A 113862-nucleotide genomic window follows, 5' to 3' on the forward strand; every position below is an offset into this window, starting at 1 on the left:
ACAGACGGCAACCAGATGTTCACGGCGCTGACCGCAAGTCGGCATTTCGACGTGTCCCTGTCCATGCTCAATCGCCAACTGAAGAAGGAGGGGCTGCGGCCAGAGGGCCGGCCGAATGAAAAAAGCGATCCCAAACTCCTTGTGCCGCGTGATCGCATGGAGCAGGTCATTGCGGAGGTCCGCAAATTGTCATCGATCACGGTGACACGGGCGGTAATTGGCGCCGACCGGCATATCATGGACCAGTTGTCGGCTTGTGCGCTTCTGGTGCCGCACTTCCCTGATGATGGCGGGACGCCTGTGTTCCACCACGATGAGGTCATGCGGTTTCTAAAGCGCCTGCAGGACGCCGCCACAGTGGTTCGGAAGCCATCGCGCTATTGGCGTCCGCTGACCTCGGCAGCGCTGAAGACACATTGCTCGACCGTCTGGCTTATCGAGCAAGCCCTCTCAGGGAAGCTGCAGTTGGCGGCGCGAATGTCAGGCCCGTTCCAGATTGCGGATTTCCTGGTTTCGATGAACCAGCTCCGTGCGCTTCTCAGTGAGGTGTCCGAAGGCATGGTAACGGCAGCCGAGGCCGCAAAATGGCTCGCGGCAGATATTCCGACAATCCACGCGCTGGCATCATCGGGGCTTTTGCCGTCGCAGCTTGCCGAAAACAGGCTCGCCAACCGGCCGCAGAGGCTGTTTTCCAAAGCCGATCTGGACGCCTTTGCGCATTCCCATGTGGTCATGCGCGCTTTGAACGGGGCGCGAAGGGCAAAATACACGGACACGCTGGCCTTCATCGAACAGCACGGCGCGCAGCCGGTGCTTTCCGACCCGAAGGTAAAGCCGATCTTCAAACGCCAGCATCTCGAGCATATCGCCAGTCTTGAGGGGGGCGAGCAGCTGTCGTGGCTCTTGTCGATTGAAAACGCCCGTATAGGCAAGGCGGCAGATCCCGATCCTCAGGTCAAAAAGTCGGAGGGGGCGAAATGAGTGTCTCTTTCTTCGATATCGACCATGACACATGGAATTACGGCAAGCCAAAGCTGCGCTCGGCCGGCAAAATCACCCTGCCGGAAATCCATGGAGTTCTACCGTTCTCGGGTGTCCGTAATCCGATCACGGTAAGCAGCACATCCCACAAAACCACCTTCACTTACAAAACAAAGGCCAACAGAGGACAGCCCCGTGTCGGTCTCGCAGAAAGCGGCGCCGAGTTGGCGGTGGCGGAGAGGTCTCTTATCACTCCGGGTGTCTACGACGTGGAGTTCCAGCCGGTGCGCTTTCCCTATCGCCACCCGACAGGGCGTACAGCATGGCATACCATCGATCAGCGGATTACCTTTGACTCTGGCCTGCGCCGGTTTGTTTTCGTCCGTAACAGGGCCAGCCTTCTAAAGCCTTGGGTGCAGGACGAAATCGACGCGATTGCCGATGCTGTGCCCGAGAACGAAGCGCATGAATTTGCCGTCGTCGAGGCGGAAGCCTTCTCGCGCCCCTACCGCGAAAACCTCCGCCGGATGCATCGCTACGTTTCCTTCGAACCCGATCCTGCTGCGGATGCCATGGTCGAAGACACCATCGAGCATTTGAGGACGCTCTGGCGGATGGCGGATCTTATCCCGCATCTCGACATTCCGCCCTATCGGATCTTCCGGTCCTGCCTGCGCCTGATCGCCGCTAAAAAGCTTCAGGCCAATCTTAACGCCGTCATCTGCTTTCACTCCCGCATCTGGAGGTCACAGTCATGAAGCTCAATTCCCTTATTCCCGCAGGCCTTCAACTGAAGCTGTCTGGTAAAACCAGAGTTCTCTATCCGAACGGTGATGGGCATTACCGCGCCGAACATGCCGATACCGGTCGCGTGGAAATCATCACCTATAATGAGGCGCTGTCTTGGCTGAAACGGCCTGATTGTTCCAGCATTGGTCAGCTGACGAGCAGCGCCGCATCGGCCAGAGTGCGCAACGGCGGCCGGCACTACCGCGAGCAGCTTTCCGAGGAGCTTCAGGATCAGATCGACTTTCGCAAGGCGCTTTGCGTTGGGATTGATCATCTAGAACAATCCGGGGTCAAAGTGACGTCGACTTCCGTCGACCAGCCCCAAAACCAACGGATCATCCGCGAGGTGGCAGGGCAACTCTATAAGACGCGTCCGATCTCCTATGCGCTGCGCGGTGGCTCCACGAAACTAGTCGCTATACCACCGCGCGGCCGGACCCTTCTAGACTACAGGCAGCGCTATAGCGGGTCTGGCTATGACGAGATGGCTTTGGTGGATCAGGCCTGGTTGCGCGGCAATCGTATGCCGCGGATCACGACCAGAATGCGCGAGCTGATGACCGAGGCGATTGAGCAGATCTATCTTGATCCCAAGAAACCGAATGTGTCGTCGGTCCTCCGCCATCTGGAAACCCTTACCACGGAAGAAAACGCAAAGCGGGTATTGAACGGGTTAGGCCCGCTAAAGCCGGTCACCCATAAGACCCTCGCCAAACATATCCGGATGATCGGCTCTACCGCTGTGACGATCGCGCGGGATGGGGAGCGTTTTGTTGCGAATAATCGCTCCCGTGGCGCCACCGATACGCGTGCTTTGAGCGTGGGGGAGAACCTTACCATTGACGAATGCAAGCTGTCCGTCATCACCACAGTGAAAGAGAAAGGCTGGTGGGAACGGCTGAGTACTGAAGAACAGGCTGCGTTTGAGGAGATCGACGAGATCATCCACACACGGCTCTGGCTGGTTCTTGTCCTGGATGTGGCGACCCGCATGCCACTGGCTTGGGTTCTGACGGATAGCCCGTCGCACCATGCGACGCTCGAGGCCCTTCGCATGGCAACACGCGACAAAACCCGCGAAAAGGTCGTGTATGGCTGCGAGAGTGATTCCATGCCTGCTGTCGGTATCGGCTCCATCGTGGGGGATAACGGCTCAGGCCTACGCAATGCATCCGTCAAGGCTGCCACCGTCGGTGTGCTCGGGCAGAGCGTTGATGCCCGTAGCTATCACGGTATCGATAAGCCCTTCCTCGAACGGATGTTCGGGTCGCTGGAAAGCATCCTGATCAACATGATCCACGGCTATACCGGCCGAAAGGCGGGAGCTTTACCCGGCTATGACCCGATCAAAAACGGAGTGCTGGATTGTCAGGAGCTTTATGGCCTGATCACGCGCTATCTGGTCGATGAATATCCCTACCAGCGGCATTACGGTACAACGATGCTTGGGCAACGCCCGATCAAGCAGCTGCAGCTGACAAACCAATTCTATGGTGCCTTTGCAGAAATCTGCCCGCATGATCGCCGCATTCACCTCGGCTGGAAGAGCAAAGCGACGATCAGTGATGAGGGCGTCAAAGCGTTCGGGCTGCCCTATAACTCTCCCGAATTGCAGGCCGTCCGCGATCACGTCCACGGCAAGGTTTCGGTCTTCTCGGACCCCGATTGCACCAACCATGTCACCATCCTGATCGAGGGCCACCCTGATCCAATTCTCGGATATCTCACATGGACCGCCATGTCCGATATGACGATCCCCGAGTTCCTAGCGATTGCGGAGGCGACGCGGGCAGAAGACCTTGAAGAGACGGAGGAGTTCGAGGCGCGGCTCGCACGGGTAAGGCGCGCGAGGTTCGATCAGCTGCATTTCATCGCCGTCGAGCATAAGCTTGCCCGCAGCTACATGACGATCGCAGAGGCCCAGAAGAAGGCTGAAATCGTCACGGCAGGCCAACATTCCCGTCCCCATAGCGCCCTGTCTGGCACCGTGGATCCGGGCAGTATTGCGGATGAACATGCGAGCGCTGGCATTCGGAAGGTGGGTGCAGGGTTCAAGCCGCCACTGGACGGTTCGCTTGCCCCGAATGAGGCGCCAAAAACTGCAGAGCTCCTTCCGAAGCCCGACACAAAGGGGAAGTTGTCATGAGTTTCATCAACCTCTCGGCGGCTGGCAGCATTTCGACGCTGAAGGCCGCACATTACAGCTTCCCGAGGGCGGATCGTCTGAGGGAGGACATGGTCTGGATGGTCACGGACTACTATGCCAAAGCCTCTCTGCGCCGTCCTTTCGAGGCGCGTGGCCTGCTGGTCACGGGCCCGTCCCGCACAGGAAAATCGACTGAAATCCGGCGCCAGATCGACGCCTTGAATGATGGCTCAACGATCATGCCGGACGGCCGACCCGCGCGCTTTGTATCGGTGGTGTTGAAAGGTCTGCTTTCGTGGAAGGATCTCGGGATCCACACTCTGGATCAAGGGCTGAACTACTCGGCAACCGGGCGACTGACACAGCGGGAAGTCTGGGAACGCGTCGTGATCCAAGCCCGGGAACAGGGCGTGATCGGCATCCACTACGATGAATGTCAGCACATCTTTCCCCGCGTGACCGGCGAGGCGCGGGCGATGATTCTCGACAGCTTCAAATCCCTTCTGAAACAACCGGAATGGCCGCTCATGCTGATCCTGTCCGGCGTCGACAGCCTCGTGCAGCATATCACCAGCGAGGAACAACTGGCCTATCTGATGCGGCCGATCTCGTTTCCCGAGGTGGCGCTGCATCGACCCGCCGATCTGGCGGAGATGGTCAGCCTTTGTCATGCCTATGCGGATAAGGCTGGCTTGGCGTTCGACACCCTGAACACGCGGGATTTCTACGAGCGGCTTGCCTGCGCCTGTGCCAACCGGTGGGGGCTCGTCATCGAGCTGCTGATCGACGCTTTCGTCATTGCGCTGAATCAGAGGGCAAGCGAACCATCTCCGCCGCATTTCTGCCTCGCCTTCACGCGCCGAACGGGTTTGCGGGAGGGCTATTCACCCTTCTCGATCGATAGCTACGAGGCGCTGTTCTCGCCGCAGAAGATTTTCGAGATATGGGAGAAACGACGGGCTGCGATCAGCGCCTGACCAGCTTCCAAAGGCACCTGATCGGGCTCGCGCTTTGCGCGGGCCTTTTTTCGTTTCACCGGCGGCGAGGACGCTTGAGGTGGCGTTTGCAATTGCTCCAAATTGGTAGGGAATTGCTCCAAACGCGAAATGGGGTGGAAATTATGACGCTATCTCAATCGGTTGCAGATGATTCGTTTTGAAGGCCTTTGAAATCTGCACTCTTATGGTCCAATGACAGTTGGACCATAAGAGTGCAGATTTGGAGCATAACGCGACCAAACTGCAGTCGATATGGGAAATTCGACACTCTTGGGTGTCGAGACCGACACACTATCCCAAAATAGCAATGCAGGTTGCCTGGCAATTCTCTGAAACGCCTCGTCGAACTACCTGCGACTGAAGTCGCAAGGTCTATGCAGCGTCACATCAAGCGAGCGACTTTTGTGGGTCGAATTCATTCCGCGCAAAAAAGCATCCATACCGATAGTTCTCTGCAAATGTCTGATCATTTCTCGAACGTGACATAATCAGACAATAAGGGCGGGGAGCCGCCGTTCGTTGCGTAATGCTTGAATGTCGGTTTTGCAAAATGTCGATCGGATTTCGTGGTGCATGAATACCTTTCCGCAGGATAAATCATGCCCAAGCCGCCTATAATAAAGTTGATCGAGAGCATCCCACAGGATCCAAATGACAGAAGGCTCAGGCCTCGCTGACGTGGTGTCCGATCTCTTTTGCAGGGGATTGATCGTAGCATTCACACGACCATTATCCTTTTTTAAGCAGGTACGATGCTGTTGTTTCTTAATGTTGGAGCGACCGTTGTTGTAAGTCCGTAGCTATTCCGTTGCGATCTTGCTGAACCTCGTCGATGCTCACGAAGGAATGGAGGGCCAGCCTTCCGATTCAGACAAAGGCGACCTACATCCGATCCACCAGACGCCAAGGCTACACACCTTAAGCAAGTTTTTTACTATGATGTTTACGTTGGCTTCTTGCGCCGATAGCAGTCGCGATGCATACTCTCCGCCATATTTTAGGTATTGTTATGTAAGGCCAATGTGAGCGAAGATTTTTGGCTGGATATTGAAGATGTTGCTGTGCAACCGGCGGACCGTCCTCTGGTCCTTCAGATCGAGGATATTTCGAAGGTAGAGCCGCTGGGTAAGCAGTTTGGGGTCGATCCGAAGCGTTCTGTCCCGGATGTTTTGTATCCGGCGGTTTTTGGTGCGCAGGATAGCGCCATGCCATGCTTTGCCATTCTGGATGCGGGAAAGGTCGAAAACCTGCCAGAGATGCTGGCGACCTCCGGTCTTGAACATCGCTGCTTGTTCAAAGGGGAAACGGCAGAGGAACTGAGCGAGGTTGCGCCTTGGCTGGTGCGGCTGGAAGACGGCAATAAATTCACGACTGGTCTGTTCACCCGGTCAAACGCGCCGTGGCACTTGTGGGATCACCAGCCCGGCTTGTATCTGCGCTCAAGCGCAAGCTTCGATCAGCTGTGGCAGCATCTGCGTAAATTCACCCGCATATGCGATGAGGCTGGAAACTGGTTTTACTTTCGGTTTTGGGACAACGGCAGTCTTATAGACTATTTGCGCTATGCCGATGGCCGCGCGGAATGTGATTTGCGCCCGATCTTTGGTTTTGATGCGCAAGATCCGTTACGGCCCTTGGTGCGATCCTACATCCATGCCGGCAATGACCACGCCGTGATCAGCACGGCAACCCGTATCAGTGGGCACAACACCCGCCCCCGCACCAAATTTGACATGCCCGTGCTGCGCTTTCTGGCGCTGCGCAACCACGCGCATCGCTTTGCCGATAGTTTCTTCGCGGGGCAGACCCTTCGCCCTGAAACGCGGCGCAAAGCCCACGACACGGCGGCCCGTGTGGCGCTGCATTTTCACGCCCATGGTTTCAAAAGCCGCTATCACTTGGGCAGCTTTGTCTATTGGACGCTTGCGCTAAACCGAGATTTTGAGACGGCCTCTCCACGCATTCAGCAAGAAATTTCCGCAACGACATCCGACGCAGAGGCCCGCTTCATCGCGATCTCGCGCGAGATGAGGGCGCTTTTCGGCAATAATATTAGGAATTTCCATGGCCACCGAGTCTGAGTTTTACTTGCCCCATGATGATTGCACGAAAGGCGGCACCTGTCCCGGTGAAGATGTTTTCATCCCGCAGCAAATCGGCAATGTGGCGATGGATCGGCTTTTTGTCGGATCGGCGGCAGACAGCCAGCTTGATCTGGGCCTTGCCAATGTCGACAGCTATCCGCTGTCGGATGAGGTGTTTCCAGTCATCTATGACGGCGCCTATCTGACGCTTGACGGGCTGATGGATTGCTTTGCGCGCAAATACCCTGAACGCGCCCAGCTTCTGAGCATCCTGATCGAAACCCAAGGCTATAAGGTTGTTTTCGAGGAAAACCCGACCGCCGCCGAAGCCGCGCTAGAAAAATGGCTTGATGATTAAGGCGCGTTGGTTCGCAAGCAGACCCGTTCGGTTGCAACCAATGAAGATTACGCGCTTCTAAACAAGATGCGCGACACCTATGCCAGCGAGAAACGCAAGCTGGATGCCATGCGACACTGGCATATTGCGAATGGCACGATTTACCTCAGCACCCGCATCAACCGAAACATTGATGTAAACAACTTCTTCCTTGGCGATGACGAGGATTACATCAACCGGATGCCCACCAATGCCGAGGGCGCGGATTGGCTGAATGCGGTGATGGGCGATTGGATGGCGCGATCCGGCATTCCGGGGGCGAGCGCCGACGAAGAATTTTCCGACAACTGGAGTTCGCGCATCGCTTGGGGCGGGATGAATATCGTCTTTGGCGCGGCGGAATTCATCGGCGGGGTGGCACTGACCGCGGGCACGCTGGGCTGGGGAACGGTGGCGGGCGGCGCTTTGTCCCTCGCAGGCTTTGAGGCGATCACGCAGGGCATCGACATGTGGCGCACGCCAAATGAAGCCGCCCATAGCACCGGCTGGCTGGGTGACGCCACCTATGCCATGATGAACAAATTCGGCGTGCTTGAACAAAATGATCAGGCCGCGTTCAATCGCTATTGGTCCTTTGCGATGCTGGGGCTGAGCTTGGGCGGCGCGGGCGTTCTGGGCTATGCTGGCAAAGCGGTGCAGGCCGGGCGTGTGGGGCAAGCCGCGCGGCAGCTCGACTTCATCGCCGAGGTATCCAAACGCACGCTGGCGTCGGCCCGCACCGCCATCGTCGGCGTGAAGGGCGCGCGTTTCGGCCAATTCATCGCGCATTATGCGGCCCTGCCGTCTGGGCGGATCGCTATGAATATCCAAGGCGTGGGCCGAATCGTCGCCCCGCATTGGGAAAGCCTGACCCGTCTGCGCCTGCGGATGAATACGGCCGAAAAGATCGCAGTCCAGGAACGCCGCGCCGCCCTTGCAGCCCATGAGGCCGGTTTCTTGCACCTGCCAAATGGCGTCAAATCCGCAGCAGACGCCCAAAAACTTGTTGACCGTGTTTATGCTCATATGGGACTGCGACCGCGTGACAAAGCCTCATTGATCGCGAAAGTGACCTTTGGGGGCGAAACCAGTAGCTTTAATGCCTATCGCGAGTTGAGAATTACGTCCACCATTGGCACTCCGCGAAATTTGGGCCGCGGGGGATATAATGAGTTCATTGCGATGAACGAAGTGTGCCATGAACTGATACATGCGCAACGTCTGAAAGCCTGGGTTTCTACAGGCAAAGGCAGCGCCGAGGACTATTGGAAGGCATATCCCCGTGGTAGAGTCGCATATTATCAGGAAGAAGTTTTTGTTGAAACGACGGCAAGAGCTTGGACCGAACGCATGGTTCGGCCGCGAATTGAAAAAGAGTTAAAATACGGCTCATCTGAGGAAGCAAAAAAACTGCAAGCGATGCTCGACGAGTTCTTAGAAGATTCTAAAGCTTACATTGATTGGAATAAGAGACGGGCTGGCCAATGAAAAAAGATGATCTCTATTATTTTCAGCGTATCTGGGATGCAGCGGAGAAACTGTACAATAAGAAGACCGAAGGAAAATCGTGGGACGAAATCCTTGCCATGACGCACGCACTTGATGCCGAAAGTGGTATAGAACGAGAGGTCCGCATTGGGATCCACCTCCACGAAGCCTTCGCCATCATCCGCCTTCTTGTGGATGACATGATGCCGGAAGACCCGGATAAGATTTATGATGTCGTCTGGGTGGATCGTGTTTCTGAACTTATGGGTAAGGGTGAATTGCACCATGAGAAAAGAACCCGCGCGCAACTGCTGAAACGCTTGCACTGGATCTCCAGCGAAGAATTTGGTGAAGATCTCGACGAATGGGTCGACTGGATGGCCGCTTTCGAGGCCAACCCGCCGCCTTGGGGTGCGCGATAATCAACAGCCCTTGAGGGCGTCATCCACCATTCGTCGGTGTGGCGCACCGCCCATTTGCCCTCGATCCGCACGGTGCCCGAACCTGAGGACGGACAATGAAGCGAACGAGATTCACGGACGAACAGATCATCGGTATCCTGGCCGAGCATGCGGGACCTGGCCAACGAGCGCCGACGGTTCGGGGCAAGAAGCTTCACCGAGGTATTCAAAGCAATCGGAGCAATCTGCGATCTCTACGATCCGGCAGAATGCTGGAACTACTTCAAGGCTGCCGGATATGTCTCAAGTTAAAATCGAAAAGCTTTAATGGGTCCAACATTAAGGTAATGGATTTCGCGGCGGTCAGATTTCTGACTGCAAGATTGAGCAAGTATCTCCGAACCTCGAGGCCTCCTCTGGCCAGTATAAATTGCTCGCCCTCACTCTGGCCGAGTTGCGAATTCCAGAAGCGTCTTGTCCAGCTTTTTGTTGTTAAATCGTCTTGGAATAAGCGATGCGTGACGAAGCCACCAGCGTAACCAATCGAGAGGCAGGACCTTATCCCGATAGAGTTGACCAAGCCATGTCTCATCAAAGTGCAAACGTTCGAGGTCCGGGCGCTCTGTTGGGGGCGCTTTGCAGAAGTTTTTTACGAGACCACCCAAGTAATACCCCTGCGCGGGTCCCAAGGGGCACGGATATGCCCCTAGACGGAACTTCTTTTTCTTCTCTGGTTTGTCCAATCGGTAAAGCTCGACGACCAGCACATGATCTCCACCGCCGTGATAGGTGAGGATCGGCGTCGTATCTTCGGTGCTAAGCTTGATCTCGTCCTTTAGAAGGTATCGACCCTTGCCCATGCGCGCCACATAGATGTGGCGTCCCCGCTTGGTGTATGCCAGCCGCATTTCGCGATCAAAGCGCACTGGAAGGGCAATAGGTGCGAATATAGAGATTAGTAGGCCACCGAAGACAAAGAGCATCATCAAAAAAGTAGGGATGAGGCTGCTTCGGAAGCGCACCCAGAAAGGTTTCCACTTTTCAAAGTCTTGGACGTATTCTTCGATGGTGGGAACAGGTTCCCCAAGCGTTTCTCTCACGGATTTCGAACGTTCGTAGTTTATCTTTAACGCGTCTTCCAAAAAATAGACGAATTCAATATCATCCTTGAAATCACTTAGTAGATTGGTTCCAGTTGAATACTGATCGTAGCCAACGACTCCGAACATAAATAATGAAAAAGCTGTCAGAATGAAGCGAAGCCTTTGACGGAAGAGATCGGGAACCTCAAGCACCGTCGGTGAGACCAATTTCGCACTACGAGCCAAACGGTTCCAAAGTCTGCGATCCGTATTGACTTCCAATTCTTCACATATCAGTTGATCCATCACCAGATACTCTCATGCGTAAATGTTCGCGTATCGCTCGGAGATCCCGCATTCACATCGTCATAGTTGGCTGTAATACGAAGTTTGCTTTTCGCACCAATATATGCGCTACGGGGTAGCGTGACGACGGCGGTGCCTGCGGATTGGAATGCGACCCTATGGTCAACGCTTCTCGTTAATTCACTAAAATGCGGGCCGGTAAAGAGGTTCACGACCTCTACCTGCAGTTTTCCTATTTGTGCATTGCTTTCAAGTTTGGATACCTTGATTTCGATTTGCCCGTCATTAGGCAAAGTATCAACGATTTTGACGCTGGCATTCATATCGAGATACCGTTGGAGTTCTTGATCGTAGTAAAATTTCATATTTTCATAAGCTTGGGCTTCTGGTTTGGCGAGAACTCTAGCTTGAATGGTCTGATCATCCAAACTAGGTCGCGCAGTTCCCCAATATTCACTATGCGTGCCCCAAAAACCTTGCCGGACCCAAGTCTCGATATCGCTATCTGCCATCATGGAGATCACACCGCCAACGAAGATCACACCGATTGCAATCAGGGCAATGGGGCCAGTTGCCACGAACAAAAGAGCAACCCCGCCCACGACGGCCATGCCATTCCCAATGGCCATAGCGTAGTCTTCACGTTTAATACCTTCGTATGACAAGAAGCCCGAAAACACGATACCAACGACGCCGGTTGCCTTGGCCGCCAGCGGTCCGATGCGAACGGATTTTGCAATATTGCCAAATTGGCCCTCTCGTACCATCGCATAGGTCTTCATCCAAGGGTTTTCCTTGAACAGAAGACCAGCCAGTTTCTTCGATGCTGCCATGCCTGGCACAGCTTTTCGTGCGGAGTTAAGCGAATACACAGATCCGTAAGCTGACGAAAAACCGGAGATGAACTTGCCGGTACTACTGTTTACTAGCGCGCCGACGTCGCTCTTGTCGCCATAGCTGTTTGCGCCCCATGTCTTGATGGTTCCATGGAGAGAAAGAAGAGACGCAAGCAGCCCAAGCCCGTTTGCAGCGGTATCAAATTTGCCAACCTGACTGGCAAATCTCTTGTAGTTGCTGTCAACTTCTACAGTGACATTTACGCGGAACTCGACCGCTCCGAGTTCTCCATCGGCGGGCCAACGTTGGACAAAAAGATCGCCAAGAATTTGGTTTTCGGCGCTATCAAAGATATCCGTGGCACGCCCAAAAGAGTAGGTCTGGTCAACGAGCTTTGGAGCCGTGTAACCATCCGCCGTCAGCAATTCCTGAAACGTCGATCTCAGTTCGGTCGCCTTCTGGAAGGTTACTTCTTTTCTGAACATCTGGGTGGCCAGCACGCGCGTCGCATTTGTCTCGGACCCAGTGAAGCAAGCTTCAACCATTTCATTGCCATAGACCACAATAACGGCGTTTAGCGCGGGCCAGAAGTTGTTCTTAACTTTACCCGTCGTGGAGACCAGTGACTTAGTGAAGGAAAGTATCTTGCTGACGTTACTTTGTGCGGCCTTCAATAACCCTCCATCAGCCGTATCGCCCTTGGGTAACTTCGCGAGATCATTGAACACAGATGCGGCAACAAGAGACAGTTCGCTGCAATTGGCTTCGCCCGCTTTTGCACTGGCAAAGAACATATTACAGGCAGCCACCAGTTCACGGTGATCATTCGGATGCGCTGTCGCACTGTACCGACCGCAGAGTTTGACCATCGTCGAATACTGCGACATGAAACTGCCGGTATCATTTTGAATGAGCTTTCGAAGCCAATGAAAGGCAAGGCGGAAGATTATAGGGCCGAAAGCTTCTGACTTTTCGAACAGGTCTTGATATCTACTGTCGAATTCCTGCGAAAGTGGCGCCTTTTTTATCCATCCAGATTCACTCGAGACTTTTTCTTGCTCTTGATAACTTTTTACGGCTTTCCCGATGACCAAGGGATACTGGTGTTGCGCAACGAAATTCTGCTGGGTCATGACCTGTGTCGAGATAAGCCCACAGATGTCTTGCAGCTCACCTATCGGGTCATGAATGGCAGCGAGAACGCCTTTCTCAGCAGTATTGATACAACTCACCACAAAGGATGGCGTTTCGGATCTCGTTGTGGTCATGCGAACGACATTCGCGTCATCTAAACCCGCGTCTCCACCTGTCTCTGAGCTACGCCGGAAACCCGAAACGCGTTTTGCCAATTCTGTAATTGGTGCAGAAAACGGGCCACTGCGCGAGGCAAGATCAAGGCGCGTCATCAACGTATCGCGCGTATCGGTATTGTGCGGGATGTCAAAAAAGACCTTCGAAGGCCAAGGGTTTTCGCTATAAGCCACCCAGACGACAGGAGTATCCTTGGGTACGAAAGCGTAGGGATAGGTTTCGTTCAATAGCTTCCAATTGGTACCCTCGGGGCTATCTTTTTTATCACCGTTTTCGTCCTGAAATTCATACTTGCTAAAAACATAGCTCCCTTTGGGCGCGACATCGGCCTTGGGCGAATAATCTGCACTATTGGCATCGCCCTGCACCGTCTGGAATCGGAATATCTGAAAATAGGTGCCGTCCCATGTGTAGAAAAAGCCTTGCCGGATGCGCAGCAGTTCATGTGCGGCCAGATCATCAATAGAGCTTGGCGTTGGGGGCGTTGCGCTACCTTTGTCCAGCATTTTGGACAAGGCATCCAAGGTCAGTGCGAAGCGGACAGGAAAAATTGGAATAATTGTCGGATCACAATTTGCCGATAATTGCTCCGTTTCGGTCGTTTCAGAGAACGGCGGTTTAGGCATGTAAAAAATCCTTTTCCACGTTCGCCCAAATCGCTTTTGCGCGGATAAGAGGCGATTGGATACGCTCGGGATCAACAAGGTTTTCGTAGTGATCTATGGTCAGACCAAATTGTGCCAGTCGGTAGGATGCTCGCATGAACAGATAGTTGGCAGCTTCGATCCGATAGCCGCGCTCCAGTGCGACACAATATATTTTCTCTATGTTGTCATCGAGATATTCTTCAGACCAGATCTCGTCATCGTCACGAAAGGATTGTTTGATACGTTCAAGAAAATAAGATGCTCGCATGATGCGAAGCACCTGAAAGTCAGACTCAGTTATGCGAATTGGGGTTGAATCGCTTATGGCTTGCGCTGTGGCAACAACGACTTCGTCTTCGATATAGCTGATGAGGGCATCAAGCTTGTCTTTGCTAAAAAGCCTGTAGCTGAGACTTCCATAGCTTACTCCTGAACGCGCCAGTGCCTTGTTGAAACGCGGTTCCCAGAACCTGAAAAAATACCATTGGCCTTTCGCATCACGCACGCGCAAAAAATGTCGCAGATGCGCCCACAGGGCCTCAAATCCTGCGAAGCTTCGAATGAATATTGCTGCTTCCCGGTGTTGCGCATGTTTTGTTGTCCAGTCCGGCGATAAAGCAGGATCATAGGTTGTGAGAAGGCGCAGAAGTGGATCATCAGAGGCTACGCGTACAAGATAGGGAGAGAGATCTTCGAGATCCTCAGCGGTCTCCCCGGCAAACAGACAGCGGTATTCACCGTTGGTCTGCTCCAGTACTTCACGGCCCTGCACGAATTTCGAGGCATCAAGGACAATATAAACTGAGGCTTCGTCCTTGAAGAGGTTTTGCAAAAGGATGCTAGGCGCTGACTTGGGCTCGCTGCAAGCAAACTGTCTGTCAAGCGGGTGAACGCCCCGACGCGTCTGAAATTCTACATAGTCTTTTATCTGCATTATTAGATGTACTTAAATTCGGACGGGAACAAGCATAAGAATCCTGCGAGTTGCGATAATGGAAAAGGCCGCGAAATGGAACCCGGGTCGCTGAAGTTCCTTGATTTTATGCGGGGCGGAACCGTGGGAGTCATTTGCGGCTCGTATATGATAATTTTGCTTCTGTCTTTAATTCTGAGCCTCAGGCCGCGCGTTATAGGCAAGCTGACGTTATTCTCGTTCCTCGGGTATTTCATTGATGATGAACGATTAAATAGCGTGAGGAAACTGTGCGGCGTCGATGCCCGAGCCGAGTAAATTTATAGATAGGGACGATCTATCCATAATTAGTCGACGTTCGGGTGATGCGGGATCATGACATCTCGCAGCGCCGGGCCTGCAGGCTTGTCATCGGTGTCGATCCAAAGACAGTCCGGCGTGAACGCCCGCCTGACTGTGCCGAGATCCGCAAAGAGATGCAGGAGATCGCAGGCAAGCGACGTCGGTTACCGCATGCTCAACATTGTCGATGAAATCACACGGGAGGTGCTGGTGGCCATTTTGGAAATCGCTAGGCCCAGAAAATTGCACAGTAAAGTTGGAGATCAGCGAGTCTTCTGCCAGTAAGGGAAGTGTATGCAAACCGTTTCAATTTGGGTGTGGTTCGCAGCATTGACGAACCACTTCCTGAACGGATGCTCGGGTCTTTGAGAGTATCCTTATCAATTTTTGCAGCTTTGACCGCCAGCGGAAAAAGAGGGGCTTCGGCCGGAGGAAAAAGCGATAGAAGCGGCGTTTGGAATTGCTCCAACGGTGGGGGCGGTCAAAAAACAACGGTGCCATCTGAGTAAAAAAACGGCGTTCTGGAATTTCTGTCAGGCCGGAGATTTTATGACCTGTCAATGCATTGAACTGTGACGCTCAGCGGATACACTTATAAAAAACATAAGGGTAGCGCATGAAGGTTTTGGTTTTCACGGATCTCGACGGCACGTTGCTGGATCATGAAACCTATAGCTATGCTGCCGCTCTTCCCGCGATTGCGGCTCTGAAAATGCGGGGCGCGGTTATTGTTATGGCCAGCTCAAAGACCGCGCAGGAAATGGCGGTGCTGCATCGGGCGCTGGAGCTGGGTGATATGCCGATGATCGTGGAAAATGGCGCCGCTTTGGTGAGGCCTGACCAGATGCGCAAGGATAGCACCGTTTATGCGCGATTGCGCGCGGCCCTTGAGGCGGTGCCCGAGGATCTGCGGAGGCTCTTCAAAGGGTTCGGGGATATGAGTGTGGCCGAAGTGGCCCGGTCGACAGGGTTGAGCGATGCCCAGGCGGTCCAAGCAAAGGCGCGCGCCTTTTCAGAGCCGGGCGTCTGGACGGGCAGCAAGGAACAGGAAGCGGCTTTTGTTTCCGCTTTGTCCCGAGGCGGTGTTCAGGCAAAGCGGGGCGGTCGGTATCTGACCTTGTCCTTTGGCGGCACCAAGGCGGGCCAGATGCAGGCGGTGATAGACCGCTATCGGCCCGATCTGACGATTGCGCTGGGCGATGCGCCAAATGACCGCGAGATGCTGGAGGCGGCGGATATCGGGATCATTATCCGCAATGATCATGGCACGGGGCTGCCCTGCCTTGCAGGAGAAGAGACCGGACGGATCAGGCGCAGCATGGCGCAGGGTCCGGAAGGGTGGAACAGCGCCATTCTGGCGATTCTTGCCGAATATGAGAAAGAGGAGGGCTAAATGGCCGATTTCCAACAAAACGGGAACATCACCCATTTTCATAATCTGCGGAGCCGCTCGAACGAGGAGCTGGTCTATGAGATCGAGTCCTATGCACAGAGCCGCAAGATTTCACTGATCCTGCCCAGCCTGTATTCCGAGCTGGAAGGTCCGGCACTGGCCAATATCGTGGCCGAGCTGTCCAAGGTGTCTTACCTGAACCGTGTGATCATCGGGCTCGACCGCGCCGATGAGGCACAATACCGCCATGCGCGCAGTTTCTTTGCGGGGCTGCCGCAGAAGACCACCGTGATCTGGAATGACAGCCCGCGGATGAAGGCGCTGTATGAGCGGCTGGATCATCTGGGGCTGGCCCCGCAAGAGCCGGGCAAGGGCAAGAATGTCTGGGGCTGTATCGGCTATCTGATCGGCTGTGCCGATAGCGCGGTGATGGCGATCCATGATTGTGACATCGTGACCTATCAGCGCGAGATGCTCGACCGGCTGGTCTATCCGGTGGCAAACCCGTCCTTCCCCTATCAGCTGTCCAAAGGCTATTATGCCCGTATCGGGGGCGGCAAGCTGAACGGGCGGGTGACGCGGCTGCTGGTCAGCCCGATCCTGATCGCGCTGAAGCGGGTGGTGGGGGACCGCGATTATCTCGATTACCTGCGGGCCTTCCGGTATATCCTGTCGGGCGAATTCGCGATGCGCACGCAGATGCTGCCCGATCTGCGTATCCCTTCGGATTGGGGGCTGGAGATCGGCGTGCTGTCCGAGGCATGGCGCAATCTGGGGAGGGGCATGATCTGTCAGGTCGAGATTGCCGATGACTATGACCACAAGCATCAGGAAACCAGCCCCGAGGATGCGACGGCGGGCCTCAACCGCATGTCCACCGATATCTGCAAGGCGCTTTATCGCAAACTGGCCGCCGATGGCACGGTCTTCACCAACAACACGTTCCGCACGCTCAAGGCCACCTATTACCGCCGTGCGCTTGATCTGTTGGAAGCCTATTACAACGATGCCAAGATGAACGGGCTGAAGGTCGACCGGCATGCCGAAGAGCAGCAGATCGAACTTTTCGCGGAAAACATCGTGCGCGCTGGGCAGGTGTTTCTGGAAAATCCCGAAGAGCGCCCCTTCATCCCCACATGGAACCGCGTCCATGCCGCCGATCCCAACTTTATCGCCGATTTCCATCGGGCCGTGGCCGAGGACGAGGCGGAGTTTGCCCCCGCCTGAGGGCCTGCCGGAACGTCGCGACAGTGCCGGGCGCGTGGCCCGGCCTGCCTGTCAGCTGCGGTTGGTGATCCAGCGGCACTGATAGGGGGCCATGAGGACCTTGGTTTCGGGGCCGCCATCGATGATCTCGCCCGAGAGAATGTCGAACCAGCGCTGCCCGTCGATCAGATTGAGGTCGCTGGCATTCACCGTGACCTCTTCGTCGCTGACATTATGGATGGCAAAGATCGATTGTGCCCGATCCAGCGACTGCCGCCAGATGCCGAACAAACGGGGATCGAGATGCAGGGTGAACTGCGTCGCATTCGGGTGCAGTGCAGGCTGACGAGCCCGCAGGCGCAGGCGTTCGGACAGCGCGGCCAGCACGCGGCTTTGATTGGTTTCATGATCGGCCAGCTTGGCGCGCAATTCGGGGTAGAACCACTTGTGGCGGTTGATGGCGCGGTTCATGCCGCGCCGCTCGACGGCCTCGATATCATTCGGCGTTGCCAGAAGAGAATGAATGTAGAACGCAGGGATCCCCTCCAGCGACATCACGATGGTCTGCGAACACAGGAAGCGGCGGATATGCAGGTCGTCCTCGCCCTTGAAGGTGCGGCTCATCGCATCGAAGAAGCCGCAATTCAGCTCGTAGGGGCTTTCGGTGCCATCGGGAAGCGAGCGCATGGAGACAAGGCCGCCAATCTCGCGGATCGTGTCGATGACCTTTGCCTTCTCGGTCTCGGGTAGCACCCCTTCGGCAGGGCGCATGCCGATGCCGTCATGGCTGGCGGTGAAATTGAGATAGGCGCAGCCCAAGGGCGCGGGCGGCATGGTGCGCTGCCATTCCAGCAGATAGCGCGCGGTGCCCGACATCATCGCATGCAGGATCAGCGGTGGCAGCGGGAAGTTATAGACGGCATGCGCCTCGTCACGGTCGCCGAAATAGCTGAGATTCTCGGCCTTGGGGACGTTGGTTTCGGTCAGCAGGATGACGTTCTCGGCGGCATAGTCGCACAAAAGCCGCATCAGCTGGATAATCGCATGGGTCTGCGGCAGGTGGATACAATTGGTGCCGACCTCCTTCCACAGGAAGGCCACGGCATCCAGCCGCAGGATCTGCACGCCCGCATCCACATGCAGGCGGATGATGCGCAGGATCTCCAGCAGGACCTCGGGGTTGCGGAAATCCAGATCGACCTGATCATGGCTGAAGGTGCACCAGACATAGCGCTTGCCCTCGGGCGTATCCACGGGTTGCAGAAGCGGCGTGGTGCGCGGGCGGGTCACTTGGCTGAGGTCATCCGAGGGGCGGGCTTCAAAGAAGAACCTGTCGAATGGCGGCTGCCCCTGCCGGTAGGCATTGAACCACACGCCCTGACTTGACACATGGTTGAGCACCAGATCCGACATCAGGTGGAACTCGGCCCCGATCCGGCTGATATCGGGCCAGTCGCCCAAGGCCGAATTCACCTTGCGATAATCGGTCACCGCAAAACCGTCATCCGAGGTATAGGGAAAAAAGGGCAGGATATGGACGCCGTTCACCACGCCCTTCATGTAGCTCAGCAGGAAGTCGTTGAGCAGATCCAGCGGCTTGTGCGACCCGTCGGTGATGGAATCGCCATAGGTGATCAGAACCGCATCCGCCTGTGTCCACAGATTGTTTCCCGGCACACGGGGGCGTTTGCGCCGATGCGTGCCCTCGGGCCAGAACGCATCGATCACCTGACTTGCCATGATATCGGGATCGAAATCGGGATAGACTTGCGCAAGAAGCTCGGCGAGGCGGGCGCTTAGGGAACCGGTGGGCTTGGACATACGCGGGTGGTGCTCCGGAAGATGGCAGGAAAAACCGTTGTTCCTCATGATCCTAGGGCAGGCAAGCGGCAGAGGTCCAGCATCCACCCCCATTGCTCCGGTTCTTGCAGGGAAGATGTGATTAAAAAATGGGCAACGGGCCGGAAGCATCGGCCCAAAAGAAAAACCGCTCCGAAGGCCCGGAGCGGTAGTCAAAAAGGAATAGGTGCTTAAAACCAGCGGCCGAGGGCCGTTATTCTGATTGCACCCCCATCTGTAACCGATTGGTATGACAATGCGGTGACACTGCAATTCGTGGCGGCGGTGGGGCCGTTCCCCATCCATGTGCCCGCAATGCCCAAGGCCCCTGTGACCGTAGGAGGGGCGGCAAAGGCGGCAGGGAAGGTCCAGACAAGGGCTGCCGACTGGAACAGGCTGCCAGCCGCAGTCGAGATGGCGCCTACGGCAAGATCCGGCGACAGGCAGAGCAGGACGCCGTTGGCCAGTTTGAAATAGGCCCCGTCACCTGTTTCACCGCGTTCGAACAGCGCCCCCGCCGTCTGTGACACGCTGCCCAGAATGGCCGTGCCGCTGAGCGGGCCGTTGATTTCGGCCCCTTGCGGCATCATGGCAAGGCCGGTGGCCGCGCTGAGCGACAGCGCCGTGGTCCAGCTTGCGCCATCGGCACTGACCTTGACGGCGAAATCGTCATTGCCTGCGCATCCCATCTCGGCGCGGCCCGACCAGCCGGTCTGGAACACCAGACTGGCGGTGTTCTCGGGCAGGGCCTTGTTGATCTTCAACTGGTGGCTGGTGCCCGCATGGGTCAGCAGCGTTGCGTCCGAGGCAACGGCCAGACGATTGGTCTCGTCGGCCGCGCTATTCACCCCCAGACGCTCGACTTCGAGTGCGCCGGAAAGCAGCCCCGCCCAGTGAGTGCCGGTCCAGATAACCGATTGCGCCTCATCCGCGATATAGGCCTGCCAGCCGGTCTTGGGCGGGTAGATGCGCCATGCCTCGCCGCCCCATTGCACCACCGCCCCGTCATGGCCCGCCCATGCGCCTGCGGCCCCTTGCGGCAGGATGTAGCGGTGACCGGCGGACGGGGTCGCGGGTGGGGTCGCGGTTGTTCTGCTTTGGACAGACAGTTGCACCAGCGTATCCAGAATATCGATGGCTTCGTTATGGGTGACATGTTTTTGTGCTTGGGATGCCTGGATAAAAGGCAGGTCGAGATTGGCGGAACTATCGGTCATCGGGGTCCTCACATGCCGGAATGCGTTGCCGAAGCTTACGCGCCAAAAGGTGAGCCGTTCTTTATGGCGCCGTGCGCAGGGGTGTTGCGCTTTGGTATGTGGCTATCGGTTAAGCTGCGTGGTAGGAACGGCGCGAAACTGACTGCGGAGTGCCCGATGGCCCAACTCAAAAGCGCATCCGAAATCCTTGCGGCTGCACGGCAGGTTCTGACAATCGAAGCCGATGCGCTGCGCCATCTCTGCGACGCGATGCCCGCCGATTTCGTGCCTGCGCTGGAACGGATCATGCAGGTTGAGGGGCGGGTGATCGTCTGCGGGATCGGGAAATCGGGGCATATCGGGCGCAAGATCGCCGCAACTCTGGCTTCGACCGGCACGCCCTCGTTTTTCGTGCATGCCGCCGAGGCAAGCCACGGGGATCTGGGCATGGTCACCGAGGCCGATATCTGCCTGCTGATCTCGAATTCCGGCGAGACGTCGGAACTGCGCGATATGATCTATCATACCCAACGGTTCTCGATCCCGCTGATCGCGATTTCGTCGAACCCCGACAGTACGTTGATGCGGGCGGCGGATTACAAGCTGACATTGCCGAAGCTGCCCGAGGCTTGCCCGATGGGCATGGCCCCCACCACCTCGACCACGCTGACGCTGGCCTTGGGGGATGCGCTGGCCGTGGCACTGATGGAAGTGCGCGGTTTCAAGGATACCGATTTCGGCATTTTCCATCCGGGCGGCAAGCTGGGCGCGCAGATGCGCCGCGTGTCGGAAATGATGCATAGCGGTGCCTCTTTGCCGTTCGTCGACTGGACGGCCCCGATGTCGGACGTGCTTGTCGAGATGAGCGCGAAGGGCTTCGGTATTGCGATCGTGATGAAAGATGGCAAATTGTTCGGCGTGATCTCGGACGGGGATTTGCGGCGCAATATGGACGGGCTGATGCAGTCCGATGCGGCGAAGGTGGCCAACCGGTCGCCGGTCACGATTGCGCCCGACACTCTTGCAGCCGAGGGGCTGGCGATCCTAAATCAGAAGAAGATCTCGGTGCTTCTGGTGGTCGAGGATGAAAAGCCGGTGGGGGTTCTGCATGTGCATGACTTCCTGCGCGGCGGCGTGATGTAAGCCATTGGTCGGAAGGGACGAATGATGAGCGTAGAAAAAATCGTCACCATCGGTGATATCCAGATTGGCGGGAACACTCCTTTTGCGCTGATCGCGGGGCCCTGTCAGCTGGAAAGCCTCGATCATAGCCGGATGATGGCGGAAAAGATTGCGGAAGCCTGTGCCAAAACCGGCACGAAATTCGTCTTCAAGGGCAGTTATGACAAGGCCAACCGGTCGTCGATCAGCACCCAGCGCGGTATCGGCATGGATGAGGGGCTGAGCATCCTGTCCAAGATCCGCGACGAATTCGGCTGTCCTGTGATCACCGATGTGCATGATGCACGCCAGTGCCAGCCGGTAGGCGAGGCCGTGGACGTGCTGCAAATCCCTGCCTTCCTATGCCGTCAGACCGATCTGCTTCTGGCGGCGGGCGAAACCGGTCGCGCGGTGAATGTGAAAAAGGGGCAGTTTCTTGCCCCTTGGGAGATGGAGAATGTCGCCAAGAAAGTCGCGTCCACGGGGAACGAACGCATTCTGCTTTGCGACCGTGGAACGTCTTTTGGTTATAACACGCTGGTGACCGACTTCCGCGGTCTGCCGATCATGGCGCGCACCGGTTATCCGGTGGTCTTCGATGCCACCCATTCGGTGCAGCAGCCGGGCGGGCAAGGCACGACCTCGGGCGGGCAGCGGGAATTCGCGCCGGTTCTGGCCCGCGCGGCCTGTGCCGTCGGCGTTGCGGCCCTGTTCATCGAGACCCATCAGGACCCCGATAATGCACCTTCGGACGGGCCGAATATGATTCCGATCAGCCAGATGGCCGGTCTGATCGAAGAGCTTTCCGGCTTTGACCGGCTGCGTAAGGGGCTGTAACGCCAGCCCCTTAACCTTCGTGTTCGAAAAAGATGAAGCTGTCCATGCTTTCGAAATCCAGGGCAGCTTCTTCGTAATGGGCTGGTGCATCAGCATAATCCGGCATGGTATAGGCCGCACTTTCCATATCCACATAGCTCGGCTCTGCGGTCGTATCGTCGGCCACGGCGCCTGCCGCCCAGTCGAACCCCAGCGCATCGGCATCCTGTAGGGCCTCTTCCGCGCCCGCAGCATAGCTGTGCCCGTCCACAAGACTATCCCCGCCATCTTCCAGAAGGGCCGCGTAATCGGCGGTATAGAATTCGTCGCCCGCTTCCATCATCAACATCATTTCCGCTGCACTGATCGGTGCTTCGGCAAGATCGTCGATCACGATCGGCTGCTCGATCTGGATGGCATCCGGATAGTCGATGCTGACGGCGGTCGGCACCGTGAAATAGGTGCCCATTGTAAACTGTGCCTCGCCCGTATGGCCGAGCTCGGCTTGGAAAAGCCCGATGAGGCCGCCCAGATTGGGGGAGCCTGTGCCGGAAGGGTCTATCGCTACTGAGGTCTCAACTTGGCTGTCCATAGTGTCTCTCCCAAGCATTCATTCCGTAACGTCATCATTTGCATTATAGGTTGATGAAATACTTACAAAGCACGCTCAGGTTGATCTGAGATAAGTAAATTTGATAAAGTATTGTCTGCAGGGGCTTCTTCCGGCCATAAAAATTTTCAAAAGAAAAATGCGACGGGGCTGAAACTTCCGTGGTTCATGAAACGTATCTTCTCGCGAAGCTGCAACAGACCGGAGCCCCCATGTCTTTAGATGTATCTGCGAATCCCCAGATAAGGCCGCGTATCGCTATTATCGGGGGCGGGATCTCGGGCCTGTCGGCGGCGTGGATGCTCAACCCGCGCTATGATGTCACCCTGTATGAGGCCGAGGCGCGGTTAGGCGGGCATGCGCGCACCGTGTTTGCGGGGCGCTCGGGGCAACAGCCGGTTGATACCGGGTTTATCGTTTTCAACTATGCCAACTACCCGCACCTGACGCGCCTTTTTCACGATCTTGAGGTGCCGGTGATCCGGTCCGACATGAGTTTCGGTGCCACGATCGACGCTGGCAGGATCGAATATGCGCTGCGTGATCTGCGTGGCCTGACAGCGCAGCGGCGCAATCTCCTGCGGCCCGGTTTCCTGCGGATGGTGCGCGATATTCTGGCCTTCAACGCGCGGGCGGCAGAGGTCGCGATGCGCGAAGACCTGACGGTGGACGAACTGATCGCGCAAATGGGGCTCGGACAATGGTTCCGCGACTATTATCTTCTGCCGATCTCGGGGGCGATCTGGTCGACGCCGTCACAGGAAATCGGCATGTTTCCGGCGCGCTCTCTGATCCGGTTCTTCGAAAACCACGCATTGCTTTCGGCCACCGGTCAGCACCAGTGGTGGACGGTGAAAGGAGGATCCGCACAATATGTCGCACGCCTTGAACAGGCCTTGCGGCAGCGCGGTGTCGCGCTGCGCCTTCAAAGCGGTGTTGCTTCGGTCAAGCGTCACGCAGGTGGGGTGACGGTCAACTGTGCAGGGGCGCTGCCGGAAACTTTCGATCATGTGGTGATGGCCTGCCATTCGGATCAGGCGCTGCGCCTTCTGGCGGATGCCGATCCGGAAGAGCAGGCGCTTCTGTCGGCCATCCGCTATCGTCCGAACGAGATGGTGCTGCACGCGGATCCAGTGGCCATGCCCAAGCGCCGTGCCTGCTGGTCGTCTTGGGTCTATCAGGCCGATCACCGGCAGGCAGAGACCAGATTGGGGGTCAGCTACTGGATGAACCGTTTGCAGCAGATCCCCGAGGAGGATCCGCTTTTTGTTAGCCTCAATCCGCAATTCGAACTCGACGAGCGCAGGGTCTATGACAGCGCCACATTCGCGCATCCGGTGTTTGACCGCGCCGCCCTACGGGCGCAGGCAGGCATTGCCGCACGGCAGGGCGCGCGCAATACGTGGTTTGCTGGCGCTTGGTTGCGGCACGGGTTCCACGAGGATGGCATCGCATCGGCCATGCGGGTTGCGCGGAGGCTTCTGCCCCTGGCCGATGCGTCGCAGATGGATGGTTTCGGGGCGGTGGCATGATCGACTATCTTCCCGGCGAAACGGTGCATGTGCGCCGCGGGGCCATTGATCATCGCTTCCGCTATCCGGTCGACTACCTGTGTCTCGACCCCGAACACCCGACCGGACCGTCCTTCTTCTCTCATAACCGGCTCAATCTTTTCGCGTTTTTCGACCGTGATCACGGCGGTATCCGCGGGGCGGGCGAGGGGGCCGCTTGGGCGCGGCGGATGCTGACCCGCGCGGGGCTGACAGGAGGGTATAGCCTGCGGTTGATGGCGCAGCCGCGCGTCCTCGGGCGGGCCTTCAATCCGGTTTGCTTCTGGATGGCCTTTCGCGAAGAAATGCTGCTGGCAGTGATTGCCGAGGTCAACAACACCTTTGGTGACAGACATAACTATCTTTGTGCACATGATGATTTTTCGCCCATTCTGCCGGATCATGTGTTGGAAGCGCGCAAGATCTTCCATGTTTCCCCTTTTCAGGACATCGGCGGGGGCTATCATTTTCAATATGCGATCACGGCCAAGCATGCGGTGATCCGGATTGATTTCCGCAATGGCGGCGAGGGGCTGATTGCCACCTATCGCGCCCCGCGCATGGCTCTGACCAACCGCCGCATCCTGCAGGCGGTGCTGCGTCGCCCTTGGGCGCCCGTACGCATCATGGCGCTGATCTATTGGCAGGCGCTGCGACTGAAACTGAAAGGCGCGCGCTATCGCGATAGACCCGCCCCACCAAAGGAAGACCTGAGCCGATGATGCCCTTTCTCTCGAACCGTTTGCGCCGTGACTTTCTGGATAGCTGTCAGGCGATCACCCAAGGCAGTCTGACTCTGCGCACCCCCGAAGGCGACATCCACCGCTTCGGTCAGGGCGCGCCGGAGGCAGACCTTGTGCTGCATGACTGGTCCGTGGTGGCGGCGATTGCCTCGCGCGGGGATATCGGTCTGGGCGAGACCTATGTCGCGGGTCTGTGGGACACCGGCTCTATCGAGAACCTGCTGACGGTGGCTCTGCTGAATTTCAACGCGCTGGAACATTACGCCTTTGCCAGCCCGTGGCAGAACCTTAAGTTCCGGCTGATCGACCGGATCGTGCGGGCCAACTCGGTGAAGGGGGCCTCGCGCAATATCCGTGCCCATTACGATGTGGGCAATGAATTCTACCAGCTCTGGCTGGATGAGGGCATGAGCTATTCCTCGGCGCTGTTTACCGCCGACGACAGCGATCTGGCCCGCGCCCAGAACCGTAAGCTGGACCGCATCCTGCAAGGATTGGGCAGCGGCGAGAGCGTGCTCGAGATCGGCTGTGGCTGGGGGCATTTTGCCGAACGCGCTGCCGAGAGCGGACGTCATGTGACGGGCATCACCATCTCGCCCTCGCAGAAAGGCTATGCCGATGCGCGTCTGGACGGGCGCGCAGACATCAAGCTGCAGGATTACCGCAAGACCGAGGGGCGCTTCGACAATATCGTCTCGATCGAGATGATCGAAGCCGTGGGCGAGAAATACTGGCCCATCTATTTCGGCACCATCCGTGACCGTCTGAACGACGGGGGGCGTGCGATGATTCAGGCGATCACCGTGTCCGATGCCTATTTCCCGAAATATCAGGCCAGCTCGGATTACATCCGCCAATATGCCTTTCCGGGGGGCATGCTACTGTCGGATGGCAAGATCCGCGAACAGGCGGCCAAAGCAGGCATGAAGGTGCAGGAGGTCTTTGCCTTTGGCGAGGATTACGCCCAGACCTGCCGCCTCTGGTCCGAACGGCTGAAGGCGCGCACGACCAAGGCCGCAGAGCTGGGCTATGGGCAGGAGTTCCTGCGTGGCTGGCACTATTACCTTGAGGCCTGCGCGGCGGCTTTCCGCACCCAGCAATGCAATGTGCTTCAGGTGCAGATGGCCCGTATCTGATCAGCGTTCAAAGCAGCTTGCGCGACCGTCGCGTTTGATCGTGGCGGCCCCGTCCATGATGGCATTGGCGCGACGCGACACAAAGGCCGAGGGTCGTGCGGCATTGCGTTCTTTGGGGTTGGGCAGCACGGCGGCCAGTAGGGCGGCCTGACGGGCGGTCAGCTTGTCTGGCGTGGTACGGAAATAGCGGAAGGCGGCGGCATTGATGCCGAAGACGCCTTCGTCGAACTCCGCCACATTCAGATAGACCTCGAGAATCCGGCGCTTGTTCCAGATGAATTCGATGGCGGGCGTGAGGGCGGCTTCCAGCGCCTTGCGCGGCCATGACCGGCCCTGCCAGAGGAAGACGTTCTTGGCGGTCTGCTGGCTGATGGTCGAGGCCCCGCGCGAGGAGCCTTCGTCGATCACCTTGCGGATCGCGCCCATGTCAAAGCCCCAATGGCGGCAGAAATTGGCATCTTCGGCAGCCACGACCGACCGCGCCACGACGGGGGCGATATCGTCCATCGAGGTCCATTCGTGATCGACCCCGCCCAAGCGACGGCCTTCGCTGATCATCGTGATCGTTGTTGGCGGGTTGATGAACTTATACAGCACCACAATCGCCAGCACGGCGGCCAACAATACCAGAACCGCCCTCAGGACGTGCTTGCGCAGCCATGCCAGAGCAGGGTCATAAAGCGCGGGCCGCTTCGGGGCCGGCTTGGAAGGTTTCGATCTGGAGCTTTTCGGTTTCGCCATGTCGCCATAAGTCCCTGAGCCTGCGAACAGGTCAAGCCTTCTGCCACGAAACAAACGTAAATGCAGCCCCGTGGCCGCAGTTGTCCACATGAAATTCGCATAAAAAAGCGGGGCCGATGGCCCCGCCTTGTCAATCTGATCCTGAGTTACTCTGCCGGAACCGCTTCGGGCTCGTCCGACAGCGGATAGGGCAGGTGACGCAGCATCTCTTTCGGGCAGACCTGCAGGAAGTTCAGGCGCTCCGTCTCCCAGTTCTGCAGGATCTCGGTGGCTTTGACCGAACGGGTTTCTTCGACATGGCGTTCGATCAGCCCCTTCACCTGCGCTTCCCAATGGTTATGGCCCAGACCACAGGTCACCAGAGATTCCGGATTGACGAGGTTCTCGGCCACGCCGTCCGGATCGTAAAGATAGGCCATCCCGCCCGTCATCCCCGCGCCGAAATTCGCGCCGATCGAACCGAGGATCACCGCCACACCGCCGGTCATATATTCACAACCATTGGTGCCACAGCCCTCGATCACCACCCGCGCACCCGAGTTCCGCACGGCGAAACGCTCGCCCGCGCGGCCTGCCGCAAACAGGTAGCCATCGGTTGCACCATAGAGCACGGTATTGCCGATGATGGTGTTCTCGGAGGCCTTCAGCGGCGAGATCATCGGCGGACGCACCACGATGATACCGCCCGACAGGCCCTTGCCGACATAGTCATTCGCATCGCCCGAGACCTCGATCTTCAGACCAGGCGCCGCAAAGGCCCCCAGCGACTGACCGGCAGACCCCGTCAGCTTCACCGTCAGATGGTCGGGCTGCAGCGCGTTGCGCATGCCGAAGTTCTGCACGATGTGGCTCGAGGCGCGCGTCCCGATGGTGCGGTGCGTGTTGCGCACGGCATAGGACAGCTGCATCTTCTCGCCTTCGTCGAAGAAGCGCGCGCCATCGCGGATGATTTCGGCATCCAGCGTATCGGGCACATAGTTGCGCGGCTTCGAACGGTCGTAGACGATCTTGTCCCAGCCATCCACGGTCAGCAGCAGCGGGTTGAGATCAAGGTCATCCAGATGCGCCGACCCACGCGAGACCTGCGTCAGCAGATCCGCACGACCGATGATCTCGTCCAGCGAACGCGCACCGATCGAGGCAAGGATCTCGCGGACTTCCTGCGCATAGAAGGTGATCAGGTTGACGACCTTATCTGCCGAGCCGGTGAACTTCTTGCGCAGTTCGGCATCCTGCGTGCAGACGCCGACGGGGCAGGTGTTCGACTGGCACTGACGCACCATGATACAGCCCATCGCGATCAGGGCCGCAGTACCGATACCATATTCCTCGGCACCCATCATCGCGGCCATGACGATGTCACGACCCGTGCGCAGACCACCATCGGTGCGCAGCGTGACGCGGCCCCGCAGGTTGTTCATCGCCAGAACCTGATGCGCCTCGGTCAGACCCATCTCCCACGGCAGACCCGCGAATTTGATCGAGGTCGCCGGAGACGCTCCCGTGCCGCCATTATGGCCGGACACAAGGATGATATCGGCTTTTGCCTTGGCCACACCGGCGGCAATCGTGCCAACGCCCGAAGACGCCACCAGCTTCACCGTCACCTTGCAGCGCGGGTTGATCTGCTTGAGATCGTAGATCAGCTGCGCCAGATCCTCGATCGAGTAGATATCGTGGTGCGGCGGCGGCGAGATCAGCGTGACGCCCTTGGTCGAGTGACGCAGACGCGCGATCAGGTCGGTGACCTTCATGCCCGGCAGCTGGCCACCCTCACCCGGTTTCGCCCCTTGGGCTACCTTGATCTCAAGCTCTTCGCAGTGGTTGAGGTATTCGGCGGTCACACCGAAACGACCCGAGGCCACCTGCTTGATCTTGGCGGACGGATTGTCGCCATTGGGTTCGGGCACGAAGTGTGCCGGATCTTCCCCGCCCTCACCGCTGTCGGATTTCGCACCGATACGGTTCATCGCGACGTTCAGCAGCTTATGCGCCTCGGGCGACAGCGCCCCCAGCGACATGCCCGGCGTCACGAAACGCTTACGGATCGAGGTGATCGATTCCACTTCCTCGATCGGCACGGGCTTGCCCAAAGGCTTCACGTCCAGAAGATCGCGGATATGGATCGGCGGATTGGCCCGCATCATGGCGCTATACTGTTTCCACAAGTCATAGCTGGCGCGGTCACAGGCGGCTTGCAGCATATGCATGCCCTGTGCGCCCCATGCGTGGGTCTCGCCCGAGCGGCGCGATTTGTAGAAACCGCCAATCGGCAGGACATCCTGACCACCCAGCCAGCCCAGCTTATGGACCTCCTCGAGCTTGTGCTGGATGCCGTGCAGACCGATGCCCGAAATGCGCGAATGCATGCCCGGGAAATATTCGGCCACCATGGCGCGCGACAGACCCACCGCCTCGAAGTTCAGACCACCGCGATAGGAGGAAATCACCGAAATCCCCATCTTCGCCATGATTTTCAGCAGGCCCGCATCCACCGCATCGCGATATTTGCGCACTGCCTCCAGCAGAGTGCCTTCGATCAGCCCGCGGTCGATCCGGTCGGCAATGGTGTCTTCGGCCAGATAGGCGTTGACGGTGGTTGCACCGGCGCCCACCAGCACCGCGAAGTAATGCGGGTCCATACATTCAGCCGAACGGACATTGATCGAGCAGAAGGTCCGTAGGCCCTTACGGGTCAGCCAGCTATGCACAGCCGAGGTCGCCAGGATCATCGGCATCGCGATCTTGTCTTCGGACTGGTTCTCGTCGGTCAGGACGATATGGCCTGCGCCCGAACGCACGGCGTCTTCGGCCTCGTTACGGATACGGGCCAGACCGTCGCGCAGCGCTTCCTGATCCGCGCCAGCGGGGAAGGTACAGTCGATGATCGAGATATGCTCGCCGAAGATCTCGGCCATCTTGTTGAACTCTTCATTCGCGATGAAGGGCGTATCAAGAATAAGGATCTCGGTCTGGGCGCTGTCTTCGTCCAGCACGTTCTTGAGGTTCCCGAAGCGCGTCTTCAGCGACATCACGCGGTTTTCACGCAGGCTGTCGATCGGCGGGTTGGTGACCTGAGAGAAGTTCTGGCGGAAGAAATGGCTCAGCGGGCGGTATTTCTTGGACAGAACGGCAGGCGGCGTGTCATCGCCCATCGAGGCAATGGCTTCCTTGCCATCCTCGGCCATCGGGCTGAGGATCTGTTCGATGTCCTCAACGGTATAGCCCGCCGACATCTGGCGTTTGCGCAGTTCCGCACCGGTATATTTGGCGGCCTCGGGTAGGTCGCGCATCAATTCGGACAGGTCGGTGACCTTGTCCACCCACTCGCCGAAGGGGCGCGAGGCGGCCAGTTTGTCCTTGATATCGGTGTCGTGATACAGCTTGCCCTCGGCCATATCGACGGCAATCATCTGCCCCGGACCAAGCGCGCCTTTCTCGATGACATTGGCCTCGTCGGTCGGCACCATGCCCACCTCGGAGCCTGCGATCAGCATGCCGTCACCGGTCACCACATAGCGCAGCGGGCGCAGGCCGTTGCGGTCAAGCCCGCCACAGACCCAGCGGCCATCGGTCATCGCAAGGGCGGCAGGGCCGTCCCACGGCTCCATCACGGCGTTGCAATAGCCATACATATCCTGCCATGCCTGCGGCATTTCGTCGGTGGCCTTGGACCAGGCTTCGGGCACCAGCATGGTTTTCACCATCGGTGCGATCCGGCCCGAACGGACCATCAGTTCGAACACCGAATCCAGCGCGCCCGAGTCGGAGGCGGCAGCGGGGATCACCGGTTTGATGTCTTCGGCCATATCGCCGAAGGTCGCCGAGGCCATGCGGATCTCGTGCGACTTCATCCAGTTGATATTGCCCTTGATCGTGTTGATCTCGCCGTTATGCGCGAGCATCCGGAAGGGCTGTGCCAGCCACCATTCGGGGAAGGTGTTGGTGGAATAGCGCTGGTGGTAGATCGCGAAGGACGACTCGAAACGCTCGTCCTTCAGGTCGGGATAGAATTCCGCAACCTGCTCGGCCAGCATCATGCCTTTATAGATGATCGAACGGGTCGAGAGCGAGCAGATATACAGGCCCTTCAGTTGCGCCGCGATGGCCGCTTTCTCGATCCGGCGACGGATGATGTAAAGCTCGCGCTCGAACTGCTCCTCGTCGATATCCTTCTCGTTACGGATCAGGATCTGTTCGATCTCCGGGCGGGTGGCGTTGGCTTTGTCCCCCAGACAAGAGGTCGCGACCGGCACGTGGCGCCAGCCATAGATATAGTGGCCCATGCGCAGAACTTCGGATTCCACGATGGTCCGGCAGTTTTCCTGCGCGCCGAAATCGGTGCGCGGCAGGAAGACCTGACCCACGGCGATACGCTTGTCCATATCCGGCTCGTGGCCGGTGCGGCGGATCTGGTCGTGGAAGAAGGGGGCAGGGATCTGCACATGGATACCCGCGCCGTCGCCGGTCTTGCCGTCGGCATCCACCGCACCGCGGTGCCAGATCGCTTTCAGCGCATCAATGCCGTTTTCCACGACGCGACGCGAGGCTTTCCCGTCGATCGAGACAACAAGCCCCACACCGCAGGACGACTTCTCGTCATCCGCCTTGTAGAGCGAGTTTGCCGACATCCATTCACGCTTGGCTTCCTCGCGGGCAACCCAGGCTTCATCATATTTGGTCATGTCATGCCTCCTTGGGAGAACGTAGTGCACCGGCTGTGACGCGCGGCGAATTCAAAGGGTGGCTTGCGCCTGGTTCGTGTGGGGCTGCGCCGATTATCGCAAATCTTCGGGGCGCAGCGCCGTCATCGTCATGTCGCAGTCGTAGATCGGCTTTGCGGCACCAAACCCGTCTTCGCCCTCATGGGCAAAGGAGACTGGCGCATCATAGGTCTGCACACTGTCGCCTTGCGGGCTTTCATAGGTTTCGCGTCCTGAAAAGAACACGCGCAGATCGCGGTCGATATACTGGGTTCCAGACCGGCGGGCGAGGATGTTGCCAGCCTTGTCCTGTGTTTCCAGTTTGAAATCCGCGCGTTCCAGAACCTTGCCGTCAATCGTGACCTTGTCTCCGGTGAGCCAGTCGCGACCGATCTGGCGGCGGGTCTCTCCGAAATTGTTGTAGGTGACAAAGTCGTAATCATCCTCGCCTGTGTCGAGCAGCGTGCTGAACGAAGCATTATCCTTGGAGCCTGCCTCGTCCAGCTGGGCGATTTCCCCGTTATCAAGGCTGATCGACTGAAGCCAGCGGGTCTCGGAATCGATCAGTGACAGGAAGTATTCGCCATCGCCATCGGCATAAGAAATCCAGCGATCGCCTTCGGCATCCCCCGCGCAGTGATAGAGATTGGCGACCTGACAGCTATGCATCTGCACCGTCAGATCCAGCGTGCAGGCATCGGGCACGGCAAACTGGTCGTCTGCCGATTGCGCCTGTGCATGTGCGCCGATCAAGGTGATTGCTGCAAAAACTGCCACCCGTTTCATGGGGATAGGTCCTTCCGTCTCTTCGCGCAGGGCCGGATGCAGCCCTGCCTGCGTGGATAGGGGATTACTGGGCCGCGACGGCGGTCACACCATCAAGATAGCGGATGATCTCGGCGCCAGCCTCGCGGCCGTCGCGGATCGCCCAGACCACCAGCGAGGCCCCGCGCACGATATCGCCCACCGCATAAACGCCGGGGATATTGGTCGCATGGGTGCCGAACTCGGCCTTGACGGTGCCCCAACGGGTGACTTCCAGCTCTTTGGTGTCCCATTGGTCCTGCAGATCTTCCGGCTCGAAACCGAGGGCCTTGATGACCAGATCGGCTTTCTCCTCGTAGATCCCGCCTTCGATGGGCTCGGGCGACTGACGGCCCGAGGCATCGGGTTGGCCCAGCTTCATCTTCTGGATGGTGATCGAGGTGACCGGATTGCCGGTAAAGCCCTTGGGCGCTGCCAGCCAGACGAATTCCGCGCCTTCTTCCTCGGCGTTCTGCACCTCACGCTGCGAGCCGGGCATGTTGGCACGGTCGCGGCGGTAGAGACATTTGACCGAGGTCGCACCCTGACGGATGGCGGTGCGTACGCAGTCCATCGCGGTGTCCCCACCACCGATAACCACGACATTCTTGCCCGCCGCATTCAGCGTGCCGTCTTCGAATTCGGCAACCTCATCCCCGAAGGACAGCTTGTTCGAGCAGGTCAGATAGTCGATCGCGCGCACGATACCTGCCGCATCCGCACCCGGATCACGCAGATCGCGGGTCTTATAGACGCCGGTCGCAATCAGCACGGCGTCATGCTTGCCGCGGATCGCATCGAAGGTGATATCGGTGCCGACATTGCAGTTCAGCACGAATTCCACGCCCGCTTCTTCCAGCTGGGTCACGCGACGCATGACGATATCCTTCTCCAGCTTGAAGCCGGGGATACCATAGGTCAGCAGCCCGCCTGCGCGGTCGTGACGGTCATAGACGGTGACCTTGCAGCCCGCGCGGCGCAGCACGTCCGCCGCCGCCAGACCACCCGGACCCGCGCCGATGATGCCGATGCTTTCCTCACGCTCGACCTTCGGCGTGATGGAGGGCACCCAGCCGTTCTCGAAAGCGGTGTCGGTGATGTATTTCTCGACCGAGCCGATGGTCACGGTGCCATGCCCCGATTGCTCGATGACGCAGTTTCCTTCGCATAGGCGGTCCTGCGGGCAGATGCGACCGCAGATCTCGGGGAAGGTATTGGTGGCTTGGCTGATGTGATAGGCTTCTTCCAGACGGCCCTCTGCCGTCAGGCGCAGCCAGTCGGGAATGTTGTTATGCAGCGGGCAGTGCTGGTGGCAATAGGGCACACCACATTGCGAACAGCGCCCTGCCTGTTCGGCCGCTTTCTGTTCGGCGTATTCCGCGTAGATCTCGTTGAAGTCTTGGGCGCGTTGCTTCGCGTCGCGCTTCGCCGGCATTTCCTTTGCCGTCGACACGAACTTCAGCATGCGTTGCTTGGCCATGGCTAGCGCCTCCCTAGCGTTTCTTTGGCACTGTGCTACACGCTAACCGAAGGCATTAAAAGTAAGGAGGGCTGACCTAAATATCGCTTTTTTCGTGTTTTGAGAAAATTCACAATAAAAAATGCGGAGAATTAGGTCAGCTTTGGTTGCTTAGTTAGCGCGCGATGGCAAAATATCCAAAGATCGCAAGGCCGACGAGGATCCGCCAATAGCCAAAAATCGCGTAGCCGTGGCGCGAAATGAAGTCGAGCAGGTGGCGGACGACGATGACTGCAGAGATGAACGCCATAACAAAGCCGATGACGATGAGCGTCATATCGTCAGCGTTCAACAGATCGTAGTTTTTGTAAAGGTCGTAGGCAAAGGCACCGGCCATCGTTGGCATCGACAGGAAAAAGCTGAACTCGGCGGCGGCACGTTTGGATACGCCCATCAACATGGCTCCCACAATGGTCGAGCCCGAACGCGAAGTCCCTGGAATCATGGCCAGACATTGGATGAAGCCGATGGCAAGCGCCTTGCCCAGCGGGATTTTCATGGCGTCGTCATGTTTGGGGTGAAGGTCCATACGGTCGATCACAATCAGCACGATGCCGCCCAGAATAAGGCTGGTGGCGATGATTAGCGGAGAATCGAAGAGCACGCGTTTGATGAAATCATGCGCAAGAATGCCAATGAAAACGGCAGGCAGGAAAGCGATAAGGACGCTGAGGATGAAGCGCCGCGCCTGAGGGTCATGGGGCGCGGCGGTGAAGACCTCGAACAGCTTCTTGGCATAGACGCCAAGAATGGCGATGATTGCGCCAAGCTGGATCACAACTTCGAAAGCATGCCCTGTCGAGTGGAAATCAAGCATTTCCCCGACAATCAGCACATGCCCCGTGGACGAAACGGGGAGGAACTCAGTGAGACCCTCTACAAATCCAAGTATTGCGGCGGAGAGGGTATCATTCATGAGATCAGGACCGTTTTAGATTTTTTGCAGAAGCTTGAATCTCTTCATACTGTCCATGCGGACGGAAGCGCCAGAGGTAACCCGCCATGATTGCGTTCATTGCCGTAGGTGTGATCTGGAGTTGAGCAAAGCTTCGCGCGTCTTCCGAAACGATATTGTCCTTCTTCAGATTTTTCACCTGATCACGGGTCAGAAGCGTGTTGCTGAACAAACCGCCGGTCAGCGTCTGTAGCAGATCGAACAGTCCCGCCACCAGAGAGGCCAGACCGAAAGGCATGTTGAAGATCGTACGTTTGCGATTGATCACGCCCAGCATGGTTTTCAGAAGATCGCTCAGGCTGGCCTGATCGGGGCCGCCCAGCTCGTAGGTGCCCTTGGCCTTGCCCTCGACCCCCATCACCGCTGCGGCGGCCACATCATCCACCCAGACCGGCTGGAATTTGGTCTTGCCGCCGGTGATCGGTAGAATGAAGGAGAAGCGGCTCATGGCTGCGAATTTGTTGAAGAACCCGTCTTCCGTCCCGAACAGAACCGAGGGGCGCAAGATCATCGCTTCCGGGAAATGCTCCAGAACGGCGGCTTCGCCTTCAGCCTTGCTGCGCGCATAGGCGCTTGCGGCTTTGGCATCTGCTCCGATGGCCGAGAGATGTACGAGATTCTGCACGCCAAGCTCTGCGGCAATCCGTGCCACACGTCCTGCACCCTCGGCTTGCACGGCATTGAAGCTGTTCTTGCCCGTGGTGCACAGGATGCCAACGCAGTTCACAACCGCATCTGCGCCGATCATCGCGGCGCGCACCGACGCGTCATCACGGATGTTGCAGAAAACCGGCTCTACCTGACCAACCGCGCCATAAGGCTTGGTGAAAAGCGCCTCGTTCGGGCGGCGCACGGCAATCCGGATACGCCATCCGTCTTTTGCAAGGCGGCGGGCAATATAGCGCCCTACAAAACCAGAACCGCCATAGATCGTCACAAGTTTCGCCATTGGCTGGGCCTCCCCCTTGCAATTTTTCCCTTCCTGATTACCGATTTACCTCTTGCGGGACAAGGGGCCAGCGGCATTCCTTCGTTCTCGGCGAAAAAAATGAAAATTTCCTATTGACGGTGCTTTGCTCTCACCGTAGAAGCCTCCTCACACCAGCGGCGCTGCAGCGAAAGACACAGCAAAGCAGGAACGCCCAGATGGCGGAATTGGTAGACGCGCACGGTTCAGGTCCGTGTGCCGCAAGGCGTGGAGGTTCGAGTCCTCTTCTGGGCACCAATCCAAAAAAACCCGCTTAACCTCAACAGGTTAAGCGGGTTTTTTGTTTTACCCACCCAATTTCTTTCCCACTTGGTCGTGATCGGCGCTGGCCTGATACAGGTTGGCACGTTTGGCCCTTTCAGAAGAAGGCTCCAAACGGATTTGACTATGTGCAGGCAGGCCTTGCGCCGGTCCCCGCGAGAGGCTCGAAGTTCGGGGTTGCGCCCGTTTGGGGCGCGGTGCGCTGGCGCCGCAATGTCGCGGATTTGGCCGGAGAAACCGGTTTTTCCGCTTCACAGTCATGAAACCTTAGTCGTTAAAGGCCATTCGAGCCTTGCCCGAGAGGATTTGGCTGCCTAAACCGCAGAAAACAGGAGGCCTTATAGTGCGTAGATCAAAGACCACGACGGAAGATCGCCCGACAACGAAACGGGTTGGCGCATTGCGAGGCCTCTGGCCCTTCTTGCGGCCCTATCGCGGCCTGGCTGTTTCGGCTCTTCTGGCTTTGGTGCTGACAGCCTCGGTATCGCTGGTGCTGCCGATTGCGGTGCGCCGTGTGGTTGACGGGTTCAACAGCGGCGCGGCCCTGCTGGACGAATATTTCGGTGCGGCACTGGTGATTACCGCGCTTCTGGCGATCGGGACGGGCGCGCGTTACTATTTGGTGACCCGCTTTGGCGAGCGGGTTGTGGCCGATATCCGTATGGCGGTGTTCGACCGTGTCATCGCCATGTCGCCCGCCTTTTTCGAGAAAATCCTGACCGGCGAGATCATTTCGCGCATCACCACCGATACGACGCTGATTCTCTCTGTGATCGGTTCTTCGGTTTCGGTGGCGCTGCGGAATTTCCTGATTTTCGTTGGGGGGATGGTCATGCTTCTGGTGACCTCCGCCAAGCTGACGGGACTGGTGCTGCTGATCGTTCCGGCGGTGATCGTGCCGATTATTGTCTTGGGGCGGCGGTTGCGCGGGTTGTCGCGTGAAAATCAGGACTGGATCGCAAGCTCTTCGGGATCGGCCTCCGAGGCGCTGCTTTCGGCGCAGACCATTCAGGCCTTTACCCATGAAACCCGCACTCGCGACAGGTTCCGCGATGTGACCGAAAAAAGTTATAGCGCCGCCAACCGCCGGATCCGCACACGCGCCATGATGACCGTGATCGTGATCTTCCTGATCTTTTCCGGTGTGGTCGGCGTTTTGTGGGTGGGCGCGCGCGATGTGCGCAACGATATCATGTCGGTCGGTGAGCTGGTGCAGTTCGTCATCTATGCGGTGATGGTCGCAGGCTCGGTCGGGGCGCTTTCGGAAATCTGGGGCGAGTTGCAGCGTGCGGCAGGGGCGACAGAGCGCCTGATCGAGCTTTTGCAGACCAAGGACAATCTGGAGGACCCCGAGACGCCGATGGCCTTGCCGCGTCCGGCCAAGGGGGCGATCAGCTTTGCCGATGTCAGTTTCCACTATCCCTCGCGTCCTGACACTTCGGCGCTGGATCATGTGACGCTGGAGATCGCGGCGGGGGAGACGGTGGCGCTTGTCGGGCCTTCAGGGGCAGGGAAGACGACGATCATCCAGTTGATCCAGAGGTTCTGGGACCCTGAAACGGGGGCTGTATCGATTGACGGGGTGGATCTGCGGCAGATGGCACGGGCCGATTTCCGTCAGTCCATCGCGCTTGTCCCGCAAGATCCGGTGATTTTTGCGGCCTCTGCGCGCGAGAATATCCGTTTTGGCCGTCCCGAGGCCAGCGATGCCGAGGTCGAGGCTGCGGCCCGTGCCGCCCATGCGCTGGACTTCCTGCAGGCGCTACCGGACGGGCTTGAGACCTATGTCGGCGAGCGTGGCGTGATGTTGTCGGGCGGGCAGAAGCAGCGCGTGGCGATTGCGCGCGCCATGCTGCGGGATGCACCGATCCTGCTTCTGGACGAGGCGACATCGGCACTGGATGCCGCTTCGGAGCGGGCGGTGCAGGCGGCGGTCGAGCAACTGGCACAGGATCGCACCACCATCATCATCGCGCACCGTCTGGCGACCGTGAAAAAAGCCGACCGTATCGTGGTTTTCGATCAGGGCCGGATCGTGGCACAGGGCACTCACGAAAGCCTTGTGGCCGAGGGCGGGCTTTATGCAGAGCTGGCACGGTTGCAGTTTACCGAAGGGGAGTAATCCCTTTCGTGCCGCAGGTCACCGCGCCCAGAGTCGGGACATCCCCCCCGAGCGGGCCCCGAGCGAGCCCCGAGCGGGGGCATAAAAAAAGAGGCCCCGAAGGGCCTCTTTCTTTTACCTGCTGATGGTATCAGGCATCAACCTTCCGGCACGCCCTCCCCTGCGCGCCGTGGGACGCCCGAGAGTTCAGCGGGTAACCGGACGACCGGTGTAAAGCTCTTCGCCAACGCGGACGGTGATTTTGCCGTCTGCCAGTTTGCCTTGGTAGATGCCTTGGATCGAAACCGAGCTGCCAACGGTGATAGTACGAAGCATAAGGACCTCCCTTAGAAGATGATCCGGATCCTGATTAATCCGATATCTTTATAAAACAGGATTGTCATAAAATTGCAAAGAAAAAAGGCGAGGTAGGGTGAATTATTTCTTAAATGGAGGCAGTTTTGAAATTTTGTCGACAGTCCGGCAGAAAAACTGCCTATATTGCCGTCATTGAATGTAAAAGGCGCCCAGATAGGGCGCCCTAAACACGAATCAAGAATATTTTTTCAACCTAAAGCCAGTCCCGCAACATCGGTATCAGCGGGATATCGGCGGGCGGCATTGGATAATCCGTAAGTTCCTTCGCCCGCGCCCATGTCAGCGTCTGGCCTTCGCGCGGGGCAGGGATGCCCTCCCATTTGCGGCAGGCAAAGAGCGGCATCAACAGATGGAAATCGTCATAGCTGTGGCTGGCAAAAGTCAGCGGCGCCAGACAGCTCGCCCAGGTGTCGATCCCCAGCTCTTCCTTCAGCTCGCGGATCAGGCAGGCCTCGGGGGTCTCGCCCGCCTCGACCTTGCCGCCCGGAAACTCCCATAGCCCCGCCATCGATTTGCCCTCGGGGCGCTGCGCCAGAAGCACGCGCCCGTCGGGGTCGATCAGGGCAACTGCCGAGACAAGAACGATCTTCTTGGTCACGAGCGGTAATCCGCGTTGATGTCGATATAGCGATGGGTCAGATCACAGGTCCAGACGGTTTTTGACGCCTCGCCCAAGCCCAGATCCACCCCGATCACCAGCTCGGCCTGTTTCATATAGGCCGAGGTCGCCTCTTCCGAATAATCGGGATTGCGCCAACCCTTTTCGGCCACCACGATATCGCCAAACCGGATCGTCAGCAGGTCGCGTTCGGCATAGGCGCCGGATTTGCCCACAGCGGCCACGACGCGGCCCCAATTTGCATCCTCGCCCGCAATCGCGGTTTTCACCAGCGGAGAATTGGCGATGGACATGGCGATGGTATGGGCATCGGCCGTTGTCTGTGCGCCCGTCACCTGCACTTCGACAAATTTCGTGGCACCTTCGCCATCCATCACGACCTGCTTGGCCAGATCGGTCATCACGGCACGCAGGGCCTTTTCAAAGGCAATCGCGGCGTCGCTGCCCTCGATCAGCGGAGCCGCGGGCGATTTGCCGGTGGCCGCAAGGATCAGCGCATCCGAGGTCGAGGTGTCGCTATCAACGGTGATTGCGTTGAACGTATCATCCACCTGCCACGACAGCAGCTTTTGCAGCAGGTCGGGTGCGATGGAGGCATCGGTGAAGATATAGACCAGCATCGTCGCCATATTCGGCGCGATCATCCCCGAGCCCTTGGCGATACCGGCGATCTTGATCTCGCCGCCTTCGCCCGCCACGGTCGCGCAGGCGCCTTTGGGGAAGGTGTCGGTGGTCATGATGGCGCGGGCGGCATCGGAAATCGAGGCGGGGCTGAGCTTGGTCTTCAGTTCGCCCAGCACATTGGTGATACGCTCATGCGGCAGCGGCTCGCCGATCACGCCGGTCGAAGAGGTGAACACGCGCGAGGCCGGAAGCCCCAGCGTTTCGGCCACTTTGCCCGAGATCGCATCGACCGAGGCCTGACCATTGGCGCCGGTAAACGCATTGGCGTTGCCCGAGTTCACCAGAATGGCCGCGCCCTGATCCGAAACCGGATTGCCCGCCAGCTTGGCCTGATTGTCCAGCACACAGGCCGCGCGGGTCGAGGATTTGGTGAAGACGCCCGCAAGCGCCGCACCGGGGCAGATCTCGGCCAGCATCACATCGGTGCGGCCCGCATATTTGACGCCCGCCGCAGCAGAGGCAAAGCGGACGCCGTCAATTTCAGGCAGGTCGGGGAAGCGTGCCGGAGCAAAAGGCGAAACCATCGCCGACTTTGCCGGAGCGATCTCGGCTCCGACCCCGCCGGTCTTCAGTCTCGCTTTGAGTTTCTTGACCTTGCTTTCAAGCTTGTCGACGCGGCGTGCGTACCGCTTGATGGTCTTCTTCTTCCCAGGCATGCGCCATCCCCTTCCATGTTTCGGCCTTATTGGCCGAACAACGTGTCGTTCTTCAGGATAGCAGGATCAATGTCGCCGTCCATCCGCTTCACATCTGCGGCGTCAACTGTTTCCTTCACGCGATCTTCCACCGCTTTCTGACGCAGATCGTCTTCCAGCTCGGCCCGGACATCGTCGATTTTCGGCGCATCGGCAATGCGGGTGCCTTCGCGTTTGATGATATGCCAGCCATATTCGGTCTGCACGGGGTCGGAAACCTCGCCATCCTTCATCTTGGCGACGGCATCGGCAAAGGGCTGCACCATCGCATCCAGCGAGAACCAGCCCAGATCGCCGCCATTCTCGGCTGCGCCATCCTGACTATTGGCTTTGGCCAGCTCGGCGAAATCCGCGCCGTCATCCAGCTTTTTCTTGATCTCTTTGGCCTTCTCTTCGGTCGGCACGATGATATGGGCGGCGTGATATTCGGTCACCGGATTGTCGGCGTTATATTTTGCCGCATAGGCTTTCTGGACCGCATCATCGGACGCGGCACGATTTGCCGTATATTCCAGCATCGACCCTGCCAGATAGGCACGGCGCTGCACTTCAAGGGCAACGTCATCGCGCTTGGTCTTGCGGCCTTCGCCGATTTCCGAAAGAGCGGTCTGCTGCACAAGCTGGTCAAGGATGCCTTTGAACAGCGTTGCATCATCAAGTTGCAGATATTGCGGCGGCAGGCTGTCGCGCACGATCTGCATCTGGCCTACGGTGATATCCTTGCCGTTTACGGTGGCCACCACCGTGTCGGCATTCACATCCTTGCGGTAGTCTTTGGCAGCCGCAGGGGCCGCTTTGTCGGCCGCCGGCGCTGCGGGGGTGCTGTCTTGCGCCTGTGCGCCCGCAGCCATCATCGCAACCACGGCTGCGGTCCCCAGAAGTTTCGTCAGTTTCGGCATCTTGGCCACTCCTTCACTGCCGCATTCCTTCGCGGCGTTGACACTCTGACAGTCGACCCTTACATCGCCAAGGGTCAAAAAGGCCCTTTGTGCCCTTTCTCGCATGCTTTTTAGGCAGGCCCGAATGGCGCGGCAAGGGTGGCCCCACACACGATTTGGTCAGTCCAATTGCGGAGAAGTCATGCTCGGCCTCGGAACACTCGCGAAAAAGGTTTTCGGCACGCCGAATGACCGCAAGGTAAAATCTGTTCGTCCTCTGGTGGCGAAGATCAACGCGCTCGAGGAAGAGTTTGCGGCCCTGACAGATCAGGGTCTGATCGAAAAAACACATGAATTCCAACGGCGTGTGCAAGAGCAGGGCGAAAGCCTTGATGATCTTCTGCCCGAAGCCTTTGCGAATTGCCGCGAGGCGGCACGCCGTGCACTGGGGCTGCGCGCCTTTGATGTGCAGCTGATGGCGGGCATCTTCCTGCATCAGGGGCAGATTGCCGAAATGAAGACCGGCGAGGGCAAAACCCTTATGGCCACTTTCCCCGTCTATCTGAATGCGCTGGCCGGTAAGGGCGTGCATGTGGTGACGGTGAACGACTATCTCGCCCGCCGTGATGCGGAGTGGATGTCGAAAGTCTATGGCGCGCTCGGGCTGAGCACCGGCGTTGTTGTGCCCTTCCAGCCCGATGCCGAGAAAAAGGCGGCCTATCAGGCAGATATCACCTATGCGACCAATAACGAGCTTGGGTTCGACTATCTGCGCGACAATATGAAGGGCTCGGTCGAGGAAATGGCGCAACGCGGGCATTTCTTCGCGATTGTCGACGAGGTCGATTCGATCCTGATCGACGAGGCCCGCACGCCGCTGATCATCTCCGGCCCTGCCGAGGATCGTACCGAGCTGTATAATACGCTCAACAAGTATATCCCCGAGCTGACCGAAGAGCATTACACCATCGACGAGAAGGCGCGGAATGCGACCTTCACCGAAGAGGGCAACGAATATCTGGAGCAGCGCCTTCAGGCCGAGGGCATCCTGCCCGAGGGCCAGTCGCTTTACGATCCGGAATCGACCACGCTGGTGCACCATGTCACGCAGGCTCTGCGTGCGCATAAGCTGTTCAACAAAGACGATAATTACGTCGTGGCCAATGGCGAGATCGTGCTGATCGACGAACATACCGGCCGCGCCATGAAGGGCCGCCGTCTGTCCGACGGCCTGCATCAGGCGATCGAGGCGAAAGAGGGGGTGCAGGTGCAGCCCGAAAACGTCACGCTGGCCTCGGTGACCTTCCAGAACTATTTCCGCCTCTACGAGAAGCTGGCCGGCATGACCGGCACCGCCTCGACCGAGGCCGAGGAATTTGCCGAAATCTACAAGCTGGGCGTGGTCGAAGTGCCGACCAACCGCCCCGTGCAGCGGATCGACGAGCACGACCGCGTCTATCGCACCGCGATGGAAAAATATCAGGCCGTGATCGAGGCCATCCGCGAGGCGCATGAGAAGGGGCAGCCCATTCTTGTCGGCACCACCTCGATCGAGAAATCCGAGATGCTGTCACATCTGCTGACGCAGGCCGGTATCACGCATAACGTCCTCAATGCCCGCCAGCACGAGCAGGAAGCCCAGATCGTGGGGGATGCCGGTCGTCTGGGGGCTGTGACCATTGCCACCAACATGGCCGGTCGCGGGACCGACATCCAGCTGGGCGGCAATGTGGAAATGCGCGTGCAGGAAGAGCTGGCACGCGATCCGGAGGCGGATCCCGAAGAGGTGCGCGCCCGTATCGAAGCGGCCACCGCCGAAGAAAAGCAGAAGGTTCTGGAGGCGGGCGGGCTGTTCGTTCTGGCGACCGAGCGCCATGAATCGCGTCGTATCGACAACCAGCTGCGCGGTCGTTCGGGCCGTCAGGGGGATCCGGGGCGCTCGCTGTTCTTCCTGTCGCTGGAAGATGACCTGATGCGGATCTTCGGGTCCGACAAGCTTGAAAATGTTCTGTCCAAGCTTGGCATGAAAGAGGGCGAGGCGATCATCCACCCGTGGGTGAACAAGTCTCTGGAGCGCGCGCAGGCCAAGGTCGAGGGTCGTAACTTCGACATCCGCAAGCAGCTTCTGAAATTCGACGATGTGATGAACGATCAGCGTAAGGCGATCTTCAACCAGCGTCGCGAGATCATGGATAGCCGTGACGTAGACGAGATCGCCGCCGATATGCGCCATCAGGTGATCGATGATCTGGTGGATCAGTATCTGCCGCCGAAATCCTATGTTGATCAATGGGATATCGAAGGGCTTGCGGCCGCGATCCAAGAGGGTCTGAACCTCAGCCTGCCGCTGGCGGACTGGTCGCAGGAAGAGGGCGTCGATCAGGAGGTCATGCTGGAACGCATCGAGGAGGCCTCCGACGCCTATATGGCAGAGAAGGAAGCCGCCTTCGGCCCCGAGGTCATGCGCACGATCGAAAAGCAGATCCTGCTGCAAACGGTCGATACCAAATGGCGCGAGCATCTGGTGAAGCTGGAGCATCTGCGTTCGGTGATCGGCTTCCGTGGCTATGCGCAGCGCGATCCGCTCTCGGAGTATAAAACCGAAAGCTTCCAGCTGTTCGAGGCCCTTCTTGACGGGTTGCGTGTGGATGTGACCCAGCGCCTTGCGCAGATCCGCCCGCTCACCGAGGCCGAGCGCGAGGCCCTGCAGGCGCAGATGTATAGTGCCCGCAACGAGGAGCAGCCCGAGCCGGAGCAACACAGCATGCCGGAAGAGCCTCCCCGGATCGAGGTCGTGGGCGAGACCCGTCCGGGTTTTGACGAGAACGATCCTGCCACTTGGGGCGAACCGGGCCGGAATGACCCTTGCCCGTGCGGGTCGGGGCTGAAATTCAAGCATTGCCACGGTAAGCTGTAAGGCGCTGCTTGCAGGTGAAGAATACGGTCGAGTTCGTCCCGAATCCGAATAAGTTTGTCCAGAAATCTGTATATAGGGGCGCTGAAAGGCACCTCTACTTCATTTAGAGGGGCGGTTAAGGAAAATTTATTTCATGCCGCAAGGTGCGAGGGGGGCTCCGATCAGATGCCGGAAGTGCGGAGCACCGGCACGCGCTGCGGTCATGCCGAGGAATAATACCTGATGACACGCCCAGGCAGGCTATCCATACGGGCCTTCTGATCTTACGCGTAACCTCAGGTCTGGATGGTGTTCAGGGGCCATGGCACTTCGACCTCCGCTCGGCAGGTACGCGGTGATCGACAATGAGAGCGGCTTGCGGTCACTCGCTGCAAGTGCGAGATTGTCGACACGTCTGGCGAAAAGCAGTCTTTAGAGATGGTTGCGGGATCATTGGTCACATGGAAACTAATCAGCCCAAATGTGTAGACCCCAAAGTCGCAATCCTGCATATTCCAACGAAAATAGTTCAGGACACCACCTGCCCACAAAAATTACGAGGCACCAATAATTGGGCGAAACGGCATTCAATCAGATCCATTCCGCCAGTGACGCGCTTATCGACATTGTATTTGTCCATGGCCTTTCTGGTGATGCCCATTCGACATGGGACTGTGGTGGGAACGATGGCTTTTGGCCCCAATGGCTTACCGGGGATATCGCCCCATGCAATGCATATTGCTTGGGTTATGGCGCGACTGTCTTTGAGAAGTGGGCCAGGAAAGAGATGGATATGTTCGAGCGTGCCGACAACGTTCTCGAACAATTTGCCGGTAAAGGGCTGGGGAAACGCCCACTGGTGTTCGTCACTCATAGCCTAGGGGGCATTCTGGTCAAGATGGTCCTGCGCGCGTCCGTAGACGCTGACGACGAAGATTGGGCCGCCGTATCAACCGCAACCAAACTCGTGATATTCTTGGCAACACCGCACATTGGCTCTTCCATCGCCAATATCGTGGAATCAGTGCCAGGGGCCTCAAAGCACATCAAACTGTTGGGCAATGAAACTGGCATGCTGGAAGATTTGAACAAGGCATACCGTAAGTTCTGCGCCGCGAACGATGATCATGTTACAAAGGTCTATTACGAAAAGCACAAGACTCGAAAAGCTGTGCTCGTTGTTTCGAGGGAATCCGCCGACCCGGGGATCCCCGGTGCAAATCCAGTGGCCGTCGATCGGGATCATATTTCGATATGTAAACCCAAGGATCGCGACGATGTCGTTTACCGTGGCATCAAGCGTCATATTGAAAGAACACTGAGCTCCGCGACGCCGTCAAGCGGAGCGTTGGCTTTCACCGACTATGGCGCAAAATCCGACCATGACCGACGCGACCTCCTTCAGAAGCTGATCGATGCTAATAGAGAGATCGAATACGATTATGCGAATGATGCCCAGAACAAGTTCGCGCGTGGTTACGCTAGGACGGGATTGTTTTCAGCCGCGAAAGAGGATCATGATGCGCTTCTGGCAGAAATCGAAACACGGTTCGTTACCCACGTGTTCCATCCCTATATCTGCAAAGATGCACCCGAAGACGCCGTGCGAAAAGCACTTCAGGAAAATGTTCTCGATCCCATAATAGCAAAGAGCTTTGGTGGGACGAAATTTCCAGCCTCAGCGGTCCTCTCAGGTCTATATTTTCTAACTGAACAATGCCACATTAGGTGGGATAAACCAATATGAGTGCGCGACTGTGGTATTCCCAATTCGATATCTATGATTGTATCCGTCGTGTGGGTGGATTGCTGCTGGAGTTGCGGCAACCGGTTCATCTTGAGCGGCTTTATATTCTGGATTTCTTCTTTGCCAACGCACCTCTCCTCCACCGGGTCACGATGACCGCTGATGTCAGAAGTGCCTTTCGTGATCTGGCAATTCCAAAACCAGATAAAGTCTTTTTGTCTTACCCAGCGTCCCCTCTTCTCTTTCATAAGATGGAGAGCGCTCAAACATCGGCTCTGAGCGCCCTTGTTGCAAAGGGCCTTCTCAATACCGAGAACTTCGCAGGAAAAACCGCTAAGTTAAGTACACTTGGAACGTCTCTGTTTGCGGACATCGTGAACCGCATCGATAATGAGAAAGAGAGTGCTTTGGCTCACTTCCTCATCAATAAATATTCAGCCAGCCATAACGATGGTATGGCCAGCCTGCGTTCAAGTTGCGGATTGCGCAGGAGCGTTTGATATGGCCAGCCGTTATCTCCAAATTAACCGATTACGCATCATGCGACGGGGCCACACTGCCTACGACCAGAACTTTCACCCTGGCGTAAATATCATCCGTGGTGAAAACGGGTCGGGTAAATCCACTATCTCAGACTTCATCTTCTTTATTCTAGGGGGAGAGTTCGATGATTGGAAGGACGCAGCCAGTCAGTGTGACGAGGTTCAAGCAGAGATTGAGACTTCAAACGGCAAGCTGGTGCTAAAACGTGCCACTTCGTCCGCCCAACAGCCTGTGGCTGTATTTTTTGGTGGCTTCGAGGACGCCTCAAAAAGTGTGTTGGACAGGTGGGAGATCTTTCCGCTCCGGCGTTCTGGAAACAAAGAAAGCTTCTCGCAGGTCATGTTCCGCACGCTTGGGATTCCAGAGGCCCAAAGCGATGGTGCGTCCAACATAACTATGCACCAGCTCTTGAGACTCTGCTATTCTGATCAACGCACCCCGGCGATGCGGATTTTTAGATATGAGTCATTCGATACGCAAAGCATTCGCGAAGCAGTTGGCGATCTGATATGCGGCATCAGCGGATATGAGCTCTATGAAATTGGATTGGAAATTCGTGACAAAGAGAAAGAGTTCTCAAAGATCGATGCCAAGCTTTCTAGCCTTTTGGGGGCCCTTAAACTCGAAAATGCGCTAGCAAACCCAGCCTCTATCAACGCCAAGCTCCGAGAACTGGCGGCTGAAAAAACACGTTTACATGATGAGATCGAAAACGTTGATCGTCATATTGATACAGGAGAAGTTGGCAATTTCTTGGCTGAGCGGAAGGCCGCACGCGCACGGCTTTCCAAACAACGTGAAGCCATCACTTCGCTCGAGGGTGATATCAGCGAAATTGAATTTGAACTGAGGGAGATCGCTCAATTCCAAACCTTCCTCGAAGAGCAACAATTTAAGCTAGCGGCCGCGCAGCTGTCTTTTGATGTCGTTGGTGCCATCGCGTTCAGCCATTGCCCCGCATGTGGTAAAGAAATTGTCACCCCAGACGTCGAAGATCACTGCTACGTCTGCAAGGAGAGTTTGGATCCAGACATCGAGAAGGCACGGTACAATCAAATCAGGCTTGATCTTGAGATTCAGACTCGTGAAACTAACCAGCTGTTAAGCCAAAAGAATGGTTCCCTCACCGAAAAACTGTCTGAAATTCGAAAAATGCGCAGCCAGCACAAGCGCGACCTTACTCAGTATCAGGTCAAATACTCTGGTCCCAACGGGCCACGGGAGGCTTTTTTAGCCGAGCGCACCAATCGAATTGGCCACATTGACGCGGAGGAGGCCTATCTACTGTCAACTTTGAAAGTTGCAGAAGAGATCGAAGCGTTGAGTGCAAGTAAAGCCTCTGTCCAAAAAGATCTGGACATTAAGAACGCTCGAGCGGCAGCGTTGCGCACTACGGCCGGCAAGAGGAGGACGGTGGCGCTTTCCAGTGTATCGCAGATTGCCGCTGCGATCTTGAGATCAGATCTTCCAAGGCAAGATGAATTTATCTCAGCGAAAGACGTTTCGCTTAATTTCAAAAATGATGCGAACTCCGTCGATGGCACTTACAATTTTGCGGAAAGCAGCAATGTCTTCCTCAAGAATGCGACGATTTTTTCTTTATTCCTCGCCGCCATGAAGGATGATGCCTTCTATCATCCGAGGTTCCTATTGTTTGACAACATTGAAGACAAAGGAATGCAAGAAGAACGTAGCCATCTCTTTCAAAAACTGATCGTTGAACACGCAACAGCCTTTGAAGCTCCATTCCAGATCATTTTCACAACGTCGATGATGAACCCAGCACTAGAGCTCCAAGATTATGTCGTAGGACCAGCCTATACGCATGAAAATCGCTCGCTTGACCTGGGCATTCCAGAAACCAAAGCTTGATAGTTCTGCTCTTTTGTAGACCAAAGCTGTGGCACATTCTCGGCAGCATGGCTCTCGATCTCGGTAGTAAACTTAGTGTCGAGCATAAGGTCGGCCTCAGCAGGATAATAAAAAACCTAGAGAAGATCGCACCTGACGCGAAAGAGCATTAGTTTTCGAGCTCTCTCGTCGAGCGAGTGAAAACGCGGCGCGTCGAATCCTGACAAGGGAGCCGTTAAGCGGTCGTCTCAGACCTTTTTCAGCGACCTGATAAAGTGCCCACCATGCGTGTCCGCGTTGCCGAGCTATCTGACTTGGCTGGAAGCACGACTGCATGGGGAGCGCGACGAAGACGAATGGCTGGCGGGTCAGGGCTTGCAACAGGTCCTTGATGCTGCGCTGATGCTCGGTGTCGAGATCGAGCAAGGGCATAAGGTGGCGCCGAAGACCTTGGTACCGGACCGCCATGAGGCGGCGGTGGAAGCGGGATTCCGGATCTACGCGCAGGGGCCGAAAGCGATCATCAACGCCTTGGATCTGATCCGGGAGACATCCCCCGCCCAAGCCGCGCAGGCAGGCCCACTGGCCAAGTACGGAAAGCTTTATGATTGGCTCGACCGGCAGTGCAACGGGCGCGATCCCGGACCGATCCGAGATCTCCTGCGCGCGCATATCATCGAGCACGACGTTCGAGTTCGTCCCGAATCCGGGTAAGTTTGTCCCGAGGTCTGTATATGGAGGTGCCGAAGGGCACCCCTACTTCATTTAGGGGGGATGTTGGGGAAATTTTAGTTCATGCGGCAAGGTGCAAGGGGTAGTCCGGTCAGTTGCCGGAAGTGCGGAGCGCCGGCACGCGATGCGGTCATGCTGAGGAATCCGGCCCTGACGCTGCTGCCTTCGCAACAATGTCGCTTTAGCTACCCGCTTGATGCGGACGGGATCGCCCTGTTTCTGAAGGCGACAGGACAGCAGGCGGTGGACGTGCGGCTTGCGGTCTCTCTGCCTGATCTTCCCCAAACGGCGGGCTGGGCGGGGTTACGCCAGACAATGGCCTTTCGGGTGGTTCGCTGATCTTACTGATGGTGGCTGTCCTGATGGGGTGGCATATTTGCCGCCTTCTGGTCTTTTGGGGCATGGTCTTGCCACATCTGTGCCTTTCAGGCCCCGCATTTCGGTTATATGTTGTTAAGCAACGACAAACGCGACGCCGTAGGGTGCAGAGCAGCATGAAACAGAAAATGCGGGAAATCTCTTTGATTTTGGCCACGGGTGTCACCGCCGTGGCCTGCAGCCAGTTCATGCAGCATGCCGATACGATTTTCGCCCAATTTGGCGTGTCGCCTGCCGATGCGGCCATTCCGCATATCGCGCGCCCTGTCAGCGAGACCCGTCTGGTCAGTGCGCTTGGTGCCGCACAGTCTTTGGGGGCGGCTCCCGCGCGGGCATTGGGGGCTGATCTGCCGGTGCCCACCCTACCGCAGGATCGCCTTTATAGCGCGAGCTTCACGACAGAACCTGCCCCCGCTCGGCAGGTGGCCCCGCCGCAGGGCCCCGCGCTGGAACTGGCGGAGGCCAGCGCTTGCGGCGAACCGGTTCTGCATCTGGAGAAAGCTGAAAACGGCATGATTTCGGTGGCCTATATCGATGCCTGTCATGCCGGTGCCATTGCGACCCTGACCCAGCCCGGTCTGCAATTCGACGTGCAGCTTGATGCGCAGGGCAAATGGGGGGGGCTCGTGCCGGCGATGATTGCCAATACGCGCCTGACGGTGGCCAGCGCGGGGGGCGTGGTCTCGGAAGGGATCAACCAGCCAGACGCGGCCCAATGGAACCGTGTCGTTCTGTCATGGACGCGCCCTGTCGCATTGCATCTGAGCGCCCGCGACACGGCGACAGATGGCACACCGGAGGGTTACCTTACGCGGTTTTCCAGCGTGGAAGACGGTCAGCAGGCCGAGGTCTATTCGACCCGTCTGGATTTGGCCAAGGCCAGGCTGGCCATTGATGCGGCCCTGACTAAAGAGAGCTGTGATCAGGATCTGGAGGGCAATATCGCATGGTCCGATCAAAGCAAGCTGCACCCGATGATGCCGGTGACCTTGATGATGCCCGAATGTGACCAGCTTGGCGGGGCGGTGGTGATGGATCTGCCGAACCTTGCCGAGGTCGGGCCCTGATCACAGATACCCTTCCGCGCGGAAACTGAGTTCACGGCTTTTGCCGATGATCAGGTGGTCATGCAGCACAAGCCCCAGAACACCCGCCGCACGGTTGATCTGGTCCGTCATGGTCAGGTCTGCCTCTGACGGGGTTGGATCGCCGGAGGGATGGTTATGCACCAGAATCAGCGCCGAGGCATTCAGCTCCAACGCGCGTTTCACCACCTCGCGCGGATAGACCGGCACATGGTCCACCGTGCCGCGCGACTGTTCCTCATCCGCGATCAGGGTGTTTTTCCGGTCCAGATACAGCACGCGAAACTGTTCGGTCTCGCGATGGGCCATTGCGGTGTGGCAGTAATCCAGCAGGGCATCCCAAGAGGACAGCACCGGCTGATGCATGACACGGGCACGGGCCAGACGATGGGCGGCGGCCTCCACAACCTTCAACTCGATGATGACCGCTTCGCCCACCCCTTCGATTTCGGCCAGACGTGACGGCGGAGCGGCCAGCACCCGCCCGAAGTCACCAAAAGCCTGCATCAGGCGGTGGGCGAGCGGCTTGACATCCTGTCGCGGGATGGCGCGAAACAGCACCAGTTCCAGCATTTCATAATCGGGCAGGGCCTGTGCCCCGCCCTCCATGAAGCGGGTTCTCAGCCGCTTGCGATGGTCCTTGATATAAGATGGCAAGCGCACCGGATTCTGCCGCGCAGGCGCGCAACCGACGGGGCGCGCGGGCACCGCTTCATCGGGATGACCGAAAAGCGGCAGAGGGGCTTCGTGAAAGGCGTTCGGTGGCTGTGTCATGCCGCAAGATTGCCTTGGCTTGGTGAAGAAAGGCTTAACCTGTTAGCCATGTTCATCATCGACCTAAGGGCAGTTACACATTCTTCACGAGAATAAGGAAGGATAATAGTCGGGGTGCAAGGAAGGGTAAGATGATCGGGATCTATTCTGGGACGGGACCCCAGATTCGGGGCTATCAAAGCCAGTCCGGGCGGGTGCAGGACGTGGCGGTGGTGACGCTTTCCAAATCTTCGCCACAGGGGCCGCAGATCTCGGTTGTGGAGTCAAAGCTTCCGCGTCCGATGACCGCCTCCGAGATGGAGTTGGATCTTCTGTCCAATCTGCGCAGTCGCCTCCAGTCAGAAATCTCTTCGGCGCAGGCCCTGCTGCAAGGGGATACACAGGCTGACCTCACGCTGGACGCCCAGCATGTCTGGAACAAAGGGGGCGCCGAGGCATTGGCGGCCTATGTCGGTACGCTGGAACAGGCCGATACACTTCTAGGAAAACAGCAGGATTTCCGGCAGGCCATGTTTGGTGCCGAGACCGAGGCCGAGACCCAGGGCCTGATTGATCAGGCGCTCGGGGATCGGGCGGAGCAGATGCTGGATGCGCAGCAAAGCAAGGCCGACTGGGGGCGCCAGCGGGCCCTGTTGCGGCTATTTGCCATGACGGGGCAGGATAGCGAGGCGGCGATGGCCTTCCTTGCGAAGGGCAAGGCGCTTGCACGGGCCGGTCAGAAAGCGGCTCTTGTCGCTGATATGAAAGAGCAGATCGCCAGCGGCGAATTGAATGTCTCGGTCTCGACCGAAACGGCATGGGCACATGAGGCCGTCGGCATCGAACGTGTCACCGAGCGCAATCAGATTTCGATGGTCTATTCCAAGACATATTACCAGTCGGCTTCGGCCTTCGCCCTTTCCGCCGGATTTTCGGGAAGCTATTCCCGCAGCCTATGAAAAAAGCCGCCCCTGAGGGCGGCTTTTGTCTTATCCGGTCATCCCGTCCCAGAAGCTCTTGACCTTCCGGAAGAAGGACGCCCCTTGCGGGTTGTTCTCGGCCTCGATCTTCTCGAACTCGCGCAGCAGCTCTTTCTGGCGGGGTGTCAGGTTGACGGGTGTTTCCACCGCCAGCTCGATCAGCATGTCGCCAACCGCCCCCCCGCGCAAAGCGGGCATGCCTTTGGCGCGCAGACGCATCTGGCGGCCCGACTGGCTGCCTGCGGGAATTTTGACCCGCGAGCGACCGCCGTCAATGGTCGGCACTTCAACCTCGCCTCCCAGCGCGGCACTGGCCATAGAAACCGGAACGCGGCAGAAAAGCGATGTCCCGTCGCGCTGGAACAGATCATGCTCCTTGACCTCGATAAAGATATAGAGGTCGCCTGACGGACCGCCGCGCAGACCTGCCTCGCCTTCGCCAGCCAGACGGATGCGCGTGCCGGTTTCCACCCCGGCCGGAATATTGACCGAAAGCGTGCGGTCTTTCTCGATCCGGCCTGCACCGTGGCATTTGCGGCAGGGGTTTTTTACCACCTGACCTTGGCCACCACAGGTGGGGCAGGTGCGTTCTACGGTGAAGAAACCGTTCTGCGCCCGAACCTTACCCATGCCACCACAGGTGGGACAGGTCTGCGGCTCCGCGCCGCCCTCAGCGCCCGTGCCATGACAGCTGTCACAGGTCTCGGACCCCGGAACGTTGATCTGCTTCTGGGCGCCCTTGAAGGCCTCCTCCAGCGTCACGCGCAGGTTATAGCGCAGATCCGAGCCACGGGTTGCGCGCGAACGCCCGCCACCACCGGCGCGGCCACCGCCACCGCCCATGAAATCGCCGAACAGATCTTCGAACACATCCGAGAAGGCCGAAGCGAAATCGCCCTGCTGGCCATAGCCCGCACCGGGGCGACCGCCGCCACCCATGCCGCCTTCGAAGGCGGCATGACCATACCGGTCATAAGCCGCTTTCTTTTCGGGATCTTTCAGAACGTCATGTGCCTCGTTCACTTCCTTGAACAGGGCTTCGGCGTTCGGATTGTCTTTATTACGGTCGGGGTGAAGCTCTTTCGCTTTAGCGCGATAGGCCTTCTTGATCTCCTCGGCCGAGGCACCTTTCTGGATGCCCAGAACCTCGTAGAAATCCTTTTTTGCCATTCTCTAGCTCCCTTCGGGGAACGTGAAAACGGGCCCGCCCTAACAGCGGGCCCGTCCACATTGTTCCAAGCCGATCAGTTGCGCTTACGATCTTCGCCGAGATCTTCGAAGTCCGCGTCAACGATATCGTCATCGTTCGGGGAGCGGCTATCATCGGCCTCTTCAGCGTCTTCTTCGGCTGCGGCTTTCTCCTGCTCGGCCTTATAGATGGCCTCGCCGAGTTTCATTGCCGCATCCTGCAGGTTGGCGATTGCGCCCTTGATCTTGGCACCATCATCCGACTTGAGAGCCTCTTCCAGCGCATTGGCTGCCAGCTCGATGACTTCGACGGTCGAGCCATCAACCTTGTCGCCGTGGTCTTCAAGCGATTTGCGGGTCGAGTGCAGCAGGCTTTCGCCTTGGTTGGTTGCTTCGACCAGCTCCTTGCGCTTTTTATCCGACTCGGCGTTTTCTTCCGCGTCGCGCACCATGCGATCGATATCCTCATCGGACAGGCCGCCCGAGGCTTGGATGGTGATCTTCTGCTCTTTGTTCGTGCCTTTGTCTTTGGCCGAAACAGAGACGATGCCGTTGGCGTCGATGTCGAAGGTCACTTCGATCTGCGGCATGCCGCGCGGTGCCGGCGGGATGTCTTCCAGATTGAACTGGCCGAGCATCTTGTTGTCGGCAGCCATCTCGCGTTCCCCTTGGAACACGCGGATGGTCACGGCATTCTGGTTGTCTTCCGCGGTCGAGAAGATCTGCGACTTCTTGGTCGGGATCGTGGTGTTACGGTCGATCAGGCGGGTGAAGACACCACCCAGCGTTTCGATACCCAAGCTGAGCGGCGTCACGTCCAGCAGGACCACGTCTTTCACGTCGCCTTGCAGCACACCGGCCTGAATGGCCGCGCCCAGTGCCACAACTTCGTCGGGGTTCACGCCTTTATGGGGCTCTTTCCCGAAGAACTTGGTCACTTCTTCCACGACTTTCGGCATACGGGTCATACCGCCGACCAGAACGACCTCGTCGATCTCGTCCTTGGAGACGCCCGCATCCTTCAGGGCCGCCTGACAGGGCTTGAGCGAGTTCTTGATCAGATCGCCCACAAGGCTTTCCAGCTTCGAGCGGGTCAGCTTCATGACCATGTGCAGCGGCGTGCCGGTTTTCGCATCCATCGAGATGAACGGCTGGTTGATCTCGGTCGACTGGCTGGACGACAGTTCGATCTTCGCTTTTTCAGCCGCTTCTTTCAGACGCTGCAGCGCCATCTTGTCTTTGGTCAGGTCAACGCCGTGCTCTTTCTTGAACTCGTCGGCGAGGAAGTTGACGATGCGCATATCGAAGTCTTCACCCCCAAGGAACGTGTCCCCGTTGGTCGATTTCACTTCGAACAGACCGTCATCGATTTCCAGAATGGTGATATCGAAGGTCCCACCACCAAGGTCATAAACCGCGATGGTCTTGCTGTCTTTCTTGTCCAGACCATAGGCCAGAGCGGCGGCGGTCGGCTCGTTGATGATGCGCAGCACTTCCAGACCGGCGATTTTGCCGGCGTCTTTGGTTGCCTGACGTTGCGCGTCGTTGAAATAGGCCGGAACGGTGATGACGGCCTGCGTCACTTCCTCGCCCAGATACGATTCAGCGGTCTCTTTCATTTTCTGCAGGGTCACGGCCGAAACCTGTGCGGGGGAGTATTTCTCGCCCTTCACTTCGACCCATGCGTCGCCATTGCCACCGTCAACGATGGAATAGGGCACCAGATCCTTGTCTTTTTGCACTTCGGCGTCGGTGGTGCGACGGCCGATCAGACGCTTGACAGCAAAGATCGTGTTGGTGGGGTTGGTCACGGCTTGGCGCTTTGCCGGCTGGCCGACCAGACGTTCGTCGTCGGTATAGGCCACGATCGACGGCGTGGTGCGTGCGCCTTCCGAGTTTTCAATAACTTTCGGTTGCGAACCATCCATGATGGCAACGCAGGAGTTGGTGGTCCCGAGGTCAATCCCGATGACTTTACCCATATCAATACCTCTTCTTTTGGCGATGTCGGGAAACAGGTCCATAAGGCCCCCGCCTCCCATCCCAGGGTTTGCAGTTTTGCTGTCCGAGTGCCTTGCCCGAGCGGGTCGCCGGGGCTCTGCAATCGGCTTCGGAAGGTATATAAGGAGGGCAAAATGCTGCTGCAAGGTTTCCAGATGCCGGAAGATGACAAGAATCGAACAGATTTTTCGAACCCGCCCGCAAATGAGGCAGATGCTGTGGGCTATACCCGTCCGGCCCCCCGTATCTTGCGTGGCTTTCGGGTCTATGAAGGATGGTTGAGCGCGCAGGAACAGGTCGGTCTGGTCGCGGATCTGCGCGATATCCTGCGTGAGGCGCCACTTTTCTCGCCGCGAACGCCTTCGGGCGCGACAATGTCGGTGCGGATGACCTCGGCGGGGCAGTGGGGCTGGATGAGCGATTTGCAGGGCTATCGCTATGCTCCGCGCCACCCGCAGGGCAGCGACTGGCCGCCGATCCCCCCCGTTCTGACCGCGCTTTGGGCAGAACTGGTGCCGCAGGCCCGTCCGCCCGAGACCTGCCTTCTTAATTACTACGGGCCGGAGGCAAAGATGGGCATGCATCAGGACCGCGACGAGGGCGACCTGAGCCAGCCGGTGGTCTCGGTGTCACTGGGCGACGAGGCGCTGTTCCGCATCGGCAACCTCGAGCGCGGCGGCAGGACCGAAAGCCTGTGGCTCCGCTCGGGCGATGTGGTGGTGATGGAGGGCGCGGCCCGCCTGCGCTATCACGGCGTGGACCGGATCGCAGCGGGCACCAGCCTGCTTCTGAAACAGCCCGGGCGGATCAATCTGACGATGCGGGTCGTGACGCCGCACCGTGCGGTTCAGGACCGCGGTTTGGGAAACAGCGCCTGATTATAGGGCGACCAATCCTCGATATCGGGATAGAATTGCGCCCGCCACGCCCGCACGCGGGGGTTCATCCGTCGCCGCCACAAAGGCGGGATCATCGCCAGCGTCGTCATTGCCGGATAGCCCAAGGGCAGTTGCGGGGCCTCGGATTTCGCATAGGTCTGCAACAGAGGAAAGCGGCGGCTGGGTTTGTAATGGTGGTCCGAATGGCGCTGCAGGTTGATCAGCAGCCAGTTCGAGGCGAAATGCGCCGCGTTCCAGCTGTGATGGGGCTTCACATGCTCATAGCGACCTTCGCCCAGATAGCGCCGCGTCAGCCCGTAATGCTCGATGTAATTGGTCAGTTCTAGCTGCCAGATGGCGAAAACCGCCTGTAGGATAAACAGCACCACACCAAACAGCCCGCCCACCAGGAAGGCCAGCAAAAGCGCCACCAGTTGCAACCCCGCATAGCGCCAGAACGGATTGCTCTGGTGCCAGTGCGGGCGGCCTGCGCGGTCAAGCTTCTGGCATTCCGCTTCCAGCGCCGAACGGGGGCAGTCGCGCAGCACCCGCAGGAAGTAGCGGTGGAACCCCTCGTTATAGCGCGCGGTCACTGCATCGCGGGGCGTGCCCACCCAAAGGTGATGGACCAGCAGATGCTCGCTGCGGAAATGCGAATACAGCACCGAGGCCAGCAGCAGATCGGCCAGCCAGCGCTCTATGCGATCTTTCTGGTGCATCAGCTCATGGGCATAAACCATACCGATGGTTCCCGAGATCACGCCCACCCCGAAAAACAGCGCCACGATCTCGAACAGGTTCAACCCGCTGCCATGAGTGACCCACCAGATCATGCCATAGATCACGCAGAGCTGGATCGGCAGCCATGCCATCGTGATGGCGCGATACCAGATCAGGTCTTCTTCGGGGGTGTCGACATCGGGCTGGTCCGGATTCTTGCCCAGAATCTTGTCGAGGAAGGTCACCAGCCACCACGCATAAAGCGGCAGAAGGATCAGGCTCCAGCCGCCGAACGCGGCCTCGATCAGGACCAGAGGGACCGTGCCTAAGGACAGCCAGAAGGGCAGGGCGCGCTGGGGTTGGCGCAACTCTTCGCGTGTGGACATATCGGGCCTCCGGTTTTGGCGCCAGCATAGCGGCCTTTGGCGAAGGCGCAATCCGCCCGCATTCAGGCGGGCTGCGCGGCCTCCCAGACCTTGCGCATCAGCGTGGGCAGGGCATCGGGCGAGAAGGCGTTATTGCCGGTCATCCCGTCCACCTGCCCCAGCCCCGTATGAACGGTGAGGATCAGATGGAAATGGGTAAAGGTGTGGCGCACCTCTGTGGCGGCCTCCTGCCAGTCGGTCTCCAGAGGCGGGGCAAAAGCGGGGCGCTCTTCGGCCCAGTCGCTTGTCGGAAAGCCCAGCGTTCCCCCCAGAAGCCCGCGGTCGGGGCGGCGCTCCACCAGCACCTCGCCCGCCGGACCGATCAGCACATAGGCATGACCGCGCCGCGTGGGTTTGACCTTTTTCGGAGCCTTGACGGGCAGGCTTGCCGCGATCCCCTGTGCATGGGCCTCGCAGTGCGCCTCCAGCGGACAAAGCGCACAGACAGGATTGCGCGGCGTGCAGAGGGTCGCGCCCAGATCCATCATGGCCTGAGCGTGATCCCCCGGACGGTCCTGCGGGGTAATCTGCCCCGCCAGCCGCGCAATTTCGGGACGGGTGCCGGGCAGAGGGTCGGTCAGGGCAAAGAGGCGCGAGACCACACGTTCCACATTGCCATCCACCACCGTGGCAGGTGCGTCAAAGGCGATGGAGGCAATCGCTGCCGCCGTATAGGGGCCAATTCCGGGTAATGCCTGCAATTCCTGCGCGGTTCGGGGAAACTGCCCGCCCAGATCAAAGGCTACGACCCTTGCGCATTTCAACAGGTTGCGCGCGCGGGCATAATAGCCAAGCCCCGCCCAAGCGGCCATGACATCGGCATCCTCGGCCTGCGCGAGATCGGTGACTGTGGGCCAGCGCGTGGTGAAATCGCGGAAGTAGTTGCGCACGGCGGCCACGGTGGTCTGTTGCAGCATGACCTCGGAAAGCCAGACCCGATAGGGCGCGGTCCGCAGCCCCTTTGCATGATCTTCCGGCCCCGTGCGCCATGGCAGAACGCGGGCATTTCGGTCATACCATGCCAGCAGGGCGGGGCTGATGTCGGCTACGTCACGCAATATTTATGCTCTCTTATCGGCAAGTGGTTGGTATCGGGCCTCGGAGTGCCTAAAATAACCATTGAACACGAGTAATGACAGATGGCCGCAAAGAAAACGACGACCAGCGAGGCAGGGAAGGACAAGCGGGGCAAAGGCACCGGCTACAGCCCCATGGCCTCTCGCAGGATGCGTGGTTTCGAAGCGGCTTCGGGCCTGCTGAAAGACCGTATCCGCTCGGTCGGAGAGACACGCGGCTTTGCGGTGACGCGACTGCTGACCCATTGGTCCGAGATCGTGGGCGAAGAGATCGCCGCGCAATGCCGCCCCGTGAAGATTGGCTATGCCCGCGACGGGATGGGGGCGACCCTGACACTTCTGACGCTGGGAGCCGCGGGTCCGATGATGCAGATGCAGATCCCGCGTATCCGCGAGAAGGTGAATGCCTGCTATGGGTATAACGCCATTTCCCGCGTGACCCTGACCCAGACGGCCCCTACGGGGTTTGCCGACGGGCAGGCGCAATTTACCGCCGCGCCAAAAAAGCGCCCCGAACCCACCCCCGAAATCCGCGCGCAGGCGCAGGCCACCGCCGCCGATTGCCGTGATCCGGATCTGAAATCCGCGCTGGAGATGCTGGCGCAGAATGTATTGATGAAGTCCGCAAAGCGGTCTGACCAGAAGAAAGGTTAACTAATGAACAGACGTTCCTTCCTGCTCGGGATTTCCGGTGCCGCCGTTGTGGCCGCACTGGGGGGATGGATCAGCAGCCGTGGCGAGAGCCTGATGACCGGCTTTGCAACGCCTGCTTCGGCAGAAGACGCCAAGCCCGATGCGACGGTTGAAACCCTGCCCGACATTCCGATCGGGTCGGCGGATGCGCCTGTGACGATCATCGAATATGCGTCGTTCACCTGTCCGCACTGCGCGCATTGGCACGAGACCTCTTGGGCGAACCTCAAGAAAGAGTATATCGATACCGGCAAGGTGCGCTTTATCATGCGCGAGGTCTATTTCGATAAATTCGGCCTTTGGGCGGGGCTTCTGGCCCAATGCGGCGGCGACATGAAATATTATTCGGTCGCGGACATGATCTTTGATGGCCAGCAGGACTGGATCGGTGACGGCCAGCAGGCAACGATCGCGGCCAATCTACGCAAGCTGGGTCTGAAAGCGGGCTTCTCGAAAGAACAGATCGAAACCTGCCTGAATGACCAGAACCGCGCCCGCCAGATGGTGGCGACGTTCCAGAAAAACGCGAATGCCGACGCAATTGACGGCACGCCGACCTTTATCATCAACGGCAAGAAATATTCCAATATGGCTTGGGATAAGTTCAAAGAGGCCGTGGACGAAGCTCTCAAGGGCTAAGCCTTTACGGCAGATACAAAAAGGGCCGCTCGGTGGAGCGGCCCTTTTCTTATCGGTGTCGGCCTGTCGTCAGGCTCGCGAACTCAGACCCACGGGCGCGACTGTGCGGCCTTGGCCTCGAAGCTGTCGATCGCCGCCGCCTTGTTCAGCGTCAGACCGATATCGTCCAGACCTTCCAGCAGGCAGTGCTTCTTGAAGGGGTCCACGTCGAATTTGACGATAGTGCCTTCCGAGGTCGAGATTTCCTGCGCTTCCAGGTCAACGGTCATCCGCGCGTTGGCGCCTTTTTCCGCGTCTTTCATCAGCAGATCGACCTGCTCTTGCGGCAGGACAATCGGCAGCATCCCGTTTTTGAACGAGTTGTTGAAGAAGATGTCGGCGAAGGAGGTCGAGATGACCACCTTGATGCCGAAATCCGCCAGCGCCCAAGGCGCATGCTCGCGCGAGGAGCCGCAGCCGAAGTTATCGCCTGCGATCAGGATCTGGCTTTCGCGGTAAGCCGGCTTGTTGAGAACGAAATCGGGGTTCTCGCTGCCGTCGCGGTTATAGCGCATCTCGTCAAAGGCATGCACGCCAAGGCCGGTGCGCTTGATCGTCTTCAGGAAGCCCTTGGGGATGATCATATCGGTGTCGATATTGACCAGCGGCATGGGGGCGGCGATACCGGTGAATTTTTCGAACTTTTCCATTCTCGTCGCTCCTTATGCGTCCGCCAGTTCCATGAACTTGCGCACATCGGTCAGTTTACCGGTGACGGCGGCACAGGCAGCCATCGCGGGGCTCAGCAGGTGGGTGCGGCCCTTATAGCCCTGACGGCCCTCGAAGTTGCGGTTCGAGGTCGAGGCACAGCGCTCGCCCTCGGCCAGCTGGTCGGGGTTCATGGCCAGACACATCGAGCAGCCCGCCATACGCCATTCCATACCGGCGTCGAGGAAGATCTTGTCCAGACCTTCTTCCTCGGCCTGCGCACGGACCAGACCGGAACCGGGCACGACCATGGCGCGCACGCCATCAGCGATCTTGCGGCCTTTCAGGACTTCGGCCGCGGCGCGGAGGTCTTCGATACGGCCATTGGTGCAGGAGCCGATAAAGACGACGTCAATCGCGATATCTTCCAGCTTGGTGCCGGGCTCGAGGCCCATATAGTCCAGCGAGCGACGCGCCGCTTCGACCTTGCCGCCCTTGAAATCTTCGGGGGCAGGAACCACGCCCGAGATCGGCAGAACGTCTTCGGGCGAGGTGCCCCAAGTTACGACCGGCTCGATATCTTCGCCTTTCAGCGTGACGACCTTGTCGAAATGCGCGCCCTCATCGGTGAAGAGGGTCTTCCACCAGTTCAGAGCGGCCTCGAATTGCGCGCCTTTGGGCGCATGCGGGCGGCCTTTGACATACTCGAAGGTGGTCTCGTCGGGGGCGATCAGACCCGCGCGCGCACCGCCTTCGATGGCCATGTTGCACACGGTCATACGGCCTTCCATCGAGAGGTTGCGGATTGCTTCGCCGCAATATTCGATGACATGGCCGGTGCCGCCGCCGGTGCCGGTGGCGCCGATGACCGCAAGGGTGATGTCCTTGGCGGTCACGCCCGGCTTCAGCTTGCCGGTGATTTCCACCTTCATGTTCTTGGATTTCTTCTGGATCAGCGTCTGCGTCGCCAGAACATGTTCCACTTCCGAGGTGCCGATCCCATGCGCCAGCGCGCCGAACGCGCCGTGGGTCGCGGTGTGGCTGTCGCCGCAAACAACGGTCATGCCCGGCAGGGTCCAGCCGTTTTCGGGGCCGACGATATGCACGATGCCCTGACGGACATCCGACACCGGATAGTAGTTCACGCCAAAGTCTTTGGCGTTTTTATCCAGCGCTTCCAGCTGGATGCGCGATTCTTCGTTGCTGATCACACCCGAAGCGCGGTCCGTCGTGGTCGGCACGTTATGGTCCGGCACGGCAATGGTCTTTTCCGGCGCGCGCACTTGGCGGCCTGCCATACGCAGGCCTTCAAACGCCTGCGGGCTGGTCACTTCGTGAACAAGGTGACGGTCGATATACAGCAGGCAGGTGCCGTCTTCGTCTTCGGACACAACATGGGCGTCCCAGATCTTGTCATAGAGGGTCTTCGGAGCAGACATGGCTCTCACTTTCATAGGGATAGCTGTGGAATTACTCAGGTACATTCGGGCATGCCACAAGGGCGCCCGAAAGGACGCCGCATCAAAGTCGTGCGAGGACCGAGCGGCTTTCGCCGTAGAAGCGTTCGCGCAGGCGAATACGTTCCGTGATGTCAAAAATCCGAGTCATGCCTTGCCTATACTCTCCTGTCCCGAATGTCGCAAGGAAATCTCGGGGCAGGAGTGTTGACGTAACTCATCCTGACGGTGCGATCGGGCGGTTCAATCAAACTCGCGCGCAATCAGCGCACGGTTGATTTCCTGCCGGACGAGGCGGCGGACCTTGCGGGTGATCTGTTCCCCCAACGCGCCCTGCAGTTCGGCGCGGATCATGCGGCCCACCATCTGGCGCAGGGCCTCTTCGTCAAAGACCGCTGCGGCATCACCTCCCGCAGGCTGTGTCAGGACGGGACGGGCCTCTTCGGTCGGGGTGATCTCTCCCTCGGGGGTGTGCAGATGCAGGCGGCGGGTCGCCTCGTGCAGAACGGCCATTTCCGTCGTTTCGGTGATGGTGTCACTCAGGGCTTCTGCGGCGGCCTCAAGCTCTGGCGGAAGCTCTTCTGCCTGAGGCCAGTCTGCATCTTCCCGATCCGCGTCATGAGGGGCGGTCCAGGCGGTCTCTGCCAGATCCGGATCTTCCGGCAGGGGGGCTTCGACAGCAGCAGATGCGTGGAGACTCTCCTCTGCCGGATCGCAATCGGGAACACGTTCCGGATCGATGCCGCTTTCTGTGCTCGGGGCCATGACAGGTGCTGGCATGGCCGCTGGCACGTCCGCATGGTCTTCGATGCAGGCAGAATATGTCTCGGCCTCGGCACCCGTCTCGGTGGCGAAGGACGGGTGGCGCGTCTGCGCGGCAACGGGGGCATCCTCAACGGAGGCGTCCTCAGCAGGTTCTGGCGCGTCCTCTCCGGTGTCGAACGCGTCGAAATGCATCGAGGGCAGGGGGGCTACGGCCTCTTCCTCGGGGTGACCGAAGGCCGTCAAGGCACCGGAAAGCGGGGCGGCATCGCCCTCGTCAGGCTCGAAATCGCCCTGATCCGATGCCGATGCCGGTGTCACGGGCATCGTCGGCATTGCCGGTTCGGGCGCGCGCATATGCGGCTCCAGTTGCAGCACGTCCAAAGCCGCATCCGTGGCTTCATCGATTGTAGGGTCAGACGGCATGTCCTGCGGCTCAACCGCGTCGCGTGTGCCGGGGGCGGCATGATGCACGGCTTCCCAATCCTGATCGAGGCTGGCCTCATCGGGAGGGGCCGCATGGGAAGGCAGAGCGAAGCCAGCCTCTTCCGCGCTTTCGATCGCATCGAATTCGGCGCTATCCGGTGTAGGCGACGCGAAAGGAGACACATGGTCAAATGTCTCTTCGGCTATCGGCGCGTCCGGCAGCGGGGCTGGATCAATGGCACCAAGAGAAGGCGTTTCATCTTCGACGCGGTCGGACTGAGTCAGAAGCAGCGCCTCTTCCGGCGCTGTGAGGGGGGCGACGGGCGTGGGGGCGCTGCGCGGCGGAATGGGGTCTTGCGCGACAAGGCGGCGAATGGAGGACAGAACATCCTCGATTTCGATCTTTTTCTCGGGCTCGGCCATTATGTCTCCAATCCGGCAGGCGACCCGGATAGAAACTGCGCCACCCGGATCCGTACATTCACACTAAGGCGGGCCCGGTGGCGGGCCCGCGGAACGGTGGTGGCGCCTTTACTGCTTGCCGATGGCCCGAAGGACCTTGTCAAGCTTTTCGCCCCGGATGCTGGTCAGCGGCGCATTATGCACAGCGTTGTAATATGCGGCCGGATCATAGGTCGGGATCCCCAGCTTCAGGTTTTCCACCGTTAGCAAACCCATATTAGATAATAGTTGATAATACGCTACCTGCAAATCGGCCTCGGCGGTAATCCGGTTGGCACGCGCGTCCAGAAGGTCCTGTTCCGCATCGAGAACGTCCAGCGTGGTGCGGGCCCCGAGCGTGGCTTCTTCCTTGACGCCGTCATAGGCCACCTGTGCGGCACGAATCTGTTCGTCATAGGCGCGGATCTGGGCGCGATAGACGTCGATCGAGGCATAGGATGTCAGCACGGCCTGCACCACATCAACGGCCTCCTGACGCAATTCGGCACGGGAGGAGTCGCGGCTGGCCACAGCCTGACGATAGGCCGAATCCAGCGTACCGCCGGAATAGATCGTCTGGGTCATGCCGATGCTCGCCGCTTGCCCGACATAGCCGCCCTCGTCATTGGACAGCGAGACCGAACCGGTGATTTCCGGCAGCTTCTCGGCTTTGGCCGATTTGACCGCAATCTCCGACATGGCGACAGAATGCTGCAGGGATTTGATGGCGGGATGGTTGCGCTGTGCCGTGCTGGAGGCCTCGTCCCGCGATTTCGGCAGGTTGGGCGCAGGCGGCAGAGGCGCAAGCTTGCCCGGATAATGGCCGGTCGAGGCCTTATAGGATTCGCGGGCCGTCTCGAGCGAGCCTTGCGCACTGACCAGCGAGGCCCGTGCCGAGGCCAGCTGCGCCTCGGCCAGCGACACGTCGGTGCGGGTCACTTCGCCCACGTCGAACCGGTCATTGGTGGCATTCAGCTCTTCTTGCAGCACGCGCACCGAGTTCTGGTTGATGGCAACCTGCTCCTGCGCACTCTTCACGTCGGAATAGGCCTGAACTGTTGCAAGAAGCACCTGCTGTTCGATCGAACGCAGGGTTTCGCGCGTGGCCAGAACCGCTTCCTTCTGCGAGCTGATCGTCAACCGGTTGCGACCGAAATCGAACAGCGTGATCGAGGCGCTCAGGGCAGTCGTGGCCGAGGACCCCTCGCTGGTGACATCCCGCCCCGTCAGCGACGATACGCCTTCGGATTTGGTCCAGCCATAGCTGGCGGTCCATTGCACAACAGGGCGCAGCGCCGCGACGGCCTGCGCTACCCCTTCATCGGCGGCCCGTAGCGTGGCACGGTTTTGTTCGAGGAGGTTCGAGGTCTTGTAGGCAGAGATCATTGCATCCGCGAGCGTTTCCGCCTGTGCCGTGACCGATCCTGCAACCATGAAGCCCGTAATGCCTGTCGCCAGAAGAAGTGATTTCAACATCGTGCCCGCCATGCCTTTGTCATGTTATGAGCCCGGCCTGACGGCATGGGCTGTCTTTATATTTATAAACGGCCTGTTCAGCGCCCGTAGCGGGGTCGCATTAAAGGCTGAAGCGCGAAACCTGCCGGAAGCCGCTCAGAACAGGGGCTGCGGCATTGAACGCATCGCGCCAGTTGACGACCCCATCGGTTTTGATGCCGATACGTGCGATGCCCAGATTGTTTTCCATGAAAACGGTCCCGATGCGCCCGCCTTCTTTCAGCGACTCGAGGATGGTGTCGGGCACTTCTTCGACAGCCCCTTCAATCAAGATCACGTCGAAAGGCCCGTGCTGCGGTGCGCCCTGCGGCAGGGCATTATGCACGACTGCAATATTGTCGACTTCCGCTTGACCAAGGGTCAGTTCTGCCTGTTTTGCCAGCGGGTCTTCCTCTACCGCGACAACGGCTTCGGCCAGATGTGCGATGATCGCCGAAGAGTAGCCAAGACCACATCCCAGATCGAGAACGAGGTCATTCGAGCGGATGTTCAGGGCGTCAAGCAGCTTGGCGAAGATGCGCGGCTCCAACAGGACCCGGTCCGGCGCGATCTCGAGATTTTCGCCCAGATAGGCAAGTTCCCGCAGGGAATCAGGAACATAGGTCTCCCGCGGGACATTCAGCATAGCCTCGATGATGGGAAATTTCGTCACATCATTCGGCCGGACCTGAGTGTCCACCATGACCACGCGGCGCGTTTCGAAGTCCTGCATTTTGCTAAACTCTTCAGTCTGGAATGTTACGGCATTACTTGCATAGAAAGCCATTCGGGGCAAGTTGAGCCTTGGCGTGACGCAAAGAAGTAAAAATCAATGCTGCTTGAGCGTCACACCCTCTTGCGCGAGGCCGCACAATCCGTTAGATCCCCACTACCACATGGCTGGCGAGTTGGCGGAGTGGTGACGCAGCGGATTGCAAATCCGTGTACAGGAGTTCGATTCTCCTACTCGCCTCCAACACTTAGCAGATTTCACCCATAATCTCGCAACATATCCCGCAACATTCATTTTTTGGTCTTGTTCTGTTCTCTGGTCTGAGAATCGCGCCCATCCCTTTTGCTTTGGGCTATCTTTGCGCGTGCTTTTTGACGTGCTGGGCCCGCGTATTTTGCGACCATAGCCTTTGTCGTATGTCCAGTTACGGCCATGATGTAATCATCATCCAGTCCAAGAGCGCCCAGTTCTGCGGCGGCAGAGTATCGTAAGCCGTGGAGATCGAAAGCTTCGGCCCCGATCAGCTTGCGCACGGCCATCACGTCCTGATTGGCGATGCGGTATGACAGAGGTTTGCCATGCGGCCCCCATGCGCAGATCGTCAGACCTATGCGGGGAGCTTTTGCCAGAACTGCCTTTAAGCCTTCGGTCATAGGTACCCACAGGCGCGCACCGGTCTTGCCTTGGGCTACGCGGATACCGCCCTCCTCGATGTCATCCCAACGCATCTTCAACACGTCTCCGATTCGCTGGCCTGTCTGCAAGCAAAGCTCGAAGATCAGCCGCGCCCGATCCGGCGCGACTTCCCTAAAGGTGTCGATCTTGGATTGTGGCCACGCCTCACGTGGCTTGGTCTCGGACTTAAGGAGGCCGACGCCCTTCGCAGGATTGTCGTCGCGCCAGCCAATATCGATGGCGTATTCCATCAGAATGCGCGTCACCTGCACGGTGTAATTCGCGAAGCGCACCGCATCTGCATTGGCGTCCCGTGCGCGGATTACGTCCTTGCGGCGATACCCAGCCACTGGCAGCTTGCCCAGCTTTCGGCGTACCCAATCAAGGATCTTGTCGTAATCCTGCGCGGTGCGTGGTGCCAGCTTGCGATATTTCGGGCTACGGATATAGGCGGCGACTAGATCGTCGAACGTGCGCCCTTTGCTGGGCGCCGGCTTGGCCCCATTCAGTAGTGTAGCATATTCGAGCGCAAATTCTTTTGTGCCTGGATCACTTTGAATTCTGGCAGTCGAATATCCACGTCGCTGAAAATACAGAACGCCTTTCTTGTCATAGATGTGTGCAGGTAAGGTCTTCTTCATCGCTTCATGTCAACCAAGTCAAATTCATCTTTTGAGGTCTGTTCAGCGGGTTTCACATCAATCGACCCGTCCGCTCCAACGCGGACGTGGAAGCCTTGCGCCACCCATTCCGTTACAGCTCTGCGCAGGTCAGCTGGCCGGAAGACGCTTTGCTCGTGCTTGCCCATCTATTCTCCCTCATTCCCCTTAGCCGTTATCTTGTCCATCAATAGCCTCCTGCAATACCGGATCTGCGGGGGCGCATCGGGCCGCGTTTCCCCCGCAGATCATCCGCGCGACCACCGCGCGAATTCCTGTTCTTCGGGATCACCGCCCGCGCGGGGCGGATCATCGGAAGATCAGGCTGCGAGCTGGTCGCGCAGGCGGAAGCCGAGTAGCGGCCAGATCTTCTCGCGGGCGTTGCTGCGTGCGATCCTGCGACCGATTTCGGAGTTGAAGTTCTCGGGGCTGGCGCAGGCGCTCTCGCCAGTCACCGTGAAGCCGTTCTTCAGCGTGAGGCAGCAGACGGTCAGGCATGATCCGGGGAAGACGTGATATTCCTCGCCGATGATTTCGGCATCGATATCCTCCGGCGTGATGCGTCTGGCAGTCAGCCCCTTCTCCCTGATCTCGGCCTCGAGGGCTTTTTCGTCTTCGTTCACGGCATTCTCCTTTCAGATGAAAACTTCGGTCGGGTCGTGGTCGTCGCGCGGGCGCCTCAGTTCTGCGGCGATCAGCTGGGCCATCCGCGCCGGTGTCTCGTGCATAGGCTCGCGGCGGCGGGGCGCTTCGGTCATGATCACCGGCTGACGCGGCGCGGTTTCGGGGCGGTCGGCGAGCCTGCTATGCGGGCTGTCCCAGGGCGCGCGCGGCAGGCTGACATCGCGGCGGCTGAAATCGGTTTTGCCAAGCCCGTCGGGGATGGTGACCACACGTCTGGCGGTGCTGCGCATCATGCGGCCCCCTTCCGGCCAAGGGCCGCGCGACCGGCGGCGCTGTGGCCTTTGCAGGGGCCTGCGCACAGCCCGACCTGCGGGCAGAGGTCTTCCATCGTCAGGCCATGGGCGCGGGCAGCCGCACGCAGGGCACCGATCTGGTCGGCCTCGCTGGGCCGCCCCAGAATGTAATGCGGGCGGTGCCTGCTGATCTGTTCGTGATAGGCGTCGGCGGCTGCCGCGAGCCTGCGCTTCGTGGGTGCGGTCATCGCATGTCCTTTCGTAAGAGAGGCGGAAGAGGCAATGCCCGGAAACAGGGTGCTGGTTACGCGCCGCTTCCGCCTGTTCCTCCCCAACGCCACGATGGGAGGAATTCCTGAGTTTGGGGCAGGCCCCGTGGGCGCTGGCCGAAGCTCGGGAGGATGGGTCTCGGGGCGGCGCGGGTGGATGTGAGCGCCGCCCCATATCTGGCCCCCAATGAGGGAGGATGGGGCCAAATCCGGTCAGTCCATGCCGAGCGCTTCCTTGTAGATCGCCAGAATGGCCTCTTCCTCGGCCACGTCGTCCTTGTCGCGTTTGCGTAGGGCGATGATCATCTTGATGACCTTGGTGTCGTAGCCGCGGGCCTTGGCCTCGGCCATCACGTCCTTCTGCTGTTCGGCGATGTCGGCCTTCTCGGCGGCAAGGCTCTCGCATTGCTCGATGAACTGGCGCAGCTCGTCCGCGGTCACCTGATAGGCTTTCTCTGCGGCGGCTTGGAAATCGGGATCGGGCTTCATTGGCGGCTTGCCTGCATTCGCGCGGCTGATGTTCTGGGCCGCGCGGGCGAGGAAGCCGGGCGTGTTTTCGGTGAAGGTGGTCATGGCGTTCACGGTGGGGCTCCGGAAGAAAACTTCGGGCGGCGGCGAGAAGCGCACCGCCCGACAGGTGCGGTCGAGCAGTATCAGGCGACCGAAACTCAGAAAGCGGGGTTCTCGGCGGTCCACTGGGCGGCGGTGAGCGCGGCCACGGGGTCGAGGTGGATCAGCAGAAACAGGAGAGCCGCGCAGGCGCAGACGATGCCCGCGAGGGGCTTCCGTGAGTGTTTGGCTTGGTAAAACGTCTGCATAGCGCGGCTCCATCCTGTGGGGCGGCAGGCTCATATGCCGCTGCCTCGCCTTAACGCTAATGGGGACTTTTGGTACCGTCAAGATTAAAATGGGGACATATGACCCCAAAAATCATTTGCTTGGCATCTGCCTCAGTTGTTAGGTTGCCCATCCCGTGCGTCGGGTCTCCTGTGGTAATCCGGGCAAACTTGATAAGCATAGTTGATTTTTGCGCTGTATTGTTCTTATTTTGTTCCCATTGGTGGACGGGACGGACATGGCAGAGCTAATTGAAATAAAAGGTATAGTTGCGGTGTTGCGCGAAGTCGTTAGTCTGCCTGACGGTCCAGAGCGCGCTGACCTGCTGCTGCAGCTCGCAAGAACTGACGCTCCTCTGCGGATAGAGCAGCATATAGGCGAGCTAATTCAAGCCGGTCTTCAGTCAGGTCGTCAGCAATGAACTCGTTGAGAGTCAGGCCGAAATAGGCCGCAATCTTTACTGCATCATCTGCATTGGTCGATGCGGTGTCGCGCTGCTTCAACTTTTTGAGCTGTTCATAAGACACGCCCACGGCTTCGCATACCGCCCGGAGGCTGGGTTGCGAGGGACCTCCCACGCGCGATAGAAGGGCATCACGAAAGCGCATTGTCATAGGGGACAAACTTACCTTGACAAGCTGCACTTCGTAAGGCGTCAAAAGTCCCTTGACTTCTTGGGGGCTATTGTCCCTTATTGGCGTATGAAAACCGAAAGTCTCATCCTCGCGATCGAAAATTGCGCTCGGCGTCATGGCATCGCACCGACAACGGTAGCCAAGATGGCAGCTGGAAATCATCGCCTCTACTCCCGCTTGAAAGCTGGTGGCAGTTGTACGGTTCGTATCGCGGATCGGCTGTTGTCGAAGATTGACGACATTGATCGTGAAAGATCTGGCCAATGAGGCTGTCGGTTGCCTGCTCTCCTATATTTCATTGTTGGGAGACGTGGGGGAAATCAAAACAGTTGCGAAGGTGACGCGATGATCCAGACGAAGATCCGCGAGGATATCTCCGAAATTCTCTCCGAACTCTTGGTGACCGATCGCGGCCCCGCGCGGTTCCAGCCGGCCTATGAACAGTTCGCGGGGCAGATGACGGACCCCGCGCAGTTCTCGCGCAGGCGCAATGGCTCGCTCGACTGGACGATCATGGATGCGATCGTCATCCAGCACGTCACCAAATCCGACCGGATCAATGATTACCTGCGCAGCCTGCGCCGCAATCAGGTGGCCATGTCACCGATTGCCGAGGCCGCGAGCCTGATCGAGATCGCGGCCAGCATCTACAAGGAAAGCGGCGAGGCCGCTTCGGAAGTTGCCAAATGCGGCGACGAGATCGATGCGATCACCCATGCCAATGTGCTGCGCGAGCTGGAGGAGGCCCGCGATGCGGTGCTGATGGCCCTCGACCGGATCAAGCGCCTGCCTCTGGCCTCTGTCCCTACGGTGGTGCGTCATGACCGGACCGCGTGAGGATTGGGAAGCGCTGGTCCGCGCGGCCAGACCGCAGGACTGGGCGGGCCCGATCACGTTCGGGGTGGCGCCGGTCGAGGCGGCGAAACGCTCGGGCGGGCGGCTGGTCTATGTATCGACGCCCCTGGTGCTGGAGGGCTGGCAGGTCTCCGAGACCGTGATGATCGATGCGGCCCGCGCGGCGGCTGAACTGGCGCGCTTCAGGGTGGCGGCGGTGTCTCCGGTGGTGCTGGGCGCGGCCTATCTTGATGTCGATATGCATCTGACCATCCGCGAGCCGAAATCATGGGCGCGCTGGGTCGCGCCGATCCGCAACGCGGCAGGCGCGATATGGGTGCCCGCAAGCCGCGGCTGGTCGCGCTGCCCGCAGGTCTGGGCCGATGTGCAATGGGCCGCCTCGCATGGTGTGCCGGTCATGGTCGAAGCGCAGGAGATGCGGCATGGGGGTTAAACCGGTTTTCACGCTGGTCGGGGATGACGGGCTTCCGGACTATCCGATCTCGAGCAGCGACAGGCTCGACAGCCATTATTTCGTGACATGGAACCTCAAACGCTGGCGCGGGAGCGAGTTCCGGCGCGGGGCCTATACCGACCCCGAGGTCGGCTTCTTCGGCATGGAACTCTTCTGGGCCGCGCAGGATGAAACGCCCATCGGGACCTTGCCCGCCGATGACGAAAGCCTCGCCTTCCTGCTGCGCATGCCGGTGGCGCGTTGGCGCGAACTCAACAGCCGCGCGGTCTCGCCGGTTCATGGCTGGCAGCGAGTGCAATGCGATAATGGCCAGATCCGGCTGGCGCATCCGGTGGTGACCTCGATCGCCCTCGAGGCGCTAGGGTCCAAGCGCCGCAACGATGCCAAGCATGCCGATGACCGGATGCGCAAACGGCTGGGCACCATCGCGGGGCATCTGGCGAAAAGCATTCCGGGCGGGGCGCGGCTGGCCGAAAGCGAGGAGCGCCTGAATGCGATCAGCGACTGGATCGAGGCCGCCTATCCGGGCGGCAGTGCCACGGTGAAGCGGATCCGCGAGGCAATCGAGGATCTGTCGAGCCGTGTGTGATGCGTCCGAAAACTTCCGCAAATCCTCCACGAAACTTCCACCGGAAGAAATGGAAATTTTTGAGGAAGTTTCTGGAGCTTTTTATTTTTTCCAAAAACCGCGCCGCTGAAAGGAAAGGAGAAGAAATGACAAGAAAAGAAACTTTCCGATCCGGCCCGAAAAACAGAAGGCCCGCCTGTGGATAAGTCGGGATTTGCCGAGAGAAAGGAGCGATAGGATGGACAGTGCAGAACAGGCCAATGGCGAGAAACGCGTGCAGGCGGTGCTGATCGAGCCGCTCCTGCGGCAGGGGCTGGCCAAGCCCTCGACCCTGACCCGCGCGGGTTTCGAGGAGATGCAGGCGGGGCTGCGCGAGCGGCTGGCCTATATGTCGGACCTCTCGCTTTCGGCGCTGGCCGAGCAGGTCGCGGCCAATCCGGGCGGTAAGGCGGGGGACCGTTTCCCGATCGCGGTGAAGATCCTCGAATGGGCCGCCGAGATCCAGCCGCCCTCGGATGATGGCAGCCCGCTTTTGCGCGCGGTCTTTGCCAACGGGATCGGGCAGGAGGCGCTGCGCGATGGCTGGGCGCCCGAGCTGCGCTTCTGGCTCAAACAGAACCGGCGCTGGCCGAATGCCTTCGTGGCGGGGCAGCTGCGTGAGCAGGCCCGCGATAACCTGCGGCGGCTGATGCTGATCGAAGAGAACGTGGCGGCGGGGCGCATGGTCACCGATGCGGATCTGGCCTTCCGCCAGCGGCGGCGGGACGCAGCGGGCAAATGCGAGGCAATCGCGCAACTGGCAAGGGCAGAGCAATGATGATGGGCGATGTGCGGCGGGACCGGATCGTGGCGGCGGGGCCTCGGGTGATGAGTGTGCGCTCGGCGCTGGAATGGGCCTTCGGGCCGGAGAATGCGCGGATGGATTTCGACCATTCGGGCGCGCATGAATTCGATCGCGTGGGCGTGTCGTCCGAGGCGGGTTATGTCGATGGCAATGGTGATTTCATCAGCGCCTTCCAGAACGATCTGACGCTTATGCGGACCATCTCCGAGCATGACTTCGCGCTCGAGCATGACGTAGCCTTCGGCGGCTTCAACGCTGCGGGCTGGTCGCTGTGATGAACGGGGGCGCGGGCATCTGTCCCGCGCCTTTTGTCTTTCCGGATTATTGGAGATGAAGATGGCAAAGGTTGCTGTGACATTCCTGCGCGGCTGGTCGCGCTACAATGCAAATGAGACTGCGGGCTTCGATGCCGATCAGGCGCAGGAGCTGGTTGATGCCGGTATCGCCAAATGGGCGCCTGCGAAGGCCAAAACCGGTGCTGGTTTGGTTGCTACCAGCGCTGCTGATGCCGACGCCTATAAAAAGGCAATGAAGGCTGTCGAGGATGAGGCCAAGCGGCTTGAAGCTGTTTCTGCCGATCTCGAGGCGCGTGAGGCTGCGTTGATCGCGCGTGAGGAAGCACTTGCGTCTGGCACGGTGACGGATGCCGATGGTGTCGTGAAAGAGGTCGCAGCTGATGAGAAGACCGTGGCCGATGACGGCGCGGCCAGCCTGCCCAAACAGGGCAAGAAGGCCTGATCGTCATGCGGGTTGTCGGTGAAACAGACATTCCGCTGGCCGTTGATGTCGAGACTTTCAAGCGCTCGGTCCATTTGGGGCCCAACGATACCGAGGATGATCTGCTGCTGACGACCTATCTGGGGGCGGCGCAGGCGGTTGTCGAGACCGCGATCCGCCGCCCGCTGTCGCGTAGGCAGGTGATGTTCTCGGTGCCTCTGTCTGCATCCCGCTGCTGGTGGTTTCCGGTCGCGCCGGTATCCGGCATCGATGCGGTGCAGATCCGCCAGTCGGGCGGGGATTGGCAGGCGGTCGATATCGCACAGGCCGAATTATGGTGCGCGCTCGATGAGCCCCGGCTTGGTTTCCGGTCGGGGGCGCTTGCGGGCGCGTCCGAGATCCGCGTCACCGCAACCGTTGGTCATGACGGCGATGCGCCGAAACAGGCTGTACAGGCCATCATCCTGATGGTGCAGGAATGGTGGCGGGCAGGGATCTCGGTGGAGGGCGATCTGCTCGAGGCGAAGATGAGCTTCGGCGCGGCCCAGCTGATCAGGCAGGTGCGCTACCTTCGTCCGCTGGAGGGCTTCTGATGGCGGGCCAGCGATACGATAGATACATCCAGTTCCGCCGCGCGGGGCGGGTCGATGACGGCTATCGCGAAACGGTTGCCTGGAATGAGGAAGATCCTGCGGCGGATAATCTCGGCCTGCCCGAGCCCGCTGCGCGGGCGGATGCCTCGGACGGGGAGCGGGCGGCGGCGGGCTGGCTCGAAGCCTATCGCGTCAGTCGTTTCACGGTGCGTTCAAGCGCCTTCTCGCGGGCGATCACGCCTGCGGACCGATTGGTCTGCGATGGCATCGTTCATGAGATCCTCGGCATCAAGGAAATCGGCTTCCGCGACCGGTTGGAAATCACGGGGCAGGCAAAGGTGGGTGGAAATGGCGAATAGCGCAAGAATGCATATCGACGGGTTGTCCGAGAGCGACCGCGCCCTCGATAATCTCGGTAAGTCGATGAGTAAGCCTGTTATGCGGCGCAGTATGCGCAAGGCGGCGGAACCCATGCGGGCGAAGGCCGCCGAGCTGGCGCCGAAGAAAAGCGGCGGGCTGTCCAGGTCGGTCAAGATCGGCTCGACGCTCAATGGCAGCCAGCGCAAGCTACGGCGCAAGATGACCTTGGAAGAACGCACGGCAATCGAGCTGTTCCTTGGCCCGTCCTATGTGAAGGGCGATGGCGGCAACCACGGGCATCTTGTCGAGTTCGGCACCAAGCCGCACATGAATGCGGGCGAGTTTGCCGGAACCATGCATCCGGGCACCGCGCCGCAACCCTTCATGCGGCCTGCTTTCGATGCCGAGGCAGAACAGACGGTCGAACGTCTCAAGCCGATCCTCTGGCAGGAAATTGAAAAGGCCGCAAAACGCGCGGCCCAGCGGGCGGCGCGGCAGGCGGCGGGTGGCAGTTAGGGGCGTGATATGGCTGAAAGTCTAGTGGTCGCGCGTATGACCATCCAGAAGTGGCGGCTGTCGGTGATGAGGCTCTGGCTCTGGGCCATATATGTCCGTTGCCGGATCCTCCGCAGGGATTTCGATGTGGAGCGGCATGCAGAACGGATGGCAGATTTCATCATGCGGGGCGTGAAAACAAGGATTGTGCCTGGCGATGATGGAAACTGAGTTCCGCGCCCTCGTGGCCGCGACAGTGGCGCATATTCTGCCGCTGTCGCATATCGCATGGGGCGTGCTGCCCGATAATACCGCTCCGCCTGCGATATCGCTTCATCAGATCGACAATGCGGATGGCCTGACCCAGCAGGGGCCGGACGGTCTCTGGCGCGGGCGGGTGCAGGTGGATTGTCTTGCGCTCGAATATGCCGAGGCCGCGGCGATGAAAGATGCGCTGATCGCGGGGCTCAATGGCTATCGCGGGGGTGGCTTCCGGTTGATCCGGCTCGACCGGTATCGCGACGATCAGGACAAAGGGGCGGTTGACCGCCCCTTTCTAATTTCTCTCGACTTTCTCACATCATGGAGGGCCAGCTAATGGTCGAAACAGTTTCGCAAGCTGATGTCAGCTTTAACGACCAGCTTTGGGTCGGTCGTTTGGTCGGTGAGGTGCGCACCTGGACGCTGATCCTCGGGGTCGAGGAAATCGGCATGCCAGAGAAGGTGCCGGATTCGCTCGATGTCACCCATCAGCAATCGCCGGGCCGTTCGAAGGAAGAAAAGCCGGGTCTTTTGCCCTCGGTGGATTTCTCGCAATCGCTGCAATTCTGGCCCGAGCATGCGAGCCAGATCCTGCTCGACGAGCTTTATGCCCTGACCGAGGCGGGCACGCCGGAAGATGTGCAGGTGGCCTTTGTGGTAGGTGGCATGCAGCGCACCTATCGCGGCTATATCAACGGGTTCACGCCCTCGGGCACCGTGGGCGATAAGCGCATGGTGTCGCTCGGCGTGAAGATCTTTGACCGGATCCTGCCGAACCCCGCGCTGCCGGAAGCGGAGGAATAATCCATGGCGAACGCATTCAAGGGTGAAGTGGCCCTCAGTTTCGAGGGGCAGGCCTATACCATGACCTTCGATTTCAACGCGATGTGCGATTTCGAGGACGAGACCGGCAAGAACGCCTTGGAAGTGCTGGAAGGGATCGAGAACGGCAATGCCGCGATCAGCGCCCGCGAGATGCGGCTTCTGTTCTGGGCAGGGCTCAAGCAGAACCACGAAGACATCACCAAGCCGCTGGCGGGTAAGATCCTCTCGGCCAACCCTGATGCACTCATGCGGGCCTCGGCGGCGGCCGCGCCGCAGGCCGGTGATGGGGGTATGGCGGGAAACGCACCACGCCCCGGCAGGCAGCGGGGCAAGAAAGGGCGCAAAGGGTAACGCTATTTGATCTTCTGGAGCGCTATCTGGAAGCGGGGTTCACGGATGTCGATGCCTTTTGGCGCCTGACCCCGCGCCTCTATCTGGCCTTGCTCGCAGGCGCCGAAAAGCGCCTGCGGCGGGACCGCGAGCTGGTCTGGTTCTGCGCGATGCTGCCTTATTTCGAGAAGCCAATTTCCTATGAGCGGTTCGTGGGGATCAAGGAAGATCCCGTTGCACGGGCGCGGCGTTTTCATCAGGCGTGGGATAAGGTTGATCGCGGTTTGATACAGAGTTGATTATCTACTGTTTACACTAGAAGATTGTGCACGTTACTCACTCGTGTATTCAAGGTGGCTATAAATAACATGGAATTTTTATCGGGGCGCGAGCTATCAGAGAAAATCAAAGACGTCATGAAAGGTGCTAATCCTTGTATGTCCGTTGCATTTTTAAGCTCTGGCTGGTTCAAACTCATTTTTGAGGACAATATCCCGCCTGAGTTAAAAATCATTTGCGATGTCGAGATGGGTTGCACACCACGTGATGCCCTAAAAACGGCGGGAGCCCCAGATAACCCAAACCTCAAATACATTCCTGATAAAGAGATGCATGGGAAAGTCTACATCTCGGATAGAGGGGTTATCGTGTGCTCGGCCAATGCAACGCTAGCGGCACTTCGATTTGATACGCGTATCGAAGATGGCGTTTGGGCCGCAGAGGGCACGCCGTTACACCAAGATGTTCAACGAAAGTTCTCTGAGCGCTTTGATATGGCTGAAAAAGTGTCCAGAGAAATTCTGAAGAAAACGCCCAAGAAGGTTTTCGGGCCCGAATACGAAAAGGCGCCTAAAGATGGCTTACCTCTATTGCAGTCCGTTCTACGTTCTCCCTCCGCATTCAACGGGGTTTACTTCGTTTTCACAGGTGACGAGATCGACGATGAGGTTATCGAAAATGGTGATGCGCAATACGAAGAAGAAAGTGATGAAACTCGCGTCGAGAAAAAGAATAGAGATTATCATTACGACTTCGGGAAAAAAGTAACTGAAGAAAACTGGCCGAAAGTCTTTATCGCAATCCACCGGTTTAAAAATGGAAGAGTGCGTTTCAATAAATTGCGCTTCCTCTTCACTGCCCGTCAGCTTGCCAACGGGAAATCTAAAAGTTTATTTATTTCCGAGATCCTGCCGGCAAGCGCTTCTGGATCAGCCTTTGGCGGGATACCAGAATTGGCGCAAGAGAATATATGCCGCAAAGAACTTCGAGAAAAGTTCCGCAGGAAAGATGTTTTCAGCAATTTTGCTGGTGAGATTCTGTCAGCAAATCAATTCGCTGAAGAATTACGAAAGCTGTAACTTCAGCATCATCTACAATTTAGACAAAGCCACCCATCTGGGTGGCTTTTTTCATTTGAAGGAGCCGCCTCATGGCCTCGTCTGTCATCGGCGCGCTTCGCGTCAATCTCGGGCTCGACAGCGCCCAATTCTCGCGCGGCCTAAATCAGGGCCGTAGTGACCTCGCCCGCTTTGCCGCTAAGGCCGGTCAGTTGGCGGCAGGTGTGGCGGCGTCTCTCGGCTCTGCCATGTCGGCGATGGGGCTTAGCGCGATCGACGCGGGGGCAGAGATCACCCGCCTGTCGCAGGTGGCCAATACCATGCCCGCGCAGTTTCAGGGCTGGGCGGCGGGTGCGAAGTCGGTCGGGATCGAGCAGGACAAGCTCGCGGATATCCTGAAGGATGTGAATGATCGTGTCGGTGATTTCGTCCAGACCGGTGGCGGTCCGATGGCGGATTTCTTCGAGACTATCGCGCCGCGCGTCGGGGTGACCGCTGACCAGTTCCGCAACCTTTCGGGTGCGGATGCGCTGCAGCTTTATGTCTCGACGCTGCAGAAGGCCAATGTGAACCAGCAGGATTTCACCTTCTACATGGAGGCGATGGCCTCTGACAGCACCCTGCTGTTGCCGCTGCTGCGCGATGGCGGTTCGGCAATGGCCGATTTCGCCAAACGGGCAGAAGAGGTCGGCGCGGTTCTCGATGGCCAGACATTGGCGGCGCTGAATAGCGGCAAGCTCGCGCTGAACGATATGAACCTCGCATGGTCGGGAATGAAGAACACCGTGGGCGCGCAGATGGTGCCTGCGCTTCGCACATTGGCGGATGCCGTGACGGTCGCGGCGTCGTTCTTCCGCGAGAATGCCGAGACCATCATGACCGTGTTGCGCACGATGGCAGGCACGGCGGTCGCCTCGGCTGCGATCTTCGCTGGCCGGTTTGCCATCTCGATTGGCGTTACGGCGGTGCAGGCGATCATGTCGGCCTCCGCAGCTGCTGCAGCGCATCAGATCATGCTGGGGCGGATGACGCTATCCTCGATTCTTGCGGCGAATGCTGTGCGCGGGTTGGCTTTGGCCTTCACAGCTTTGCGGGGGGCGCTGATCTCTACGGGGATCGGTGCTCTGATCGTGGGGGCTGGCTTTCTGATTGGCGAGTTCGTCAAACTCGTGGGTGCTGCTGGCAGTTTCGGCGAGGCGATGAAGCTTGTCGGTGCGCTAGGGGCCGAGGTCTGGGACAGGATCGTCCTCGCGGCGAAAGCTGCCTATGCATATATGTCGGCGGGTGCGCAGGATCTGCGGGCCATGATGCTGGATGTCTTCGCGGCGATCATGCGCGGGGGCATCACCTTTGCGAACCGCTATATCGGTATCTATCGCGGTGCATTCGCGGCGGTGAAGGCGATCTGGCAGGTGCTGCCCGCCGCGATCGGAGATTTTGCCTATAGTGCGGCGAACCGTTTGATCGAGGCGGTCGAGGCGATGATCAACGGCGTCGTGTCGCGGATCAATCTCTTTATCGAGGGGCTAAATTATGTGCCTGGCCTCAACATCGCACCTGTTGCCGAGGTCGATCTGGCAGGGGTCGAAAATCCCTATAAGGATGCAATGCGCCAAGCTGGCACGGCGGCTGCGGATGCGTTTACCGAAGGCTTCAATACCGAAACATTCGATGCCGATAGCGTGCCAGCCGCGCTCGAGGGTATGGCGGATGAGGCGCGTAGCTTGGCTGGAAACACCCGTCTTGCGGCCGATGCTCTGACGGCGCTTGCGACCACGCCTCTGCAAAGCTGGAAAGATCTGCAGGAGACGATCCGCAGCGCGAAGAACGACGCGGGCGATGCGCCATTGATGCCTGGCGCCGATCCTTTTGCGGGTGGCTCGGGCGGAGATGAAACGGGCGCGTCCCGTCAGGCTCGCAAGACCAAGCAAGAAGTAACCGAGCTGCAGAAAGCGACGGATGATTGGAAGTCCTCGTGGCAGGATGGGTTCAAGGGGATGCTGTTCCGTACAAAATCACTTGGCGATGCCCTGTCCGGTGTTCTGTCGAAGCTCGCGGATATGCTTGCGGATAGTGCTTTCAGTCTCCTTTGGGGCTCCACCGGTCTCGGCAAGATGGCGGGCGGGCTGCTGGGTGCGCTTGGTATCGGGGCCAACGCGAATGGCACGAATAATTGGCGCGGTGGTCTGAGCTACGTCAATGAGCGTGGCAGTGAAATCATGAACCTGCCGCGCGGCACTCAGGTCATTCCGCATGACGTGTCCATGCGAATGGCCGATGCGGCTGGCCGTGCAAGCGGCGGGGCGCAGAGGGTGGTCGTGGAGGCGGTGCCAACGGATCTCTTTGATCTCCGCGTCAAAAGCGTCGCCGATCAATCGGTATCGCAGGCCCGCGCCGGTATCGTCTCCGATTCCGTGCAGGCCACGGGGCGGGCGATGACCAAATCCAAATCCTTCGGTTCGAGGTAATTGAAATGACGCTTGTGTATGCATGGCCTCCTGTCGGGGTCGTGGCCTCGGAATGGACCATCGATGCACCGGTCAATGTCTCGCGCTCGCTCATCACGGGCGCGCGGCGGGTCTCGGCCACCAAGCGCAGGCGGCGCATGGTGGCGATCGAGGTCTCATCGATGGCGCGGGGGTCGAATGGTGCGGGCTATATGGAAATGCTCAAACGCTACCTCGATGGGGGTGTGAACCTGATCCGTCTCGAAAGCCGTCCGGTGAACTGGTGGGCCGATGCCCAGATCGAGGCCACGGGCCGCCAGTCGCGCGAGGTGCAATGGCGCAGCGGTTCCGACGATGTGAGCTGGGATCAGGATGGCGGCGAGGTCATCTGGATTGACGGCACATTACTCGGCGGCGTGGCGGGCAGCGATGACATGTTTCCGACGCTGACGGTGTCGGGCCTGACGCCCAACCGGCGGGCAGCGCGTCCCGGCGAGTTCGTCACGCTGAAAGCGGGCGGAGCTGTCCAGACAGGACAGGTGGTCAGAGAAGCATTTGCGAATGCGCAAGGGGTGGCCGTCCTGCGCACCTTCGAGGCGCTGACCGGTTCGGGGATCGTCAATATCGGGATCAGCGAAAGCGCGGTGTTCGAGGCGACCTCGATCCCGCGTGCGGTCCAGCCGCTGAACGGGGACTGGAGCTATTCGTGGCATTTCTCGCAGGTTTTCGAGGATGAGGTGGGCGGGTTCGAGGAGGTCGATCCATGGAACTGACGCGCGGCTGTCCTGCGGCCATGCTCGACGCCATCGCGGGGCCGGTATTCTATCCGGTGGTTTTCGTCTATCTCGACTGGCCGGATGCACCCGTTCGCGCCCATAGCGGCACCGGCCCACTGATCTGGGGCGGTCACGAATGGCAGGGTGTGGGGCAGTGGGGCACGATCACCGCGCCCGCCGAGGTGAGTGGCAGCATGGTCGCGACCGAGGCCACGGTGACGCTGGTGGCGGGGCCCGAGGACTTCGACGCATTTATCGATGCCGCGATCCGTAACCGCGAGGGTGCGATCTATATCGGCTGTCTCGCGGATCGTCCGGGCACAGCAGGCGGGGCGACCTTGCTCGCCGATCCGGTCGCGATCTTCTATGGCACCATGGACGCGATGAGCATGACGATTGAACCGACCGATGAGGGCATCCAGTCCTCGATGTCGATCACTCTTGCCACCGGTCCGGGGGCACGGTCGGCGGCCACCGTCTATCACAGCGAACAGGATCAGGCGCGGGCCTATCCGGGCGATACGGCAGGGCGCATGACCGCGCTCGCGATGAGCCGTGCGCAGGTGCTGACATGGCCGGAGAGTTGACGCCCGATCAGGTGATGGCATCGGTGGAGCGACATATGGGCGGGGTCTTCGAATGGGGCCCCGCCGATTGCTGTAGTGCGCCCTGTGCCGTTTTTGCCAATCTCTGGTCCATCCAGCCGATGCAGGGGCTGACCTATGCGGGCGCACGCGGGGCTTCGTGCCTCATCCGCCGTCATGGCGGGATGTGGGCGTTTTCCCATCACCTCGCGGATCGTGCGGGATTGCGGCAGGCCACGGGGCTCGGTGCGATCGGCCTGATCCGGACACAGCGCGGCCTGTCCCTGGCGATCCAGCTGGGGGCAGGGATCTGGGCAGCCAAGGCGGCTGCCGGTTTCACCACCATTTCACAGGCTGAGGTTTCATGGCTCCCGTAATCGGATTTGTCGCACAGGTTGCCAGCTGGGTTGCGGGGCTGGGCGCGTTCGGACAAGCGCCTCGCCAAGACCGCCGCCAGCGCCTTCCTGACCGTGGGGCTCTCGCCCTCGGTCGCGCCCTATGTGCGGGGCTCCGAGGTGCTGGCGGCGGTCGCGATCATGTCGGTCGGGCTCATCGTGCTCGATGTGCTGACCGCGCTGGTGCAGGACCGCGAGTTCCTGCGCGAGATGATCCGCAAGAAACTGGGGGGCGGCAGATGAGCGATCACATCAAGGGGGCGCTGCGCGCGAACCGCCTGCCGATCTGGGTGCTGGCGGTGATCATCGTGCTGGCCGTGGCCGAGCCATGGATCCGGCAGGCGCAATCCTCGCGGGCATGGCGCGACTTTACCGGCCAGACGCCCTTCGTCTCGGTCAGCGTCACCGGCGCGAGCGTCACGCCCGAGGGGCTGCAGGCGATGGGCGATATGGTCAAACGCCGCTGCGAATATCGCGGGCTGGCGGCCTATGTCATCATCGGCGGCACCAGCTACCGCGCGGTGGTCGATACCTCGGGCGAGGACGATCTGCGCCCGCCCGGCTCGCGCCCGCCCAACCGGCTGAGGCAGCCCTGGGGGCCATGGCTGATCGTCTGGTCTGCCGAGAAAGCGATCCCCGAGCGCTACGAGCTCTGGGCCTATCACCAATGCCCGCGCGAGAAGGTGGTGCAGGTGAACCTGTTCGCGTCAGGAGACTGGGAGGGGAGGTGAAACAATGATCGATCGCGTAAGGTTTGGATAAACGCGAATGCTGTTCTGCCTAGCTTCAGTCTCATACTATCATCATGAAAAATGATTCTCAGATTGGATTGCTATGTGGAAATTTTTGTCGGTTGGCTTGGTCGTAATTGCATCGGGTTGCGTTTCGACAGGCGGCATTGGTAGTGACTGGATCTATAAAGCTGACAAGGATCCAATCAGCTTGAAGCCAAACTCCTTCGCTATGATGTTACTTAATTCGGATCGGTTCTCGGATGATCCGAATTATTTGGCCGCAACTTGTGACGAGGACGGCTTCGAGTTCTTTATCAATAGCGCGGGTTTTTGGGGGCAGGACACACGAGCATTCCGGAAAAATCAGGTTTTTGAGATGCGCGTTGGAACGCGCGTTTTCTCCGGGCGTTATTTGCCGGTTTCGTCCGGCGATGCGGCCTACTTGATTTCCGGAAAACCGCGATTTAGCGCCGTAGACCGCAAACAGCTTTTCGCGGCGTTTTCCCAGCCCGGTCAGCTGGCAGTGAGGGTGTCTGATTACCAAGGAACGCCGAGCACCGTAACAGGAGCTATATCTGGAAATTCCACAGGTCTTCTCAAGGTTGCAGCCGACTGCGGTATTACTGATTGAGCCGACGCTTAAAATGCAAATTCAACCCCGCCAATCCGGCGGGGTTTTTTTTATGGAGAAATGACAGATGAAAACTTCCGGCAAGGGCATCGTCGCCCTGATCGGCCATGAGGGCATTGTGCCCGGACCCTATTTCGATAGCGTGGGCATTCTGACCGCCTATGTCGGCCATACCAAGGCGGCGGGTGGCTTTGACCCTGCCAACCTGGCTGCGGGGATGCCTGCCGACCTCGATGCGACCCTGCGCGAGGCGTTCCACGTCTTCCGCGAGGATCTGGCGAAGTTCGAGACCGAGGTGGCGCGGGCGATCAAGGTGCCGGTGGCCCAGCACGAGTTCGATGCAGCTGTCAGCTTCCATTTCAATACCGGTGCGATCGCGCGAGCGGATTGGGTCAATAAGCTGAATGCGGCTGATCGGGTAGGGGCTGCGGCTGCGATCATGAATTGGTCGAAGCCGGTAGAGATCATTGGCCGACGTCGGGCTGAGCAGACATTGTTCCGGACCGGTGCTTATCCCGATGATCCGGTCACGGTCTGGAAGGTCGGCACCAACCGGCGCGTGATCTGGACGCCCGCTCGCACCCTGTCGCCCTATGATGCGCTGCGCTTGATGGCGGATTGCGCGTGAGCTGGCGGCTTTTCGCGGCGCTGGTCTTTGCCGCGGCTATCGGCTGGACGGTGCAGGGCTGGCGCATGTCGGCCCGCATCGACGCGGCACGGGCTGATGAGGCTGAGACCCAAGCCGCAGATCTGGCGGCAGCCCTCGCGCAAAGGAACACCGCGACCGCCCGCGCCAATGCCGCCAATGCGGCGCTGGCCGAAACCGAACGCGCCCTGCTCGAGGCCGAGCGCGACCGAGACACCGCCCAACGGAGGCTGATCGATGAAATCACCGCTGACCCCGATCTGGGCGGCGCTGGCATCCCTGCTGGCCGCCTGCAGTCCATCACCGAGCACTGGGCCGGTCGATGACCCGCCGCGTCCGCAGATTGTCCTGCCCGCCGCCGCTCGCATCCCGTGCGCGTCTCCGGCGTCCCTGCTTTCGACAGGCGGGACGGTGGCTGACGACGCGGTGAGCATCACCCGCCTCGGTGACGAGTTGATCGCCTGTGATGAGCGGCGGCGCGTGGCTGTGGAAGCATTCGAAGCTTGGAAGCTCGTACCTTAAACTTGATTAGTGATTGCAAAGGAGCTCTTTAGAAAGTTGAAGGGGCGTCTCTTATGAGGTTTTTGATCGGCTTGAGATTTAAGATCTTAGCATTGTCGTTTATCGAAACCCGCTCATTTTCAAACATTAACGCGAAGACAAATCGGAACTCGCTTTCTTCGATGAAATTGTTCGGCTTTGTAAATGGAATTCGAGTTTTCAGGTGCCTCAGTTTTTCTATCGGTAAGTCAGCTTCGCTGCGAGCTTCTACTGTTCTATTCCCATAGTCTACCTGTTCCATTGTAAGTGAAAGTGACAGGCCGCGCTGCAGAGCCGAAAGAGAATTTTCTTGTATTAGGTAGTTTGGCAGATCTGCAATAGAAAGATGCTCCCAAAGTAACTGCCGCAGGTAAAGTCCGAAATTGACCATGTTATCTGCTGGAATTTCCCACTTTGACGGATATTTCTGGGATATGTTTCCAGCGGCTGTTGGCCTTGATGATACGCAGTAGATCCAACAGTTAGAGTAAGATCCCGTGAGGCTAAGCTCTTTGATTGCTGGCCCAGATGAGCTTATCGAAAGTCCGTCTAGGGTGCCGTGTTCCCAAGTATCAGAGCCGACTTCTGAAAGCCATTCCGGTGAAACAGGTGTGAGATCTGGAAAACTAATGTTAAATTCAAATTTTCCTTCGCCTTGATCCTGCAGAAACTTGTCTTCTGTTGTGCGGAAACCCCAGAGAGTTCCGATCCGAATGGTGCTGCAGTCTTTAGCAATATTGTACTGTTCTTCACAAAACTTATAGTAGCTGGGTTTGGAAAATGCATAGAATGACAATTTGAATTCCTTTTACCTTGCCGCATCGACATTTCTGAAAGCGTAGCGGTTATTTAGAAACGAATGCGCCACTCTTCGAGAGCTGTACGCTGTTTTACAGCTGATCGAAATCGTTACTCTTTGCCGGGGTTTTGAACATCGGGCCGCCGCTCATAAGGCTCGACTGTGCCTTAATTGTACACCAGTTGGTCATAAGCTTGGCTAGGGCGGCTGCGTGTTCAATTTCGGCTTCCGCCGAATCGGACGCCTAGAGCATGGCAGGCACATACAATGAGCGGGCACACGAGTCCATATCAATAATTTGTGCTGCTTCTTGATAATTAACTAGATGTAGTGATCTCTCTCAGCTAATTTTTGGCTGCAACCGAGATTCAAAGGTCAGTTGCAGCCAAAAATGTAGCGGTATTTTGCCACGATAGTTCAACACCCATGACCCTACATAAGGTTATGGTTCAGTCAAGGCAGGTACCTGTATGAAACTTTGATATAAGAGATGCGAATGCCAAAGAAGCAATCGACGACAAAGACTTCAACGCTTGCAAGCAAGGTTCTCAGCGGTAAATTGAAGCCCACTTCAGCCCAGGTTAAAACCTTGGCCGCTTCCGTTCTTTCACAAGATGAGAAGAAGGGTAGCTAATAAAAATGGCACGGGTTACCCCCGTGCCTTCGCCTTCCAAGGATAGAAGGAAGAAAACTTAGAAAAAAGTTTCCCAAGGTTTAGCGATTTCAGCCTCTGACTCCAGATAAGAACTCATTGCTCGCTTAGGTGCAGTCGGCTGATCACTTGACTTTCGGCTGTACGCTTCGATTAGCTGCTGTACATCTTCTTCCAAATTGGAGTTGGTTTCCAGCTGAGCTTGATTTGGGTTGGTGCGGACCATCTTGCAATCCTCTGGGTCAGGGGTGTTATCGTTGTAGTTCTTTTTGCTTGACACTGACAAGAGACTTGTAGCGTCAAGATGGGAAGTATTCTCTGCTTTACTTAGATCGAAAATCAACATCTGGAGTGCGTGCGTTGAATATCAGTAACGCTGTAAACAGGCTTAATTTTAACTCTGAGGACGTCCAACCCGAACTTATTTTCGGTTTGGTTGGACCGTTAGGAAGTGACATAGATGCTGTTCAAGACGCGCTCAAAAGAGAACTTCAAAAAGTTGAGTATAATGTAGTTGATATTCACCTAACCAAAGATGTTGTGAATGTGATCCCAGCTTTAAAGGGAATGCCAACTTCGACGTATCAGCAAAAAATTGATTTGATGAACGACCTGGCACGCTTTTCTCAAAAAAACGATTTTTTAGCTCGTGTAGCAATCATGATGATCGCAACACATAGAAATCGAATTAATGCTGTGCGCAGTAGAGAGACAGGCGAAGACTACTCGAAGGAGCAAGCTGAAAAAACAGCTTTTATTATTCGTCAATTGAAGAGGCCCGCTGAGATTGCGCTCCTCAATAAAGTTTACGGAAAAAAGTTTATCCAGATCTCTATTGCTGTTTCCGAAGAGGACCAGCTCCAGTCTGTTTTAAACATCATAGGACGAGAATCGCCTGAATTTTCGCAAGTAAAAAGAGAAGAAGCTGCTCGTCGCCTTATTGGGCAAGATCGAGAGGAGACCGGGGTGGATTACGGTCAAAGCACTACGAATGCTCACCAATCTGGAGATGTGTTTGTAGCAGGTCGATCGAAATTTATTTTTACAGAAATCGCACGATTTATAGATGCTTTATTCGGTTCTAACTATGTCAGTCCCACAAGAGATGAGTTTGGTAGTCAGCTAGCAAAAACGGCATCATTGCGCACTCTAGATTTAAGTCGGCAGGTTGGTGCTGCCATCACAACGGCTGATGGCGATGTGATCACCTTAGGCTGTAATGAAGTGCCAAAAGCTGGAGGCGGCTCTTACTGGTGTGACGATGACAATCCTCAAAGGGATATGGAACGTGGCGTCGAGCCAAATAAGTTAGAGACAAACCGTATTGTAAATAACTTTATTCATGCGTTGCATAACTCTGACTTGTTGAAAAAGGGTCCGAAAGAAATTTTCCAAGACGAGCGTTTTAAAGATCTTCTTAAAGATGCCTTTGTGTCTGATTTGACTGAATTTGGTCGAATTACTCATGCGGAAATGAGTGCTTTAACCGACGCAGCAAGGCTGGGGTTGTCGACCAAGGGTGCTACGATCTACGTCACGACCTTCCCGTGCCATAATTGTGCAAAGCATCTCATTGCAGCTGGTATCAAGCGTATCGTTTACATTGAGCCCTATACGAAAAGTAAGGCATTTGAGCTTAGCGGGGATGCCTTAACAACATCAAAGTCAGATATCGGTAAGGTCCTTGTAGAGCACTTTGTGGGTATTGCTCCGAAGCGTTATCAGGACATTTTCGAAAAGAAGAATAAAAGGCGGACTGACGCAAATGTTGTTAATCGCTGGTATGCGCGGCGTCCTCTACCTCTCGTCTCAGATGTGTCAAAAGCACATTTGCACGTCGAGGAAACCGTTAAATTGGAGTTCCCAGACGTGAAAAAGCGAGTTGAACACGAACTAATGCGTCAAGCGCTGAAGCTTTTGCAGCATGTGCGTAATTGCTGCAATCATAAGGTTTCACATGAGCAATGACACAGCGGTTTCCTCCGCAACATTCATGATGTGTTCGTGTAATGTTTAAGATTTGACGCAACACAAAACCATCTGATTTCAATGGCTAGATAGCGGATTGCAAATCCGTGTACAGGAGTTCGATTCTCCTACTCGCCTCCATTTATCTTCAAGCACTTGCGTCACTCCTTCCAATGTAGCGGCCTAGCCGTTTACAGTTGCGTTTACACTTATAGCTTCTGAGTACGCGCTTTTGCAGTTTCCAGACGCGCCAAAACCAAGTCGCTCTCGTCCGGACTTACACGGGCGTAGATCTCGATAACTTGCGCGGCATAACGTACTGACCAGCCCATGAGCGTTGCAATCTGACGCAGCGACAGGTCCGCGTTGAGCAAACGCGTTGCTGCCGTACCTCGCGTGTCCGCCAGTGTTTTTTCTCGCCCATCCTCCCAAGAGGACACCTTTGCTTCACGCCGCCATTTCGTGATTTGGTTTGATGCCCATCGGGATTGAAGGGGATCACCAAGCTGCCCTACCAAAAGCGTTTCCTGACTTTCAGGCGTCGCATCCAACAGCGCCTGAAGACCATTTGTTACAGGGATATATGCAACACGCCCACGTTTGCCGGTCTTGAAGCGCAGCCGTTTCCCGTGGGCTGTGTCTTCAAAGTGGTCCTTCCGAACCTCCACCAAATCCGACACGCGCAACCCCGTCTCACAGCCCAGCATCAAGATGCGCTGGACCCATTGAGGCGCAACTTTGTTGAACGCCTTGATATCAGCTGGTGTCCATAGATCTCGATCACCTGCGAGGCGTAGCGCACTGACCAGCCCATGAGGGTCGCGATCTGACGCAGCGACAGATCGGCATTGAGCAACCGCGTCGCCGCCGTCCCCCGCGTGTCAGCCAGCGTCTTTTCGCGCCTATCATCCCAAGGCAGCACGCCGGCAGCCCTGCGCCATTTCGTGATCTGGTTGGAAGCCCGTCGTGCTGTGAGCGGCTTGCCCAGCTCAGACACTAGTAAGATATCCTGCCCTTCCGGGGTCTCTTCAATCAGCCTCCCCAATTCTGCCGTGACGGGAATATAGGCCAAGCTAAACCGAGTGGACACGTATCGCTATTTTTCCTGGATGATTGATGATCTGGCAGAGATGAGAACGAACAATCTTGATGAGGATATAGATTACAGTCGGTATTTGCCGTGGAATGCGCCAGAACATTGCAAGGTGAAGCTGCGGCCCGTGAAATAGGGCATAGCAGCGGTGGCACTCGGCCTCATCGTGTAGAATGGCTGCCTTGCCGTTGTAGCGCATCAAAAAAGGGCGAGACTTTTGTCTCGCCCTTTTGGTATTTTTAGGCCTCTTGGCCGAAAGCTTAGAAGTGGACCGACTTCGTATCGGCCGGTTTTTCCAGCGGCGGAGCGAATTTGGTCAGGTCGATGCCCTCAACGGCTTTCTTGTATTCGTCAAGGCTCGGGGTGCGGCCAAGGATGGCCGACAGAACCACGACGGGGGTCGAGGCCAGCAGCGACTCGCCCTTCTTCTCGGCGGTGTCTTCCACAACGCGGCCTTGGAACAGGCGGGTCGAGGTCGCCAGAACGGTGTCACCTTTCGCGGCTTTCTCCTGGTTGCCCATGCAGAGGTTACAGCCGGGGCGCTCGAGATACATGATGTTTTCGTACTCTTTGCGCGCCTGCGATTTCGGGAAGAGATCGTCGAATTCGAAGCCCGAGTATTTCTGCAAGATGTCCCAATCACCTTCGGCTTTCAGCTCGTCGATGATGTTATAGGTCGGTGCAGCCACAACCAGAGGCGCTTTGAATTCGACCTTGCCGGCCTCTTTCTCGAGGTTCTTCAGCATCTGGGCCACGATCTTCATATCGCCTTTATGCACCATGCAGGAGCCGACAAAGCCCAGATCCACCTTCTTGTCGCCGCCGTAATAGGACACGGGACGGATGGTGTCATGGGTGTAGCGACGCGAGACATCGGCGTTATTCACATCCGGGTCTGCGATCATCGGCTCGTCGATCAGGTCCAGATCCACGACGACCTCTGCGAAATATTTCGCATTGGCATCGGGTTTCAGCGCGGGCTTCTCGCCCGATTTGATCTCGGCGATCCGCTTGTCGGCTTTGTCGATCAGGCCTTGCAGGGTCTTGGCTTCGTTATCCATTCCCTTGTTGATCATCACCTGAATACGCGATTTCGCCAGTTCCAGCGACCCGATCAGCACGTCATCATTCGAGATACAGATCGAGGCTTTCGCCTTCATCTCTGCGGTCCAGTCGGTGAAGGTGAAGGCTTGGTCGGCCAGCAGGGTGCCGATATGCACTTCGATGATGCGGCCTTGGAAGACGTTATCGCCGAATTGCTGGAGCATCTGCGCTTGGGTCGCGTGAACCACATCGCGGAAGTCCATATAGTCCTTCATCTGGCCCTTGAAGGTCACCTTGACCGATTCAGGAATCGGCATGGTGGCTTCACCGGTGGCCAGTGCCAGAGCAACGGTGCCCGAGTCCGCACCGAAGGCCACGCCTTTGGACATACGGGTGTGGCTGTCGCCGCCGACGATGATATCCCAGTCGCTGACGGTGATGTCGTTCAGCACCTTGTGGATAACGTCGGTCATGGCGTGGTATTCGCCTTTGGGGTCACGCGCGGTGACAACGCCGAAGTTGTTCATGAAGGACATGAGCTTCGGAATATTGGCTTGCGCTTTCTTGTCCCAGACCGAGGCGGTGTGGCAGCCCGACTGATAGGCGCCATCCACGGTGGGCGAGATCACGGTCGCAGCCATGGATTCCAGCTCTTGCGCGGTCATCAGGCCGGTGGTGTCTTGCGAACCAACGATATTGACCTTCACGCGCACGTCCGAACCGGCATGCAGGGTCTTGCCCTTTTCCACACCCACGGCATTGGCATTGAAGATTTTTTCCACAGCCGTCAGGCCCTGACCCTCGATCGAGACTTCTTTCGAAGGCGCGAAGACCGGCGCTGCCTCAACGCCCAGCGTTTCCGCCGCGAACGTTTGCAGTTTCTTCCCGAAGACCACAGCATAAGAGCTGCCCGCCTTCATGAATTCGACCTTCGACGGCGTGAAGGCCGAGGCGACATCCGCCAGAACCTGACCGTCTTCGCTCAGCAGCTTCTTCGCTTTGGTGTCGATTTTCAGCACTGTGCCGGTGGCGACAGAATATTTCTGTTCCAGAACGGGGTTGCCTTCTTCATTCAGAACCGGCTTGCCATCGGCATCGACCTTCTTGACCCAGTTTTTCAGGTCCAGACCGATCCCGCCGGTCACGCCAACGGTGGTCAGGAAGATCGGCGAGATGCCGTTGGTGCCCGCAACAACCGGCGCATAGTTCACGAAGGGAACATAGGGCGAGGTCGGCTTGCCGGTCCAGAGCGCCACGTTATTGACGCCCGACATACGCGAGGAGCCCACACCCATGGTGCCTTTTTCCGCGATCAGCATGACGCGCTTGTCGGGGTGCTGGGCTTTCAGCGCCTCGATTTCTTTCTGGGCCTCTTCCGAGATCATGCATTTGCCGTGCAGCTCGCGGTCCGAGCGCGAGTGCGCCTGGTTGCCCGGCGACAGAAGGTCGGTCGAAATATCGCCTTCAGCGGCGATATAGGTGACCAGCTTCACCTCGTCTTCCACATCGGGAAGCTTGGTGAAAAATTCGGCCTTGGCATAGCTTTCCAGCACATCCTTGGCGACGGTATTGCCCGCCTTATAGGCATCGGCCAGACGCGCCATATCGGCATCATACAGGAAGACCTGCGTTTTCAGGACTTCGCCCGCTTTGGCGGCAATCGCTGCATCCTCGCCAAGCGCGAGATCCAGCAGCACTTCCATCGACGGGCCGCCCTTCATATGCGACAGCAGCTCGAACGCGAAATCGGGGGTGATCTCGGCAACGACGGCCTCGCCCAGAATGATTTCCTTCAGGAACTTCGCCTTCACGCCCGCCGCCGAAGTCGTGCCCGGCAGGGTGTTATAGATGAAGAACTTCAGCGAATCCTCGCGGTAGGCGTTGCCTTCGTCTTTGATCTGCTCGATCAGCTCTGCCACCAGCGCGCCATCATCGATGGGCTTGGGGTGCAGGCCTTCGCCCTTACGGGTTTCGATCTCGGTTAGGTAGTCTGTGTACAAGCTCATGACGGTCCCTAGATGTCGCTATCGTTTCACGCTTGCACGCCGGCCGCCAAACACCCGCCGAGTCGCCACAAGCCTTTAGTATGCCGATGTATACCAAGCGCATTGCAGTTACAAGACAGCAGTTCCCGCGATTTGCGCTTGGCGTCGAGGGGGGATGTGTCGGCCACATACTACTGCAAATAGGCGGTACCGCCGCCTTGGATAACTGTCGCAGATCCTCCCGAAGTAGCGAAGGATTTTTCTTACCGATTTCAGGGGGAGTAAAAAGCAAAAGCGCCAATCGATCTATCGAAAGGCGCCTAACTTCTGTCGTTCGTCATTATGGAAAGTGGTGAGCCGTGCAGGATTCGAACCTGCGACCCACTGATTAAAAGTCAGTTGCTCTACCAACTGAGCTAACGGCCCACTTTCTTTCGTTTCCAACCGGTTCGCTGTGTGCTTCCCTGCTGGTGTGGGCGCCTTCTACGGCTCTGTGCGGGGGGCGTCAACAGCGAAATTCAAAAAAAATGAGATCTCTGGAAAAAAGTTTTCGGGGGGCGTATATCGCGCTCATGAAAAACGCGTCTTTACCCCTGTCTGGATTGGCCTTCATGAAAATGCATGGCCTTGGAAACGATTTCGTCGTGATTGACGCCCGTGACGGGGTCGATCCGGTGACACCTGCTTTGGCCGAGGCCTTGGCAGACCGGCACCGTGGTGTCGGTTTCGATCAGCTCGCTTTGATCGGCCCCTCGCAAGAGGCCGATTTCCATCTGAAATTCTACAATTCGGATGGCTCGCTTTCGGGGGCGTGTGGCAATGCCTCGCGCTGTGTCTCGGACTGGATGATGGGTCAGCTTGGCAAGGACCATGTGCGCTTCACCACCGATCGTGGCCAGCTTGAGGCGAAGCGCGCCGCGAATGGGATGGTCTCGGTCAATATGGGGGCGCCGATTCTGGAGGCGCGCATGATTCCCTTTGACGGCGATCCAAAGGCGACGGGCATTGATGGCGATCCGGTGGCCGTGGGCATGGGCAACCCGCATTGCATCTTCTTTGTCGAGGATGCCGAGAAGGTCGCGCTGGAAAGCTGGGGCGCCGAGATCGAGCATCACCCGTCCTTCCCCGAGCGCACCAATGTCGAGTTTGCCTCTGTCACGGGCCCCGATCATCTGCGCATGCGGGTGTGGGAGCGTGGCGCGGGCGTGACGCTGGCTTGTGGCTCTGGCACCTGTGCGACCGCCGTGGCGGCGCATCTGCGCGGCCTCACGGGGCGGCGGGTGACGGTGGATGTGGACGGCGGTCGGCTTGAGATCGACTGGCGCGAGGATGGCGTCTGGATGACCGGCCCCACGGCCTTTGTGTTCCGCGCGGAACTGACCTCTGATTTTCTGGGTGCCCTATGAAACCGCCTGTCTTTGCCACGCTTGGTTGCCGTCTGAACGCTTATGAAAGCGAGGCGATGAAGGAACTCGCCGCCGCCGCTGGCGTCGAGGGGGCTGTTGTGGTGAATACCTGCGCGGTGACGGCAGAGGCCGTGCGCAAGGCCAAGCAGGAGATCCGCCGATTGGCCCGCGAGAACCCCGATGCGCCGATCATCGTGACCGGCTGCGCCGCGCAGACCGAACCCGAGACTTTTGCGGGCATGGCCGAGGTCACCAAGGTGATCGGCAACCACGAGAAGATGCTGCCCGAGACATGGGCACAGATGCGCGTCCCCAACCTGATTGGCGAGACCGAAAAGGTTCAGGTGGATGACATCATGTCGGTCAAAGAGACCGCAGGCCATCTGATTGACGGTTTTGGCCGCCACCGCGCCTATGTGCAGGTGCAGAACGGCTGTGACCACCGCTGCACCTTCTGCATCATCCCCTATGGCCGTGGCAATTCGCGCTCGGTTCCGGCGGGGGTGGTGGTCGAGCAGATCAAGCGTCTGCGCGACCGTGGTTTCAACGAGGTGGTGTTGACCGGCGTCGATCTGACCTCTTGGGGGGCGGATCTGCCGGGCGAGCCGCGCTTGGGGGATCTGGTGATGCGTATCCTCAAGCTGGTGCCGGATCTGCCGCGCCTGCGGATTTCCTCGATAGATTCCATCGAGGCCGATGAAAACCTGATGCTGGCCATCGCGACCGAGCCGCGCCTGATGCCGCATCTGCACCTGTCGCTGCAGGCGGGCGATGATATGGTGCTCAAGCGCATGAAGCGGCGCCACCTGCGCGATGATGCCATCGCCTTCTGCGAAGAGGCGCGCAAGCTGCGGCCCGGGATCGTCTTTGGGGCCGATATCATTGCGGGTTTCCCGACCGAGACCGAAGAGATGTTCCAGAACTCGCTGAAACTGGTGGATGAGTGCGGGCTGACCTTCCTGCATGTCTTCCCCTATTCGGCGCGCAAGGGCACGCCTGCCGCGCGTATGCCTGCGGTCAATGGTGCGGCCATCAAGGACCGTGCCCGCCGTCTGCGTGAGGCCGGAGACCGTGCGCTTGAGGCGCATCTTGCATGTCAGGTCGGCTCCGATCTGGTGATCCTGACCGAAGGGCCGCAGGCAGGCCGCACCGAGACCTTCACCGAGGTGCATTTCGACACAGACCAGCCCGAAGGCACGATCCTGACGGCGAAAATCCGTGGTCACGACGGAAAACGCCTGCTGGTCTGACCGCGACGCCGCGCCAGAAAGGCCCCACGCGGTCAAGAAAGCGTGTTTTTCCGTAGCCATAGCTCGGGCGGCCCTCAGCCTGCATTGCCTCCGGCATGCGCTATCGCTAGGGTCGCCTAGACATCAGAGAGGACATATCCATGCCGTTTCGATTGACGCCGGTTTGCGCGTTGGCTCTTTCATTCGCCGCAGTCCAGGCGCCAATGGTTTCCGCGCAGCCCGCAGGGGCGTATCTGGCGGCGCGCGCTGCGACGGGCGATCATGATTACCAGCAGGCGACGGCTTATTACGGCCAGCTTCTTCAGGCAGGCGTCGTGGATATGGGCGTGGCGGAATCGGCCATGACGGCGCAGATCGTCCTTGGCAATTACGACAAGGCGGCGGCCATTGCCGAACAGATCGCCGCCAGCGACGCGCAGGCCGCCGATAGCCAGCCTGTCTTTCTTGTCCGTCTGGCCAATGCCGTGGGCGAGGGCAAATATGACGAAGCGATGAAGCTGGTCAACGGGACGGAAAATATCGGCCCGCTTTTCACGCAGCTTTACCGCGCATGGGTCTATGTCGGCCAAGGCAATATGAGCGATGCGTTCAAGGCCTTCGATCAGGTGGCCAAGATGCCGGGGCTGCAGGGCTTTGCTGATTATCACAAGGCACTTGCGATGGCGCAGGTTGGGGATTTCGAGAGTGCCGAGAAAATTCTCTCGGGCGGGGCGGCGGACGCGATCCATGCCACGCGGCGTGGTGTGATGGCCCATGTCGAAGTGCTGTCCAACCTTGATCGCGATGCCGATGCGGTCGCGCTTCTCAAGGACGTGTTCGGGGAGTCGCTCGATCCGCAGCTTGCACAGTTGCGCAAACGTCTGGAGGCAGGGGAAACCGTGCCCTTCGATGTGGCCAACACGGCGCGCGAAGGTGTGGGCGAGCTGTATTATTCGGTGGGGGCGGCGCTGGCGGGCGGAGATGTCTCCGATACGATTCCGCTTGTCCATGCCCGCATCGCCCAATGGCTCAATCCTAAAAATGTCGATGCAACCTTGTTGGCCGCTTCTATTCTGGATCAGCAAGACCAGCATGATCTTGCCATCGCGACCTATGATGAAGTGCCCGCCGATAGCACGGTCTATTATGCGGCAGAGCTGGGCAAGGCCGAGACCATGATGCGCGCGGATCGCGCCGATGAGGCGATCAAGGTCGTGCAGGGCGTGGCCAAGGACGATCCCGAATTGCCGGGCGTCTGGGTGTCTCTGGGGGACATGCTGCGCCGTGAACAGCGCTTTGCCGAGGCCGCCGATGCCTATCAGCAGGCGCTGTCGCGTCTGCAATCGCCGCAGCCGCGGGACTGGTTCGTGTATTATGCCGCCGGTATTGCCGATGAGCGGTCCGATAAATGGGATCGCGCCGAAGGAGAATTCCGCAAGGCACTGGAGCTGAACCCGGGTCAGCCTTCGGTGCTGAACTATCTTGGCTATTCCTATGTGGAAAAGGGCGAGAACCTCGACGAGGCGCTGAAGATGATCCGGCAGGCGGTCAAGGCATCGCCGGATTCGGGCTATATTATCGACAGTCTGGGCTGGGCGTTGTTCCGTCTGGGGCGCTATGGCGAGGCGGTGAAAGAGATGGAGAAAGCGATCACGCTGGAATCCGTCGATCCGCTGGTCAATGACCATCTGGGCGATGCCTACTGGGCTGTGGGCCGCAAGCGCGAGGCGCAGTTCCAATGGAAGCGCGCGATTGCTTTCGGGCCGGGGGAAGATGTCGATATGGATCGCGTCAAGCGCAAGCTGGAGGTCGGCCTTGATGCCGTGCTGAAGGAAGAGGGCGCACCGCCGCTCAAGGCGCAGCCGGTTCAATGAGCCTCTCGGATATAGCGCCTGCAAAGGTCAACCTGTCGCTTGCGGTGACGGGGCGACGGGCAGATGGCTATCACACGCTTGAAAGCCTTGTGGTCTTTGCAGGCTTCGGGGACCGGCTGACGGTTGAGGCGCATGACAGCTTGGACTTGCAGGTCGATGGCCCCTTTGCCGAAGGGGTGCCGGTGGATGCGCGCAATCTGGTCCTGAAGGCCGCGCATCTGCTACAGCGCGAAACTGGCACGACGCAGGGCGCACGGATCCGGCTGACCAAGACCCTGCCGCATGGTGGCGGGATTGGCGGGGGCTCTTCGGATGCGGCGGTCGCCTTGCGTCTGCTGGCGCGGCTTTGGGATGTGCCCGCGATTACCCCCGAATGCGCGGTTGCGCTTGGGGCCGATGTGCCGGTCTGTATGCAGGCACCCCAGCCGCAGATCATGCGGGGCATTGGCGAGGTGCTGAGCGCGGCTCCCGTACTGCCGGAATGTTGGCTTGTTCTGGTCAATCCGAGGGTCGAAACCCCCACAGGCGCGATGTTTCAGGCTTTGGGGCGTAAGGCCCCTGCACCGTCCGATGTGGCATTAACTGTGCCTTTGGGGATGGGGCACGCGGCATTCGCGCTTTGGCTTGCCGCATATGGCAATGACTTTGCCGATGTGCTGACCGATCCGGCGTCAGCCGTCTATCTGCCTGAAATTACCCAGATCCTGCAGGCGCTTGCCGATCAGGACGGATGTCTGATGCAAAATCTTTCCGGCTCGGGCAGCACCTGCTGGGGCGTCTTTGCCACGCAGCAGGCGGCAGAAGCTGCAGCGCGCCGACTGGCACAGAAAAACGCCGGCTGGTGGGTCCAACCGGCGCAGATGTTGTCCTGATCGTCGTGCCTTAGCGCACGCGGGCCACCACGTAATCGGCCAGATCGTCCAGCATGTCGCGCAGCGGATGCGCGGGCAGGGCGCTCAGCGCCGCGCGCGCCTGATCCGCCCAGAGGATCGCCGCATCGCGGGTCGCCGCCAGCGTGCCATGTTTCGCCATCAGCGCCATCGCCTGTTCCAGATCGCCGTCCTGCTGGTCGCCCTTCTCGATGACGCGGCTCCAGAAGGCGCGCTCGGTCTGGTCTGCGGCGGCCACCGCTTTGATGACGGGCAGGGTCAGCTTGCGCTCGCGGAAATCATCGCCGGTATTCTTGCCGATGACATCGGTCACCCCGCCGTAATCCAGCAGGTCATCGACCATCTGGAAGGCAATCCCCAACGCATCGCCATAATCGAACAGCGCCTTCTCTGCGGTCTCGTCAGCCTCGGCCAGAACGCCGCCCACTTGGGTTGCTGCCGAAAACAGCGCCGCCGTCTTGCCGCGGATCACTTGAAGATAGGTATCCTCGGTGGTCGAGAGATCCTGCGCGGCGGTCAGCTGGAGCACCTCGCCTTCGGCAATCACCGCAGAGGCGTTCGACAGGATGCCCAGCACGCGCATATTGTCGGGCTCGGTCATCAGCTGGAAGGCGCGGGCGAAAAGGTAATCGCCCACCAGAACGCTGGATTTATTGTCCCACAGCAGGTTCGCGGTCGGGCGGCCACGGCGCTGCGCGCTTTCATCGACCACATCGTCATGCAGCAGCGTTGCGGTGTGGATAAATTCGACGGTCGCCGCCAGATGCACGTGATAGGGGCCGTTATAGCCACAGATGCGCGCGGCGGCCAAGGTCAGCATCGGGCGCAGACGCTTGCCGCCGGCCTCGACCAGATGCGCGGTGACTTCCGGAATGCGCGGCGCATGTTTCGACGCCATTTTCTCGCGGATCAGGGTGTTCACCGCCTCCATGTCGCCGGCCAGAGCCTGCGCAAGCCGGTCATGCGGTTTTACTGCCTTGTCGTCGAGGCTCATGTTCCTTGTCCTTCCCGCTCTCCCCATCTCGACAGGCCAAGGGCCTGAGGCTAATGAGGATGAATGAAAGAGCTTCTGCGCACGACAAATCCCGTGAAATTGGCCTTCGCCAAAGCCCTTCTTACCGGCGAGGGTATAAACAGCTTTGAAATGGACGTCCATATGAGCGTGCTCGAAGGCAGCATAGGGATTTTGCCGCGTCGTCTTATGGTCACGGACGGGGATCTGGCGCGGGCGCGGAGGGTGCTGGACGATAACGAGATCGGGCCGGAGTGATGTTTGCCGCCGAAGACCTGACCTGTGACGATTTTATCGGGGGCGCTTTGCGCATCTATCAGCCGCGCCACGGTTATCGTGCGGCGATGGACCCCGTGCTGCTGGCGGCGGCCTGCGGGGCGCGGGCGGGCGAAAGCGTGCTGGAACTGGGCTGCGGGGCAGGGGTGGCCAGCCTCTGTCTGGGGCGGCGGGTCGAGGGGGTGGCGCTGCACGGGCTGGAGGTGCAGCCCGCCTATGCCGATCTGGCGCGACGCAATGCGCAGGCCAACGGGCTGGCGCTGACGGTGCATGAGGGCGATCTGGCGCAGATGCCCGCTGCGCTGCGGCAGATGAGCTTTGACCATGTCATTGCCAACCCGCCCTATTTTGCGCCGCAGAACGGAACGGCGGCACGGGATGCGGGGCGCGAGACCGCGCAGCGCGAAGATACTCCTCTGGCGGAATGGGTGCGCCAAGGGTTGAAGCGGCTGAAGCCCTCGGGCCATTTGGTGCTGATCCAGAATGCCGACCGTCTGGATGATATCCTTTTTGCGCTGCACGGGCGGGCCGGAGCGATTCGGATTTTGCCGATTGCAGCGCGTCAGGGGCGCGATGCGGGGCGGGTGATTGTTAGCTCACGAAAAGGTGCAAAGACGCCGCTTCGCCTTCTGGCGCCCCTGGTTCTGCATGCACGCGCATATCACGCAGGGGATGCCGAGGACTTGAGCGAAGTTGCGCAGTCTATACTGCGTTTTGGGCAAAACTTGCCGATCTGACTTTAACATTTTTGCAATAATTCGCCGGCCAATCTGAGCGTGACCCTGAGAGCGCGACAAATTCGTGACAGAAACGAAAAAACGTGCTGAACTGTAAGGGCTCATACAGAGAGGAGACTGCCCATGTCGCTTAGTTCGCATATCACCGAACTCCGCAAGAAGCACCAGGCTCTGTCCGCCGAGGTTGAGCGCGCGACGCGAAATCCTGGCTTCCCTGGGCTCGAAATTGCCCAGATGAAGAAGCAGAAACTGCAGATCAAGCAGGAGATCGCGCGTCTCGAGCAGGCGTGACCTCACTGTTGTGGCCCTTTAGGGCCTCAGCGCAGCACCTTTAGCAAGGTTGCGCGGTCTTCATCCGAAGAAGCTGGCCAGCACCGCGCTCCCTAGTCCGGAACATATCCTGAAAGATACGTAGAAACGTATCTGGAATAAAATGATAGCGATCGGCAGAACGTCTTTGCCGGACCGCTCCCCCTGTGTCTGCCTGTCGAGAACGGACGGGTGATCTAGGGAGGTCAAAAAGGAAAGGCCCGCAGATGCGGGCCTTTTTTCGGATCGCGTCATATCTTCGCCGGCCAGAACGCCTTACGAAAGATACGCCTTACGAAAGATACTGGCCACCATTGGCCGACAGGGTCGAGCCGGTAATGAAGCCTGCGTCATCCGACGCAAGGAAGACCACCGCACGCGCGATATCCTCCGGCTCCCCCAAGCGACCGACGGGGATCGTGCTGATAATGGCTTCGCGCACTTTCTCCGGCACGGCCATAACCATTTCGGTCGCAACATAGCCCGGGCAGATCACGTTGACGGTGATGTTGTTGCGCGCGCCCTCTTGCGCAAGCGCCTTGGTAAAGCCGATATCGCCTGCTTTCGCTGCCGAATAGTTGGCCTGACCGAATTGTCCCTTCTGACCGTTGATCGACGAGATGTTGATCACGCGACCGAACTTACGTTCGCGCAGACCCGGCCAGAGCGGATGGGTCATGTTGAAGATGCCCGTCAGATTGGTGCCAATGACCTGATCCCACTGATCTTTCGTCATTTTATGGAACGGTGCATCGCGCGTGATACCGGCATTGTTGACCAGCACTTCCACGGGGCCAAGGTCCGCCTCGACTTTGGCGATCCCTGCGGCGCAGGCATCGTAATCGGCAACCGACCATTTATAGGTCGGGATACCGGTCTCTTCCGTGAACTTCGCGGCGGCCTCGTCGTTACCTGCATAGTTGGCGGCAACCTTATAACCTGCGGCTTTAAGGGCCTTTGCGATGGCTGCGCCAATTCCGCGCGAACCGCCGGTGACGAGTGCAACTCTGGACATTCTCTTCCTCCTGGGTCCTGTTTCATCGAACCCTAATGCGTCTTAACTTTTGTTTCTTTTGTGCTTTGGTCGAGAGGCTCAGAGCCCCTCGATGCACATTGCAACACCCATGCCACCACCAATACACAGCGTGGCGAGGCCTTTTTTGGCTTCGCGGCGCTTCATTTCGAACAGAAGCGTGTTCAGAATGCGCGCGCCGCTGGCCCCGATCGGGTGACCGATTGCGATGGCGCCGCCATTCACGTTAACCTTGGACGTATCCCAGCCCATATCCTTGTTGACCGCACAAGCTTGCGCCGCAAAGGCTTCGTTCGCTTCGATCAGATCCAGATCCGCTGGCGACCAGCCTGCTTTTTCCAGCGCTTTGCGCGACGAGGGGATCGGGCCACAGCCCATGATCGACGGATCAAGACCCGCCGTCGCATAAGAGGCGATTCGCGCCATCGGGGTCAGGCCGCGTTTCGCGGCTTCTTCCTCGGTCATCAGCAAAACAGCCGCTGCCCCGTCATTGATGCCGGATGCGTTGCCTGCGGTGACGGTTCCCCCCTCACGCATGAATGCGGGGCGCAATTTCTGCATGCTTTCGATGGTCGCCCCATGACGGATATATTCGTCAGAATCGACGATGATGTCGCCTTTGCGAGTCGAGATCGTGAACGGCACGATTTCATCTGCAAAGCGTCCGGCTTTTTGCGCGGCCTCGGCTTTTTGTTGCGATGCCAGCGCGAATTCATCCTGCATCTCGCGGGAGATTTCCCATTGGGACGCCACGTTTTCGGCCGTTTGCCCCATGTGGTATCCGTTGAAAGCGTCCCAAAGACCGTCTTTGATCATCGAGTCGATCATTTTCATGTCGCCCATTTTGGTGCCAGCGCGAAGATGCGCGACATGGGGAGACATCGACATGTTTTCCTGACCGCCTGCGATAACAATGGAAGCGTCGCCCAGCATGATGTGCTGTGCCGCCAGCGCAACTGTGCGCAGACCCGAGCCGCAGACTTGGTTGATGCTCCAAGCGGCTGATTCAATGGGCAGCCCAGCGTTGATATGCGCTTGACGTGCCGGGTTCTGACCCTGTCCCGCTGTCAGGACTTGTCCCAGAATGGTTTCCGATACATCGGCTTTTTCGATGCCTGCGCGTTCAACCACGGCCTCAAGGACTGACTTTCCCAAGTCATGTGCGGGAACATTGGCGAAAGACCCGTTGAAGCTACCGACGGCAGTACGTGCCGCTGAAACAATGACGACATTGGTCATAATGTAATCCTCCTAAGAAGCAGCCATAGGGCCGCGCTTGAACCGCAGGATGGCGACTCAAGGCAGGAGGTCAAGTGCTAATCGTAAAGGAATGCGGTGTATTTTGAAATTTTATTGCTTTTTGGATTTGCAAGCGACCACGGCTCGGTCAGCCGTGCAGGCAAAGACCGAGATGCTTTGTCAAAAACAATCTTAGGTTTACACAGGGAAGTATCAAACTCTTTATGCACGCATCCGGCCAGCGGGTGGTGTTTTCCAAGGTGGCATAATTGTCGGCGCACCGAAATAGTAACCTTGCATGCAATCAATGCCCAAAGAGGTCAAAAATGCGGCATCATCACAGTTTTCAACGGCCTCTGCGACGGTGAACATTTCGAAATGCCGTGCAACAGACATCAGTGCTTCGGTCAGCACCTGATTGTCCGAGTTCTCGGAAATTCCTTTGATGAACTGGCCGTCAATTTTCAGGATGTCAAAGTAGAATTCCCGTAAATAGCGGAAAGAAGTATACCCCGCGCCGAAATCATCCAGAGCAAAGGCGACGCCTCTGGCCTGTAGATCTTGCATGAAGACCGTGACGAGTTCGGGCATCTGCATTGCCGAACTTTCGGTAATTTCCAGAATAAGCCGTTCTGCAATTGTTTCGTCAACCGCAAGGCCTTTATTTAGCGTTTTCATCCAGTTGGGATATCCTATTGACCGTGCGGACATGTTGACCGAAAGGCGCAGAGCCTCGTTTTCGCGCAGTGCCTGCAGCCCGGCCTCAAGGGCGAGACAATCGAGTTTACGCCCGAGCGATGTATCTTCGACGGTTTCGATGAAATCTTTTGCAGGTATCACTCGACCACGTTCGTCGAGAACGCGGATAAGCCCTTCGTAAAACGCAACCTGATCGGGACGGGAGGTTTGCACAACGGGCTGGAAGGCCAGAACGACATCATGGCGCTCGACAGCTCTTTCGACCATCGCAATCGTGTTCTTGTCGCGCTGCGCAATGGCGAAAGAGAGTGGGCTGTCCGAATTTTGTTCAGTATATAGATCGATATTCGAATCGCTTTGCATTGTGGCGCTCCGTCTCTGGGTGCTCCAAGACTGGCGTGTGAGGGCTAAGATTTTGTAAATAGGAATTTTCTCCTCGCTTTATGGTAAATGAAGCTTGAAGGCCGCAAGGTTTAGGCCTGTAAACCAAACTGTAACCGCGTTGCCTGTATGACTGGGTCAGATCCAGGCAAAGAGGCTTTTGTTTATGAACGCGCAAACCGGTTTCTCGACGACTCACGAAAGTGAGGCTCCGTTCGGTTTTGATGAGCTCTTCTATTCCCGTACGGACAAGCGCGGCGTCATTCAGGCTGGGAATGATGTGTTTCAGCGCGTCGCCGGTTTCTCGTGGGACAAGCTTATCAACGCCCCCCACAAGATCGTGCGGCATAAGGATGTCCCCAAGGGCGTTTTCTGCATTATGTGGGATTCGATCCAGAAGGGGAATCCGATCGGGGCCTATGTGAAGAATCGCTGCGAGAATGGCGATTACTATTGGGTTTTGGCTGTTATCCTCCCGATCGATGGCGGCTATCTTAGTGTGCGTCTGAAACCTTCCAGTGACGTGTTTCAGCGAATCAAGGAGATTTATCCGCAGCTGGTCGAACGCGAACAGCGCGAGGGGCTGACGGCGGAAGAGTCGGCCTCCTTGCTGCGCGAGGAAGCGGAATCTCAGGGGTTTTCCAGCTATACAAGTTTCATCGCCTATGCGCTTGGACAGGAACTGGCCAAGCGGGACGAGCGTCTGAAACGGGCGGCAGACCGGAGGACGCGCATTCTGGCAGAGATGAATCATGCCCTTGAACAGGCGACGGAGCAGCAGATGAAACTGCTGCGCAGCTTCGAAGCGTTGCAATCTGTGCCCAATAACATGCGCATTGTGGCCTCGCGGATGGAGCCTTCGGGCGGGCCGGTCTCGGCAATTTCTGAAAATTACAAAGCCAGCTCGCAAGTGATCTCCCAGCGTCTTGCCAGCTTTGTGGGCGGACATGACAATATGTGCGAGCGGCTATCGCGCGAGGTGGCGCGTGTTCTGTTCCTGATCGGTTGTAACCGCGTTATGTCGGAAATGGTTGTGAATATTGATAAAAGCGTGCCGGTGCCACAAATTGACTGGTTTGCGGAGAAAGAGCTTCTGCACGGGCTGGAAACGCAATGTACCGAGGATGCCCGCACGGCAATGTCGCGGGCGGTCGGCTATGCCGCAGAGCTGAACCGTGCCAGCGCGGATATCCGGCGCCAGATGCTGGGCCTTGATACGATCCGCGTTCTGGGGAGGGTCGAATGTGGTCGGATGCGCGATGTTGGCGGGTTGTCGACCACAATTGACCAGCTTGATTCTTTCCATGCCGATATCAAAGAGCGGCTGGAAGCGATCATGCAACTTTCGGAAGTCATCGAGAACGCGATGTCGTCCTATATGCGTAGTTCCTGAGCGGACCGGTCAGGCCGGATCTGAAATAACGGCGCGCAAAAGGGTTTGCGCGTCTGTTCCCGCCCAATCAGCTCCTCCGATCAAGCGGGCAATCTCTTGCCCCTCGCGATTGACGATAAGGGTCACGGGAAGTCCCAGAACGCCTAATGATCGGGCCGCACGTTGGGATTTATCGGTGAATTTGGGAAGGTTCTCCACGCCGATATCTGCAAAAAACCGGTCGATCTTTTCTGGCGGATTGCGGCCGCTGGCGATTGTCACCACCGCCAGATCTTTGCCGCCAATCGTTTTTTGTAATTTTTCCAATGCGGGCATCTCTTCCCGGCAGGGCACACACCACGTTGCCCAGAAATTCACCACAACGACTTTGCCCCTATAGTCCGAAAGGTGATGGGTTTTCCCGCCTTCGTCCTGAAATTCCAGTTCAGGCAGATCGATTGGCGCGTTATAGGTAACCAGCTTCTGCATCTCTCCGGTCTTGAGCGGATCAAGCTCTGCAGCCATCGCCGCATTTGCACCAAGCGCGAGGGCCGTATAAAGGACGAGGGACCGCAGCATTTTGCCTCCAGATGACAGGGCCGAAAGATGACCGAACAGACCAGCGAACCGAAATCCTCCAACGCAATGTGGGGCGGGCGTTTCGCCGCGGGTCCCGACGCGATCATGGAGGCGATCAATGCCTCGATCGGGTTTGACCAGCGTCTTGCCGCGCAGGATATCCGGGGCAGCCGGGCCCATGCCGCCATGTTGGCCGCGCAGGGCATCATCACTGATAGCGATGCAAGTGCCATCAGGGAAGGTCTTCTCACCGTTTTGTCAGAGATTGAAAGTGGCAAATTCACCTTCTCGACCGCGCTGGAAGATATCCACATGAACGTCGAGGCGCGCCTCAAAGAGATCATCGGTGAGCCCGCAGGCCGTCTGCACACCGCGCGCTCGCGCAATGACCAAGTGGCCACCGACTTCCGTCTTTGGGTCCGTGATCAATGTGATGCGGCGATCAACGGCCTGCAGTCGCTGATCAAATCGCTGATCGGTCAGGCCGAGGCGGGCGCGGATTGGGTGATGCCGGGCTTCACCCATTTGCAGACCGCGCAGCCGGTCACCTGGGGCCACCACATGATGGCCTATGTCGAAATGTTTGCGCGCGATCTGGGCCGTTTCACCGATGCCCGCAAACGGATGAACGAATCGCCTCTGGGGGCGGCGGCTCTGGCGGGCACCGGTTTCAATATCGACCGCCACGCCACGGCGAAGGCGCTCGATTTCGACCGTCCTATGGCCAATAGCCTTGATGCTGTGTCCGACCGTGACTTCGCGCTGGAATTCCTCTCGGCCTCGTCGATCTGCGCTGTGCATATGAGTCGTCTGGCCGAAGAGCTGGTGATCTGGTCCTCCGCGCAATTCCGTTTTGTGGCGATGTCGGACAAATGGTCGACCGGTTCCTCGATCATGCCGCAGAAGCGCAACCCCGATGCAGCCGAACTGATCCGCGCCAAAATCGGCCGTATCCTTGGCGCGACGGTTGCGCTGTTTACCGTGATGAAGGGGCTCCCGCTGGCCTATTCCAAGGATATGCAGGAAGATAAGGAACAGGTCTTTGACGCCGCCGACAACCTGATGCTGGCGCTGGCGGCGATGTCGGGCATGATTGCCGATCTGACTGTGAACACCGAAAAGCTGGAGGCGGCGGCCTCCAGCGGTTTCTCCACCGCGACCGATCTGGCCGATTGGTTGGTGCGCGAGGCGGGGCTGCCCTTCCGTGACGCACACCATGTGACGGGCACGCTGGTTGCGATGGCCGAGGATAAGGGATGCGACCTGCCCGATCTGACGCTGGCGGATATGCAATCGGTCAATGCGGCCATCACGGATGAAATCTTCACGGTGCTGGGTGTGCATAACTCGGTCGCGTCGCGCATGTCCTATGGTGGCACCGCGCCCTCGCAGGTCCGCGCCCAGATCGCGCGCTGGAAAGAGGCGCAGGCATGAAGGCCGCGCTTGTCCTAGCGCTTCTGGCACTGGCGGCCTGCGGGGTCGAAGGCCCGCCGGTGCCCCCGTCAGAAGCGGCCCAACAGACCCCGTAATGCTTGAGGCCGCCGGTTCTGGCGGCCCCGTCACATCATATCCGGAAGACTTTCATGGATCATTTCACGTATAAAAACGGTGCGTTGCATGCCGAGGATGTGCCCGTATCGGAGATCGCCAGATCGGTTGGCACGCCGGTCTATATCTATTCGGCTGCCACGCTGGAACGTCACTTCAAACTGTTCCAGGAGGCCCTTGGCTGGACCGACCATCTGATCTGTTTCGCGATCAAATCGAACAGCAATCTGGCGGTGCTGAAGCTGCTGGGCGATCTGGGTGCAGGTATGGATGTGGTCTCGGGCGGGGAATATCGCCGCGCCAAGGCTGCAGGCGTTCCGGGCGAGCGGATCGTCTTTTCCGGCGTCGGCAAGACCCGCGAAGAGATCGCTCTGGTTCTTGATGGCGGCATCCGTCAGTTCAACGTGGAATCCGAGCCCGAGCTTCTGGCTATTTCGGAAATCGCGGCAGCCAAGGGGCTGAAGGCGCCGATCGCGCTGCGCGTGAACCCCGATGTGGATGCCAAAACCCATGAGAAGATCGCTACCGGCAAATCCGAGAATAAATTCGGGATTCCAATTGCTAAGGCGCAGGCCGTCTATGCGATGGCCGCCACGCTGCCGGGGATCGAAGTCATGGGCATCGACGTTCATATCGGCTCGCAGCTGACCGATCTTGAGCCCTTTGAAGCCGCGTTCAACAAGGTGGCCGAACTGACCCGCGCCCTGCGCGCCGATGGCCATGATATCCGCCGCCTCGATCTGGGCGGTGGTCTGGGCATCCCCTATCAGCGCGACAATAACGCGCCGCCGCTGCCGATTGAATATGGCGAGGTGATCCGCCGCGCCGTGGGGGATCTGGGCTGCGAGATCGAGATCGAGCCGGGCCGTCTGATTTCCGGCAATGCCGGTATTCTGGTCTCGGAGGTCATCTATCTGAAGGAAGGCGAGGGCCGGAACTTCCTGATTCTCGACGCGGCGATGAATGATCTGGTGCGCCCCTCGATGTATGGTGCCCATCACGACATCATTCCGGTGGTCGAGGCACAGGCCGGTGTCGAGCAAGCGCCTTTTGATGTGGTGGGGCCCGTTTGCGAGACCGGTGACACTTTTGCCAAAGCCCGCAATCTTCCGCCTGTAGGGGCTGGAGATCTGGTGGCATTCCGCTCGGCAGGGGCCTATGGTGCTGTTATGGCATCCGAATATAACTCGCGCCCGCTGATCCCAGAGGTTCTGGTGCGTGGTGATCACTTCGCTGTCATCCGTCAAAGACCAAGCTTTGAGGAAATGCTGTCTCGCGATAGCATTCCCGAGTGGCTCTAAACGCGCCCCTGTTCCGGGCGTGCTCTACATGCCCGGAAAGGACCGATGACCCTGCGCAAGCCTGATCCCGCCCGGACATATGCCGACCCCGCTTTGCGTCGGGTGGCCCGTAAAATTGTGCAGACCCGTCTGGGGCTGGTGGTTGAACGTGGTCTGCGGGCGTTCTGGCCTGCGCTTTCGCTCTGCGCGGTCGGTATGGCGGCCCTTGTCTTCGGGATCTTGACGCTGCCGGCATGGATTGGCTGGGCTGGCCTCGGGCTTTGGGGGCTTGCTCTGACAGTCAGCCTGATTGCGGGCTGGCGCGTTTTCCGCTGGCCCAGCCATGCTGAGGCCGTGGCGCGTGTGGATGAGACCTTGCCGGGGCGTCCGTTAACCGCTTTGGCCGATGATATGGCGCTTGGGGGCAGTGATCCCGCAAGCCGGGCTTTGTGGCAGGCGCATATTGCCCGCATGACAGAGCGCGCGAAAACCGCCCGAGCGGTGCGCCCCAATCCCGATCTGGCCCCGCGTGATCCCTATGCGCTGCGTTTGACGGCGATCCTGCTGCTGGTCAGCGCGCTGGTGTTCGGGGCCCCCTCCCGCATGTTTGAAAACGGTGCCTTGCCCGGAGGAACCGCGCCCGCGCTGGCGGCAATGGGCCCCAGTTGGGAAGGCTGGGCCGAGCCGCCGCGTTATACCGGACAACCGGGGCTCTATCTCAACTCTCTCAAGACCGATACGCTGACCCTGCCCGAGGGCACCCGCTTTTCTTTCCGGTTCTATGGGGATTCCCGCAAGATCGGGTTTCGCGAAAGCGTGTCCAATCCGGCCGTCGCGCCGCAAGATACAAGCGGCACCGATGTATCGCGCCGCGATTTCGAGGCGGTGCAAAGTGGCATCGTCGAGATTTCTGGCATGGCAGGCCGCAAGTTCGATATCCGGATTTCGCCGGATGACGCCCCTGAAATCCGTCTGACGGGGGCGGTCGAGCGGCGTGCCGATGGGAAGATGGTGCTGCCGTTCCACGCCTCGGATGATTATGCCGTGACCTCCGGTCAGGTGAGGATCCAGTTGGATCTGGCGGCGATTCCGCGCAAATTCGGCCTGAAGGTCGATCCCGAGCCGCGCGAGGCGCTGATCTATGATCTGCCGATGCCCTACACCGGTTCACGCAAGGCATTTGACGGGTCTTTGGTTGAAGATGCCGAAAAGCATGCATGGGCCAATCTGCCGGTCAAGCTGGAGCTGGAGGTGACCGACGGGCGCGGCCAGACCGGATCTTCGGGCTGGCAGGCGATTGTTTTGCCCGGACGGCGGTTCTTTGATCCTCTGGCGTCGGCATTTGTCGAGATGCGTCAGGATCTGTTGTGGAACCGTGGGAATGCAGCCTATGTTTCCGATATTCTGAAAGCTTTAAATAATCGCGCGCCCGACCTGATCAGATCTGCCGAGGTGCGCGTGTTGCTGCGCGGCGTGATCGGGCGGCTGGATCAGGGGCTTGATACGCCCGAGGCGCGCGACGCGATGGCTGACATGCTATGGAATATGGCCGAGCTGGTCGAGGATGGCGGTCTGTCGAACGCGTTGGAGCGCATGCAGCGGGCGCAGGAGCGCCTGTCCGAGGCCATGCGGAATGGTGCGTCGCAGGACGAAATCGACAAGCTGATGCAAGAGCTTAAAGACGCGACGGATGATTATATCCGTATGCTGGCAGAACGCGACCAGACGCAGGGCGATCCGACGCAGAATCAGGATCAGCAGAGCCAGCAGATCACCGGCGACCAGTTGCAACAGATGATGGACGAGATCCAGCGTCTGATGAAAGAGGGCCGTATGGCCGAGGCGCAAGAGCTGCTGGAGCAGTTCAACCGTATGATGCAGAATATGAAAGTCACGCAGGGCGACGGGCAGGGGCAAGGTGGTCGTCAGATGCAGAACTTGCGTGACACTTTGCGCGAACAGCAGGAGCTCTCCGATGATGCGTTCCGCAATCTGCAAAACGGTCAGCAGGGGCAAGAGGGCCGGAGTGGTCAGGACAGTCAGAACGGTCAGAATAATCAGAACGGTCAGGCGCAGGATGCGCCGCCGCCATCCGGATCAGGGCAGAGCCTTTCGGACCGTCAGCGCGCCCTGCGTCAGGAACTGGATCGCCAGAAGGGACTGCTGCCCAATCTCGGGTCCGCCGAAAGTGACCGTGCCCGCCAGCGACTTGATGATGCGGGCGAGGCGATGGGCCGCGCCGAGGATGCGCTGCGCAAAGGGGATAACGGACGGGCGCTGGACAATCAGGCCGAGGCCATCCAGTCGCTGCGCGAAGGTATGCAGGCGCTGAACAATGCGCAAAACGGCGAAGAGCAGCGTCAGGCGGGCCAGCAACAACAGGGCCAGCAAGGCCAGATGCGCGACGGGGAGGGCGGTCAGGGTGGCCAGCGGGCGATGCCCCGCGATCCGCTCGGGCGTTCGGCCGGAGATGGCAACCGTGTCGGAACCGAAGAGAACATGCTTCAGGGCGAAAACCCCTATGGCCGCGCCCGCGATCTGCTGGACGAGATCCGGCGTCGTCAGGCCGAGCGGGACCGCAGCGCGCAGGAGCGCGATTATCTGGACCGTCTGCTGGACAGGTTCTGAACGGAGGCGGTTTCACAGGGGCGCTGCGTGCGGACCTGTGTCGCGGAGCGCGGCGTCAAGCGGTGCCGCCGAGCCAGATGATCAGCTTTTCAAGCTGGTCATCCAGCGCCAGACGGGCTTGGTCGACCTTGGTCACATAGGCCTGCAAAGGGCGTTGCGCGGCAGGAACCGCGGCTGCAATCTGTGACGCCCCGAGATAGATGGCCAGCAGGATGGCCGCCAGCCCGACAACCAGAGAAAAGCCCAGACGGAAGCTGCTGCGCCGACGCGCCAGAGTTTGTGGTGCATCATAGGCCGCAGCATGGCGCCCGCGGTCCGAGGAGGCGCGCAGGGTCGAATTGATTTCCTCGATATCCGGCAGCTGGTCGCGGCGGCTGATCTGATGGATCGGGTCAGAGGCGGGGTCCGGCTCCACATGCACCAACTCGACGGCCTCCACGTGCGGCGCCTCTTCCGCAACGGGGGCGGGCTGGGATTCTGGCTGTGGCTCGGGCTTGGATACGGGCGCGGCACCCTGCGCAGGGGGGAGGTCGCTTGTATAGCTGATCGAGACATGCGCCTGCGCATCCGGTTCCGGCAGGCTATCCTCGGGCGCGTCGCTGAACTGGTCTGCCTCGGGAAGCACCGCGCCGATATGGTAATCCGGATCGTCTTCCTCGAAGCCGTCATCGGGCTGCGGCGGGGCATAGGCCGCAAGGACCGGTGCCTCCTCGCTCGGCAGGGCTGCCTCGGTGATATCGGCATCGGTGATACCGGCATCGGGCAGCGCCACTTCCGCGACCTCGGAGGTGGCCGGTGCGCTTTGCTCGTTTTGCCTGAGAAGCGCCAGCTTGGCCTGAACACGGCTGGCTGCTGCCTGAGCGACGGGTTCCAGATTCATCTCTTCCTGCGTCTGGAGCAGGCTCCCCTCGGCGCGGCGGGCCTGCGCCTCGCGCTCCGCCTCTTCACGCAAGATCGCCAGCAGCCCGTCATCCAGCTTGCGCCGTGGCATCATGCCGGGTTGGGGCGCCGGACGCAGATCCTCTGCCTCGTCTTCCTGGGGGGGCTCTTCCTCGCGGGGCTTGTCTGGCGATGCCTCGCCAGATGCCGTTTTTTCCGGGATCTCTGAAGATTCAGAATTGTCTGATATCTCGTCCGCAGCCGCATCAGCGACGGCGCTTCCCTCCGTTTCAAGCGGTTCTTTGTCGCTTTCCAGCGCCCTGGCAATATCTGCCGCGATCGCGGCATCATGCAGGTCCTGTGCCCGATCGGCATCGGCCAGTGACGTGATCGCATGACCGGGCTTCCATGCAGACGGTGCAGGCTCTTCGGCAGGTTCCTCGCGGGGGTCTGTCACCGCATCGGGCAGCGCCTGCATCCGCGCCGAGGGCTGGAACCACATCGTCCCGCAATTGGCACATTGCACATCGCGCCCCGCATCGGGGATCACCGAGTCATTGACTTCGTACTGGGCTGCGCATTTGGGGCAGGTCAGTCGCATTAAGGATATGCCTCGGTTACTTAACTTATGGGCCCAATGCGTCCGGATAGGACGCCATCGCCAATCTGGCAATTCATTTTACGATGTTGTAGCAAGCAGCCAATCATTATCCAAGTAGTAGCGTCGTTGCGGTGAAAAATGGCGATGCAAGGGGGCCTTTGGTGATCGAACTAGAAAATGTCGCGATTGGCTATAACGGGGTCGAGCTTCTGTCCGAAGTCTCGCTCAAACTGGTCCCCGGATCGTTCCATTTTCTGACGGGTCCTTCGGGGGCGGGGAAGACCTCGTTTCTCAAGCTCTGCTATGCCGAGCTTCTGCCGGTGGCGGGCCATGTCAGCCTGATGGGGCAAGATATCCGCACGATGACCCGCGATGACCGCGCCCTGATGCGGCAGCGGATTGGTGTGGTGCATCAGGATTGCCAGTTTCTGGACCATCTGCCGGTGATCGAGAATGTCGCGCTGCCGCTGACCGTTTCGGGACGTCCTGCGCATCCGCAGGAATTGGGCGAGCTGCTGTCTTGGGTCGGGCTGCGCGGTCAGGCGAATGCCCTGCCGCCGCAGCTTTCGGGGGGCGAACGCCAGCGCGCGGCTTTGGCCCGCGCTGTGATGATGAGCCCCGATGTCATTCTGGCCGACGAGCCGACGGGGAATCTTGACTGGGAGATGTCGCTGCGTCTGCTGGGGCTTCTGGTCGAGCTGAACCGGATGGGCAAGACGGTGGTGATTGCCACCCACGATCTGAACCTGATCCGGCAGGCCAAGGCGCAGGTGCAGGCGCGGGTGCTGCGCATTTCCGGACGGCGGTTGCAACTGGCGGGAGCGGACCTGTGATTTCCCTGAACTTTCTCAAGATCGAACAAGGCACTGCGGCGCGGGTCGTGCCGCCCACGGGCTTTACCGCGCGGCTGACACTGATCACGGCCGCAGCAATGGCCTTTCTGGCGGTCTTTGCGCTGGCGCTTTCGTTGGCGACCAACCGTTTGGCACATCGCTGGGCCGATGCGTTGGCGCGCACCGCCACCGTTCGGATTTCGGCCCCCGAGGACCAGATGCAGACGCAGGTGGATGCGGTGCTGAAGGTGCTGGGCGAGACGCCCGGAATCTCGGAATACAAGGCGCTGGACGATACGCAGATGCTGGCCCTTCTCAAGCCGTGGTTCGGTGCTGACCTGCCGGTGGATACGCTGCCCTTGCCGCGTCTGGTGGAGATTACCGAGAACGGGCAGGGGATTGATGTCGAGGGGCTGCGGCTCCGGCTTCAGGCCGAGGCTCCCGGTGCGGTGCTGGACGACCATACCCGCTGGCGCAGGCCGCTGGTGCAGGCGGCTGGCCGGTTGCGCATGCTGGGGCTTGTCTCGCTGGTTCTGATCGGCGGGGCGATGGCGGGGATGATCACGCTGGCCGCTCAGGCGGCGCTTGCCGCCAACGGACAGGTGATCCGCACCCTGCGTCTGGTGGGCGCGCGTGACCAGTTCATCGCCAGCGCCTTTGTGCGCCGCTTTACCGCGCGGGGACTTGCGGGCGCGATGATCGGCACGCTTCTGGGGATGGCGGCTGTGGCGCTTCTGCCCGATGCGAGTCCGGCGGGGGCGTTCCTGACAGGGCTCGGGTTTAGCGGGGCGGGCTGGCTCTGGCCGCTCCTTATTCCGGTTCTGGCGGCGCTTGTGGCCTTCGGCGCAACGCAATTCGCCGCCATGCGCA

Annotated in this window: 110 protein-coding genes, 3 tRNA genes and 1 pseudogene (2 of these 114 running past the window's edge); 68 read left to right on the forward strand and 46 right to left on the reverse strand. The window is 58.7% G+C overall.

Features of this window, described 5'->3' with window-relative positions; translation table 11 throughout:
• From WDB86_RS10265 to WDB86_RS10300, 8 genes are all read left to right on the forward strand, one after another.
• Positions 1-981, forward strand: the 3' portion of a protein-coding gene (locus WDB86_RS10265) for a TniQ family protein (RefSeq protein ID WP_406737039.1). Its footprint begins 933 nt before the window's first position; 981 of the gene's 1914 nt are visible here — the last part of the coding sequence; its start codon lies beyond the left edge, outside the window; it ends in the stop codon at positions 979-981.
• The gene (locus WDB86_RS10270; RefSeq protein ID WP_406735847.1) at positions 978-1739 is read left to right on the forward strand and encodes a hypothetical protein; all 762 of its coding nucleotides are present in this window, start codon (positions 978-980) and stop codon (positions 1737-1739) included. The genes WDB86_RS10265 and WDB86_RS10270 overlap by 4 nt, the downstream gene beginning before the upstream one ends.
• Positions 1736-3916: a hypothetical protein gene (locus WDB86_RS10275; RefSeq protein ID WP_406735848.1), complete on the forward strand. Its 2181-nt coding sequence runs from the start codon at positions 1736-1738 to the stop codon at positions 3914-3916. The genes WDB86_RS10270 and WDB86_RS10275 overlap by 4 nt, the downstream gene beginning before the upstream one ends.
• Positions 3913-4893: an ATP-binding protein gene (locus WDB86_RS10280; RefSeq protein ID WP_406735849.1), complete on the forward strand. Its 981-nt coding sequence runs from the start codon at positions 3913-3915 to the stop codon at positions 4891-4893. The genes WDB86_RS10275 and WDB86_RS10280 overlap by 4 nt, the downstream gene beginning before the upstream one ends.
• A 1043-nt stretch (positions 4894-5936) precedes the next feature.
• On the forward strand, positions 5937-6995 hold the full coding sequence (locus WDB86_RS10285; protein WP_406735850.1) for a DUF4123 domain-containing protein: 1059 nt from the start codon (positions 5937-5939) through the stop codon (positions 6993-6995).
• Positions 6979-7356 carry a hypothetical protein gene (locus tag WDB86_RS10290; protein ID WP_406735851.1) on the forward strand — a complete coding sequence of 126 codons (378 nt, stop codon included), beginning with the start codon at positions 6979-6981 and terminating at the stop codon, positions 7354-7356. Before WDB86_RS10285 ends, WDB86_RS10290 begins: the two co-directional genes overlap by 17 nt.
• A gap of 6 nt (positions 7357-7362) precedes the next feature.
• Complete coding sequence (locus tag WDB86_RS10295) at positions 7363-8862, forward strand: hypothetical protein (protein ID WP_406735852.1); 1500 nt, start codon at positions 7363-7365, stop codon at positions 8860-8862.
• Positions 8859-9284: a hypothetical protein gene (locus WDB86_RS10300; RefSeq protein ID WP_406735853.1), complete on the forward strand. Its 426-nt coding sequence runs from the start codon at positions 8859-8861 to the stop codon at positions 9282-9284. Before WDB86_RS10295 ends, WDB86_RS10300 begins: the two co-directional genes overlap by 4 nt.
• Positions 9285-9703: 419 nt before the next feature.
• On the opposite strand, the gene WDB86_RS10305 is transcribed toward WDB86_RS10300, so the two are convergent.
• From WDB86_RS10305 to WDB86_RS10315, 3 genes are read right to left on the reverse strand one after another with little or no spacing between them, the layout of a single operon-like run.
• Complete coding sequence (locus WDB86_RS10305) at positions 9704-10654, reverse strand: hypothetical protein (protein WP_406735854.1); 951 nt, start codon at positions 10652-10654, stop codon at positions 9704-9706.
• Positions 10651-13425, reverse strand: a complete 2775-nt coding sequence (locus tag WDB86_RS10310) for a toxin VasX (protein ID WP_406735855.1) — start codon at positions 13423-13425, stop codon at positions 10651-10653. Before WDB86_RS10310 ends, WDB86_RS10305 begins: the two co-directional genes overlap by 4 nt.
• Positions 13418-14380: a DUF4123 domain-containing protein gene (locus tag WDB86_RS10315; RefSeq protein WP_406721488.1), complete on the reverse strand. Its 963-nt coding sequence runs from the start codon at positions 14378-14380 to the stop codon at positions 13418-13420. The genes WDB86_RS10310 and WDB86_RS10315 overlap by 8 nt, the downstream gene beginning before the upstream one ends.
• Before the next feature lie 335 nt (positions 14381-14715).
• Between WDB86_RS10315 and WDB86_RS10320 the strand changes: the two are divergent.
• From WDB86_RS10320 to WDB86_RS10330, 3 genes and pseudogenes are all read left to right on the forward strand, one after another.
• Positions 14716-14865 (forward strand): annotated as a pseudogene (locus WDB86_RS10320) (IS3 family transposase); the annotation flags it as partial.
• A gap of 452 nt (positions 14866-15317) precedes the next feature.
• Entirely contained in the window at positions 15318-16094 is a 777-nt protein-coding gene (locus WDB86_RS10325) for an HAD-IIB family hydrolase (RefSeq protein ID WP_406735856.1), read from the forward strand.
• Entirely contained in the window at positions 16095-17321 is a 1227-nt protein-coding gene (locus WDB86_RS10330; RefSeq protein ID WP_339108527.1) for a glycosyl transferase, read from the forward strand.
• Positions 17322-17372: 51 nt separating this feature from the next.
• Here WDB86_RS10330 and WDB86_RS10335 read toward each other — a convergent pair whose 3' ends face one another.
• Both WDB86_RS10335 and WDB86_RS10340 read right to left on the reverse strand, forming a co-directional pair.
• Entirely contained in the window at positions 17373-19121 is a 1749-nt protein-coding gene (locus WDB86_RS10335; RefSeq protein ID WP_339108526.1) for a sugar phosphorylase, read from the reverse strand.
• Positions 19122-19330: 209 nt separating this feature from the next.
• A complete protein-coding gene (locus tag WDB86_RS10340) occupies positions 19331-20356 on the reverse strand; it encodes a DUF2793 domain-containing protein (protein WP_406721485.1) in 1026 nt (341 codons plus the stop codon).
• Positions 20357-20512: 156 nt separating this feature from the next.
• Between WDB86_RS10340 and WDB86_RS10345 the strand changes: the two genes are divergently transcribed.
• Entirely contained in the window at positions 20513-21478 is a 966-nt protein-coding gene (locus tag WDB86_RS10345; RefSeq protein WP_339108524.1) for a KpsF/GutQ family sugar-phosphate isomerase, read from the forward strand.
• Between the two features lie 24 nt (positions 21479-21502).
• The gene (kdsA, locus tag WDB86_RS10350; RefSeq protein ID WP_339109454.1) at positions 21503-22333 is read left to right on the forward strand and encodes a 3-deoxy-8-phosphooctulonate synthase; all 831 of its coding nucleotides are present in this window, start codon (positions 21503-21505) and stop codon (positions 22331-22333) included.
• Positions 22334-22343: 10 nt separating this feature from the next.
• Here the strand turns inward: kdsA and WDB86_RS10355 are convergent, their stop codons facing one another.
• The gene (locus WDB86_RS10355; RefSeq protein ID WP_406735857.1) at positions 22344-22904 is read right to left on the reverse strand and encodes a hypothetical protein; all 561 of its coding nucleotides are present in this window, start codon (positions 22902-22904) and stop codon (positions 22344-22346) included.
• Positions 22905-23134: 230 nt separating this feature from the next.
• Here WDB86_RS10355 and WDB86_RS10360 point away from each other — a divergent pair, with 230 nt between their 5' ends.
• From WDB86_RS10360 to WDB86_RS10370, 3 genes are read left to right on the forward strand one after another with little or no spacing between them, the layout of a single operon-like run.
• Complete coding sequence (locus WDB86_RS10360) at positions 23135-24454, forward strand: NAD(P)/FAD-dependent oxidoreductase (RefSeq protein WP_406735858.1); 1320 nt, start codon at positions 23135-23137, stop codon at positions 24452-24454.
• Positions 24451-25194, forward strand: coding sequence for a DUF1365 domain-containing protein (locus WDB86_RS10365; protein WP_406735859.1), 744 nt, complete (start codon positions 24451-24453; stop codon positions 25192-25194). The genes WDB86_RS10360 and WDB86_RS10365 overlap by 4 nt, the downstream gene beginning before the upstream one ends.
• Positions 25194-26351 (forward strand): class I SAM-dependent methyltransferase, encoded by a 1158-nt coding sequence (locus WDB86_RS10370; RefSeq protein ID WP_406737040.1) that lies wholly within the window; start codon positions 25194-25196, stop codon positions 26349-26351. Before WDB86_RS10365 ends, WDB86_RS10370 begins: the two co-directional genes overlap by 1 nt.
• Here the strand turns inward: WDB86_RS10370 and mtgA are convergent, their stop codons facing one another.
• From mtgA to WDB86_RS10400, 6 genes are all read right to left on the reverse strand, one after another.
• A complete protein-coding gene (gene mtgA / locus WDB86_RS10375) occupies positions 26352-27092 on the reverse strand; it encodes a monofunctional biosynthetic peptidoglycan transglycosylase (RefSeq protein WP_339108520.1) in 741 nt (246 codons plus the stop codon).
• A gap of 146 nt (positions 27093-27238) precedes the next feature.
• Complete coding sequence (gene gltB, locus WDB86_RS10380; protein WP_406735860.1) at positions 27239-31777, reverse strand: glutamate synthase large subunit; 4539 nt, start codon at positions 31775-31777, stop codon at positions 27239-27241.
• A 93-nt stretch (positions 31778-31870) separates the two neighbouring features.
• Positions 31871-32581 carry a hypothetical protein gene (locus WDB86_RS10385; protein WP_406721482.1) on the reverse strand — a complete coding sequence of 237 codons (711 nt, stop codon included), beginning with the start codon at positions 32579-32581 and terminating at the stop codon, positions 31871-31873.
• Positions 32582-32645: 64 nt separating this feature from the next.
• Positions 32646-34079 carry an NAD(P)-dependent oxidoreductase gene (locus WDB86_RS10390; RefSeq protein ID WP_406721481.1) on the reverse strand — a complete coding sequence of 478 codons (1434 nt, stop codon included), beginning with the start codon at positions 34077-34079 and terminating at the stop codon, positions 32646-32648.
• 154 nt (positions 34080-34233) lie between these two features.
• A complete protein-coding gene (locus tag WDB86_RS10395) occupies positions 34234-35034 on the reverse strand; it encodes an undecaprenyl-diphosphate phosphatase (protein WP_339108516.1) in 801 nt (266 codons plus the stop codon).
• Between the two features lie 4 nt (positions 35035-35038).
• Complete coding sequence (locus WDB86_RS10400) at positions 35039-36022, reverse strand: complex I NDUFA9 subunit family protein (RefSeq protein ID WP_339108515.1); 984 nt, start codon at positions 36020-36022, stop codon at positions 35039-35041.
• Between the two features lie 191 nt (positions 36023-36213).
• On the opposite strand from WDB86_RS10400, the gene WDB86_RS10405 reads away from it, so the two are divergent.
• Positions 36214-36298 (forward strand) — tRNA-Leu (locus WDB86_RS10405).
• Positions 36299-36662: 364 nt separating this feature from the next.
• Positions 36663-38444 carry an ABC transporter transmembrane domain-containing protein gene (locus WDB86_RS10410; protein WP_406737041.1) on the forward strand — a complete coding sequence of 594 codons (1782 nt, stop codon included), beginning with the start codon at positions 36663-36665 and terminating at the stop codon, positions 38442-38444.
• Between the two features lie 186 nt (positions 38445-38630).
• On the opposite strand, the gene WDB86_RS10415 is transcribed toward WDB86_RS10410, so the two are convergent.
• From WDB86_RS10415 to WDB86_RS10430, 4 genes are all read right to left on the reverse strand, one after another.
• On the reverse strand, positions 38631-38759 hold the full coding sequence (locus WDB86_RS10415) for a hypothetical protein (protein WP_339108514.1): 129 nt from the start codon (positions 38757-38759) through the stop codon (positions 38631-38633).
• Positions 38760-38994: 235 nt separating this feature from the next.
• Positions 38995-39399: an 8-oxo-dGTP diphosphatase MutT gene (mutT, locus tag WDB86_RS10420; protein ID WP_339108513.1), complete on the reverse strand. Its 405-nt coding sequence runs from the start codon at positions 39397-39399 to the stop codon at positions 38995-38997.
• Positions 39396-40760 carry a bifunctional glutamate N-acetyltransferase/amino-acid acetyltransferase ArgJ gene (argJ, locus tag WDB86_RS10425; protein WP_406721479.1) on the reverse strand — a complete coding sequence of 455 codons (1365 nt, stop codon included), beginning with the start codon at positions 40758-40760 and terminating at the stop codon, positions 39396-39398. Before argJ ends, mutT begins: the two co-directional genes overlap by 4 nt.
• Before the next feature lie 26 nt (positions 40761-40786).
• Positions 40787-41698: a peptidylprolyl isomerase gene (locus WDB86_RS10430; protein WP_406735861.1), complete on the reverse strand. Its 912-nt coding sequence runs from the start codon at positions 41696-41698 to the stop codon at positions 40787-40789.
• 181 nt (positions 41699-41879) lie between these two features.
• Between WDB86_RS10430 and secA the strand changes: the two genes are divergently transcribed.
• The 7 genes from secA (at position 41880) to WDB86_RS10465 (ending at position 50891) form a co-directional block, all read left to right on the forward strand.
• Positions 41880-44594 carry a preprotein translocase subunit SecA gene (secA, locus tag WDB86_RS10435; protein ID WP_339108510.1) on the forward strand — a complete coding sequence of 905 codons (2715 nt, stop codon included), beginning with the start codon at positions 41880-41882 and terminating at the stop codon, positions 44592-44594.
• Positions 44595-45144: 550 nt separating this feature from the next.
• Entirely contained in the window at positions 45145-46320 is a 1176-nt protein-coding gene (locus WDB86_RS10440; RefSeq protein ID WP_406735862.1) for an ABC-three component system protein, read from the forward strand.
• Positions 46317-46820 carry an ABC-three component system middle component 5 gene (locus WDB86_RS10445; protein WP_406735863.1) on the forward strand — a complete coding sequence of 168 codons (504 nt, stop codon included), beginning with the start codon at positions 46317-46319 and terminating at the stop codon, positions 46818-46820. Before WDB86_RS10440 ends, WDB86_RS10445 begins: the two co-directional genes overlap by 4 nt.
• Before the next feature lies 1 nt (position 46821).
• Positions 46822-48735, forward strand: coding sequence for an AAA family ATPase (locus WDB86_RS10450; RefSeq protein WP_406735864.1), 1914 nt, complete (start codon positions 46822-46824; stop codon positions 48733-48735).
• A 276-nt stretch (positions 48736-49011) separates the two neighbouring features.
• Entirely contained in the window at positions 49012-49428 is a 417-nt protein-coding gene (locus WDB86_RS10455; RefSeq protein WP_406735865.1) for a hypothetical protein, read from the forward strand.
• 150 nt (positions 49429-49578) lie between these two features.
• A complete protein-coding gene (locus tag WDB86_RS10460) occupies positions 49579-49785 on the forward strand; it encodes a hypothetical protein (protein WP_406735866.1) in 207 nt (68 codons plus the stop codon).
• A gap of 155 nt (positions 49786-49940) precedes the next feature.
• A complete protein-coding gene (locus WDB86_RS10465; protein ID WP_406735867.1) occupies positions 49941-50891 on the forward strand; it encodes a hypothetical protein in 951 nt (316 codons plus the stop codon).
• Here WDB86_RS10465 and radC read toward each other — a convergent pair whose 3' ends face one another.
• A complete protein-coding gene (gene radC, locus WDB86_RS10470) occupies positions 50892-51683 on the reverse strand; it encodes a DNA repair protein RadC (protein WP_406721475.1) in 792 nt (263 codons plus the stop codon). It abuts the gene before it with no gap.
• 131 nt (positions 51684-51814) lie between these two features.
• On the opposite strand from radC, the gene WDB86_RS10475 reads away from it, so the two are divergent.
• Positions 51815-52621 carry a hypothetical protein gene (locus tag WDB86_RS10475; protein ID WP_406735868.1) on the forward strand — a complete coding sequence of 269 codons (807 nt, stop codon included), beginning with the start codon at positions 51815-51817 and terminating at the stop codon, positions 52619-52621.
• A gap of 30 nt (positions 52622-52651) precedes the next feature.
• On the opposite strand, the gene dnaJ is transcribed toward WDB86_RS10475, so the two are convergent.
• Positions 52652-53812, reverse strand: a complete 1161-nt coding sequence (gene dnaJ / locus WDB86_RS10480) for a molecular chaperone DnaJ (protein ID WP_406721473.1) — start codon at positions 53810-53812, stop codon at positions 52652-52654.
• A gap of 74 nt (positions 53813-53886) precedes the next feature.
• Positions 53887-55812 carry a molecular chaperone DnaK gene (gene dnaK / locus WDB86_RS10485; RefSeq protein WP_339108504.1) on the reverse strand — a complete coding sequence of 642 codons (1926 nt, stop codon included), beginning with the start codon at positions 55810-55812 and terminating at the stop codon, positions 53887-53889.
• Between the two features lie 153 nt (positions 55813-55965).
• On the opposite strand from dnaK, the gene WDB86_RS10490 reads away from it, so the two are divergent.
• The gene (locus WDB86_RS10490; RefSeq protein WP_339108503.1) at positions 55966-56709 is read left to right on the forward strand and encodes an alpha-ketoglutarate-dependent dioxygenase AlkB; all 744 of its coding nucleotides are present in this window, start codon (positions 55966-55968) and stop codon (positions 56707-56709) included.
• Here WDB86_RS10490 and WDB86_RS10495 read toward each other — a convergent pair.
• Together WDB86_RS10495 and mutY are read right to left on the reverse strand one after the other, a co-directional pair.
• Positions 56679-57815: an alkane 1-monooxygenase gene (locus tag WDB86_RS10495; RefSeq protein ID WP_406735869.1), complete on the reverse strand. Its 1137-nt coding sequence runs from the start codon at positions 57813-57815 to the stop codon at positions 56679-56681. The two genes, WDB86_RS10490 and WDB86_RS10495, sit on opposite strands and share 31 nt — an antisense overlap.
• Positions 57816-57877: 62 nt before the next feature.
• Positions 57878-58912: an A/G-specific adenine glycosylase gene (gene mutY, locus WDB86_RS10500; protein WP_406735870.1), complete on the reverse strand. Its 1035-nt coding sequence runs from the start codon at positions 58910-58912 to the stop codon at positions 57878-57880.
• A 153-nt stretch (positions 58913-59065) separates the two neighbouring features.
• On the opposite strand from mutY, the gene WDB86_RS10505 reads away from it, so the two are divergent.
• Both WDB86_RS10505 and WDB86_RS10510 read left to right on the forward strand, forming a co-directional pair.
• On the forward strand, positions 59066-59584 hold the full coding sequence (locus WDB86_RS10505) for a DUF721 domain-containing protein (protein ID WP_339109451.1): 519 nt from the start codon (positions 59066-59068) through the stop codon (positions 59582-59584).
• Positions 59585-59587: 3 nt separating this feature from the next.
• A complete protein-coding gene (locus WDB86_RS10510; protein ID WP_339108500.1) occupies positions 59588-60262 on the forward strand; it encodes a DsbA family protein in 675 nt (224 codons plus the stop codon).
• Positions 60263-60345: 83 nt separating this feature from the next.
• Here WDB86_RS10510 and leuD read toward each other — a convergent pair whose 3' ends face one another.
• From leuD to WDB86_RS10535, 5 genes are all read right to left on the reverse strand, one after another.
• Positions 60346-60951, reverse strand: a complete 606-nt coding sequence (leuD, locus tag WDB86_RS10515; RefSeq protein ID WP_339108499.1) for a 3-isopropylmalate dehydratase small subunit — start codon at positions 60949-60951, stop codon at positions 60346-60348.
• Between the two features lie 12 nt (positions 60952-60963).
• The gene (gene leuC, locus WDB86_RS10520; RefSeq protein ID WP_406735871.1) at positions 60964-62388 is read right to left on the reverse strand and encodes a 3-isopropylmalate dehydratase large subunit; all 1425 of its coding nucleotides are present in this window, start codon (positions 62386-62388) and stop codon (positions 60964-60966) included.
• Between the two features lie 261 nt (positions 62389-62649).
• Positions 62650-64017, reverse strand: a complete 1368-nt coding sequence (locus WDB86_RS10525) for a hypothetical protein (protein ID WP_406735872.1) — start codon at positions 64015-64017, stop codon at positions 62650-62652.
• 108 nt (positions 64018-64125) lie between these two features.
• Positions 64126-65511 (reverse strand): TolC family outer membrane protein, encoded by a 1386-nt coding sequence (locus WDB86_RS10530; protein WP_406721467.1) that lies wholly within the window; start codon positions 65509-65511, stop codon positions 64126-64128.
• 100 nt (positions 65512-65611) lie between these two features.
• A complete protein-coding gene (locus WDB86_RS10535; protein WP_406735873.1) occupies positions 65612-66262 on the reverse strand; it encodes a protein-L-isoaspartate O-methyltransferase family protein in 651 nt (216 codons plus the stop codon).
• Between the two features lie 169 nt (positions 66263-66431).
• Here WDB86_RS10535 and WDB86_RS10540 point away from each other — a divergent pair.
• Positions 66432-66505, forward strand: a tRNA-Cys gene (locus WDB86_RS10540).
• A gap of 47 nt (positions 66506-66552) precedes the next feature.
• Here the strand turns inward: WDB86_RS10540 and xerC are convergent.
• The 8 genes from xerC to WDB86_RS10580 all read right to left on the reverse strand — a co-directional run bounded on the left by xerC (position 66553) and on the right by WDB86_RS10580 (position 70518).
• Positions 66553-67578, reverse strand: coding sequence for a tyrosine recombinase XerC (gene xerC, locus WDB86_RS10545; protein ID WP_406735874.1), 1026 nt, complete (start codon positions 67576-67578; stop codon positions 66553-66555).
• Positions 67575-67745, reverse strand: a complete 171-nt coding sequence (locus WDB86_RS10550; protein ID WP_406735875.1) for a hypothetical protein — start codon at positions 67743-67745, stop codon at positions 67575-67577. Before WDB86_RS10550 ends, xerC begins: the two co-directional genes overlap by 4 nt.
• Before the next feature lie 171 nt (positions 67746-67916).
• Positions 67917-68219, reverse strand: coding sequence for a Gp49 family protein (locus WDB86_RS10555; RefSeq protein ID WP_406735876.1), 303 nt, complete (start codon positions 68217-68219; stop codon positions 67917-67919).
• Between the two features lie 12 nt (positions 68220-68231).
• On the reverse strand, positions 68232-68513 hold the full coding sequence (locus WDB86_RS10560; protein WP_406735877.1) for a hypothetical protein: 282 nt from the start codon (positions 68511-68513) through the stop codon (positions 68232-68234).
• Positions 68510-68761 (reverse strand): hypothetical protein, encoded by a 252-nt coding sequence (locus WDB86_RS10565; RefSeq protein WP_406735878.1) that lies wholly within the window; start codon positions 68759-68761, stop codon positions 68510-68512. Before WDB86_RS10565 ends, WDB86_RS10560 begins: the two co-directional genes overlap by 4 nt.
• A gap of 234 nt (positions 68762-68995) precedes the next feature.
• Positions 68996-69271, reverse strand: coding sequence for a DUF2312 domain-containing protein (locus WDB86_RS10570; protein WP_406737042.1), 276 nt, complete (start codon positions 69269-69271; stop codon positions 68996-68998).
• 179 nt (positions 69272-69450) lie between these two features.
• Positions 69451-69600 (reverse strand): hypothetical protein, encoded by a 150-nt coding sequence (locus WDB86_RS10575; protein ID WP_406735879.1) that lies wholly within the window; start codon positions 69598-69600, stop codon positions 69451-69453.
• Positions 69601-69909: 309 nt separating this feature from the next.
• Positions 69910-70518: a hypothetical protein gene (locus WDB86_RS10580; RefSeq protein WP_406735880.1), complete on the reverse strand. Its 609-nt coding sequence runs from the start codon at positions 70516-70518 to the stop codon at positions 69910-69912.
• A gap of 81 nt (positions 70519-70599) precedes the next feature.
• On the opposite strand from WDB86_RS10580, the gene WDB86_RS10585 reads away from it, so the two are divergent.
• From WDB86_RS10585 to WDB86_RS10695, 23 genes are all read left to right on the forward strand, one after another.
• Positions 70600-71091 carry a hypothetical protein gene (locus WDB86_RS10585; protein WP_406735881.1) on the forward strand — a complete coding sequence of 164 codons (492 nt, stop codon included), beginning with the start codon at positions 70600-70602 and terminating at the stop codon, positions 71089-71091.
• Positions 71075-71542 (forward strand): DUF1937 family protein, encoded by a 468-nt coding sequence (locus WDB86_RS10590; RefSeq protein WP_406735882.1) that lies wholly within the window; start codon positions 71075-71077, stop codon positions 71540-71542. Before WDB86_RS10585 ends, WDB86_RS10590 begins: the two co-directional genes overlap by 17 nt.
• Complete coding sequence (locus WDB86_RS10595; protein WP_406735883.1) at positions 71532-72152, forward strand: hypothetical protein; 621 nt, start codon at positions 71532-71534, stop codon at positions 72150-72152. The genes WDB86_RS10590 and WDB86_RS10595 overlap by 11 nt, the downstream gene beginning before the upstream one ends.
• 217 nt (positions 72153-72369) lie before the next feature.
• Positions 72370-72948, forward strand: coding sequence for a hypothetical protein (locus tag WDB86_RS10600; protein WP_406735884.1), 579 nt, complete (start codon positions 72370-72372; stop codon positions 72946-72948).
• Entirely contained in the window at positions 72945-73250 is a 306-nt protein-coding gene (locus WDB86_RS10605; protein WP_406735885.1) for a hypothetical protein, read from the forward strand. Before WDB86_RS10600 ends, WDB86_RS10605 begins: the two co-directional genes overlap by 4 nt.
• A 61-nt stretch (positions 73251-73311) precedes the next feature.
• Positions 73312-73713, forward strand: coding sequence for a hypothetical protein (locus WDB86_RS10610; RefSeq protein ID WP_406735886.1), 402 nt, complete (start codon positions 73312-73314; stop codon positions 73711-73713).
• 5 nt (positions 73714-73718) lie between these two features.
• Positions 73719-74285, forward strand: coding sequence for a hypothetical protein (locus WDB86_RS10615; protein WP_406735887.1), 567 nt, complete (start codon positions 73719-73721; stop codon positions 74283-74285).
• Positions 74285-74644, forward strand: a complete 360-nt coding sequence (locus tag WDB86_RS10620; protein WP_406735888.1) for a head-tail adaptor protein — start codon at positions 74285-74287, stop codon at positions 74642-74644. Before WDB86_RS10615 ends, WDB86_RS10620 begins: the two co-directional genes overlap by 1 nt.
• A complete protein-coding gene (locus WDB86_RS10625) occupies positions 74634-75161 on the forward strand; it encodes an HK97-gp10 family putative phage morphogenesis protein (protein ID WP_406735889.1) in 528 nt (175 codons plus the stop codon). The genes WDB86_RS10620 and WDB86_RS10625 overlap by 11 nt, the downstream gene beginning before the upstream one ends.
• Before the next feature lie 9 nt (positions 75162-75170).
• Positions 75171-75371, forward strand: coding sequence for a hypothetical protein (locus WDB86_RS10630; RefSeq protein ID WP_406735890.1), 201 nt, complete (start codon positions 75171-75173; stop codon positions 75369-75371).
• Positions 75358-75738: a hypothetical protein gene (locus tag WDB86_RS10635; RefSeq protein WP_406735891.1), complete on the forward strand. Its 381-nt coding sequence runs from the start codon at positions 75358-75360 to the stop codon at positions 75736-75738. The genes WDB86_RS10630 and WDB86_RS10635 overlap by 14 nt, the downstream gene beginning before the upstream one ends.
• Positions 75738-76205 carry a hypothetical protein gene (locus WDB86_RS10640; protein WP_406735892.1) on the forward strand — a complete coding sequence of 156 codons (468 nt, stop codon included), beginning with the start codon at positions 75738-75740 and terminating at the stop codon, positions 76203-76205. The genes WDB86_RS10635 and WDB86_RS10640 overlap by 1 nt, the downstream gene beginning before the upstream one ends.
• Before the next feature lie 3 nt (positions 76206-76208).
• Positions 76209-76577 (forward strand): GTA-gp10 family protein, encoded by a 369-nt coding sequence (locus tag WDB86_RS10645; RefSeq protein WP_406735893.1) that lies wholly within the window; start codon positions 76209-76211, stop codon positions 76575-76577.
• 347 nt (positions 76578-76924) lie between these two features.
• The gene (locus WDB86_RS10650) at positions 76925-77914 is read left to right on the forward strand and encodes a hypothetical protein (protein ID WP_406735894.1); all 990 of its coding nucleotides are present in this window, start codon (positions 76925-76927) and stop codon (positions 77912-77914) included.
• A gap of 71 nt (positions 77915-77985) precedes the next feature.
• Positions 77986-80361 carry a phage tail tape measure protein gene (locus WDB86_RS10655; protein WP_406735895.1) on the forward strand — a complete coding sequence of 792 codons (2376 nt, stop codon included), beginning with the start codon at positions 77986-77988 and terminating at the stop codon, positions 80359-80361.
• 5 nt (positions 80362-80366) lie between these two features.
• Positions 80367-81113, forward strand: a complete 747-nt coding sequence (locus WDB86_RS10660) for a hypothetical protein (RefSeq protein ID WP_406735896.1) — start codon at positions 80367-80369, stop codon at positions 81111-81113.
• Positions 81104-81703 (forward strand): hypothetical protein, encoded by a 600-nt coding sequence (locus WDB86_RS10665; RefSeq protein ID WP_406735897.1) that lies wholly within the window; start codon positions 81104-81106, stop codon positions 81701-81703. Before WDB86_RS10660 ends, WDB86_RS10665 begins: the two co-directional genes overlap by 10 nt.
• A complete protein-coding gene (locus tag WDB86_RS10670) occupies positions 81688-82077 on the forward strand; it encodes a DUF6950 family protein (protein ID WP_406735898.1) in 390 nt (129 codons plus the stop codon). Before WDB86_RS10665 ends, WDB86_RS10670 begins: the two co-directional genes overlap by 16 nt.
• Positions 82078-82095: 18 nt before the next feature.
• Complete coding sequence (locus tag WDB86_RS10675; protein ID WP_406735899.1) at positions 82096-82338, forward strand: hypothetical protein; 243 nt, start codon at positions 82096-82098, stop codon at positions 82336-82338.
• On the forward strand, positions 82335-82826 hold the full coding sequence (locus WDB86_RS10680; RefSeq protein ID WP_406735900.1) for a hypothetical protein: 492 nt from the start codon (positions 82335-82337) through the stop codon (positions 82824-82826). The genes WDB86_RS10675 and WDB86_RS10680 overlap by 4 nt, the downstream gene beginning before the upstream one ends.
• A gap of 103 nt (positions 82827-82929) precedes the next feature.
• Entirely contained in the window at positions 82930-83460 is a 531-nt protein-coding gene (locus WDB86_RS10685) for a hypothetical protein (RefSeq protein ID WP_406735901.1), read from the forward strand.
• Positions 83461-83527: 67 nt separating this feature from the next.
• Positions 83528-84088: a lysozyme gene (locus tag WDB86_RS10690; RefSeq protein WP_406735902.1), complete on the forward strand. Its 561-nt coding sequence runs from the start codon at positions 83528-83530 to the stop codon at positions 84086-84088.
• Positions 84085-84432 carry a hypothetical protein gene (locus tag WDB86_RS10695; protein ID WP_406735903.1) on the forward strand — a complete coding sequence of 116 codons (348 nt, stop codon included), beginning with the start codon at positions 84085-84087 and terminating at the stop codon, positions 84430-84432. The genes WDB86_RS10690 and WDB86_RS10695 overlap by 4 nt, the downstream gene beginning before the upstream one ends.
• Positions 84433-84656: 224 nt before the next feature.
• Here WDB86_RS10695 and WDB86_RS10700 read toward each other — a convergent pair whose 3' ends face one another.
• Both WDB86_RS10700 and WDB86_RS10705 read right to left on the reverse strand, forming a co-directional pair.
• Positions 84657-85442, reverse strand: coding sequence for a hypothetical protein (locus WDB86_RS10700; RefSeq protein ID WP_406735904.1), 786 nt, complete (start codon positions 85440-85442; stop codon positions 84657-84659).
• A gap of 695 nt (positions 85443-86137) precedes the next feature.
• The gene (locus WDB86_RS10705) at positions 86138-86323 is read right to left on the reverse strand and encodes a hypothetical protein (RefSeq protein WP_406735905.1); all 186 of its coding nucleotides are present in this window, start codon (positions 86321-86323) and stop codon (positions 86138-86140) included.
• A gap of 134 nt (positions 86324-86457) precedes the next feature.
• On the opposite strand from WDB86_RS10705, the gene WDB86_RS10710 reads away from it, so the two are divergent.
• Complete coding sequence (locus tag WDB86_RS10710) at positions 86458-88065, forward strand: anti-phage dCTP deaminase (protein ID WP_406735906.1); 1608 nt, start codon at positions 86458-86460, stop codon at positions 88063-88065.
• A 209-nt stretch (positions 88066-88274) separates the two neighbouring features.
• Here the strand turns inward: WDB86_RS10710 and WDB86_RS10715 are convergent, their stop codons facing one another.
• From WDB86_RS10715 to WDB86_RS10730, 4 genes are all read right to left on the reverse strand, one after another.
• Positions 88275-88772, reverse strand: coding sequence for a tyrosine-type recombinase/integrase (locus WDB86_RS10715; RefSeq protein ID WP_406737043.1), 498 nt, complete (start codon positions 88770-88772; stop codon positions 88275-88277).
• Entirely contained in the window at positions 88772-89137 is a 366-nt protein-coding gene (locus tag WDB86_RS10720; RefSeq protein ID WP_406735907.1) for a tyrosine-type recombinase/integrase, read from the reverse strand. Before WDB86_RS10720 ends, WDB86_RS10715 begins: the two co-directional genes overlap by 1 nt.
• A 281-nt stretch (positions 89138-89418) precedes the next feature.
• Positions 89419-92208, reverse strand: coding sequence for a bifunctional aconitate hydratase 2/2-methylisocitrate dehydratase (locus WDB86_RS10725; RefSeq protein WP_406735908.1), 2790 nt, complete (start codon positions 92206-92208; stop codon positions 89419-89421).
• A 329-nt stretch (positions 92209-92537) separates the two neighbouring features.
• Positions 92538-92613, reverse strand: a tRNA-Lys gene (locus WDB86_RS10730).
• Between the two features lie 185 nt (positions 92614-92798).
• Between WDB86_RS10730 and dapF the strand changes: the two genes are divergently transcribed.
• The 4 genes from dapF (at position 92799) to WDB86_RS10750 (ending at position 97568) form a co-directional block, all read left to right on the forward strand.
• Positions 92799-93593 carry a diaminopimelate epimerase gene (gene dapF / locus WDB86_RS10735; protein ID WP_339108491.1) on the forward strand — a complete coding sequence of 265 codons (795 nt, stop codon included), beginning with the start codon at positions 92799-92801 and terminating at the stop codon, positions 93591-93593.
• On the forward strand, positions 93590-94843 hold the full coding sequence (gene mtaB, locus WDB86_RS10740) for a tRNA (N(6)-L-threonylcarbamoyladenosine(37)-C(2))-methylthiotransferase MtaB (protein WP_406735909.1): 1254 nt from the start codon (positions 93590-93592) through the stop codon (positions 94841-94843). The genes dapF and mtaB overlap by 4 nt, the downstream gene beginning before the upstream one ends.
• A gap of 203 nt (positions 94844-95046) precedes the next feature.
• The gene (locus tag WDB86_RS10745) at positions 95047-96696 is read left to right on the forward strand and encodes a tetratricopeptide repeat protein (RefSeq protein WP_406721441.1); all 1650 of its coding nucleotides are present in this window, start codon (positions 95047-95049) and stop codon (positions 96694-96696) included.
• Entirely contained in the window at positions 96693-97568 is an 876-nt protein-coding gene (locus WDB86_RS10750; RefSeq protein WP_406735910.1) for a 4-(cytidine 5'-diphospho)-2-C-methyl-D-erythritol kinase, read from the forward strand. The genes WDB86_RS10745 and WDB86_RS10750 overlap by 4 nt, the downstream gene beginning before the upstream one ends.
• A gap of 10 nt (positions 97569-97578) precedes the next feature.
• On the opposite strand, the gene WDB86_RS10755 is transcribed toward WDB86_RS10750, so the two are convergent.
• A complete protein-coding gene (locus WDB86_RS10755; protein ID WP_339108487.1) occupies positions 97579-98580 on the reverse strand; it encodes a polyprenyl synthetase family protein in 1002 nt (333 codons plus the stop codon).
• A gap of 63 nt (positions 98581-98643) precedes the next feature.
• On the opposite strand from WDB86_RS10755, the gene WDB86_RS10760 reads away from it, so the two are divergent.
• The 3 genes from WDB86_RS10760 (at position 98644) to WDB86_RS10770 (ending at position 99902) form a co-directional block, all read left to right on the forward strand.
• Positions 98644-98856, forward strand: coding sequence for a DUF2007 domain-containing protein (locus WDB86_RS10760; RefSeq protein WP_339108486.1), 213 nt, complete (start codon positions 98644-98646; stop codon positions 98854-98856).
• A complete protein-coding gene (locus WDB86_RS10765) occupies positions 98856-99611 on the forward strand; it encodes a methyltransferase (RefSeq protein WP_339108485.1) in 756 nt (251 codons plus the stop codon). Before WDB86_RS10760 ends, WDB86_RS10765 begins: the two co-directional genes overlap by 1 nt.
• 123 nt (positions 99612-99734) lie before the next feature.
• A complete protein-coding gene (locus tag WDB86_RS10770; RefSeq protein ID WP_339108484.1) occupies positions 99735-99902 on the forward strand; it encodes a YdcH family protein in 168 nt (55 codons plus the stop codon).
• A 310-nt stretch (positions 99903-100212) separates the two neighbouring features.
• Here the strand turns inward: WDB86_RS10770 and phbB are convergent, their stop codons facing one another.
• The 3 genes from phbB to WDB86_RS10785 form a co-directional block, all read right to left on the reverse strand.
• On the reverse strand, positions 100213-100935 hold the full coding sequence (gene phbB, locus WDB86_RS10775; protein WP_339108483.1) for an acetoacetyl-CoA reductase: 723 nt from the start codon (positions 100933-100935) through the stop codon (positions 100213-100215).
• A gap of 78 nt (positions 100936-101013) precedes the next feature.
• Positions 101014-102192, reverse strand: coding sequence for an acetyl-CoA C-acetyltransferase (locus WDB86_RS10780; protein WP_339108482.1), 1179 nt, complete (start codon positions 102190-102192; stop codon positions 101014-101016).
• Between the two features lie 222 nt (positions 102193-102414).
• Positions 102415-103254, reverse strand: coding sequence for an EAL domain-containing protein (locus WDB86_RS10785; protein WP_339108481.1), 840 nt, complete (start codon positions 103252-103254; stop codon positions 102415-102417).
• A gap of 184 nt (positions 103255-103438) precedes the next feature.
• On the opposite strand from WDB86_RS10785, the gene WDB86_RS10790 reads away from it, so the two are divergent.
• Complete coding sequence (locus WDB86_RS10790; protein ID WP_339108480.1) at positions 103439-104665, forward strand: PAS domain-containing protein; 1227 nt, start codon at positions 103439-103441, stop codon at positions 104663-104665.
• Positions 104666-104674: 9 nt separating this feature from the next.
• Here the strand turns inward: WDB86_RS10790 and WDB86_RS10795 are convergent, their stop codons facing one another.
• Positions 104675-105223 carry a TlpA disulfide reductase family protein gene (locus WDB86_RS10795; protein WP_406721437.1) on the reverse strand — a complete coding sequence of 183 codons (549 nt, stop codon included), beginning with the start codon at positions 105221-105223 and terminating at the stop codon, positions 104675-104677.
• A gap of 27 nt (positions 105224-105250) precedes the next feature.
• On the opposite strand from WDB86_RS10795, the gene argH reads away from it, so the two are divergent.
• From argH to WDB86_RS10815, 4 genes are read left to right on the forward strand one after another with little or no spacing between them, the layout of a single operon-like run.
• Positions 105251-106657 (forward strand): argininosuccinate lyase, encoded by a 1407-nt coding sequence (argH, locus tag WDB86_RS10800; RefSeq protein ID WP_406735911.1) that lies wholly within the window; start codon positions 105251-105253, stop codon positions 106655-106657.
• Complete coding sequence (locus WDB86_RS10805) at positions 106654-106752, forward strand: lipoprotein (RefSeq protein WP_339108477.1); 99 nt, start codon at positions 106654-106656, stop codon at positions 106750-106752. The genes argH and WDB86_RS10805 overlap by 4 nt, the downstream gene beginning before the upstream one ends.
• Before the next feature lie 54 nt (positions 106753-106806).
• Positions 106807-108072: a diaminopimelate decarboxylase gene (lysA, locus tag WDB86_RS10810; RefSeq protein WP_406721435.1), complete on the forward strand. Its 1266-nt coding sequence runs from the start codon at positions 106807-106809 to the stop codon at positions 108070-108072.
• A 45-nt stretch (positions 108073-108117) separates the two neighbouring features.
• Positions 108118-110679 (forward strand): TIGR02302 family protein, encoded by a 2562-nt coding sequence (locus WDB86_RS10815; RefSeq protein ID WP_406735912.1) that lies wholly within the window; start codon positions 108118-108120, stop codon positions 110677-110679.
• Between the two features lie 55 nt (positions 110680-110734).
• Here the strand turns inward: WDB86_RS10815 and WDB86_RS10820 are convergent, their stop codons facing one another.
• Positions 110735-112159, reverse strand: coding sequence for a zinc-ribbon domain-containing protein (locus tag WDB86_RS10820; RefSeq protein WP_406735913.1), 1425 nt, complete (start codon positions 112157-112159; stop codon positions 110735-110737).
• 161 nt (positions 112160-112320) lie between these two features.
• Here WDB86_RS10820 and WDB86_RS10825 point away from each other — a divergent pair, with 161 nt between their 5' ends.
• Both WDB86_RS10825 and WDB86_RS10830 read left to right on the forward strand, forming a co-directional pair.
• Complete coding sequence (locus WDB86_RS10825; RefSeq protein WP_339108473.1) at positions 112321-112992, forward strand: ATP-binding cassette domain-containing protein; 672 nt, start codon at positions 112321-112323, stop codon at positions 112990-112992.
• Positions 112989-113862: the 5' portion of a cell division protein FtsX gene (locus WDB86_RS10830; RefSeq protein ID WP_339108472.1), read on the forward strand. Its footprint extends 20 nt past the window's final position; the window shows 874 of its 894 coding nt (coding positions 1-874); the start codon lies at positions 112989-112991; its stop codon lies beyond the right edge, outside the window. The genes WDB86_RS10825 and WDB86_RS10830 overlap by 4 nt, the downstream gene beginning before the upstream one ends.

Origin of the sequence: Thioclava sp. GXIMD4215 (genome assembly GCF_045291555.1) — a bacterium.
GTDB lineage: Bacteria > Pseudomonadota > Alphaproteobacteria > Rhodobacterales > Rhodobacteraceae > Thioclava > Thioclava litoralis.

Coding starts and splice junctions, on each gene's coding strand:
- WDB86_RS10270 (WP_406735847.1), top strand. CDS start 978: ATGAGTGTCTCTTTCTTCGATATCGACCATGACACATGGAATTACGGC.
- WDB86_RS10275 (WP_406735848.1), top strand. CDS start 1,736: ATGAAGCTCAATTCCCTTATTCCCGCAGGCCTTCAACTGAAGCTGTCT.
- WDB86_RS10280 (WP_406735849.1), top strand. CDS start 3,913: ATGAGTTTCATCAACCTCTCGGCGGCTGGCAGCATTTCGACGCTGAAG.
- WDB86_RS10290 (WP_406735851.1), top strand. CDS start 6,979: ATGGCCACCGAGTCTGAGTTTTACTTGCCCCATGATGATTGCACGAAA.
- WDB86_RS10300 (WP_406735853.1), top strand. CDS start 8,859: ATGAAAAAAGATGATCTCTATTATTTTCAGCGTATCTGGGATGCAGCG.
- WDB86_RS10310 (WP_406735855.1), bottom strand. CDS start 13,425: ATGCCTAAACCGCCGTTCTCTGAAACGACCGAAACGGAGCAATTATCG.
- WDB86_RS10315 (WP_406721488.1), bottom strand. CDS start 14,380: ATGCAGATAAAAGACTATGTAGAATTTCAGACGCGTCGGGGCGTTCAC.
- WDB86_RS10325 (WP_406735856.1), top strand. CDS start 15,318: ATGAAGGTTTTGGTTTTCACGGATCTCGACGGCACGTTGCTGGATCAT.
- WDB86_RS10330 (WP_339108527.1), top strand. CDS start 16,095: ATGGCCGATTTCCAACAAAACGGGAACATCACCCATTTTCATAATCTG.
- WDB86_RS10335 (WP_339108526.1), bottom strand. CDS start 19,121: ATGTCCAAGCCCACCGGTTCCCTAAGCGCCCGCCTCGCCGAGCTTCTT.
- WDB86_RS10340 (WP_406721485.1), bottom strand. CDS start 20,356: ATGACCGATAGTTCCGCCAATCTCGACCTGCCTTTTATCCAGGCATCC.
- WDB86_RS10345 (WP_339108524.1), top strand. CDS start 20,513: ATGGCCCAACTCAAAAGCGCATCCGAAATCCTTGCGGCTGCACGGCAG.
- kdsA (WP_339109454.1), top strand. CDS start 21,503: ATGAGCGTAGAAAAAATCGTCACCATCGGTGATATCCAGATTGGCGGG.
- WDB86_RS10355 (WP_406735857.1), bottom strand. CDS start 22,904: ATGGACAGCCAAGTTGAGACCTCAGTAGCGATAGACCCTTCCGGCACA.
- WDB86_RS10360 (WP_406735858.1), top strand. CDS start 23,135: ATGTCTTTAGATGTATCTGCGAATCCCCAGATAAGGCCGCGTATCGCT.
- WDB86_RS10365 (WP_406735859.1), top strand. CDS start 24,451: ATGATCGACTATCTTCCCGGCGAAACGGTGCATGTGCGCCGCGGGGCC.
- WDB86_RS10370 (WP_406737040.1), top strand. CDS start 25,194: ATGCCCTTTCTCTCGAACCGTTTGCGCCGTGACTTTCTGGATAGCTGT.
- mtgA (WP_339108520.1), bottom strand. CDS start 27,092: ATGGCGAAACCGAAAAGCTCCAGATCGAAACCTTCCAAGCCGGCCCCG.
- gltB (WP_406735860.1), bottom strand. CDS start 31,777: ATGACCAAATATGATGAAGCCTGGGTTGCCCGCGAGGAAGCCAAGCGT.
- WDB86_RS10385 (WP_406721482.1), bottom strand. CDS start 32,581: ATGAAACGGGTGGCAGTTTTTGCAGCAATCACCTTGATCGGCGCACAT.
- WDB86_RS10390 (WP_406721481.1), bottom strand. CDS start 34,079: ATGGCCAAGCAACGCATGCTGAAGTTCGTGTCGACGGCAAAGGAAATG.
- WDB86_RS10395 (WP_339108516.1), bottom strand. CDS start 35,034: ATGAATGATACCCTCTCCGCCGCAATACTTGGATTTGTAGAGGGTCTC.
- WDB86_RS10400 (WP_339108515.1), bottom strand. CDS start 36,022: ATGGCGAAACTTGTGACGATCTATGGCGGTTCTGGTTTTGTAGGGCGC.
- WDB86_RS10415 (WP_339108514.1), bottom strand. CDS start 38,759: ATGCTTCGTACTATCACCGTTGGCAGCTCGGTTTCGATCCAAGGCATC.
- argJ (WP_406721479.1), bottom strand. CDS start 40,760: ATGCCTGGGAAGAAGAAGACCATCAAGCGGTACGCACGCCGCGTCGAC.
- WDB86_RS10430 (WP_406735861.1), bottom strand. CDS start 41,698: ATGCCGAAACTGACGAAACTTCTGGGGACCGCAGCCGTGGTTGCGATG.
- secA (WP_339108510.1), top strand. CDS start 41,880: ATGCTCGGCCTCGGAACACTCGCGAAAAAGGTTTTCGGCACGCCGAAT.
- WDB86_RS10445 (WP_406735863.1), top strand. CDS start 46,317: ATGAGTGCGCGACTGTGGTATTCCCAATTCGATATCTATGATTGTATC.
- WDB86_RS10450 (WP_406735864.1), top strand. CDS start 46,822: ATGGCCAGCCGTTATCTCCAAATTAACCGATTACGCATCATGCGACGG.
- WDB86_RS10460 (WP_406735866.1), top strand. CDS start 49,579: ATGCTGAGGAATCCGGCCCTGACGCTGCTGCCTTCGCAACAATGTCGC.
- WDB86_RS10465 (WP_406735867.1), top strand. CDS start 49,941: ATGAAACAGAAAATGCGGGAAATCTCTTTGATTTTGGCCACGGGTGTC.
- radC (WP_406721475.1), bottom strand. CDS start 51,683: ATGACACAGCCACCGAACGCCTTTCACGAAGCCCCTCTGCCGCTTTTC.
- WDB86_RS10475 (WP_406735868.1), top strand. CDS start 51,815: ATGATCGGGATCTATTCTGGGACGGGACCCCAGATTCGGGGCTATCAA.
- dnaJ (WP_406721473.1), bottom strand. CDS start 53,812: ATGGCAAAAAAGGATTTCTACGAGGTTCTGGGCATCCAGAAAGGTGCC.
- dnaK (WP_339108504.1), bottom strand. CDS start 55,812: ATGGGTAAAGTCATCGGGATTGACCTCGGGACCACCAACTCCTGCGTT.
- WDB86_RS10490 (WP_339108503.1), top strand. CDS start 55,966: ATGCTGCTGCAAGGTTTCCAGATGCCGGAAGATGACAAGAATCGAACA.
- WDB86_RS10495 (WP_406735869.1), bottom strand. CDS start 57,815: ATGTCCACACGCGAAGAGTTGCGCCAACCCCAGCGCGCCCTGCCCTTC.
- WDB86_RS10505 (WP_339109451.1), top strand. CDS start 59,066: ATGGCCTCTCGCAGGATGCGTGGTTTCGAAGCGGCTTCGGGCCTGCTG.
- WDB86_RS10510 (WP_339108500.1), top strand. CDS start 59,588: ATGAACAGACGTTCCTTCCTGCTCGGGATTTCCGGTGCCGCCGTTGTG.
- leuD (WP_339108499.1), bottom strand. CDS start 60,951: ATGGAAAAGTTCGAAAAATTCACCGGTATCGCCGCCCCCATGCCGCTG.
- leuC (WP_406735871.1), bottom strand. CDS start 62,388: ATGTCTGCTCCGAAGACCCTCTATGACAAGATCTGGGACGCCCATGTT.
- WDB86_RS10525 (WP_406735872.1), bottom strand. CDS start 64,017: ATGGCCGAGCCCGAGAAAAAGATCGAAATCGAGGATGTTCTGTCCTCC.
- WDB86_RS10530 (WP_406721467.1), bottom strand. CDS start 65,511: ATGTTGAAATCACTTCTTCTGGCGACAGGCATTACGGGCTTCATGGTT.
- WDB86_RS10535 (WP_406735873.1), bottom strand. CDS start 66,262: ATGCAGGACTTCGAAACGCGCCGCGTGGTCATGGTGGACACTCAGGTC.
- xerC (WP_406735874.1), bottom strand. CDS start 67,578: ATGAAGAAGACCTTACCTGCACACATCTATGACAAGAAAGGCGTTCTG.
- WDB86_RS10550 (WP_406735875.1), bottom strand. CDS start 67,745: ATGGGCAAGCACGAGCAAAGCGTCTTCCGGCCAGCTGACCTGCGCAGA.
- WDB86_RS10560 (WP_406735877.1), bottom strand. CDS start 68,513: ATGATGCGCAGCACCGCCAGACGTGTGGTCACCATCCCCGACGGGCTT.
- WDB86_RS10565 (WP_406735878.1), bottom strand. CDS start 68,761: ATGACCGCACCCACGAAGCGCAGGCTCGCGGCAGCCGCCGACGCCTAT.
- WDB86_RS10570 (WP_406737042.1), bottom strand. CDS start 69,271: ATGAAGCCCGATCCCGATTTCCAAGCCGCCGCAGAGAAAGCCTATCAG.
- WDB86_RS10575 (WP_406735879.1), bottom strand. CDS start 69,600: ATGCAGACGTTTTACCAAGCCAAACACTCACGGAAGCCCCTCGCGGGC.
- WDB86_RS10585 (WP_406735881.1), top strand. CDS start 70,600: ATGATCCAGACGAAGATCCGCGAGGATATCTCCGAAATTCTCTCCGAA.
- WDB86_RS10590 (WP_406735882.1), top strand. CDS start 71,075: ATGACCGGACCGCGTGAGGATTGGGAAGCGCTGGTCCGCGCGGCCAGA.
- WDB86_RS10595 (WP_406735883.1), top strand. CDS start 71,532: ATGGGGGTTAAACCGGTTTTCACGCTGGTCGGGGATGACGGGCTTCCG.
- WDB86_RS10600 (WP_406735884.1), top strand. CDS start 72,370: ATGGACAGTGCAGAACAGGCCAATGGCGAGAAACGCGTGCAGGCGGTG.
- WDB86_RS10605 (WP_406735885.1), top strand. CDS start 72,945: ATGATGATGGGCGATGTGCGGCGGGACCGGATCGTGGCGGCGGGGCCT.
- WDB86_RS10610 (WP_406735886.1), top strand. CDS start 73,312: ATGGCAAAGGTTGCTGTGACATTCCTGCGCGGCTGGTCGCGCTACAAT.
- WDB86_RS10615 (WP_406735887.1), top strand. CDS start 73,719: ATGCGGGTTGTCGGTGAAACAGACATTCCGCTGGCCGTTGATGTCGAG.
- WDB86_RS10620 (WP_406735888.1), top strand. CDS start 74,285: ATGGCGGGCCAGCGATACGATAGATACATCCAGTTCCGCCGCGCGGGG.
- WDB86_RS10625 (WP_406735889.1), top strand. CDS start 74,634: ATGGCGAATAGCGCAAGAATGCATATCGACGGGTTGTCCGAGAGCGAC.
- WDB86_RS10630 (WP_406735890.1), top strand. CDS start 75,171: ATGGCTGAAAGTCTAGTGGTCGCGCGTATGACCATCCAGAAGTGGCGG.
- WDB86_RS10635 (WP_406735891.1), top strand. CDS start 75,358: ATGATGGAAACTGAGTTCCGCGCCCTCGTGGCCGCGACAGTGGCGCAT.
- WDB86_RS10640 (WP_406735892.1), top strand. CDS start 75,738: ATGGTCGAAACAGTTTCGCAAGCTGATGTCAGCTTTAACGACCAGCTT.
- WDB86_RS10645 (WP_406735893.1), top strand. CDS start 76,209: ATGGCGAACGCATTCAAGGGTGAAGTGGCCCTCAGTTTCGAGGGGCAG.
- WDB86_RS10650 (WP_406735894.1), top strand. CDS start 76,925: ATGGAATTTTTATCGGGGCGCGAGCTATCAGAGAAAATCAAAGACGTC.
- WDB86_RS10655 (WP_406735895.1), top strand. CDS start 77,986: ATGGCCTCGTCTGTCATCGGCGCGCTTCGCGTCAATCTCGGGCTCGAC.
- WDB86_RS10660 (WP_406735896.1), top strand. CDS start 80,367: ATGACGCTTGTGTATGCATGGCCTCCTGTCGGGGTCGTGGCCTCGGAA.
- WDB86_RS10665 (WP_406735897.1), top strand. CDS start 81,104: ATGGAACTGACGCGCGGCTGTCCTGCGGCCATGCTCGACGCCATCGCG.
- WDB86_RS10670 (WP_406735898.1), top strand. CDS start 81,688: ATGGCCGGAGAGTTGACGCCCGATCAGGTGATGGCATCGGTGGAGCGA.
- WDB86_RS10680 (WP_406735900.1), top strand. CDS start 82,335: ATGAGCGATCACATCAAGGGGGCGCTGCGCGCGAACCGCCTGCCGATC.
- WDB86_RS10685 (WP_406735901.1), top strand. CDS start 82,930: ATGTGGAAATTTTTGTCGGTTGGCTTGGTCGTAATTGCATCGGGTTGC.
- WDB86_RS10690 (WP_406735902.1), top strand. CDS start 83,528: ATGAAAACTTCCGGCAAGGGCATCGTCGCCCTGATCGGCCATGAGGGC.
- WDB86_RS10705 (WP_406735905.1), bottom strand. CDS start 86,323: ATGGTCCGCACCAACCCAAATCAAGCTCAGCTGGAAACCAACTCCAAT.
- WDB86_RS10715 (WP_406737043.1), bottom strand. CDS start 88,772: ATGCTGGGCTGTGAGACGGGGTTGCGCGTGTCGGATTTGGTGGAGGTT.
- WDB86_RS10725 (WP_406735908.1), bottom strand. CDS start 92,208: ATGAGCTTGTACACAGACTACCTAACCGAGATCGAAACCCGTAAGGGC.
- dapF (WP_339108491.1), top strand. CDS start 92,799: ATGAAAATGCATGGCCTTGGAAACGATTTCGTCGTGATTGACGCCCGT.
- mtaB (WP_406735909.1), top strand. CDS start 93,590: ATGAAACCGCCTGTCTTTGCCACGCTTGGTTGCCGTCTGAACGCTTAT.
- WDB86_RS10745 (WP_406721441.1), top strand. CDS start 95,047: ATGGTTTCCGCGCAGCCCGCAGGGGCGTATCTGGCGGCGCGCGCTGCG.
- WDB86_RS10750 (WP_406735910.1), top strand. CDS start 96,693: ATGAGCCTCTCGGATATAGCGCCTGCAAAGGTCAACCTGTCGCTTGCG.
- WDB86_RS10755 (WP_339108487.1), bottom strand. CDS start 98,580: ATGAGCCTCGACGACAAGGCAGTAAAACCGCATGACCGGCTTGCGCAG.
- WDB86_RS10760 (WP_339108486.1), top strand. CDS start 98,644: ATGAAAGAGCTTCTGCGCACGACAAATCCCGTGAAATTGGCCTTCGCC.
- WDB86_RS10765 (WP_339108485.1), top strand. CDS start 98,856: ATGTTTGCCGCCGAAGACCTGACCTGTGACGATTTTATCGGGGGCGCT.
- WDB86_RS10770 (WP_339108484.1), top strand. CDS start 99,735: ATGTCGCTTAGTTCGCATATCACCGAACTCCGCAAGAAGCACCAGGCT.
- phbB (WP_339108483.1), bottom strand. CDS start 100,935: ATGTCCAGAGTTGCACTCGTCACCGGCGGTTCGCGCGGAATTGGCGCA.
- WDB86_RS10780 (WP_339108482.1), bottom strand. CDS start 102,192: ATGACCAATGTCGTCATTGTTTCAGCGGCACGTACTGCCGTCGGTAGC.
- WDB86_RS10785 (WP_339108481.1), bottom strand. CDS start 103,254: ATGCAAAGCGATTCGAATATCGATCTATATACTGAACAAAATTCGGAC.
- WDB86_RS10790 (WP_339108480.1), top strand. CDS start 103,439: ATGAACGCGCAAACCGGTTTCTCGACGACTCACGAAAGTGAGGCTCCG.
- WDB86_RS10795 (WP_406721437.1), bottom strand. CDS start 105,223: ATGCTGCGGTCCCTCGTCCTTTATACGGCCCTCGCGCTTGGTGCAAAT.
- argH (WP_406735911.1), top strand. CDS start 105,251: ATGACCGAACAGACCAGCGAACCGAAATCCTCCAACGCAATGTGGGGC.
- WDB86_RS10805 (WP_339108477.1), top strand. CDS start 106,654: ATGAAGGCCGCGCTTGTCCTAGCGCTTCTGGCACTGGCGGCCTGCGGG.
- lysA (WP_406721435.1), top strand. CDS start 106,807: ATGGATCATTTCACGTATAAAAACGGTGCGTTGCATGCCGAGGATGTG.
- WDB86_RS10815 (WP_406735912.1), top strand. CDS start 108,118: ATGACCCTGCGCAAGCCTGATCCCGCCCGGACATATGCCGACCCCGCT.
- WDB86_RS10820 (WP_406735913.1), bottom strand. CDS start 112,159: ATGCGACTGACCTGCCCCAAATGCGCAGCCCAGTACGAAGTCAATGAC.